Here is a 113203-nt window from a genome sequence, read left to right on the forward strand (position 1 = left end):
ACTTCAACTACCAAACGCGCCACCGCATCCTCGACCCGTTCTATCTGACGTGGCAGAGCCGAGACCCCATCGGCGAGAACGGTGGAACGAACCTCTACGCATATGTCGGAGGAAAGCCGACGATGAATGTCGACCCGTTGGGGCTTTCAAGAACTCCCCCGCAAGCTATCTGGGTGCCAGTTTTAACTCCCCCGATGCTCGTGCCGGGAACAGGAGACTTCAATGCCTTTCATAAGTGGTTCAACGGCATATGCCATTCAGATTCCGAAGACACTAAAAACCCAGACAAAGCGAAGCATGAACATTGCGAGGCTCTTAGGCAAAGCATTCTTAATACTTGCGTGCCTCTTAGTGGCGCCAAAAAAGCTGCTTGCTTATGGGTGGCGAACACTACATATAATCAGTGCATGGAGGACTAACTAACGTGACTGAATTCGTAGCAGAAAGACAGCTTCTGTGTTCCTTGAAGGGAAGTGATGTCCGCAAGGAAATCACTATTGGTATCAGTGCACCCTTTTCCGTTAATCAAGACATGGTTAGTTTTGATATAGGAAGCGGTCTTTTTGCATGCCGGGTGGAAGTGGTCGGCTTGGATGAAATAAGTCGGGACGTTTATGGCATGGATTCTTTCCAAGCGATTCATCTTGCAACGGATACGGTGGAGTCGTGGCTCCGGCAACTGCGTAAAAAATACGATATATATTTCCCAAATGGAGATGCGTATTTTGATAACGTTGTTGTGACAGAGTAACTGCTAAAGTATCTGAGTCAGGAAAAGGCCCGGCCCCCGCCCCAGGGAGCCGGGTCTTTTGCTTTTCTGGTAGCTCCGCCCGCCCGGCTTTTAGCCCGGCGGGCTTTTCTGTGTTTGCTGCCCGCCCCCCGTCTGACTCCATCGGCTCTGCCTGGGAAGAGCCGTGGCCGGGTTTACCGCCGAACTCGTTTCCCGCTTGAGTGTTCGCCGTTCGAACTGCCCGGTCTGACAGATAGAGTCTTGCCCATGGCCTGACGCCGAATGGGATTATCTCTGCTTTCAGGTTTTTTCGCCCGCCGATATTTTGGCGCTTGACTCTCGTCGGTTGTATGCGTTTTTATTATTTCCCTTGCATCCTGTGGATATTTAGTCATCAAGCTAGGGAGTTAATGGTTAATATCCACAGGATTTCATTCTGAATCCCCGCCTCGCCATTCCGATAATTCCATAGCTTTTCAATCAGTTGCCGCCGTTGTCTCAAGCTCCATTTTCGAATTCGATTTATCTCGCATCGTCATTTCTGAGGAGACATTGCATGATCGGCCAGGGCAGGACTTACGCGAGCGGCGCCGGTCGCGCCAAATATCTGTTCCGGCCCAAAAACGGCGAAACGGTCGAGGTCTATCAGGTTCGCGGTTCGGCACGGACGACCCGGCCGAGGCGCTCAAGAGCATCGACTGGCAGGCGATGCGGCTCGCCACCCGCAGCACGGAACCGATTTACGGGGCGCATCTGCGCTGCCCGCCGCATGAGGATTTGCCGGATAAGGATTGGGAGTATGCCGCCGACTGGATCGAAGCAAAACAGAACCTTTCCGGTCATGCGCGGATAATCGTGTTTCACACATCCCCGGACGGCTGGAAGCACATGCATGTGGTCTGGAACCGCATCGACCCGGACACGCGGCTGGTGAAGAAGGAAGGCTACAGCCACAAGAAGCTGAAAGAGGCGGTGCGGGAAATCGAGATTTTCCTGGGGCTTTCGCCCGCGCCGCGCCGCAAAAAGGAAGAGGCGAAACCTCACGTCGACGCGGGCTTCATTCGGCAGGTGCGGCGGTTTGGAATGGAGCTTGAGGAGTTTCGAGCGCATATCGGCGACATATGGAAACGCTCGGACAGCGGCAAAGCATTCGCCGTGGGACTGGCGGAGAGCGGCCTTCTGCTGGCGCGTGGCGACAAGCAGGATTTTGTGGCGGTCGACAGGCACGGCGGAGTTTATAGCCTGCCCCGGCTGATGGGGATGAGGCCGGACATACTGCGACGACGGTTCGCGGACATCGACAATGCGCGACTTGGCAACGTCGCGGAAGCGGAGGCGATGTTCGCGCGGCTGGGCGCGGCGGCTCCGGCGCAAGAACCGGCGAAGCCAGCCATCATTCTTCCTGCTGCGGTGGCGGAAATAACGGCTCCGCAGTCCAAAGCGCCAGCACTCATCCCCGCGCCCGCGTCGAAACTCGACATCCGCGCCGAATGGAAACGGGAGGCGGCGGCGCTGCTCAAGAATACGCGCTCGGCTATCCGCGACGCCTGGCGCAAAACCAGAACCATCCTGGGCTTCGTCAGAAAGCTGTCGGCGCAAGATATGAAACTGGAGCACGGCATCCGCGACTCTTACGCTGTCATCGACGCGCAAGGCGTCAAACACCCGCTGCCGCGCCTGCTGCGTGAGAAAGCGGCGGACGTGCGCAAGAAGCTTGGGAGTCTGGACTCCGGATAGGCGGCGGGAATGTTTTGACCGCTGTTATGCAAACGCAAATTTTATGAGGACGATATGATGATGGATACAAACCACCTGCCCGCTCTTCCGGCGTTCAAGGCCGCCGTCGAAGAATTGCGCGAGTTCGGCATCGTGCTGACGATGTCGCCAGGAGAATATAAGGTGAATTATCGCGGCGGAACGCCCGCAACAGCCTATCGCTCCGACGATCTGGCCGACGCCGTGGAGCATGCCCGCGCCATGGCATCGCTTCGGCCGGCCTCGTCGGAGCCGCCGCTCGGCCCGATGTCCCGTGCCAGTTCCCATCGCAGCAAAATGTACAAGCACAATGCCAAGGTCGCCGCGCGGCGGCGGAAGGCGCGGGGTGGATAGCCAAAGTTTTTTTGTCGGGAGTTCAAATCCCACGGATGATACGACCACACATAAGGGGCTAAAGCCCCTTATGTGTGGTAGCAGCGGAGGGATTTGAACCCCCGACCAAGGGATTATGATTCCCCTGCTCTACCACTGAGCTACGCTGCCATACCATGCCGGAAGGCGCTATCAATAAGCCGTAGGGGTGGCGGCTGTCAACCTTAGCTTGGGCGGCTATATCAAAGCAAAATCAACCGGATATGGCGTTTTCCGCAAACCGGCTCGCAGCAATCGGCGGATTAAGTCGGCATAAGCTCGTTCTTGCCGTCGAAGCCTTTCGCGGCAGGCCGCGGCGCGTTGTTCGGGGGGAAGCGCGATCAGCCGTTATTAAACTGCTCCGAACGTATTCTACGATAAATCCTGGCAGTTTCAGTTATGGTTTGCCCCAATATTGCGCCTACGCCAAATGCTAATCCAGCCGCCAACGGATTTACCCCGCGGGTGGAGGCATACGCCCCCATGGCCGCGCCTACAACAGCTCCTTGAAAAGCAATTCTGGCTTTGCGAGTCTGCAGAGTTTCAATTGCCGCCCGCCGAAATAGGGTTAACGCATCCATGAAATTCTCCGTTAAATAAATTATGCTCGCAATATATACGGCATAAATACTTTCATAAAGAAATTAAGCTGCCACGATCCATCCGCCGCCCAGGACTCGCGAGCCGTCATAGATCACGCCCGCCTGCCCCGGCGCGACGCCGAAGCACGGCTCGTCAAGTTCGATAAGGCCGCCCCCAGCCTGCAAATAGAAAGTCGCCGCCTGAGGCGGCTGCGATGAGCGCAAGCGGACTTGCACTTTCAGGCCGCTCTCCGGCACCACGCCGCCGAGCCAGTTGATCTCGGCGAGCTTGACCGCCGTGCGCCCAAGCGCCGCGCGCGGGCCTACGACCACGCGCCGCGCCGCCGCGTCGAGCCTGACGACATAGAGCGGCTCGTTATTGTCGCCCACCCGGTCGCCGATATCGAGGCCGCGGCGCTGGCCGATGGTGAAATTGATGACGCCTTCATGCCGCCCGACCACATGCCCGTCGAGATCGACGATATCGCCGGGATCGATCGCGCCGGGCCGAAGCTTCGCCACCACCGAGGCGTAATCACCGTTCGGCACGAAGCAGATATCCTGGCTGTCGGGCTTCGACGCGACCGGCAGCGCGAAACGCTCCGCCAGCGCGCGCGTCTCGGTCTTCGGCATGCCGCCGAGCGGAAAGCGCAGGAAATCCAGCTGCTCGCGCGTGGTGGCGAACAGGAAATAGCTTTGGTCTTTGCCGGGATCGGCGGCGGCATGAAGTTCCGCGCCCGCATCCCCCGCCCGGCGCTGAACGTAATGGCCGGTGGCGAGAGCATCCGCGCCAAGCTCGCGCGCGGTCTTCAGCAGGTCGCGGAATTTGACCTTTTGATTGCATCGCACGCAGGGGATCGGCGTCTCGCCGCGCAGATAGCTTTCGGCGAAATCATCCATCACTTCGGCGCGGAAACGCTGCTCGTAATCCAGCACGTAATGCGGAATGCCGACGCTCTCGGCCACGCGGCGCGCGTCATAGATATCCTGCCCGGCGCAGCACGCGCCCTTGCGCGCCGCCATTTCGCCCTGGTCGTATAATTGCAGCGTGATGCCGACGGCGTCGTAGCCCTGCTCCTTGAGCAAGGCCGCCGTCACCGAGCTATCCACGCCGCCCGACATCGCCACGACCACGCGGGTCGCCGAGGGCGGCTTATCGAAGCCAAGGGAGTTCATAATTTATCCGATACACTATTCTTGTTATTTTGTTATTCCGGCGCAAAGCCAATGCTTATATCGTCGCCCAGGACCAACTCGTCGAATTGCGGCGGCTTTGCGGTAATGGTTTTCTTGCCTTCGGTGACGGCTTTTATGAATTCCTGCCACGGTTTTTTCATGACCATGGTGCCGTGATATTTGGGGCGCTGCCATTTTCCGTCCGCGCCCTGTTTATATATGAGGTTATTCCAGCCTTGCAGCCACACCCACTCCTTGACGCCGTCCCGGTCCAAATCTATGGCTACCATGGCGCAGTTATTATAGGGCTTGGCGCAGGTCTGCAACTGATAGCGATACTCGCTCGCCATAAGATCGATCACTTCTTCCGGCAGCTTGCCCTCGCTTCCCTGCTGCGCGTCCCATACCGGAATGCCGCGCACGCCATCCCGCAATTGCGCCTCCGGAACGCTATCATAAGGGCGGTACTCCGGCTCTTTATCCGCCTTCTCAATCGCCGCCGCCAGTTTTTCCTGCTGCGGATGATTCTTGATGGCCTTGAGCTTCTCGAAAGCCTTCTTCCCCGGCTCACCGAGACGATGCTTCAGGAACCAGAAATCGAATTTCTCCGGATCGACGCGATTCTCGGCGATCAAACGATATTGATGCCCGGCGCTGAGGCTCACGGCATTGGTCAAAGGCATCAGCGTGATGATGGCGACCACGATCAGCCCCTGCGCCACGATCACATTGCCGCGACGGATCGCCGCCGTCGCGCGGACGGGCCGGAACGCGGCATAGGCGTAGGTCACCCCGTAAGCGCAAACAATCGCCCCAAGCAGTTCGGCATAGAACCGGTCCGGCGTCAGGCCGTATTGGCCGATCCGCAGCCATGTGCTGTAGCATGCCAGGAAGCCGAAGACCGGCAAGATAACCAAAGCGGCGCGCTGCAGCTTGCCGCCGATGCCGGTGAAATATTTTTCTTCCGCTCCATCCTGAAAGATCGAGTTGAAGAACAGGATCATCAGCATGGAGAAGCCCAGGAAAATAGGCGTCGCCATACGCGTCTTCCAGACCAGTTCCAGCCCGGCAAAGGGCAGCATGGCGACGAAAATCATCGCAAAGACCGCTAGAACCGGCGCCAGGAACCGGCAGAACCCCAGGCACAGACGCCGCAAGGAATGCACGATGCCTTCATTATCGCGCGCGATCGCGTAGCCGACGGCCTTGACCGTGAAATAAGCCGGGATGAGAAACCAGGCTTGCTTGAGCATTTCCAGGAAAAATTTTATTTTCAGAATGTCGAACAGCGCCCCGGCCAAACCGAATACGGCAAAAAACAATCCCGTCAGCATATAGCTGCTGGCCACGATCTGGCCATTGTTCCAGCCATGGCGATAAAGCTCTTCGTAAGCGAATTGCCGGCGGCCGGTCGCCACGTATATCTGCAGGAACGGCATGGCCACATATGTCAGCACCGCGGCGCTGGCATACCAGATGGAAATCTCTTCGAATGCCTGGGATTTTTCAGAAAACGGCACCGCGACCAGCCACAACGCGGCATGCAGCAGGCCGAACAGTCCCGATGCCACCACGGCCCGGAACCATGTCTCTTTCCCATATGACAGGAAAAACGCCAGCCCCGCCGTTATCAGCCCGACGCCGAGAACGCCATAGCCGCGCCAGAAGATTTCGATGGCATCCAGGCTCCCACCGTGGGCCATGAGGTCTTGAGACACGCAATAAAGAATAAGGCCTTGCAGGAATCCCAGCGGCACGAAAACGCGCATAAACGGGTTATCGCTATCCAGGCTAAAAAATTTTCCGAATTTCATCATGCCAGCAGGCTCTTCAGCATCCACAGCGTCTTTTCGTGCTCAGCCCGGCGCTTGATCATTAAATCCTCGCTGCCGGTATCGTCCATATCGTCTGAAAGCTCCAGCGCCACGTCGATGCTGGCGATGGCATGTTCGTGCGCCTTGGAAAAATCGCTCAGCATCGCCTTCGCCGTCAGCGGCTTGGTGCCGGTCTCGGCAATGGTGGTATGGGACAGAAATTGCGCCATGCTGGGCGGCGCGAGCGCATCGAGCGCGCGAATTCGCTCCGCGATTTCGTCGGCGGCCACGAACAGGGATTCATATTGCTTGCCGAAAAATTCATGCAACTGGACGAATTCCGGCCCGGTCACGTTCCAGTGATAGCCGTGCGCCTTGACGGCCAGGACATAGGTGTCGGCGAGCACGATTTTCAGCGCGGCGACGAGATCGAGGTTCGAGTTTTTTCCGTTGGCGGATTTCTTGGTCATGATCGCTCTCCTGTAGATGATGGATGGTTTAAGAAGCCGCCCGCTATCACGATAGTTTCTTGCATGCGCTCTGGATGCGGGTGCATGCCTCGCGCAGCGACGCTTCCGAGGCCGCGTAGGATATGCGGAAACATGGGCTGAGTCCGAAAGCCTTGCCGAAGACCACCGCCACGCCTTCGCTGTTGAGGAAATAGGCGGCGACATCTTCGTCGTTGTTCAGAATTTTTCCCTCGGGCGTCTTGCGGCCGATCAAGCCCTCGCAGCCCGGATAGACATAAAACGCGCCTTCCGGTTTCGGACAGTTTATGCCTTCGGCTTTATTGAGCATCTCGACGACCAGATCGCGGCGATGGCTGAAGCTCTTGCGCCATTCGGCCAGGAAATCCATCGGGCCGTTGAGCGCCGCAACCGCCGCCGCCTGGCTGATCGAGCAGGGATTGCTGGTGGAATGCCCCTGAACCTCCGTCATGCGCTTGATAAGCTGCGCCGAGCCGCCGCCATAGCCGATGCGCCAGCCCGTCATGCTGAAGGATTTGGATACGCCGTTCAGCGTCAGGGTGCGGTCGTAAAGTTTCGGCTCGACCTGCGCCAGCGTGCGGAACTGAAAGCCGTCATAAGTCAGATGCTCATATATATCGTCGGCGACGATATGCACATGCGGATGCCGCAGCAGCACGGCGGCCAGCCCCTGCAACTCCGCCTCGGTATAGGCCGCGCCGGTCGGATTGCTCGGCGAATTCAATATCAGCCATTTTGTACGCGCCGTGATGGCGGCCTCAAGCTGTTCCGGCCGCATCTTATAGCCGTCAGCGGCGGCGGTCGAGACGAAGACCGGCGTTCCCTCCGCCAGATTGACCATGTCGGGATAGGAAACCCAGTAAGGCGCGGGAATAATGACTTCGTCGCCGGAACCGACCGTCGCCATGATGGCATTGAATAGCACCTGCTTGCCGCCGGTGCTGGCAATGACCTGGTTCGGCGCGTAGATCAGATTGTTTTCGCGCTTGAATTTATCGCAAATGGCCTGGCGCAACTCCTGCGTGCCTTCGACCGGCGTATATTTGGTCTTGCCCTGATCCATCGCGGCCTTGGCCGCCGCCTTGACATGATCGGGCGTGTCGAAATCCGGCTCGCCCGCGCCGAGACCGATGATATCTTTTCCCTGCGCCTTCAACTCCTGCGCCAGCTTGATGATGGCGAAGGTAGCCGAGGGTTGTACCTTGCTCAGACGAGCGGCAAAAAACGCACTGGACATGGTTAACAAATAACTCCTTGATCGCGAACGAATTTAAGTTAGCATGGTGGCCTGGTTATGCCAATATATTTGGGCAATCGCGCATATGGCCAGGAAGATTATTCCTCCGCTATCGACGACCAGCCATCGATCTTCCATCGGGCAAGCCTTTCGCACCGCCGCAGCATCCATCGCCATTCTTACCAGCGCATGCGGCAGCATGCCAAACGGCCCTCCGCGTTTGCCGGAAAGAATAGCTAAATCTTCCGTACCCGCGCCCGTTCCATCCGTCCCGCCAAGCGCATCGTATGATAAAACGGCCGAACTCTATTATGTTCCGCTCACCAGCGTCGCCGGCGATCCTGAACTCATACACCGCAGCGCGGCGCGCGCTGCCGCTTTCCTCGCGGAAGCTATTCCGGACGACCGCCAATTCATCGCCTTCGCCGACACCAATCACGGCGTCCCCGATCACTACGAATTCATCGCCGATAAAAGCATCATCGCCATGCTGGCCGCGAAAGAAGTCAAAACAATCGGCGTGGAAATCCCGGAGATCATGCAGAAGGACATCGACGATTTTTACGAGGGGAAAATAATCCGCCTCGAATTTCTGCAAGCGCTCGCGAACAAAACATCGTATGCCTCCGGTTCCGAGGAAAGCAAAGCGCGGATCGATGCCGCGCTAGCCGATCTTATAGAAAACAGCAGGGGATATGGAATCGAAATCGCCGCCGTCGATCCAGGCATGATACGCCAAGTGCATGAAGATTCGCCCTATGGCCGCGCCGTGCTGGCCCATGGCATTGCGCTATTAAATCGTAATCCCGCTTTGGCGCAATGGATGCGCGCGTTATATGAAAAAGAAAATACCAGGCTTGCCGAAGGCAAGAAACTGACATGGACGCAATATCTGATGGCTTATAGCTCCGAGCGTTTCGACATGGATGCGTTTCCGGTCGGCACGCAGGTATGCCTGCTTCAGTCCTTTACTCAAGAGCGCACCAACGACGCCTTGCTGGCCGAAAATCTCGTGGCTGCATCCAAAAAGCATCGCGTGGCGTTCATCTACGGCTCCGACCATCTGCAAAAGCGAACGCCGAACAATCTTATCGATCTTCTGGGAAGAAAAAACATCTTTAGCATCGGCTTGTTTCCCAACCAACAGGATATCGTGAAGTCATACGATCCGAACAGTATCTGGTCCGGCGCGCGTGAACGGCCTTTCGATCTCGCCTGGAATGTCAGGGAAGCGGAAAGTTTCAAGGAACCGCCGCCGCGCCCGCAGCCCATGGAAGATTACTGCGCGCCATACCGTATGGAGCCTTCCCTCCCCGCCTTTATCGTACCGGCTCTTGCGCGCCCGAGCGCTGGATAAAGGCGTGAGGAAAACCGCGGGCGCTGCTTAGACAGCGGGCGGTAGCGTCGGCCTGCGCCCAGTGACGGCGGCATAAATCAGGCTGGCGATGAATAAAATAATGAATACCCCGGCGAGAAACTTGGCGATCTCGACGAACGTTCCCGCCAATCCGCCAAAGCCAAGCAAGGCCGCGGCAACGGCCAACAGGAAGAAAGTTATAACCCAGCTCATCATGGTGCTCTCCTTTAGAAAACATTTCCTCTGCCGCCCGGCGAAAAAGGCGCCGGGCGGATTTATTCAGGCGAATTTATTTAGGCGGCTTTGCTGCTCTTGCTGCTGCAGCCGCAGGATTTCTCGAAATCCTTGACCATGCGCTCGCCTTCTTCGCGAGCAACGCCATGCGCTTCCTGGAGCCTGCCGAAGAACTTGTCGCGCTTGCCTTCCAGCAACGCGATATCGTCATCCGTCAATTTTCCCCAGGTCTCTTTGACCTTGCCTTTGAATTGATTCCAGTTGCCTTCGGCTTGTTCGCGGTTCATGTCGCACTCCTTGTGAATGGTGATACGGGAAAAGGAATCTCCCGAAGTGTTAATGGTAAGAGCCTCAATGCAAGGAACCGATGTCGTAAAGCTGGTTTATGCATAAAAAAGCCGGAGGGCCGCGCATCGAATGAAGTGTAACCCCCATTCGACATGCAACCCCCCGGCATTATGCGGCCAGGTTATGCAGCCACGGCTTGCGCGCGCTCATTGATAAAAGACAGCGCCATCTGATTCAGCTTCTTATCGGCTCCCTTTTCCTCCTTCAGAATTTCATCGAGCAGCCGCACCGATTTGTCGAGACCGAGCATGGCGGCATAAGTGCGAAGCGCGCCATAACTCGCGATTTCATAATGCTCGATCTTCTGGCATGCCACGATCAAGGCGGCATCCAGCAATTCAGGCTCCATGTCGGCGTCGATAAGCTCCTTCGCTTCGGCGATTAATCCTTTCATCGCCTCGCACGTTTCACCGCCGGGCTTGACGCCGAGTTCTCTAAAGGCTTCCTCCAGCCTTAAAACTTGTTCCCTGGTCTCTTCGAGATGGCCGTCCAGCCCTTCGCGCAATTCCTCCGATGTCACGGCATCGGCAGTCTTGGGAAGCGCCTGCACCAGTTGTTTTTCGGCAGAGTACATGTCTTGCAGAAGATTGGTGTAGAGCTTCTGAAGCGAGGTTATTTTCATGGGACGTCTCCTTACAGTGATGCGTTGATCCAGCGCGGCCATCATTCGCACTCAATCCGTAAGAAACGCATTCCTAAGCCCCATGGAGGGCTAAAATGTTCGTATAATCGAAGAGATTTCCCAATCCGGCGAACCGCATACGACGCCGCTCCTCATCGGGCCGGACTTCCTGAAAAGCGAATGATTTGACGATCCCGGGTGTGACTTATGCGACTCATGCAGGCGTCAAAGAATACCGGATTCAACATATCGTAATGGAAACCTTATCCTTTTAATCCCTTATCTCATATGTCGATGCGCGACTCCGGGATCGTCCACATCCGGCCTCAATCAAGACATCCAATGTGCACACCGGAAAATGCGGGCAAGAAAAACAAAAACCGAAAAGAGCTGAGATGTCGACCTCATCCTTATTAAAAGTTCGGCCATAATGACAGCCAACGCAGTTCGCATAGATCAGCATACCCGTGAGGCGGCAGCCGGTGCCGTGTCGCCTCTGCGGCGGCCTCGCGTCCTGCTGGTGGACGACAACGCCGATACGCGGGAGAATATCGCCCAGCTTTTGAATACGCATTACCAGGTCGAAACGGCGACGGACGGCGAACAGGCGCTCGGCGCGCTTAGGGACGAGCCGTTCGATCTTGTCATCACCGACATCATGATGCCGAATTTCAGCGGTTTGAGTCTGCTGAAAGCCATGCGCGCGTCGCCGCATATGGCTGGAATTCCCGTCATCGTTCTGTCGGCGCTCGGCGATGAAGATGCGGAAATCGAAAGCCTCGACGCCGGCGCCAGCGACTATCTTGTCAAGCCATTCAGTGGCCGCGAGCTATATGCGCGCGTCAGGTCTCAGCTGGCCATGGAGGATTTCCGCCATCGCGCGGAAACGACATTGCGCGCAAGCGAGCAGCGTTACCGCCAGCTCGTCGAGGCTCTTCCCGTCGCCCTTTATACCTGCGACGCCCATGGCCGCATCACGCTCTATAACGACGCCGCCGCCTCCCTTTGGGGCCGCCATCCCGATCTCGGCCATGAACTATGGTGCGGCTCCCATCATATATATCGCCCCGACGGCGTCCCGTTGCCTGCGGATCAATGTCCGATGGCCATTGCGCTGCGGGAAGGCCGAAGCGTCCAGGGCGAGGAAATCATTATCGAACGCCCGGACGGAATACGCCGCCATGTCATACCCTATCCGCGCCCGCTGTTCGACGCCTCTGGCGCGGTCGTGGGCGCTATCAACATGCTGCTCGACATTACGGCGCGCAAGCAAGCCGAAATGGAGTATGCCGCGACCAGAGACGATCTGGCGCTGCAAGTCATCGCCCTCGCCAAACTGCACTGGCTTTCCATGCGTCTTTCGGACTCGGTCGAACTCGAACCGAGCCTGCATGACATTCTGCAAACCATCGTCGAACTTCATGGCGCCCAGTTCGGATGGTTGTCGCTCTACGATCCCTTGGAGAATATGCTGGTCGCGGGCGCCAGCATAGGATTTGACGACGCGGCGAAGGAAAAGCTTTCCTGCATCGCGCCGCTGTCCGAGGGGGGGGCCTGCGGCGCCGCCTTTACGACAAAAAAGCGCATCGTCGTAGAAGATACCGAGAGCGATCCGCGCTTTAAGATGCTTCGTTCCGTCGCCCGCGACATCGGTTTCCGCGCCGTGCATAGCACGCCCATCGTTACCCACGCCGGAGAAACGCTTGGGGTTCTTTCCGTGCATTTTGCGGAACCGCGGCAACCCACGTCGCGCGAAATGCAATTCGCCGATATGTGCGCCCGTCACGCCGCCGAGGCCATTGAAAGAATCAAGAACCAGCAAGCTTTGCGGGCGGCCAAAGAACAGGCGGAATCGGCCAATCACGCCAAGTCGGCCTTTCTCGCCAATATGAGTCATGAAATCCGCACGCCCATGAACGCCGTCGTGGGACTCTCCAACCTTCTCAGCGTCTCCCGCCCGCGAACGGAGAAGCAAGAAAAGCTTATCACCACGCTCAAGGACAGTTCGGATCATCTTCTGGAACTGATCAACGACCTGCTCGACTTTGCCAAGCTTGAAGAAGGCGCGATTCATTTGGAACAGATCGGGTTCGATCTCAAGGAACTGGTCGAGCGAACCGTCGGCATGATGTCGATCAAGGCCCAGGAAAAGAATCTGACCTTGAGCGCTTCTTATGATCCCCGATTGCCGAGCCGGATGATCGGCGATCCGTTGAGATTGCAGCAGATTTTGACCAACCTTTTCAGCAACGCGATCAAATTCACCCAGCGGGGCGGAATCACCGCCAGCATTACCGGTACCGAGCATGCAAAAACCCTCGACATCGCTATAGCGATCTCCGACACGGGCATCGGGATCGATGCCGACAAGATTCAGCTCATCTTCGAGAAATTTACCCAGGCCGATCCTTCGACGACGCGCAAATTCGGCGGATCTGGGCTGGGGCTTTCCATATGCAAATCCCTGGTGGACCTCATGCATGGGCGTATCGAGGTGCAAAGCAAGCCTGGGGAAGGCTCGACCTTCACGATCCATCTGTCGCTGCGCAAGGCCATGAACGGCGAACGGCGCGATCAAGCCCTCATGCCAGCGCCGGCGGCGTCCACTCCGCCCGTCCAGCGCATTCTCCTGGTCGAAGATTATGAACCCAATATCCTCGTCGCTTCGACGCTGATCGAACACATAGGTTACAGCTATGACGTGGCCCGCGACGGCTTCGAAGCTCTCGAAAAATTGTCGGACAAAAACTACGCCTTGATCTTGATGGATGTGCAGATGCAAGGCCTGGACGGGCTTGAAACCACCCATCGGATACGCACCAGAGAAAGCGCGGAACACACCGCTCGCACGCCCATCATCGCCATGACCGCCCATGTTACCGAAGAGTACCGGGAAAAATGCCGGAAAGCGGGCATGGATGATTATATTCCCAAGCCATTTCGCAAGGAAGAGTTCGAAACCAAACTGAAATATTATCTCAAGGCTTGAGAAATGCCGCGGTCAAGCGGCGACGAGGGAATTCTCGACCACTTCCATGCGGTATCCGACCCCCGGAACCTCGGTCAGTTCCGGCATGTTCGCATCATGATCTATTTTGCGGCGCAATTGATGAACCCGCATGCGCAAATGCTCTATCGAAAGCCCCAGGCATTCTATGCCTTTGAGAATTTGCCTATAGGTCACGATCCGTCCGTGATGAACGACCAGATAACGCAACAGGCGATATTCATCGGGCATCAACTCTATCGTCCGTTTGCCGACGTAAACTTTGTGCCGGATCGGGTCGAGACGCATCCAGCCATTGCGAATTTCCCATTTCCAGTTATCGCCATGCGCTTTCTTGCGCGTATGGGCGCGAATGCGCGCCGCAAGAATATCGGCATCGAAGGGTTTGAGGACATAATCGTCGGCGCCCGCATCGAAGACCCCGGCGATCTTGTTATTGGCATCGGATTCCACGAGGACGATCAACGCCGCTTCCGTCCATTCGCGAACGGCGGCGATAATATCCCCATCGTCACCGTCAGGCAGCGTGGAATCGAGAAGAATAAGATGAGGCCGCAGGGAAACGGTCATGCGCACCGCCTGAACGCCGCAATTCGCTTCAGCCACCCGGTAATCGGCGGAGTCGAAAAAGACACGCAAACCATCGCGAATTTGCGGTTCATCATCCACAATCAGGACGGTTTTTCTTTTAATCATTTTCGTCAACTTTTTTATCCGGCAGGCAGCAATACAATATCAAAGAAGTATAAAAGACACATATGAATGTCGGCGGCAATACATAAAAATGTCATTAGCGGGGAAAAATTCACGGAAATCATGGAACTTACCCTCTCCTTATCTTTTCGGCTCCGTTGCCCATCGTGGACTAAGACACCTTCACCTAACAATCGAAGCCCTGTCTGGAAAACCTCCGGATATCCAACTCCAAGCTGGAGATCACCATGAAAAAATATGCGAAAATTTTTCTGACCGTCGCCGGAATCGCGGCCCTGCTGCCTGGGCTCGCCCACGCCGATGTCGATGCGGTCAAGAAGCAGGAAAGCGGAACCGCCATCACCATCGAGGGCAACGTCGAAAAAGTCAGCGGTGAGCGCAAATTCGTTCTCCGCGACAAAAGCGGCCTTATCGATGTCGAAATCGAGAACAACCAGTCCTCCGTCATGAAGCAAGGTGACTCGGTGACCGTAACCGGCATGGTCCATAAAGGGATGCTGGGCACGACCATCCAGGCCAGCCGCGTCGACGTTAAGCAAGGCATGGCGCAAGGCTTGAGCGACGCCATCGACAGCGCGACCGACGGCGCGACCACCAAGGCCCAGACCGTGACCGTCCAAACCCTGCCCCGGACCGGCATGGTACGCCTGCTGGGAACAGTCGATAGCGTGGGCAACGAGAAAAACTTCACGCTGAAAGATCAAACCGGAAGGGTTAATGTTAAAATCACGTCTGAGGAAGCTGCCGTGTTGACTCAGGGAGCCGAGGTCACGGTCATCGGTTATGTCGACACCGGACTATTCAGCAAAAACATCAATGCCACTCACGTTATCACGCGCGCGGACGCTGCTTTATCGGCAGGCGCCCGCTAACGATCACATGATCGTTAGATGATTTATGCGGAGCGGCGAAGTTTTCCAGCAGGGAGGACTTCGCCTCTTTCGCGCTACCGGAGGAGACTATCAATGGGCGCAATATTCCGTTTACTCGTTTCCGGCATTTTGCTGTCCGGCATATCCGGATTGATATTTCCGAGCGCCGTTCTAGCGCAACAAAAACCGGCTGAAAAATTTATTCAAGATCTCGGCGATCACGCGGTCGCCGTCATTGCCGACAAAAGCCTCACCGAAGAGCAGCGCTCGAATCAATATCATCGGATACTGCAGGACTCGTTCGATATGCCCGCCATCGGACGTTTTGCGCTTGGGCGTTATTGGAATACCGCTACCCCCGAACAGCAGCAGGAATATTCAAAGCTCTTCGATGACATGACCGTCAAAATCTATGGCGATCGCCTCGATTTCTATAAGGGCGAGCGCTTTCGCGTCAAGAGCATGCGCCAGGAGGGAGATAATGATTATATCGTTTCCAGCGAAGTCGTTCACCCCGCCGGCTCGCCGCCGACCGCGATCGACTGGCGGGTGCGGAATCGCAATAACAAGCTGCTCGTTATCGATGTTCTCATCGAAAATGTCAGCCAGAGCTTAACGCAGCGCCAGGAATACGCCTCGGTTATCGAGCGTCACGAAGGCAGCATCGAAAGCCTGCTGGATGTCATGCGCCAAAGGCTGCAGCGCACATCCACGGCAGATGCCGGCCGCTCTAATTAGGGCGATGGCGGCGATCCGACAGGGATATCGAGCGTGAAAATCGCGCCGCCTTCCGGCCGGTTGCCCGCGAATAGCTTGCCTCCCAGCAGACCGGCTATTTGCCTGCCGATGGAAAGGCCGAGGCCGGTTCCGGCGTTCTGATGATCCTGGCGCGTGATCCGCGTATATTTGAAGAAAATCTCTTCGATGCGGTCCGGGGGGATGCCCGGCCCATCATCCATGACCTGAATGATGATCCGTTCATCCTTGACCTCAACCGCCACCCGAATGACGGGCGCCGGGCCGCTGTGCTTGATGGCATTGTCGAGCATGAGGCCGATGACGCGGGAGAAGAGTCCCGGATCGGTTTCGAATTCCATTCCAGTGGCGGGGCAAGAGAGCTTCACATCCGCCACCTGGGAATAATGGCCGGATTTTATGATGCAGTCCCGCAACAGGCTGTCGAAATGACAAATTTCTTTCCTGAATTTGACCAGCCCGTTTTCCAGCCGCGCCATGTCCAGAATGTTGGTGACGAAACTATCGAGGCGATAAGCCTCCTGAAGCGCGGTGGTAAGGAGTTCCGCATTGCGCGCCGGGCTTAACACTCCCTTCATGCGCTCGCATATTTCCAGGGAGCCGATAATGGCCGCCAAAGGCGTTTTCAGGTCGTGGGAAACCGCCGATAGAATCTGGCGATGAATGTTTTCGCGCTCATGTTCGAAAAAGCTGTCGTTCTTCAGCGCGCTTCGTTTTTTGGAAGGCATCTCTTCTTTGGACATTTCAATGGCACATCTCTTAAATCCGGATCAGGTAAAATCAAATCACAGCACTTTGGCCGCAAACGCAATGATTCATTCCAGCTATCCTATGATCCTTCGCTCATGACATGAGTTATATAAAAAAACCATAAGAAATAGGAAAATGATGGGCAAACTGTCGCCCCGTAGCCGCAAAAGCGATTTCCTTTCCCTGAATAACGCTCTAACCTCGATTTTCTTGGAATTCCCGCCTCTGACATACAGGTCCCCAAAGATGCGTTCATTTTGGTTGTGGTTCGAATTGATCGCCATATACACGGGCGTGCCGCTCGCGCTCGCGGCGTGGCAGCCGCCGCGCCCCCTGCTATACATATTGCTGTGGCTGATGGTGGCTTATGGCATACTCATCCTGCGCCGGAATCCGGAATTTTCCTGGCGGCGGATATGGCACGGCGTTGAATGGCCGCTTTATGAAAAACGCCAGGCGCTGCTGCGGCATTTGATCATCAGCCTGACGGCCATCGGAGCCATCGCGGTCTTCGCCCAGCCGCTGCTGTTCAGTTTTCCGCTACAACGTCCCGGCCTCTGGCTCATGGTGATGCTGCTATATCCAATCCTCTCCGCGTTGCCGCAGGAAATCGTATTCCGGGTCTTTTTCCTGGAGCGATACCGCCCGCTTTTCAAAAACGAACGATTGCTGATGATCTATAACGTCTTATGTTTCAGCGCGCTGCACGTCATGTTCAATAACTGGGTGGCACCGCTGCTTTCCGCCATTGGAGGGATGATCTTCCTGGACAGCTATCGCCAGCACCGCGCATTGAAATGGATTGCGCTCGAGCATGCCGCTTACGGCTGCATGATTTTCACCGTCGGCCTTGGCCGGTACTTCTTTTTCAATTCCGCCCATCCCTGAACGACGCATTGTCCTGCAATGGCGATTTGTTTCCATGCCCCGTGACGACTGGAAAAAACTTCCCCGGCTTTACGTAACCGATCCGCTCCTGCCGGATGGCGCCGTATCGTTGACCGACGCGCAACAGCACTATTTGCAGCATGTCATGCGGCGAGCCGCGGATGATCGCATCCTTCTTTTCAACGGAACGGATGGCGAGTGGCTGGCGTCTCTGGTCGCCAAGGGCAAAAAGAATATCTCGGCCCGATGCCTTGAACGAACGCGGGCGCAAGCAGAAGAATCCGAACTATGGCTGCTATTCGCGCCCTTAAAGCGAGATCATCTCGACTACCTGGTGCAGAAAGCGAGCGAACTCGGCGTCACGCATTTGATGCCCGTCGCCACGCAGCATACGGTTGCCGAGCGGGTCAATCTCGTCCGCCTGCGCGCCATCGCCATGGAGGCCGCCGAACAATGCGAACGGCTGAGTCTGCCGGAAATCCTCGCCCCCCTGCCCCTGCCGAAAGCCCTGGAAAATATCAAGACGCAACGCTTATTCGCATGCGTCGAAGGCGGCACGGCTTTGCCGGTCGCCGAAGCTTTCTCCCAATACCGGCAGGATCGCCAAGCCGCCTTTCTGGTCGGGCCCGAGGGCGGATTCAGCAAAGAAGAAATGGAAATCATACGCAAACATGCTAAATCTGTTCCCATTCATCTTGGTCCGCGCATTCTGCGCGCCGATACCGCTGCGCTTGCCGCTTTAGCCTGCTGGCAGGCCGTTTGCGGCGATTGGCGGTAAAGACAATGGGATTCTCAATGCCTGAAGCTGACGCCGTTATCACCGATGCCCGGCAACTGGTCGAGTATTTTGCCGCCGGGAGCAAGGCCAAAGCCGATTGGCTGATCGGCACCGAACACGAGAAATTCGCTTTTCGCATCTCGACATTGCGCCCGGTCGCGTATGACGAGCCGAAAGGGCTGCGCGATTTGTTCCAGGTTCTGAAAATCTTCGGATGGCGGGAAATCATGGAAGCGGGCCATGTGATCGCGCTCCAGCGCGGCGGCGCGCAAATTTCGCTCGAGCCCGGCGGCCAGACCGAGCTTGCGGGCGCGCCGGTCAGGAACCTGCACGAAACGGCGGCGGAGATCGACCAGCATCTCGAAGAGCTGCGCGAAGTATCCACTCTCCTCGATATCGGCTTTATGGGAATCGGCTTCCATCCCGCATGGAAGCGCGAGGACGTTCCCTGGATGCCCAAGCAACGCTACGACATCATGCGTGCCTATATGCCGAAACGCGGCAAACTCGGCCATGACATGATGCAGCGCACCTGCACCACGCAGGTCAATCTGGATTATGCCGACGAAGCCGATATGGTCAAAAAAATGCGCGTCGCCATGGCGCTGCAGCCGATCGCGACGGCGCTGTTCGCGGCCTCCCCTTTCCTGGAAGGCCGGCCGGCGGGATATCAGTCATACAGGATGCAGGTATGGCAGGATACCGACCCCGACCGCTCCGGTTTTCTTCCTTTCGTTTTCGACGATGGCTTCGGATTCGAGCGTTATAGAGACTACGCGCTCGATGTCCCGATGTATTTCGTCCGGCGCGACGATAAATATATCGACGCTTCGGGGCAAAGTTTCCGGGACTTCATGAAGGGCAAGCTTCCGGCGCTGCCCGGCGAAATGCCGACGATAACCGACTGGCAAGATCATCTGAGCACCCTGTTCCCCGACGTGCGGCTTAAACAGTATCTGGAAATGCGCGGCGCCGACTGCGGAACTGCGGAATCCATCCTGGCGCTGCCCAGTTTCTGGACCGGCATCTTGTATGACGAGACGGCTTGCGACACCGCGTGGCAGTTGGTCCAGGAGTGGACGATCGAGGAGCGCCTGACGCTGCAGCGCGACGTGCCGAAGCAGGGTCTAAAGCTGGAATTCCGCGGCCAGCCACTCAGCGCCATAGCTCACCAGGCGGTGAAACTGGCGCAACAAGGGCTGCGGCGGCGGGCGATGCGTCTGCATGGCGGCGCGGACGAAACCCGCTATCTGGACGGCTTATTTATGATGACCGAATCGGCCACCAGCTACGCTGACGAGCTGTTGATGAGATTCGAACATCAATGGAGCGGCGACATCAAGGGCGCATTTACCGATTGCAGATTATGATAGAACGTAACTTATTGATTTCTTAATAACTTCGACATTGCGCTTCATTAGCCCAATTTTAGTAATTCTCCTTTTATAGTCGCTATATGTCCTTGATCATGCATTCTTCCATGAGCAAATCTTCGACGCCGCACAAGAGCAATATGGCGGCGCTCATGGGCTGCGTGGAATCGGTATGGAGAGACCCCTCCAAGAGGGTGCAGGAAGGCATCAGTTATCTGAGCCATCACGTCTTCGACGAAATGAGTCATAAAGTCGCGGTCGTCGCGCCCAGCATGATCCGGAATCCCGTCGCCAGGGACCCGGAAATGGTCCGCCGGGTCAACGCTGAAAAAGCCGATTTGCTGCAGGATATTCGCTCCGGCAACCCTCATAACCGTATGATCTGGGAAGAGCTGGCGCAAATGAACAAAATGCTCGGCCTGCCCTCAACGCACACTAATTTCTGAATAAAATTCCTGAACATTTGAATTTTAGCGGCCTTTCTCCTATGGTCGCCCTATGTCCGATAAAAACGCTCCGCCCAAAACCAGCGCTAAAGGCAATATGGCGGCCCTGATGGGCTGCATCGAATCCATTTGGCGGGATCCCGCCAAAACGGCACGCGATATGCTGCATCACCAGTCCTTGGAGGATATGGGCCATAAACTAGAAGCTTTGGTGATTCCGTCGACCCTCAACCGTAACTCCGGCAATAACGATTACAAGGAAGTAGCGCGAAAGCTGGCCAGGGAAAAGAAAGCCGGCCTCCTGCAGGATATGCGGTCGGGCAATCCTCATAACCGTCAAGTGTGGAGCGAACTAGCTGAAATCAATAAGATTCTCGATTTGCCTTCCACGCATACCGGCCATTGATGGCGTTCAGGCAAGTTTCTTAATTAACTTTTACTTCTGCACCGTTGAAATTGCACCATCTTTCCTTTATAATTCGGTTTTATGGCTGCCGATAGTTTTGTACCAACCGCTGCTCCCGCCGCGCCGTCTCCTAAGACGGCGGCGCCTGTCGTTGCCGAATCGACAAAAGCGCCCGCGACCATTGATGCGGTCAAGCAGACTTCGGCCCAACAGCCTGAAGCCAAAAAACCCGCGACCATTGACGACGTCAAGCAACAGCGCGGGGTGAGCAACGATAGCAACAACGCAGCGCTATTCGACGGCAAGGGCGAATACAGGGATCACAAGCCGAAGAAAAATATCGATGCGGATCAATTCCTCTATGACGCCGAAGGCAATGTCGTGGGCAAGCTGGAAGCCCTGACGGATGATAGCGGCGGGAAGAAAGCCAGAAGCAGCGACGACCCGTATTCCAAGGAAGCCATCGCCGAACGCGCCGCGAAAAGGCAGGCCGAAGAAGCCGAGGCCCAAAAAACCTACAGGCTCAATCAGCTGGAAGAACAGAAAAAAATGGCGGCCGACATGATTAATTCCGGCAAGGATGACGGCACCGGTCAAGCGCTGCTGGAAGGCGCAAACAAAGGACTCATAGATTTGGGTGTAACGGGGATTCACTTAACGCATATGCGGTAGACGACGGCATCGGCTGGGGAGCGCATGACGACTGAAATTCTCATCGCCGCCGTAGTCGCCCTATTTATCGTCGTGCTTATTTTTGTTCGCCCCGGAGAAGCCGTCGACGAGCGCCAAAAAGACACGTCATCCGACGAGACGGAACGCGGGCTTCTGTCAGTCGATATCATCAACAGCAGCATACAACAGGAAGAAAACGCGCGGGCGGCTTCCGCCGAAGCCAACGCCGAGACGCCCAAGTCTTCTCAGCCTGCCGTGGCGGCCGCTGCTTCCGCGCCCACTACGCCTGCCACGCCCGGCGCACCTTCCGCGCCGGACGGTTCCGCAGCTCCCCCAGCAGCGGCTGCCCCCGCTGCGGCGGCGGCTTCCGCTGCCGTATCCGCGCCCGCAACCGAGAAGACGGAACCGCCGCAAGAAAACGCCCAGTCCGCTGCAGCCCAACAATCTTCCCAACAATCTCCCCAGACCGTCGCGCCTGAAGCGCCTTCGACGCCGCAGACCATGAGCGATTTCAAGAAAAGGCGATCGCAGGACGGCCAATTCTCGGACGTCAATAATACCGCGCTGTTCGACGGCAAGGGGTCGTATTACGATCACAAATCGGCAGGCAAGCCCCAAGCCCGCGGCGATAACGGCCAATATAGCTCTGATTCGAGCGCGTCCGGCGGCATATTCGTCATCGGCGGACAGCAGCAAGGCGGCTCGGGCAAGAATGAATCGTCCTATGAAAAATTATCGCGGGATCTGTCGGAAAAAAGAAAGATGGAGGAAGAGACGAGCGCGCGCGAAGGGCATAAGAACCAGCTGATGCAGCAGCGCGCCTACGTCATTAAGCAGATCAATTCCGGAAATCCCGACAATATCAACACCAGCGTCATCAAGGGATTGAACGAAGCACTCGGCCTCGACGGCAACAACACCGAGGATTATTGACCCCGGAGGAATTTCGCCCGCTTAACCCGCCCCGCCAACCGTCATGCCGTCCAGTTTGATCGTCGGCTGGCCTACGCCGACCGGCACGCTTTGACCGTCCTTGCCGCAGGTGCCGACGCCGGCATCCATCCGGCTGTCATTGCCGACCATGCTGATTCTCTTCAGCGCTTCGAAGCCGGTGCCGATCAGCGTTGCGCCCTTGACCGGGCGGGCGAGCTTGCCGTTCTCGATCATGTAGGCCTCGGACAAGGAGAACACGAATTTGCCGTTGGTGATATCCACCTGCCCGCCGCCGAAATTCGCCGCATAGAGGCCGTTCTTCACCGAGGCGATGATTTCTTCCGGCGCGTGAGTTCCCGAAAGCATGATCGTATTCGTCATGCGCGGCATCGGTTTATGCGCGAAGCTTTCGCGCCTGCCGTTGCCGGTCGAACGCTTGCCCGTCAATCTCGCATTCAGGCGGTCATAGATGTAGCCGGTCAGAACGCCGTCTTCGATCAATGTCGTGCTTTGCGTCGGCGTGCCTTCATCGTCGATGGTCAGCGATCCGCGCCGCCGGTCGAGCGTGCCGTCGTCCACGATGGTGACGCCGGGCGCCGCGATGCGCTGCCCCATCAGCTTGGAGAAGGCGGACGTGCCCTTGCGGTTGAAATCGCCTTCCAGCCCATGCCCGATGGCTTCGTGGAGCAAAATGCCGGCCCAGCCGCCGCCCATGACCACGGTCATTTCTCCGGCAGGGGCTTCGATGGACTCCATATTGACTATAGCCTGCCGCAGCGCTTCATCGACCTGCTTTTTCCATTGGGCCGGATCGAAATAGGCGTCATAGCCGGTGCGCCCTCCCGCGCCGTCATACCCAGCCTCCATCCGGTCGCCCTGCTTGGTGACGATCGAAACATTGAGCCTCACGAGCGGGCGGACATCGGCGACGCGATGGCCGCCGGGGCGGATGATCTGCACCGCCTGCCAGACGCCTTGCAGCGATACGCTCACTTGCTGCACGCGCGGATCGGCGGCGCGGGCATAAGCGTCGATTTCCTGCAATAGAGCGATCTTGGCGCTAAAATCCTTGCTGAGAAGCGGATTATCCGGATCGTAAAGCTGCCGGTTGGTGTTTGGCGGCGGCGCGGACAAATCGCCGCTATAGCCTCCGCGCACGGCGGCGACGGCCTCGCCCGCGCGCTTGAGCGCCGCGAGGTCGAGCGACGACGCATGAGCATAGCCCGCGGCTTCGCCCGCCACGGCGCGCAGGCCGAAACCCTGCGTCGTGTCGAACCCCGCGCTTTTCAGCTTGCCGTCGTCCCAGACGAAACTTTCGCTCTGCTGGTATTCGAGAAATAATTCGCCGTCGTCGGCGCCATTCAGCGCCGAGGCCACGATTTTTTCCGCGGCTTCCAGATCGAGGAGGCCGTCGCGGAAAAACATGTCGTCGGTGATGCGTAAAAACTCGCCGCTCACAGCTTACCCTCTGGCATTACTGCCGCGTTGCGAACATATCGAACGTCAATGTCATCTTATCGCCAAGCACGTTGGCATTGTCGTCTTTGACGACGATGCCGAAGTCGGAGCATTCAAATTCAGTGCGGAACGAAATCCCTATCGTTCTGCCCTTGCTGCCGAAAATGCCCACGCCGAGCGGGCTATCTTCGATATGGCGCAATTTGGCTTCAAGCTTGAACGGCAACGCCAGACCGCGGATGATCAGCTGCCCGTCGATCGTGGCCGCCCCGTTCACGAAGGGCGCGGCCTTGTCGCTCCGGAAGGCGATTTCCTCGTAATTGCTGATATCGAAAACGGCGGGGCCAAGAAGCAGCCATGTGTAATCCTTGTCGGGCGTCGCAATGCCGCCGGAAGCAATCGTAATCCTCAGGTTCGAGAGCGTCAGCGCATCCACGTCAAAGTGGAAGCCCGCGGTCGCATTGGTAAAACGAGCCGCGGGGGGCTGTTTGTCTTCAGGCAACAGGTCGCGCGTCTTCACCAGCTGCATCCCGACTCGGATTTGCGGCGCGGGCGCGAAATAAGAGACTTCCTTGGCAGAAGCCGGCGCCGCGAGCAGGAGCAAGAAAACCGAAGCCAGAAGTGTTTTGATTGCCGTGCGCATGCCCTTCATCCCGTCTAAATTACCGTTTCATTACGCTACGCTGATTCGATAATCCTCGATAACAAGGTTGGCAAGAAGCTTTTGGGCCATGGCTTCCGCCTTAACGACGGCAGATGCCGGATCGGCGTCCTCGACATCGAGTTCGATGACCTTTCCGGCGCGGGCGTCCGTGACTCCGTCAAAGCCCATAGCCTGCAAGGCATGGGCAATAGCCTTGCCCTGGGGATCGAGAACACCTTGCTTTAACATGACGTCAACGCGAATTTTCATGATGCTGGCGAATCCGGTTTTTCGGGAACGGGGGGCATGGCCTGGCCTTGCTCCGGCATGATGCCGAGACGCTTGGCGACTTCCTGGTAGGCTTCCTCGACCTTGCCCAAATCCTGGCGGAAGCGATCCTTGTCGAGCTTCTCGTTCGTTTTCACGTCCCACAGGCGGCAGTTATCGGGACTGATTTCGTCGGCAAGGATAATACGCATATCCTCCCCTTCCCAAATCCGGCCGAACTCGACCTTGAAATCGACAAGGCGCAAGCCGATGCCGAGGAACAGGCCGGACAGATAATCGTTGATTCGCAGCGAAAGCGCCATCATCTCATCGAGTTCCGGCGGCGACGCCCAGCCGAAAGCGGTGATATGCTCTTCCGACACCATGGGATCGCCAAGCTTGTCCGACTTGTAATAAAATTCGACGATGGAACGGGGCAGAGCCGTACCCTCGGCAATGCCGAAACGCTTGGCCAGCGAGCCGGCGGCCACGTTGCGAACCACGACCTCGATGGGAATGATTTCGACCTGGCGCACGAGTTGCTCGCGCATATTCAGGCGGCGCATGAAGTGCGTCGGCACGCCGATCTCGCCCAGCTTGACCATCAGATATTCGGAGATACGGTTGTTCAGGACGCCCTTGCCGGTAATCGTGCCGCGCTTCTGGTTGTTGAACGCGGTGGCGTCATCCTTGAAATATTGCACGAGGGTGCCGGGTTCCGGCCCTTCAAACAAAACTTTGGCCTTGCCTTCGTAGATACGGCGGCGGCGCATGAGGCGAAAATTCATCGTTTTTTCGGGCGTTTACGGCGCGGCTAATTCCACGCTACGATTAAGCTATAGCAGGGCATATATAGTAGCGCAACAATGGTAAAAAATCTTCCTTTTTCAACCGGTTGTAGTTGCCTTTTGAGTGAATTTTTGCATTAACTTTCACGGAATTATTAACGGAGTCGGGCTATGACCATGTTTGACGAGCGCGAAAGCGGCTTTGAAGCCAAATTCGCTCATGATGAAGAACTTAAATTCAAGGTCGATGCGCGCCGCTGCAAATTGCTCGGTTTATGGGCCGCGGGGGTGATGGGATTGATCGACGCCGAAGCGGAAACTTATGCCCGCGAATTGCTTGGCACCGATCTCCAGGAGCATGGCAGCGCCGATATCCTAGGCAAACTGACGTCCGATTTGACGGCGAAAGGCATCGACCCTCAGCAAGTCAGGCTTCACGAAAAAATGGTAGAGTTTCACGAGATCGCCAAAAAGCAGATCATGACGGGGTAAGCAGCCGTTATCAAATGAAGTGCCGATAATCTGATTTCAAGACTTCGGCCAGCCGCTTTGCCATCTGCTTGCCGATTGGCCGTTTTCCGTTTTCCATTTCGGAAAGATGGTGCTGACGGATGCCAAGCCGCGCGGCCAGTTCCTTCTGGGTCAATTCGGCCTTATACCGCGAACCGCGCAAGACCGCCGCGGGGCCAAGCACAGGATCCGCGAGTTCAGGAAGAACCTGCTCTGCGGGAATAAATCCTTCGTCCTCCAGATGGGTGGCGATAAAATTCTCTAGCTTCTTTCCAAAAGCCTTAGGAACGTGGAAAACATGGGGCTTCTCGCTGAAGCCTGACATAGTCACGGTGATGTTATCAGTACGGCGCATTTTCCCGACTCCCTACATAATAGATGACGATCTCTTCGCTATTGGCTCGCCAGCATGCCACCCATTTGTATGACAGGTGGCAATGATGAAGGTTCGGCCCAAGCTTGGAATAATTACGCCAGTCCGGCAAAATCGCCCCTCGCCATATCAGGTCCTTTACCAAAGCATCCAGCAAATCCCGCTCGCGTCGAGGCAGTTTTCCGACTTGCTTATCCGCCTTGTTGGTAAAACCGACAGTCCAACTCATGTTCTTGCCCTCACCATATATACCATTTATTGGTATATTGCAAGTTAAATTTCAAGGCTGGTACGGCTTAGCGATGCGATAAAACGCGCCGGGATATTTTTCGTATTTCCGAATGATGGCTTCGATTTCGCCGTTATTCGCCATGTCCTGGATAATGCTGGAAAAGGTGTCTTTCAGGCCGGTCTCGCCTTTGCGAACGAGAAACACATTCGGAAAAGTCCGAACAGGGCTAGCCGCCGCGATATTCTTTATGCTGCCGGGGTTGCTCTCCAAGAACGAAAGCCCCTGGTAATTCTCCACAAAGGTTACATCCGCTTTGCCATCCTTCACATTCAGAAGGTTGAGCGTGTAATCCGACGCTTGCGGCAAGCTCAATAGCTTGGCTTGCGGAAAATCAACGGCGGCGATGCGCCCTGGAATAGTGCCGTCGATGCTGGAGATCGTCACACCAGGATCGTTGATGGCGGCGAAGTTCCCCGCGAAGCGATTATCGTCCCGCCGCACCCACACGCCGATGCCGGAATAGAACAGCGGGCCTATCGCCTCGGCCTCGCGCCATTCAGCCGCGTTATTGTTCCATGCCGCCGCGCAGATCATGTCGGCATGATCGTAAGCGAGCGCGGTCATGTAATTGCCCCAATTCAATTCTTCCGCCCATTCGACTTTCAAGTCGATCTTCGCGGCTGCGGATTCGATAATGTCGTGCATGATACCCGACATCGCCCCGCTATTGTCATCTTTGATGACGGTCGGAGGATAGACCACATAACCGCAACGAAGAGTTTTCGTGCGCATAACGCGGTCGAAAGAAGATTCTTTCGCGACAGTCTGCTGCGATGCTTGCTCCATGGATTTGGGAGCAGCGATATAACCCGCAAGCGCTCCGGCCATCAGTGCGGCAATCACGGTGGCGATGATATTTTTCATCGGATCAAGCTCCGTAACAGAGATTTACTCGTAAAACTTCTCCGCCCGTAGCACCATGCCGTCGAAGCTGACGATCCTGACTTTTGTGCCGGCCGCCATATCATCGCCGATAACGACCCAACTGGTGTCGTTGATCTTGGCACGGCCGCCCTGCCCTTTTTCGATGGCGGTTTCCAGAAAAGTAATCTGGCCGACAAGGCTGTCGGCGCGCTGATTGAGCGTAGGCTCGTCGCTGCTGATATGCGTGGAGCCGAGAAACTTCCTGGCGACGAACATGGCGGCGATCGTCAGCATGCCGAAGGCGAAGGTTTGCTCTTGCCATCCCATATCCGGAAACAGCCACGCGATAACGCCCGTCGTGATGGCGGCGCTGCCGATCCACATCAGAAACGCGCCGGGCACGACGATTTCAAGCCCCACGAAAAGAAGGCCGCCGACCAGCCACACCCAATACGCGATCTCGAAGGACTTCATCGCCGTTCCCGTCCCTATGCGCTCGGCGGAATGCGCGTGCCACCCGCATAGAGCGGCTTGTCGCCCGCAGGCGCGTTCTTATTGCCGAAGGCGTCCCTGGCGATTTCGGCGATGCCGCCGAGAGCGCCGATCACGCTCGCCGCTTCGACCGGCAGCATGAGAATCTTCTGGTTGGGCGAATTGGCGAAAGCCCGCAGCGCGGCGACATATTGCTGCGCGACGAAATAGTTGATCGCTTTGCCGTCGCCGCCGGCGATGGCGGCCGATACGACCTGCGTCGCCTTGCCTTCGGCTTCCGCCGTGCGCTCGCGCGCTTCGGCATCGCGGAATGCCGCCTCTTTCCGCCCCTCCGACGCCAGGATCGCGGCCTGCTTCTCGCCTTCCGCCTTCTTGATCGCGGCTTCGCGGAAACCCTCGGCTTCGGTAACGACCGCGCGCCGCTGGCGTTCGGCGGTCATGACCCGCGCCATGCTGTTGAGCATTTCCTGCGGCGGCTGAATGTCCTTGATCTCGATGCGGTTGACCTTGATGCCCCAGGGCTGCGTGGCGAGATCGAGCACGCGAAGCAGCTGGACGTTGATCTTGTCGCGCTGCGACAGCAGCTCGTCCAGATCCATCGAACCGACGACGGTGCGCAGATTGGTCATGGTCAAGTTCAGGATCGCCTGCTTCATGTTGGTGATTTCATAAGCGGCCTTGGCGGCGTTCAGCACCTGGTAAAACAGCACCCCGTCCACGGACACCATGGCATTATCCTTGGTGATGACTTCCTGCGTCGGAACGTCCAGCACCTGCTCCTTGATGTTGATCCTCACGCCGATCTTGTCCACCAGCGGCATGATGAAATGCAGTCCCGGCCCCAGCGTGCGCGTATATTGCCCGAAACGCTCGACGGTGCATTCCGATCCCTGATTGACGGTGCGGACAGCGAACCCCGCTATGACAACGGCCAAAATTCCGAGAGCGACGAAAACTTCCATGGGCGACTCCCCTCAATAGCGTGAACGCCGGGATGATACCGTTATAAAATCCGGAAAGCTAGGGGTTGGCTCGCAGGATCGGAAATGACATAAAAAAGGCAAAATGCGCTGCGAAGCTAGGGGGTGTCATCAATTCAATCATCGAGCACGCTGATTGAATTGATGACGCCTCCTATATCGACACAAACCGCGCTCCATTCTATGATGCCCGACACCCTGACACGAGGACGCCATGTTCAAGCCCGCCGCCACTGCTCTTCTCCTTGCCTCGATTTTCGCTCTCGGCGGATGCGGCGCGAGTTATGGCAATATGGGAATATGGGGCGGCGTGGAACACACCAAACTGACCGAGGACACCTACGCGATACGCGCCAAGGTGAGCAGCGTCAACGACGCGACCACGGTCGACGATTTCATCCTGCTGCGCGCGGCGGAGGTGACCCTGGCGGACGGGCGCCCCTATTTCGTCATTACCAAAACTGAGGATTTGAGCCAAGTCTACACCAACTACGTTCCCGGCTCGGTGCAGCAAAATTATGACCGGGAAACCTATAGGGACGGCAACGGCAAAGGCTACAGCACCACCGCGACGACCTATTACACCCCGCCTTACGAAGTCTCGAGCGTGGTTCCGCAGCGCCGCGTGATGATCAAGACCCTGATGGACAAAAAAGGCGTGCCGGGCATGGTCTATGAAGCGGCCCAGATCAAGGGCAGCCTGGGACCGAGATATCTGAATTGATCCGTTACATCCCGCATTGCCGATAGTTCAATGCCGGGATGCGCTGTAGCGGCAGAGATGGCGCGGGCGCGAACCCCGCCGCCTCGCTTTTCGCTTCATCCTTCACGATTTCCGGCGGCGAGGTTTGGATCGTCCATTCGCGCTTGCGCAGTTTATTGCTGGCATGCCCGTACCACGCCCCTTTTACGAAACCGGAAAGCATCGTCATCGCACCCATGGCCATTATGGCCGCCGGTGCCCGCATATCCGCACTCGTCGAGAGGTACCAGAGTCCGTCAAAGGCCGGCCAGAAAAAAGTCGTTTCAAGAAGGGTCCGGCTCGTACGATGATACAAATGCCCCATCAAAAGCGTCGCCGACGAATTATCCTCGCGACGGCCAAGCTTATCGATCACGGCATTTTCCAAGCCGTCCTTGGCAATCATTTTGTTAGTAGCGCGTCCCTGCGCTATCTGCACGCCGATGTGGGAGATTGCGTTGATGACGGCATAAGGCAGCAATTTGGCCAGTTTCTCCTTGCCTGTTCCCGGCGACAGCATCGCTTCGGCAGCCGCGGCGAAAGCGGCGGCCGCCCCACCCCATTTTACCGACGGCGTGGAGACGAAGCGCCTCAGCCCTTTCGTGCCGAAAGGCGAGCCGTCGAGATTGGCGAAGCGCTCGCGCGCATGGGATTCCCGCATTTTCATGATGCGGACTTTACCATGCGGAACATGAAAGTATTTCGGGGTTTTATGGTTAAGAGGCTTCTTCCTGCCCCTTGATCCGCGACGCCAGCGAAGCCTGCAGAAACATATCGATGTCGCCGTCGAGCACGGCGGCGGACTGGCTGGTTTCCACGTCGGTACGCAAGTCTTTGACCAGCTGATAGGGCTGCAAGACATAGGAGCGTATCTGGTGGCCCCAGCCGATATCGGTCTTCTGGTCCTCGAGCGCCGAAGCCACGGCCTCGCGCTTGCGCAGTTCCGCTTCATACATGCGGGCGCGCAGCATTTCCATCGCCTTGGCGCGGTTTTTGTGCTGCGAGCGTTCCTGCTGGCAGGCGGCGACGATGCCGGTTGGAATATGCGTGATGCGCACGGCGCTTTCGGTCTTGTTGACATGCTGCCCGCCAGCGCCGGACGAGCGGTAGGTGTCGATCTTCAAATCCTTCTCGTCGATCTGGATGTCGATGGAATCATCGACGACCGGCGATACCGCGACGCTGGCGAAGCTGGTATGGCGGCGGGCGTTGGAATCGAACGGGCTGATCCGCACCAGGCGATGCACGCCTGACTCGGTCTTGAGCCAGCCATAGGCATTGAGGCCGGTTATCTGAATGGTCGAGGATTTGATCCCGGCGCCTTCGCCCGGATTCTCGTCGAGCAGCGCGATCTTGTAGCCGTGCTTTTCCGCCCAGCGCGCGTACATGCGCATCAGCATTTCCGACCAGTCTTGCGCTTCCGTGCCCCCTGCCCCGGCATTGACTTCGAGATAGCAGTCATTCTTGTCGGCCTCTCCCGACAACAGGCTTTCAAGCTCGCGCTGCGCCGCTTTTTTCTTGAGCGATTCCAGCGCGCGTTCGGCTTCGGCGACCATGGCCTGATCGTTTTCGGATTCGGCCATGTCGAGCAGTCCGACGGCATCGTCAAGCTCGCCCTTGATCGCGCGGTACGAGCCTATGGCTTGATCGAGATGGGTGCGCTCGCGCATGACATCCTGGGCTTTCTTGGAATCGTCCCAGAGAGCCGGGTTTTCGGCCAGCGCGTTCAGTTCATCGAGGCGGATAACGGACTTGTCGTAGTCAAAGATGCCTCCTCAGCAGGTTCAGCGATTTTTCAATCGCCGCAACAACCGCTTGAATTTCCGCGCGCATGATTTTGATCCTATTGGTAAACTCCGCGCGATTTATCGCCCAAAGAGCCGGATTTGACAAGCCCGACGCGATGAAAGTATTTCCGTCCTATACGAGCCGCCCGACGGCGGTTTATAGTGCGCCCTTATTTATTATGAGAAATCGATATGGACGACGCTTTTAACAAGAAAATTTCCACGCTGAGCCAATATTTCCTTGAGCAGGCTCAAGAGGCTTTTGTCGAAATCGGGGGGCGGCGCGTCGTCAGTCCCAAACAATATGATCCGCCGCAATGGAAAAAATTGCCCGGCGCGGCGATTACCGCCGCCTTCAAAGACAGCGAGGAATGGCATACGGTGCCGTCTGGAGCCCTTGGATCAATACGGCGAGATCGCCCCAGATTTACCCGCCAGTTCAAAAACTGGCTGACGACGCGAGATATCACCGAACTGGCCTTTCTGGCGCGCGGGACTACCGCTGTTGTTTTCCGGGCCAAGCATGCCGACGACGTGGCAAGCGGCTCTCCCGTGCAGGATACGGTCGTCCGCCTCGGGCCGACATCCAAACATTACACGATAGAATTCGATCGGGCGTGGTGCCCGCTCGTCACGCAGGCCGACGCTCAGGGCATATTCTCTAGTCGGTACGACACCGACAAAGTGCGAGGGGAAGACCTGCCCTTCCTTCCGCTCGATTATGGCTACAACGCCACGATGCGCGGCTTCCCTTCCGTCGTGAGGCGCATTCTGCAAGACACGCCTTATGAATTAAGCAAAGGCGACGATGACCTGGCGATTTTCTCCGACGGCACGCCGGTTTACGTCGATCCCGACTGCCTGAACTTCAGGGACACGGAAACGGCGCGGCAGCATGCGCGGCTTCAATTCGATCCGCAATGGCAACAATCCATCATGGCGACCATCGACAAAAATTGCCGCGAAATCGGCTGGCCGGAAGCATTGAGCTGGGTCGTGAAAGGCGAAGGCGGCCTCTATCGCACGAAACAAGATGTTTTATACAAGCCGCCAGGGATGCCTTCGCGCCCGAATCCTGCGCCGCTTCACGCCGCTCAAAAGCACGTTCTGTAAATTCAGGTGACAAAGCGGCGATAAGGCTGCAAAATCCTTCCCGTACCTACGGAAGGGGAAAGTTCCATGGAAGTTCTGCTTGGCATCGTCGTCGTCGCGGCAATCGCGATGGCGGTCATCTATAACCGCCTGGTCGCGCTGCGCCAGGAATACAAGAACGCCTATGCCGACATCGACGTGCAATTGAAGTTGCGCTGCGATCTGATTCCCAATCTGGTCGAAGCCGTGAAAGGCTATGCGGCGCACGAAAAAGATGTTCTGACGCATGTATCCGAAGCGCGCGCGACGGCGATGCGCGGCGGCGGCATGGCCCAGCGCGGCGCGGCGGAAGCGCAGCTTTCGGGAGCGCTGACCCAACTGATGGCCGTGGCCGAAAATTATCCTCAACTGAAAGCCGACCAGAACTTTTTGCAATTGCAGTCGGAGCTTGCCGACATCGAGAACAAGATCGCGGCGGCCCGCCGCTTCCTGAACAACAGCGTCGCGGAATACAATACCGCCATCGAGCAGTTCCCCGCCGGGCTGTTCGCGCGCAATTTCGGATTTGCGCCCGCGCCGATGTTCGAACTCGACGAAACCGAACGCGCCGCGACGAAAGAGCCTCCCAAAGTCTCGTTCGGCGGCTGAAGATGCTCCTCGGCACCGTCGGCCTTTCCACATGGCGATGGAACAACAATCTCAAATCGCTCCTGCTGCTGGCGATGTTTCCGGCGATGCTGGTGCTTTTGCTTTGGGGCATCGTTTTTGTCTCCGGCGAAATTCTCGTCAATTTTTCCACGGACGAGATCGTCAGCGACGGGCAGCTTTTTCTTCCCCCTCGTTTCCTGGGTCTCGACATGCCCGGCGGCGGCGTAACGCCGCTCCAGCTGGCCAATCTGATCGTCATCGGATCGTGGCCGTGGGTCGTCGGGATTTCCGTGGCATGGACCGCGCTCGGCTATTTCTTCCATGGCGCTTTGCTGCGGGCCTCGACCGGCGCGCGGCCCGTATCGCGCCAGGAAGCGCCGGGCCTGTATAATATTCTCGAGAATCTCTGCATCTCGCGCGGCATGCAAATGCCCAAGCTCTATATCATCGAAACGCCGGCCTTGAACGCCTTCGCAACCGGCATCGATCGAAGAAGTTATGCGATCACCGTCACGTCCGGAATTCTCCAGGCGCTGGACGAACGGGAACTGTCCGCCGTCCTCGCGCATGAACTGACCCATATCATCAATCGCGACGTGCGGCTGCTGGTCGTGACCATCGTCTTCGCGGGCATGATCTCATTCCTCTCCCATATGCTGTGGCGGAGCATGCGCTTCAACCGCCCTCGCGGCAATGGAAAGCGCGGCGGCGGGGTGCTCGTCATCATACTCGTCGCGGGCGTCTTCTTGCTCATCGGCAATCTTCTTGCCCTGCTGCTGCGTCTGGCGCTTTCAAGGCGGCGGGAATACATGGCCGATGCGGGCTCGGTCGATCTCACGCATGATCCCGAAGCCATGATCGGCGCGCTGCGTAAAATCTCCGGCAATGCCGCGATGCCGCAAGTCGCCGCCGACGTGCGCCAGATGTTCATCGAGAATCCTCCCACTTTTGCCGGATTCTTCGGCCTTTTCTCCACGCATCCCTCTATCGACGACAGGATCGCCGTTCTCGAAAAACTGACCGGCCTGACGCCGGTCGCCCGCGGCCATACGCATATTCCCCCGGTAAGCACGCAGGATTGATTTTATCGGCAACTTGGCTTAGGTTTTCGCTCCCGCCCAAGCAAAGGATAGCGCCATGACCACAGACATCTTCGCCGCCCAGCTCGACGCCCTTCACCTCTTGAAGCATCCGTTTTATCGCGACTGGATGGAAGGCAAGATCACGCAGGATCAGCTCAAGGATTACGCCTGCCAGTATTACAAGCATGTCGACGCGTTTCCGCGCTATCTGGGCGCGATCCATTCCAACTGCGAGAATGCGCAGCACCGCCGCGAGATTCTGGAAAACCTGAATGACGAAGAAGGCGTGACCTACGGCACGTCGCATCCCGATCTCTGGCTACAATTCGCCGAAGGCATGGGCGCGTCGCGCGAGGACGCCGAAAGCGCCGAGGCGCGCCCCGCGATCAAGAACGTCATGGACACATTTTTCCGTCATGCGCGCTCCTCGTTCCACGAAGGCCTTGGCGCGCTGTACGCCTATGAAGCGCAAGTGCCGGAAGTCGCGGAATCCAAGATCAAGGGCTTGCAGGAGCAGTACGGCGTTACCGACGAAAAGACGCTGCAGTTCTTCGAGGTTCACAAGACCGCCGACGTGCATCACCGCCATGTCCTGAAAAATATCCTGGACAGCCTGCCCGAAAAGCAGAAGCAGGAAGCCGCCAGCGCCGCCAAGGAAGCCGCCACGGCCTTGTGGGATTTCCTGAGCGACGTGCATGGCGACCGGCAGATGGCCGCCGCTTAATCGCTGTGAAATGCACGATCGGCCTCGGCACCAATCTGGGAGATCGCAAAGGCAATCTGGAAAGCGCCGCGCAGGCGCTTCGAGCCTTGCCGCGCGCAGCAAATTTTCGCGCGTCGCCGGTATTCGAGACGCCTGCCATGGTGCCGGAAGACGCGCCTGATGGCTGGAGAATTCCCTATCTCAATGCCGTCGCCGCCATGGACTGGGCGGGAAGCCCCCAGGAACTTCTGCAATCGCTCCAGCATATCGAAACCGGGCTTGGCCGCGCCGCAGCGCTCCGATGGGCGCCGCGTATTATCGACCTCGATCTTCTGGTTTTCGGCGATCAGACCATCGGCGATCCTCATCTAGTCGTTCCTCATGCCGGAATTTGGGGACGAAGTTTCGTTCTCGATCCGCTTAAGCATCTCGCGCCCGGACTGCGATTGCCGGGACACGCCGAGACCGTTCTCAAGCGCGCGCGCGAATTGCCCGGCCATGCGCCGCTGTGGATGGGCATTCTCAACCTGACACCGGATTCTTTTTCGGATGGCGGCGAATTGGCGGACGAGGCCGAGCTGCGCCAAAGAATAGCCGCATGGGATAGCGCCGGGGTGCAGATTTTCGATCTCGGCGGCGAGTCCACGCGGCCCGGCGCGCGGCACATTGCGCCGGACGAGGAATGGTCGCGGCTGGAACCCGCGCTTCACCTGCTGCGCGACCGCTATGCGGGCCGCCTGTTCCGCCCATGGATCAGCGTCGATACGCGCCACGCGGCGACGGCGGCGCGGGCGCTCGCCATGGGAGCGGATATCATCAACGATGTCGGCGGCCTCAGCGATCCCGCCATGGGCAAAATTCTCCAGGGAGGTTCGTGCCAATATGTCCTCATGCACAGCCTTTCGATTCCTGCCGATAAGAATCAGGTGCTGGACGAGAACCGAGATCCCGTCGAAGCGGTGCGTGTCTGGGCGCTGGAAAAGCTGGAAAGCCTTTCGCGGCTCGGCATAGGCCTTGACCGCATCATCTTCGATCCGGGCATCGGCTTCGGCAAAACACCCAGCCAATCGCTTGCCTTGCTGCAAGGGATCGAAAGCTTCCTCGATCTTCCCGTGAGGATTCTCGCCGGGCATTCGCGCAAATCTTTCATGATCTTATGGAATAATCTTAAAGCGGAACAACGCGATCCGGAAAGCATCGGACTGTCGCTGCGGCTGGCAGATAAAGGCGTCGATATCCTGCGCGTTCACGAGCCACAGCTTCACATACGGGCTTTCAGGGCGTTTCAGGAGGCCGCCGGGGCCTGATCCCGCCGAGCCCCGTCAATTTCTTGCCCAGCCGGATGGAGGGAACCTCCACCAGAGCGCACATCGCCGTCGCCGCCAGCAAGGACCCGGCGCATCCGATCGTCAGCACGATCCCCCACGGCAAATATGCATGCAAAATATGAATGGCGGCGAAGAGCACCGGAATGTGAAGCAGATAGAGGCTATAGGATATCCGTCCCAGCCATTGAAAAACTCGCCGCCGCAGCACTGACGACGCCGTGGGCGAGGATAACGTCAGCGCGATCAGCATTGTTGCAGCCAGAGAAAGAAGCGTCCTTTTATCATGAGTGTTATACAGAAAGAAAATAACCGCGACGACTGTCCACAATAAGGTCAGTTTGGCATGAGAGAGCCGCGCCAGGATTGACGCGATATGGCGGCGATGTTTCGCCAGCAATATTCCCCAGAGAAAATATGGAAGACAAAAGGCTGTCGCGAAAGCCGATGAAAAGACGGTCAGCGGATCGGTCGGAAAAACGATGAACTCGTCGATTTGCCGCCAATCGATGGATGATGTTACGACCGTCAGGCCCGCGACCAGCGCAAATCCCAGCCATCGATGGCGGCAAGCCATGACCAGCAAAGGCAGGATCAAAGAAATCCTCACTTCATGAATCAGGGACCACATCGGCACATCCAGCACCACATCCATGGAATACCCGATCATCAATAAATGCCGGATAACCATCTCCGGCGTTACCGCGAAAGAAGGCGGAATATAAAGCGCGGGAAAATCGCCGTTCAGCCAGATTGCTCCTTGGGGAAAATTCCGGTCGACGACCGCATAGACGCAGATCGCGAAAAAAATGGCGGCGGCGAAAGGGAAATAGATACGGCAAAATCTTCGGATAAGGAAATGGCGATACAGGGGAGGCCTGCCCTCGAAATACGGCAATGACAGTACAAAACCGCTCAGCACGAAAAACACGACGACCGCGGCGGTCCCATCCACCAGAATGCGCAAAGGGCTCATCAGCACGAGCACCCCTTGCCACATCTGGTCGTAGCAGACGGAATTAAAACAGTGCCACAGCATCACGATAAAAGCGGCGATGCCGCGTATTGAATCCAGCGCGTGGATTCTTCCCGCGGCTTCCGCAATTCCGGCATTGCCGATAACTGAAGACCGGTCCTCTACGCTCAATACAGCCCCCCCGTGCCGGTCGTGACCGGCGGGTTATTGGAGGTCGGCGGCGGAACAGGAATAGCGACGGGAACAGGTGTCGGCGGCGGCATGACCGTCAAGATCGTTTCCGGCGGCATTCCATGCGAAATATCCGGCGGCGTATTCGCGCCGCTTGCCACATAACCTTCTTCATTCACGCTCCCGTCAAGAACCGGCGGCGGCTCGTCCGTAGGCTCGGTGCCGGGAATATAGGATTCCCAGATCGGCACCTTCGTATTGTCGTCGGCCAGCCTTCCGGTTTCGGCATCCACCTGAACCTGGCGCAAGCCCGGCGGAATCCGGAACGGCGTCGCCGGCTGATCCTTCAGCGCGTCGCGCATGAAATTCTCGAAGATCGGCACCGCGATGCTGGCGCCGGTTTCATGCGAGCCTAGCGGCTGGGGATCGTCGAAGCCGACGAACACGCCCGCGACCAGATCGGGCGTAAAGCCGATAAACCAGACATCCTTGCTTTCGTTGGTCGTGCCGGTCTTGCCCGCAACGGGCTTTCCGAGCTCGCGCAGCTTGGCCGCCGTGCCACGCTGGCATACGCCCTCCAGCATGGAGACAACCTGATAGACAAGGCGCGTATCGGCAATTTGCTCGCGGGTGTCGGGAATTTCCGGAGGAACAAAGTCGCCATTCTGATCCCCGGCCTGGCAGCCGTCGCAAACCGCATTATCGCGCCGCCAGATAGTATGGCCGTCACGATCCTGCACGCGGTCGAGCAAAGTCGGCGCGATTTTCTTGCCGCCATTCACCAGCATGGCGTAAGCGGTCGTCAGGCGCATGAGCGTCGTTTCTTTCGCTCCCAAGGAAAATGACAGCAAATCCGGCATGTCGTCGGCGATGCCGAATTTCTTCGCGTAATCGACGATGAGCGGCATGCCGATGCTGTTGGCCAGCCGCACCGTCATGACGTTGCGCGACTTCTCCAAACCCACCCGTAAGGGAGTCGGGCCATAGAATTGCTGCGAGTAATTCTCCGGCTTCCAAAGCGGCAGGCCCGGCCCCTGGTTATACGCGAAAGGCGCATCGAGAACGAGGCTCGACGGCGTGAACCCGCGATCGAGCGCCGCCAGATAGACGAACGGCTTGAAAGCCGATCCCGGCTGGCGATAGGCTTGCATCGCGCGATTGAACTGGCTGATGCCCGCGCTGAATCCGCCGGTCATGGCATAGACGCGCCCGGTATGCGGGTTCATGACGACGATAGCGCCTTGAACCTTGGGCACCTGCCGCAGCGCATAGATGTTCTTTTTCTCATCGACGGCTTCCACCAACACGACATCGCCGGCCTTGAGCACGTCGCTGGGCTTTTTCACCGGCGGGCCGAACTTGCCGTCCTCGATCTCGGCGCGCGCCCATTTCATCTCATCCCATGGAATAGTCGCGCCGGTTTTATTCTGCATGCCGAGTTCGGCTTTGTCCTTCGTAAGCGACAGCACCACGGCCAATTCCCAATCCTCGCTCCCCGGAGGCTGCGCGACCGTGACAAGCTGCTCGCCCCATGACTGCAAGGATTTGATCTGCCCGACCGGCCCGCGATAGCCGCGCTGCCGGCGGTCGAAATCCTGCAGCCCCTGCCTCAATGCCTTGGTGGCGAAGTCTTGAAATTCCGGATCGAGGCTCGCGCGCACGACCAGCCCGCCTTCGAGAACTCCCTTTTCGCCAAAACGCCCGACCAGTTCGCGGCGGGCCTCTTCGGCGAAATAATCCGCCGTCACGACTTCTTCCTCATTGCGGCCGCGCATTTCCAGCGGCTCGGCCAGCGCCTGCCGGGCTTCGTCCTGGGTGATATGGCCATCCTCGAGCATCCGCCCGATGACCCAATTGCGCCGCCCCAGCGCCGCTTCGTAATCGCGAACCGGGTGGTAATCGTTGGGCGCCTTGGGCAAAGCCGCCAGATAAGCGGCCTCGGCCACGGTCAATTCGTCGAGCGAGCGGTTGAAATAATTCAGCGCGGCAGCGGCCACCCCATAAGAGCGGTTGCCGAGAAAAATCTCGTTCAGATAGAGTTCCAGAATCCGGTCCTTGGATAGCGCGCCTTCGAGCCTTATCGCGAGGATCGCCTCCTTGATCTTGCGCTCGAAGGATAATTCATTGGTCAGCAGGAAGTTTTTCGTCACCTGCTGCGTGATCGTCGACGCGCCGCCCGGACGCTTCCCTTGCGCGACCTTGCCGAAATAATTCAGTCCCGCGCGCGCGACTCCCTGGAAGTCGATGCCGTGATGATGATAGAAATCCTTGTCTTCCGCCGAGATGAACGCGTTGATGACGCGCTTCGGGATTGCGCCGATAGGAACGAAAATCCGCTGTTCGGCGGCGATCGTCGATAGCAGGCGGCCGTCTCCGGCATAGACGCGCGACAAAATCGGCGGCCGGTAATCCTTGAGAAAATTATAGTCCGGCAGATTATGGGCATACTGGCTGAACGTAAACCACATCGCTCCCAGGCCAATGACGCCCAGCAACAGTCCGACCGAAACAATGCGCAAAAAAAACTTCATGCCCCCGCCTTAGACTCTCCTGGAGATATTCATTAGAGACCATCTGAAAAGCCATGATGCCGGGCTGCAAACCACGCTTTTCTGCGCTTCCGCTGCTCACGTATATTGAATACGCTGCGCGGCGGTTCTCGAAAAGCATAGTTTTCGCCGCGGCCTGATGACTTCTCAGACGGTCTCTTAGTATGTGGGGCGCGATTAGAAATAACCCAAACAATCATTTGGCAAAAATAATTAACAAAATCAACGGCTCAAATCTTTAGTTGTAACGGAGGGGGAAAACCGCTTATGATCCGTACCAGCATTTCAGGTGAAATGCCTTTTGCGCGACAATAAAAGCCTTAAGCCATTGGCGAAGCAGGTAAATTTATTTGTCAGCGCTGAATTCGAGCCACAGATTCACGTGGCATCAACCAGCCGAATGAATTTTTTATTCGGCAACAGATTTGCCGGTTATGGCGCCAGACGTTCCCCAACGTCTCATGGCGACAGGCTGGCGGGAGAGATTAAGACATGGCGACGAAGCGTATGCTGGTGGATGCCACCCACCCTGAAGAAACCCGCGTAGCGATTGTAGACGGCCAGAAGCTCGACGATCTGGATTTCGAGCTTTCCAACCGCAAAATGCTCAAAGGCAATATCTACCTCGCGAAGGTCATCCGTATCGAACCTTCGCTGCAGGCGGCTTTTGTCGAATATGGCGGCAACCGCCACGGCTTCCTGGCCTTCTCGGAAATTCATCCCGATTATTACCGCATTCCCGTCGGCGACCGCTCGGAAGACGAAGAAGAAGAAGACGATCTGGCCGACGCGCCGATTATCACCGAAGGGCCGGGCAAGGCAGCTTTCGCCGATAACGGCGGCGGCGCCAACGAAACCGAAGCGGATCAGGCTCCGCAAGCGTCCATGAGTTGGGCCGAGGAAAGCGGAGCCCCGGAAACTTCCGATCCCCTTCCCGCTTTCGGCCCCACTTTCGGCGATGACAACACCAACAACTCGCTCATTCGCAATTTCTCGGACGCGCCGCCGCCTCCGGCAGCCGACGCAGCCGAGAACGAAATCTCCTTGACCGTCCCGGACGAAAGCGTTGAAGTCGTCGGCGGGGAAGCCGCCGATCAAGCTCCCGAGCGTTTCGTCCGTCCGCGCCGTCCGAATTATAAAATCCAGGAGGTCATCAAGCGCCGCCAGGTCATGCTGATTCAGGTCGTCAAGGAAGAGCGTGGCAATAAAGGCGCGGCTCTCACGACTTATCTTTCTCTTGCCGGACGCTATTGCGTGCTGATGCCGAATACCGCTCATGGCGGCGGCGTATCGCGCAAGATCACCAATCATCAAGACCGCCGGCGGATGAAGGAAATCCTCGACCAGCTCGATGTCGCCGAGGGCATGGGGGTCATTCTGCGCACCGCGGGCATGGAGCAATCCATCGCGGATATTCAGCGCGATCTCGATTATTTGCTGCGGCTCTGGAACAGCATCCGCGAGCAGACCCTGCAATCGAGCGCGCCCGCGCTGATCTATGAAGAAGCCAATCTGATCAAGCGGTCGCTGCGTGATCTTTACGGCAACGACATAAGCGAAGTTCTGGTCGCGGGGACCGAAGGCTATAACCGCGCCCGCGAATTCATGCGCACCATGGTTCCCGACGCCGTCGACAACGTCAAATTATACGAAGATACCAGCGTCCCTCTTTTCTTCCGCTATCATGTCGAAAGCCAGATCGACGCGCTGCACAGCCCGGTCGTCCAGCTGCGTTCCGGCGGATATTTGGTCATCAATCCCACCGAAGCGCTGGTCTCGATCGACGTGAATTCGGGACGCGCCACCCGCGAACGCCATATCGAGGAAACCGCGCTCAAGACCAATCTTGAGGCTGCCGAGGAATCGGCGCGGCAGTTGCGCTTGCGCGATCTCGCGGGCCTCGTCGTCATCGACTTCATCGATATGGAAGACGGACGCAACAATGCCGCTGTGGAGCGGCGGCTTAAAGAATCGATGCGCTCGGATCGCGCCCGGCTGCAGATCGGACGGATTTCGCATTTCGGCCTGATGGAACTGTCGCGCCAAAGGCTGCGCCCCAGCCTGCTCGAAACCAATTTCGAGAAATGCCCGCATTGCGCCGGCCTCGGCTATGTTCGCGCGACGGACTCCGCCGCGCTGTCCGTGCTGCGTGGCCTCGAGGAAGAAGGCATCAAGAATCGCGGCCAGGATTTCGCCGTGACGCTCGCGACCAAGGTCGCTGTCTATATTCTCAACCAGAAGCAGGAAATGCTGGCGGAAATCCAGACCCGCTATGGCATCCGCGCGCTGTTCAACTGCGACGAAAACCTGTCGCCGTCGACTTACACCATCGAACGCTCGAAAACCCGCCGCGACCAATCGGACGGGCCTGCGGTCAACACGGCCGACGTCATGGCCTCGGCCGAAGACCGTGACATCTCCGCGGATACGAGCGTCCCCGATTTCCGCGACGAATCGAGACCGGCGGATGAGTACAAGAAACCAGGCGGCAGGCGCGGCGGCCGTCCGCCGCGAGGCCCCCGTCCGCCTCACTCCAATAACGACAGGCCGCGCAGAGTGCATGCAGAAAGCGCGCCCGCGCCAAGCCCGGATAATAACGAGACAAAAACTCCCGATATCCAGCCTCACGGTCCCGTTGGCGACGATCAGGCTGCAGATGGCGACAATGAAGGCGATCCGCGCCGCCGCCGCCGCGGACGCCGCGGCGGACGCCGCCGCAGCCGTCATCATGGCGGGGATCGGTTTGAGGGACGCGAAGATCGTCCAGCAGGCTCCGGCAGCGATTGGCAGGAAGGAGCAGCGGCCCCGGCCGCCTCCCCGCACGAAATGCCATTTCAAGCAGCGCCGCGCGGTCCGTCACGCCCGATGCCGCCCGCTATCCCGCTCAGCATCCACGAGCTTGATACGACGCCGCGCGAAGCGAATACTTCTTCCCCGTCCTATGAAATGGTCAATCAGTTGCCGGATCAGCCCAAGGCAGGGTGGTGGCGGCGACTGACCGGCAAACCATAAATAAATATGGACGCGCAATGACGGCGCGACTCTCCCCACTTTCTCCACATGGAATCATGGCGCAACAACGCGGCCGGATTCTATTCGCTATCGTCGCGCTCATTGCCCTGCTTCTTCCCCCCTTGCCCGCCTGGGCCCAGCAAGCGCCGCAGCTTTCCTACATCCGCGACGCCGAGATCGAATACGATATACGGACGATGGTGACGCCGCTGATGCGGGCGGCCTCGCTCGATCCCGACGCGGTCAATTTTGTTTTGATCCAAGATAACAACGTCAATGCCTTCGTCGCGGGCGGGATGAATCTGTTCATCTATACCGGACTTTTGCAATACACGGATAATCCCAGCCAATTGGTCGGCGTCATCGCGCACGAGCTTGGCCATATCGCCGGAGGGCATCTGGTGCGCGGCACCGAGGCGATGCGTAACGCTTCCACCGGCGCTATTTTGGGGATGATCGCCGGATTGGCCGCCGGGATTCTATCCAAAAACGCCCAGGCGGGCATGGGGGCGCTGGGCGGCGCGCAGGAGCTTGCGGCCCGCAACTTCTTCAGCTTCAGCCGGGCGCAGGAAGGCACCGCCGACGCCGCCGGAATGCACTTCCTCGACGATGCCGGATTTTCATCGCGAGGCATGCTCGAATTCATGAGAAAGCTGAAAGGCCAAGAATACATGCCGAACGACCGGCAGGAAGAATTCGTCCGCACCCACCCTTTGACTCAGGACAGGGTCAATGCCATCGCGGAACATGTCGAGCATTCGCCGCTGACGAGCAAGAAGCTGCCCGCCGAATATGACGACATGCATGCGCGGATCAAGGCAAAGCTGCTGGGATTTCTTCAGCCGGAGAACGCGCTTTTGCGCTTCACCGACCGCGATCCGCGCCTGACCGCCCGCTATGCCCGCGCCATCGCCCTCTATCGCACCAACCGGCTGGACAAAGCCCTGGCGCTTACCGACACCCTGATCCGGGAAGAACCGGACAATCCATTCTTCCATGAGTTGCGCGGCCAGATGCTTTACGAAAACAGCCGGATTCCGGAATCGATCGCGGCCTATAGGCGTTCCGTCACGCTGCTTCCCGCTTCGGCCCTGCTGCAAGCGGCCTTCGGTAACGCTTTATTGCAAAGCAACGCGGCGGCGGACCTCGATGAATCGGTGACTCACTTGCAGGAATCGGTGCGGATCGAACCGCATACGCCTTCCACATGGCGTTCGCTTGCGACGGCATGGGGACGCAAAGCGGAAATCGGCGGCGACAAGATTTATCGCGGCATGGCAACCTATGCGCTAGCCGAAGAGGCTTTGGCTCACGATGCGCCGGACGAAGCGCAAAAAACTGGCGGAACAAGCATCCAAATTGCTGCCGCCGAGCTCGCCTTACTGGGTGCGGGCGCAGGATATCCGCTTGGCTAAAGAAAAGAAGGATGATTGACTTGGTCTTGCAGCCCTGCTCTATTTCGCGTTAATCTCGATATGTTCCTCATCAATTCCCGGAGTTCCGCCATGCAAAAGATTCTTCTTGGTATCCTGTGCTTTGCCATGTTTTCGGCGCCGGCGGTGTATGCCGAAGAGCCGGCTGCGGCTGCTCCGGCTCCAGCAGCCGCTCCGGCGCAAGCCGCCGCCGCGCCGGCAGATGCGTTGTCCCCGGCGCAAGAGTCCGCTGTCGAGGATGTGGTGCGCAAACTGCTGACGGAAAAAGAGCCCGATATTATCGTCAAGGCGTTCCAGACCGTCCAGCAGCGGGAACAATCCAAACAATTCCAGCAGTCGAAGACGGCCGTTTCCGAATCTAAAGACAGGATCTTCAATAATCCTGAAGACCCCATCCTCGGCAATCCCAAGGGCGACGTAACGATCGTCGAATTTTACGATTATCAATGCCACTTCTGCAAACAGGCCCATGAGGCTGTCGTCAAGCTTTTGGCCCAGGACAAAAACATCCGCTTCATCGCCAAGGAATTTCCGATCTTGGGCGACGGCTCCGTTTTGGCCGCGCGGGCGGCGCTGGCCAGCATCAAGCAAAAGAAATTCGACAAGATGCATGATGCATTGATGAAGCAGCCCACTCAGTTCAACGAATCGGTCATCATGGATATCGCCAAGAAGAACGGGCTTGATGCCGTCATGCTGAAAAAGGACATGGCCGACAAGCATATCGATGAAATGATCGCCACCAACCGCCAGCTGGGCGTTGATCTCGGCGTGCGCGGAACTCCGATGTTCCTGATCGGCGAAGAAACCCGTCCGGGCGCTTTGCCGCTTGAAGACCTCAAAAAAATGGTGGCCGATATCCGCGCCAGCCAGGCCAAGAAATAATACGCTCGCTTCGTTCGGGTTAGAATTATGAGCAAAAAGCAGCGCGGCGCCGTTTCGGTACTTGTACTGAACGGCCCCAATCTCAACCTGCTCGGCCAGCGCGAACCGGAGATATACGGCACCGCGACGCTTGCCGATATTGCCGTGCTTTGCGCGAAGACCGCCAAGGAGCTGGGCGCAAGCGCCGACTTCCGCCAGAGCAATCACGAAGGCGAACTGATCGACTGGATTCAGGGTGCGGCGAAAAAGCACCAAGCCGTTGTCATCAACGCCGCCGGCTACAGCCATACGTCGATCGCGCTCATGGACGCGCTGGGCTCATGCGGGCTGCCGGTTATCGAGGTTCACCTCAGCAACATATATCGCCGCGAAGAATTCCGGCACTCGAGTTATATTTCACGGGCGGCGCGCGGAGTTATTTGCGGTTTAGGCGCGGAAGGCTATAGTCTGGCGATACGCGCCGCCGTGCATTGCTTAAAGAACGGGACTTGAATTAATGACCAAATTTGACGTTGACGCGGACATGGTCCGCAAACTCGCCGGACTCCTGAAGGAAACCGGCATGAACGAGATCGAGTATGCCGAAGGAGAACAGCGCATCCGGCTGATGCGTTCTCCCCCGGTTATGCAAGGCGTCGCCGGCGGCCCTGCCATCCAAGTCCCGGCTGGCGAAACCGTATCGTCGCCTCCCGCGCCCACCGCACCATCGGGCCATGCCAACGCCGTCACCTCGCCGATGGTAGGCACGGTCTATCTCTCTCCCGATCCCGGCGGCCCGCCTTTCGTGAAAGTCGGCGACCGGGTCAAGCCGGGCGACACGCTGCTGATCGTCGAGGCGATGAAAGTCATGAATCCGATCAAGGCCACGATCACGGGCATAGTCAAAGAAATTTTCGTGGGCGACGCCATGCCGGTGGAATTCGGCGAAGCCTTAATGATTATTGCTTAGGAACAACGAGTGTTCGAAAAAATCCTGATCGCCAATCGCGGAGAAGTCGCGCTGCGCATCGTGCGCGCCTGCCGCGAGATGGGAATCCGCACCGTGGCCGTGCATTCCACCGCCGACGAAAGCGCGATGCATGTCCGCTTCGCCGACGAAAGCGTCTGCATCGGCCCGCCCAGCGCCAAGGAAAGCTATCTCAACATTCCGGCGATCCTCACCGCCGCCTCCATTACCGGCGCGGACGCCGTTCATCCCGGCATCGGCTTCATGTCGGAGAACGCGCAATTCGCCGAAATGGTCGAAGAGCATGGCTTCGCCTTCATCGGCCCGACTCCCGAACATATTCGCATGATGGGCGACAAGGTGACGGCGAAGAAGACCGTCATGGAACTCGGCCTGCCCACGGTGCCGGGATCGGCGGGCTCTCTGTCCAGCCTGGAAGACGCCAGCGCGACGGCACGGAAGATCGGCTATCCGGTTCTGATCAAGGCGGCGGCCGGCGGTGGCGGCAAGGGCATGAAGGTTGCCTTCAACGACATGGAGTTGAAGGAATCCTATCAATTGGCGCGGAGCGAAGCGCGCGCCGCCTTCGGCAACGACGAAGTCTATATGGAAAAATACCTGGTGCATCCGCGCCATATCGAGGTGCAATTGCTGGGCGACACGCACGGCAATGCCGTGCATTTCTACGAACGCGATTGCTCGATCCAGCGCAAGCACCAGAAAGTCGTCGAGGAAGCCCCCTCGCCCGGACTCAACGCCGATCAGCGCCAATATATCGGCGAACTGGCCGCGAGCGTCGTCGCCAGGCTAGGCTATCGCGGCGTCGGCACGATGGAATTCCTGTTCGAGAACGGTAAATTCTATTTCATCGAAATGAATACGCGGCTGCAGATCGAGCATACCATCACCGAAATGGTGACCGGCGTCGACCTCGTGCGCGAGCAGATCCGCGTCGCCGCCGGCATGCCGATCAGCGTCAAGCAAAGCGACATCAAGATCAACGGCCACTCCATCGAATGCCGGATCAACGCCGAGAACCCGAAGACCTTCCTCCCCTCGCCCGGCAAGATCGCGGGCTATCACGCGCCCGGAGGACTAGGCGTTCGCGTCGACAGCGCCATTTACGACGGCTATAAAATCCCGCCTTATTACGACAGCATGATCGCCAAGCTGATCGTGCATGGCTCGACGCGCAACGAATGCCTGCTGCGCCTCAAGCGCTGCCTCGAGGAGTTCGTCATCGGCGGAATCGAAACCACGCTTCCGCTGCATCAAAGCATCATCGCCCAGGCGGATTTCATCAATGGCGATTACGACATTCATTGGCTGGAGAAGTTTCTGGCGAAGCAGTAAAGTATGACTGCCATCACCCCGGAAATTCTTCTCCGCGCCTATCGGGCCGGGATTTTTCCGATGGCGGAGGATGCGTCGGCCACGGAACTCTTCTGGTACGATCCGCCTGAACGCGCCGTCCTGCCGCTCGATCGATTCCATGTGCCGGGCCGCCTGGCGCGAACGATCCGCAAGCGCCCGTACCGCATAACCGCCGACCGCGATTTCTCCGCCGTGATCGCCGCCTGCGCCGCCCCGAACGCGGCGATGAAACGCGGGCGAACCTGGATCAATGAGGAGATCGCCGGACTTTATACCGCGCTTCACCGGCAAGGCCATGCCCACAGCCTCGAAGCCTGGCGGGACGGACGGCTGGCAGGCGGCATCTATGGCGTCAGCATCGGCGGCGCGTTCTTCGGCGAAAGCATGTTCAGCACTGCGACCGACGCCAGCAAAATCTGCCTCGTCTATCTGGCCGCGCTGCTGCGGCGGCAGGGCTATGCGTTATTCGACGCTCAATTCATGACGCCGCATCTGCGCCAATTCGGCGCGACGGAAATCAGCCGCGCCGACTATCATGAGCGGCTGCGGAATGCTTTATCGCTTCAGTGTGAGTTTTTGGGCGAGTTTTCCGGAGATTTTTCGGGCGGCATATCCGGCACGGGCACCGACGGCGCGGGCGGCGTGCTCGACGAAGCCGCGATGGCATTCTTGCACGATATGACCCAGACATCGTAAAGCGGATGCTCGAGCGCGCTGAGCGCCGGGTTGGACGCGAACATCCAGCCGCGAAACAGCATGATTTCCGGCTCGCCGGGCTTGATCTCGCTGATGACCATGAATACGGCGGATTCCGGTGTTTCTTCCGGCGGCGCGGTCTGGCAGCTGCGCACTTCGATCTGCATCCGGCCGAAACTATACGGCTTGCCGACCGGTAATTCGATCTGCTCCACCCGCGCCGTGACCTTGTCGAGCAAGCGCAGCACCGCAGTATCGTATGGCTCCATCGTCCGCGCCGACGCGGGCGCGGCGACACTCAACAAAATGGCAGCGATAATGCTTAGAGCAGATCGCGACAAGCTTGGCGCCTTTTTACCGCCAACCGTTCGCGTGAATCTGCTCGACAAACCAATACGTAGAGCATTCCCCGGCCTCAAAGCCTGCTCCAACCTAATCGGGGAATGCTCTACACGGATCACGGATGTTCCGGCAGATCGATTTTAGCCGCCGCGTCATTCGGCGGCGGAGGAACATCAGACGATGTAGAAGCGGGGTTACCGGCAGGTGCAGATTTCTTATCGCCGCCCTTGCCGCCAAAGACCAATTGCCCAATGAGATCGTCGAGCCTGATGGGGGGCTGAGTATGCGTAATGCGTCCGGTGCCGTCGGTCTTGATATTGTCTTCCTCGACGCCGATTTCCAGCGACAGATAACGTCCGCCCAGCAGGCTTTCGTTGGCGATCACGCCCACCGTATCGGTGGGGAGAAGAACATTATCGGCGATGGACATGGTGACCTTGACCATGAATTGATTCCGGCCCGGCTCGGTCATCAATTCCTGCCCCATGATCGTGCCGACCTTGACGCCGTTGATCATGACGTCCCCGCCGGTTTTAAGGCCGTCGGCGCGCGGGAAATTGGCGGTGACGGTATAGCCTTTCACCTTGTTGAGATCCGCGCTCTTGAACGCAAAGGTCAGAAAAAATCCCGCCGCCAGCAACACCACGGCGCCAAGCACGGTTTCGATAATATTGCGGCCCATAAGTTGAACTCCGTCCTCTAAGTCTTTTTACCGTTTTATCATTCCGTCACGCCCTCTTCAGGCGCGAACCCGGAACGACAACTTATAATTCAAACCGGTGCATGACAACCATCTTCCGCCGGCAATTATTCTTCCGGCTTCCACGCCTCGTAATCGCCCGTCGCGGCAGCGCGGCGGCTTCCTTGCGAAGGATGACCGGGAGGAAAATAAGCGCCCGCCGTGCCGGTCAAATTTGGCTCGTGGGGCTTTTGCCAGGGCTTGTGGAACGGGCTTGTGTCCAATATCGGCTCCTGCATCGTGTGATGCAGCCAGCCATGCCATTCCGGCGGCACTTTGCTGGCCTCCGGCTCTCCGGCATAGATCACCCAGCGCCGTTCGCGCCTGCCCGGCTCCTTGCGCCGGGAGCGGTAGTAAACATTGCCGAACTTGTCCGATCCCACTTTGACGCCGCCCGACCATGTGCCGAGCAGCGTCCCGATCTGGGACAGACGGCGGATAAAGGATAATTTCTGCGGCTGAGACATAGCCATGGAAAATCAAGCAAATCATGATCTTAGTCAAGGTGATTTCGACGGCGCGGAAACCCCTTGCCCTCTTGGTGAAAGACGGGCAACAACAGGGCATGACAATCCATTTGCGAGATAATAGTGACCCCTTTTCGCAATACGCCGCCGGAGCGGGCAACACCCGCGTCCCAGCGCGCGCCGGTTTTGGCCGCGCTGGACCTCGGCACCAACAATTGCCGCCTGCTGATCGCCACCCCCGCGCCGAACGAGCCGCAGGGTTTTAGGGTTATCGATGCGTTCTCGCGCATCGTGCGCCTCGGCGAAGGGTTGAGCCGGCATTCGCAGCTTCAGGAGAGCGCCATCGGCCGCACCCTGGAGGCGCTTGGCGTCTGCCAGAGAAAACTGCAGCGCCATGCCGTGACTCACGCCCGCGCCGTGGCGACCGAAGCCTGCCGCCGCGCCGGAAACGGCGCCGCGTTCCTGGCCAAAGGCAGCAAGCTGCTGGGCCTGGAAATCGAAGTCATCGAAAGCGGCGAAGAAGCCCGGCTCGCCATGCTCGGCTGCGCTCCGTTGCTTGCCCCCGTGACTCCGCATGCGATTATGTTCGATATCGGCGGCGGTTCCACCGAATTGATCTGGCTCCAGCTTAACGGCGATGGGCGTCCCGCGCTGATCGACCACATATCCGTGCCCTGCGGCGTCGTCAGCCTGACCGAGGAATATGGCGGCGATCTCGTCAGCGACGACGCCTACGCCGCGATGGTCGAGCGGGTGCGCGGCCAGCTGCTGGATTTCGACCGGAAGCATGGGATTTCCGCCGCGCTGAAATCCGGGCAGGTGCAGATGGTCGGCTCCAGTGGCACGGTCACGACGCTGGCGGGCGTACTGCACGGGCTGGTGCGCTATCAGCGTTCGCTGATCGACGGCTGCACGATGCAGGTCGCCGAAGCGCGGCAGGTTACCGAAAGAATTCGCGTGCTGGACTTCAAGGGACGCTCCGCCATCCCCTGCATCGGACAGGAACGCGCCGATCTGGTCGTCGCGGGCTGCGCCATTCTGCAGGCGATCTACGAAACCTGGCCCGTGATCCAGTTCCGCGTCGGCGATCGCGGCCTGCGCGAGGGAATTCTGACTGATCTGCTGGATGAAATCGCGGGCGCCGTATGACCGGGGGCACGAAAAAATCCGGGCCGCCGTCAGGACGCAATTTGACCGTCCGGGTCAAATCCAAAGCCAGCCGCTCCATATCCTCGACAAAATGGCTGAACCGCCAGCTCAACGATCCCTATGTCGCGGCGGCCAAGCGCGATGGCTATCGCTCGCGCGCGGCCTATAAAATCATTCAGCTCGACGAGAGATTCAAATTGCTGCGTCCGGGCATGCGGATCGTGGATTTAGGCGCTGCCCCCGGCGGCTGGTCGCAGGTCATGGCCAAGCGGATCGGCGGCAAAGGGCAGCTGGTCGCGCTCGACATCCTGCCGATGCCGCCCATCGACGGCGTCACTTTCTTCGAGGCCGATTTCACCGCCAACGACAGCCCGGCGAAGCTGATCGCGGCGCTGAAGGGCAAGGCCGATCTCGTCCTGTCCGACATGGCCGCGCCCACGATGGGACATGGCAAGACCGACCATATCCGCATCATGGCGCTGGCGGAGATGGCTTACGATTTCGCCGCGCAGGTTCTCGCGCCGGGAGGTGCGTTCGTCTGTAAATTATTCCAGGGCGGCGCGGAAAAGGAGTTCCTCGCGCTCCTGAAGAAGGATTTCACCTCCGTCCGCCACGCCAAGCCCGAAGCCAGCCGCCAGGAATCCGCCGAGACCTATATCGTGGCGCTGGGGTTTAGGATATAAGCCAACACAGCGTCTTACGATATGGCGCAGTCGGGCGTGCCCAGCCGCAAGGTCTTTTCGTTCGAATCTGCGCCGGGCCTTTGAGGCGCGGGCAAGGCAGGCACGATTTCTGAAGCGCCGGGTTGCTTCATCGCGGCCAGCAATTCACGGCCCGTCTTGAAATCGCCATGCACATAGCTGGAGATGATGGCGCGGCCCTTGCGATAGTCTTCGGGACTGACGTCCCACTCGACATAGTGCGTCGAGCCGGTATTGCCGGCTTTAGAGGACTGGACGCTGATGCCTTCGCTCGCAAGAACGATATGCATCGATTGCATAAGGCCGAACGTATGAAAGCCTGGCCCAAGGCCAGGTTTTGACGCGTCCTCGCTAAACGGCCATTCGCGCGGCACGAAGCTCGGAACACTGATCGAAAGCAGGTGCTTCGGCTCGCCTTTGGGCGTTTGCCGGTAAGAAGCATCCAGAATCGCGGGCCGGTGCGGATCGCCATGCACGGGTTTGAGATCGCCTGAATGAGGAGCCTGCTGATAGTCCGCGGGCGCCGGATAAAGACTGACATATCTGCGCGCGCCGACCAGATAGTCCAGCGCGCCGGACAAGTCTTCGCCGGGCTGCAACGTAAAAGTGGGCATTCCGTCGTTTATTTGCGCCATATCCGCATTATTGTACGGATAAGACGATTTCCAAAATCTTAATAGTTGCGCCGGTCACGCTCACTATTTTGGACGCTAACTCACATTATCGGCAGCTACCGTCCCCGCCCCGCTGACCCGGACGCGCAAGCGGGCGGCGGGATCGCTATCGGTGATAATGCGAAGACCGGCGCGGCGGCGCGCGGGATGAAGAGGCTTCGCATGGCTCCAGTCGAACTCGCCCAAACCATTGCCGCGTCCCTCCGCGCCGGGAGGCAAGGGCGTGGCGACCTCGATCAGCGAAGCCAGAAGAGCATCGAAAGCGTCGTCCTGCATGAATTCCCTTACATCCTCAAAAACCGCAAGCGGCGGCATGAAACGCAGGCTCTTCAGGCCGCTCTGTTCCGCGAGGCGCGCCAGCCGCGCCGTCTCTCCGGCCGCCATATCGCGCAGGGGCAGTGGGAACGCGATATTGCCCGAGATGAAGCATTGCATCGCTCCCGCCATGCGGATAACGGCATCGGCGGCCAGTCCGCCCTCCCCTGCCGCGTCGAGGCAAGCGAATATCTGCCGATGCTCCGGCTTGAGTTCGGGAATATCTTCGAGATTGCCGATGCCGCAGCAATAAAGATTGGCAACCTCGATTTCCTCCGCCGTGAACCCGACAGCCGCCAGCAGATCGAAATGCGGGTCGTCGCATTCCATCGCCGTCAGCCCGAATTTATCCATGCAGAAATCGCGCCCGATGACCCAGGGATGAAATGCCTGGCGGATATGCACCGCCGACGCCAGGGCGGCATCGGCTTTCTCTATCGCCGCATCGTCGAAACCGAGCGCGGCCAGACTGGCCTCATTGATGACGGGCGCGCCGCTCAGGCCGCGCCAGCCGCCATAGCCCATGACGATAGCCTGCTGCTCCATCGGTTCATAGCCAAGCGCGTCCAGAACTTCGGCAAAAGCCGGATGAAGCTGCCTGACGAATTCCTCTTCGCCAGTTTGATATTCCTGCCATAGGCCGGGAAGCGGCATGATGCCGGCGCTGTCCGCGCCGAGAAGATCGCGTATGATCCATGCCGAGTCGATGCCCGTCAGATGCAGATTGCGCAATCCCACGGTGTGAGCGGCTTCGACCGCGCGATCCCATACGCGGCGTACGGCGGCGACAAGCGCCAGATCGGGGCTGCTATCAAGCAGCAAGGACGGCGGCGCGATCGAGACGGATTCATAGCCGTCGGTCTCGCCATAGGCGGCGCGGCGCTGGTTGCGCATCAGGCGCAGCGTCTCGTCGCGATGTTCCGGGAATCCTCCCGCCATGCCGAGCGAAGCGGCAAGATCGCCCGACGCCGCCAGCGCCGCGCCGGTCATCAGGGCGGCAATCGCTCCCGCCATCGAGCGGCCATGCGGCGTATCGTAGCCATGGCCCAGCGCCATCAGCAGCGGTGCGAGATTGGCAAGGCCGAGGGACAGCGGGCGATCCTCCTGCGCGCGGCGGGCGGCATTCTCGTCGTCATAGGAGGATAGTTGCAGCGTAAGGTCGAGCGCGATCGTCGCGAGACTGCACGCGTGAGCGAAACCGACATTGTCGAACCCGCCTTCGTCGCGCAGGAACGCTTCCAGATTGATCGCGCCGCGGCTGACGACGCCGCCCGCTTCGAGCAGCGCCCCGCCGTCTTCGCTGATGCCAAGATGGCGGCGAGGCGAATGCAGCCCCATCCAGTCTTCGATCTGGCGCGCGAACAGGATGCCGGGATCGCCATGCTGTCCCATCGCATTGGTAAGATCGCGCCATAGGAAAGAATCTTTGGCGTCTTTGAGCAGCACATGACGGCCGGAGCCGGACTCAGTCTGTGCGTCCGGCGCTTGATCGAAACGCGGCAGCGGCTGCATCGGCTCTCCGGCGCGTCCGCGCTCGATGACGGTTTGCAGCAGTTTCTCGCTTATTCCCAGCGCATGCGCGGCATTGACCAGCGGCTCAAGCTCGTCCGGATTTAATGACGCCGCGTAAATCCGTTCCAATTGCCGCTCTACCAGCCTGCCGCCGACGGCGCGCGCCGATAATTCGGCTTCGGCGAAATATTTGCGGTTGATGTAATCCCGCAGATCGGGGCCGTCCGCCGCCATGATCCCGGCATTGCCGACCGGTTCGAGAAGATCGGGATGCATGCGATCCAGCGCCCGCGTCCGCAAGCGGTTGCTGCGCGGATCGATCCAGACGCGCTCCCGCGCCTCGCCCTCGAGGCCATAGGCCCAGTAAAGCCCCGTCAGCCGGTAATGCGCGGGCGCCAGCGCCAGCCGCTGCGTCGCGAGCAAATAGCGCATCTCGTCGTAAAAGGCGTGGGCGTCGGCTTCGGCGGTAAAATAACCGGCCTTCCAGCCGGTATAGGCCAGCGCTCCGGCGATGCGGTCGAAAACCTGCTTGAAGCTGGTTTCATAGCCGTCCTCGGCGATGCCGTTGCGGTCATAGGGCTCGCAGCGCCACAGCCAGCTCGGCACACCATGCTCCTCGACCTGCCGGAGCTTCTGGGGCACGTCCTGCTTTTTCAGGCCGAGATCAAGCAGCGCCGCGACGGACTGGTATGGCCAGTCGGCCGGGATTTCGACCTGCGGAAAGCGCGCTTCCGCCCTGCCGTTCTCGCCCGTCAGCTCCAGATCGGCGCGCGCGAACGGAACGCCCGCATAAGCATCCTCGCCATTGACAGTAAATAGCCGCCGTATCCGCAATCCAGCCTCCCGCGAATCTAAAAATCACGGCATATAGTGGTGCTTGTGGATAATTTATACAATATGTGGTGTTGGAAGGATGATGAGTTACCCACAGGAAATTTGCGGACACTAGCGCATGGCGGGGGATAAACAGAGCCGTCATTCCCGCTCGCTGCTCCGCAGCGTCGGGAATGACGCAAACTGCATGAGACTGGCGTAATTCCGATGGAATGGCTTGCCTCTCGAAACCAAACTTGAATTGCCGGTCTTATTCAATGTAGTGTCGCGGCTTCTTGCTATGCTGGTTCCGATGTTGGGGGATCGTCTAGTGGTAGGACAACAGACTCTGACTCTGTTTACCTTGGTTCGAATCCAAGTCCCCCAGCCACCAATTAATAACGGAATTTGACAGGCAGCTTGTGGTTCTCAACAATTTTCTGAAGTGCTGTATAGTTCCATTCGATATGGGTGAGCTTACTATCGGGGGGCGAATATGGCTTCAGTTCCGCACATGAGCATTGAAAGCAAACTTTGAGATGTCCTAGATACTGCCCATCCTTATCGTAAAACAAAAAAGCATGCCGAGGAATGCAACATGCAGCCGACCATGTCGGCATCGGAGCATAAAAAACAGAGTGACGCAGGACTTCAATCTCATAGGGAGTTAACGACCCACCCTCCATAGGAGGCAAATCATTTTTAGGTTTCTCCTTGTCCGTTAATGCGGCCTTTAAAACAGTGCCATCCTTTAGAACATAGATAGATAATTCGCCAGCATACAGCTTCACATCGACTGTCCCAACAGGCAATTCCGCGATGACCTTCTGTTCATCTTTGGGTAACGGCGCACTGCAGCACGTCAAGGCGACTAGACAAACCGCGAGCATAAATTTCATTTTCAAATGCATAACTGCCCCCTCGTTACAGATCGGTAAGCCTCTCAAATAATCCGGCCGTTCAGCTGAATCCGGTCGATCACCTGGCCCCATTCCATCAGTGATTGATACCAGCCAAGCGTAACGGTCGTAAGATCGTCCGCCGATACGCTGCCCGTCTCCAGCGCGCCGATAATTTCCTCTATGCCCGCCGGCACGTCGCGACCGGCGGCAAAGCCCAGCACGCGCTTGATTTTCCGGCAATCGAGCCGGTAACTGCGGTCGTCGCTGTCATTGGCGACCTGATGCTGTATCGTGCCGGGCAAAGCGGCCGCGACCATATCGGCCAGCTGGCCAATGCTGAAATTCATTCCGTCGTCGCCGAGGTTGAAGGTCTCGCCCGCTACGATCGAAGCAGGCGCATCCAGCGCCAGCAGCAAAGCCTGAACGCCATCCTGCACATGGATGAAGGGCCGCCACTGCTGCCCGCCATGCACGAAAATTTCGCCGTCGCGCCAAGCGTGCATCGTCATCACATTCACCGCCAGATCGAAACGCATGCGCGGCGCCAGCCCGAAAATAGTGGCGCTGCGCATAACGACGATCTCGAAATCCGGCGCCTGCAATTCGAGCAGCGCTTGCTCGACCTGCAGTTTGGAGCGCGCATATTCCGTAAGCGGCGCGCAAGCCGCGTCCTCGGCCATCGGCACGCCGCCGCTGCTGCCATATACGGCGGCCGAGCTGACGAAAATATACCGCCGCACGCCCTGCTTTCTCGCGGCGCGCACGACACGAAGGCATCCGTCGACATTGATTTGACGCGTCAAGTCGGCATCGATGGCGGCGCACGGATCATTGCTGAGGCCGGCCAAGTCTATGACCGCCTCGACGCCGTCCAAAGCCCCCGGGTCGAAATCGCGGACATCGTCGGTCAACACCGTGAATCGCGGATGCCGCGCCAGCGCTCCGAGCTTCTCCACCCCGAAATAATAACGGTCCAGTCCGATGACGCGATGGCCTTGCGTCACGAGCGCCTGGCATAGCGGGATGCCGACATATCCCCCGGCGCCGGTCACTAAAATATTCATGATCTTTCATTACTCCATGGCTTATAAGGGCAGCATTATTTTTCTTGCAGTTTCATGCGCAGTTGCGCCGCGTATTCATGAAAACCGCGGATCGCGCCGGTAATCGCGGCGATTTCAGCATCGGTCTGATCGCCATAGACCGGCAGGCTGATGACATGCGCGGCGATGCTCTCGGTAACCGGCAATGATTGCTTATGATGCGGCTGGTAACACGTCATATGATGACACGGCAGTTCAAAGTACTTGCGCGCCGCGATGCCTTCCGCCGCGAGCGCCCGCGCAACTTCATCCCGGTCAAGGCCAAAGAGTTCGGCGTCGAAAACCAGCGGATAATATAGCCAGATAGGCTCCTGTCCCGCGGGCGGTATGAGGAACCGCACACCCGGAAGATCGCTTAAGGCTGCATGATAGGCGGCCGCCACGGCCAGCCTGCGCCGGCGAATGCTCTCGAAGCGCTCGAGTTGCAGCAAGCCGATCATGGCGCATACTTCCATCATCTTGCCGTTGAAGCCCGGCCATGGACAGTCAGGCCCGTTATGCTGGCCGAAATTGCGCAGCATGCGCGCGCGGTTAAGCAGCTCGTCATCATGGCTGGAGAGCGCTCCGCCTTCCATCGTGCTGAATGCCTTGGTGGCGTGGAAACTGAAGATTTGCCCGCGCCCTGCTCCGCCTACGGGCTTGCCGTTCACCCTGGAGCCAAAAGCGGGGGCGCTATCGTATAATACAGGCAGGCCGTGGCGCACGCCCAGCGCGTCCAGCGCGGCGTAATCGCAAGCAATGCCATAACTGCACATCGGCAGGATCGCCTTGGTGCGCGGCGTGATGCGCCGCGCCACGTCATCAACATCAAGCGTCATGCTGTCCGGCAAGATATCGGCGAAAACCGGCTGCGCGCCGGCCCAGACGACCGCATGCGGCGTGGCGGCGAACGTATAGCTCGGCACGATGACTTCGCCCCCCGCGATATCGGCAGCCGCCAGCATGGCCATGAGCGCTGCCTGGCCGCTCGAAAAAACAATCGCCGGCACATTCAAATACTCGCTCAGCGCCGCTTCAAAGCGTTGGACGAAAGGGCCGTTATTGGTCAGCTGCCCATGCGCCAGCGCTTCAGAAAAGGGCGCGGCGAACGCCTCCAGCGGCGGCATGACGGGCCGGACAATTTCGAGCGGCGAGGCGCAGCGCGGCGTGCCGCCGAGAATGGCAGGAAGCATCAAAACTCCGGAATGGGGGAGAGGCAGTCGGCACTTTCACCACAAAATGCTGCATTGCACAAGCCTGTATCGCGGCTGGAGCATAATGCACTGAAAAACCAATAAGATTCCTCTGCTTAATTATGATAAAAAGGATTCGATCTCTATCAAGAATGCCATTGTTCGCATGATCTATACCGAAACCGGAACTCTTGCCGTCGGCGGCACGGAAATCCCCTATACCATTCGCCGCAGCAAACGGCGGAGGCGAAGCATTGGCTTGCTGGTGGAGTCCGAAAAGAACCTGCGGATAACGGCGCCTCTTAAAACCAGCCTTTTTTATATCGAAACCGTTATCCATCGCCGCGCGCATTGGATCATCCGCAAAATGGGCGAGATCAAGGCGCGCCCGCCGGCGAATGACGAAACCGCGATGGTCTATCTCGGCCATGCCTGCGCGCTGCATGTCAGCTATGATCCGCATATTCCGCAGGGCTGCCGGTTGAAGCCGGGGCGCCTGCATGTCAACATTCACGGACGGCATTTGTCGGAAAAAGACCGGCGGGAAGAAATCAGGCTTGAAACCATGCTCTGGTGCAAGAAACGCGCCCGTGTGAAATTCCAGAAACGCCTCGATTTCTGGGCTGAAAGATTAGGCGTCCGCTATAATCGGCTTGTCGTCAGCAGCCCGCAGAAACTATGGGGCAGTTGCAGCGCGGATAATACGATACGCCTGAACTGGCAGCTTGTGATGGCGCCGCTGCCCCTGCTCGATTATGTCGTCGCGCATGAACTCGCGCATGTCGTTCACAAGAACCACTCGCAGCGATTCTGGGGATTCCTTGCCAAGACCATGCCGGATTATAAGGCGCGGCGGAAAGAACTCCGAAAATTCGGCCCAAGACTGGCGCTATGAAGCCTATTCCCACGTCAAATGAAGATTGGCCGTTTTCCCCTTGGAAATCTGGACATTTTTCTTCTGATGCTCGCCGCCGACCGAAGCCTCGATCTTGTATGAGCCTGGCGGAAGCTTGACGTATATCCACGGCCCGGCGTCGGCGATATTGAGCAATTCCTGTCCCTTGCCGGATCGGATCATAAAATGGTCGGCGGCCAAGAATTCACCATTCTTGCTGGTGTTTAGGATCAGCAGATTATAATCCTTCCGAACCGCGCCCAAAGCATCGCGCTCCTCGAGGCTGACGCCGCCGTCGATATAGGCGATGTCTCCCTGCACCACCGGCTGAGGCTCCTGCGCCCATGCGGGAGACGCAATGGCGACGGCCATCAGAAATATCTGAAAGATTTTGCAGCCCATGCGCATCGTTGATCCTCTTATTTGTCTTCCCGCATTAGGCTTTTGCAGCATTAACACAAATTTTCCATATGTGTTTTACTAGATGGGCAGCGCGGGAGCCTATCGCCTTCCGCCGGGTTAAGAGTTATGATAGAAATGCTTGATTCCATTATTTTCATGCTGACATGAACGAAGCTGAAGTTATCGAAGTCTGCCGCGAGGCCATATGGGTCATGGTCAAGCTTGGCGGGCCTATCATGATGGCCGCGCTTGTCGTCGGCGTCACCATTTCGCTGGTGCAAGCCGTCACGCAAATCCAGGAAGCGACGGTGGCTTTCGTGCCGAAAATCCTCGTCGTCTTCATCATGGGCCTGTGGCTTCTGCCCTTGATGATGAGCACCCTCATCACCTTCACCAATACCATAGCGGCGCGGATCGTTCAGATCGGCACGAGCGATAGCAGCCGATGACCGTCGATTTGGAAGCCCTCCTGTCCGGCCAGGTCTTCGCGTTCATGATGATTTTCGCCAGGATCGGCACGGCCTTCATGCTGGTGCCGGGCATAGGCGAGCCCTATGTGCCGATGCGGAGCCGGCTGTTGCTCGCTTTGGGAGTGACGCTGCTGCTCCTGCCGGTGCTGAGTCCTCAGATACCGCAACTGCCGGAGCAGATAGGCTCATTGGTGCGGTTGCTATTCATCGAAATTACCATTGGCCTGTTCTTCGGCACGATCCTGCGCTTTTTGCTGAGCGCCCTGGAATTGGCGGGAACGTTCGTTTCCTTTCAGATCGGCTTGTCCAACGCGACCTTATTCAATCCGGCCTTCGCCACGCAGGGCACGCTGCCCGGCGCCCTATTGAGCAGCGTTGGCGTCCTGCTGCTGTTCTATTCGGGATTTGGGGACATGATCCTCGGCGGCATGGTCGGCACCTACGACGTCTTTAAGCCGGGCGTCATGCCCGTGTTCGAAGACATGTCGGATACGATAGCGCATTTGCTGCCCAAAGCCTTCGCCATCGGCACCCAAATGGCGATACCGTTTTTTCTGATCGGCATCTTGATGTATGTGCCCATCGGGATCATGAACCGCCTGATGCCGCAATTGCAGGTGCTGTTCGTGGCCATGCCGCTTCAGATCGGGGTCGGCCTTGCGCTGTTCGGGATGACGATCAGCACCATGATGCTTTTCTGGCTGCAGCAATTCGGCGAAAGCCTGCACGGCCTCACGCAACGATAGTCAGGGCTAGGCTCCCCCCATGATGGAAGACCAGGACCAGGAACAGAAAACCGAAGAAGCGACCGGCAAAAAGCTCGACGAAGCGCGCGACAGCGGCCAATTGCCGATCAGCCGCGAAGTCGGCAACTGGTTTTTGTTCGCCGGGATTCTCGCGACGCTCGGCATCATGGCGCCGATCCTGGGCGAAACGCTCATGAGCCATCTGCGCGTGTTTTTCGAAATGCCGCATCAGCTGCAGATCGGCGATCACAGCCTGCAAAGAGTTCTCGCCAATACTCTGCTCGGCATCGGCTTGCCGGTCTTGCTGATCTTCTTCATCCTTATGGTAGCCGTTATCGCCGGAACCATGGTGCAAACCGGCTTTTTCGCCTCGACCGCGCCGCTGAAACTCCATTGGGATAGACTCAATCCGGCCATCGGACTGAACAGCTTGCTTTCCAAAAATTCCCTGGTCGAAATGGGCAAGGGATTCCTGAAGATCGTGGTTGTCGGCTATGTCGCCTACACGTTGCTGCGCCCTTATGTCGATAAGGTCGAGCCGATGATCGGGCGCGACATCAACGGAATCGGCGGCGCGCTCCAGGAAGAGGCATTCAGCCTCATGCTGTCCTTGATGTTCGTTATCAGCATCATAGCCTTGATCGATCTTGTCTACCGCCGCCATGTGTATTTCAAGGGCCTGCGCATGACCAAGCAGGAAGTTAAGGACGAAAGGAAGCAGTCGGAAGGCGATCCGATGATCAAAATGCGGATTCGCCAGATTCGGATGGAAAAAGCCCGCAAGCGCATGATGTCGAATGTGCCGAAAGCCGACGTCGTGCTGACCAACCCGACCCATTACGCGGTGGCGCTGCGCTACGATACCGCCAAAATGAACGCGCCGACGGTCGTCGCCAAGGGGGCGGACCTGGTTGCGCTGCGCATCCGCGAGCTTGCCGAGAAAAGCAACGTGCCGCTCGTCGCCAATCCGCCGCTGGCCAGGGCGCTATACCAAAGCGCCGAGGTTGACGAGGAAATCTCGCCGCAGCACTACCGCGCCGTCGCCGAGGTGATTTCGTATGTTTACAAGCTTAAGAAGAAGCATTTGCATTAAAAAAGCGGGCCAAAGGCCAAAGCCTGATTAACTCTATATAAAGAGAGAACGAAAATAACTGGTTTAACATTCCCCGTCTGTTATCATTTATCCAATGCTGAAGCCCGTCAAACCGATCCATTCCCGCCAGGAGGCCGACACGTCGCAACGCGACATGTCGGCGGGAAGCCTGCCCGTCGTGCGCTGGCTGACGCGAAGCCAGTGGAGCGTGGCCATTCTGGCGATCATCGCGGCATTCGGTTGCGCCCTGCTGCCCATGCTCGCGCCCGAAGCGCATAGCACCGTCGTTTCCCTGGCACTGGTGGCACTGCTTTCCATAGCCGCGGGAGCGACGTTTTGGCTGCTCGGCAAGGCCCGCGAATATGCAAGCCAGGAGATTCTTCTCCGCGAGGCCTTCCATAGCGTCCTGACGCCGCAGGTCATCACCGACGCGCAAGGCATGGCGGTATTGAGCAACCGGGCCTTCGTCGGCTGGATCGACACGACCAACCAAAGCGCCGAAGCCGCGCTCGCGGCCCGCTTCGCCGACAACCAGGCCGCGGCCAACGAATTCACCCAATTATGCAAGACCGCGCGCAACGGCCAGGTGGCCGTGGCCGAACTGCCCATCATGCGCGGCGACAAGATCGTCGAATGGCGGCGCATCACCACGCGGCAATTGAGCGGCTGGCACGGCTATCTGCAATGGCGCTTCGAGGATGTCAGCGAGCGCCGCCGCATGGAACGCGCCATGCGCGAGGAGCAGGCCAAGCTGGTCGATTTCATGACCAACGCCCCGGTCGGCATTTATTCGATCGACCAGCACGGCAGGTTCCGCTTCGTCAACCGTACGCTCGGCGAATGGCTGGGCTGCGCCCCGGAAGAACTCATCAATAACGGCGTCCGCCTGCATGAAGTGATATGTTCGCCGCCGAAGAACGCCCAGCCCTACGCCTTCGCCGCCGGGCCGCACGGCGAGCAGAACGGCGAAGCCGTCATGCGGAATCGGGACGGCGTGCAGTTTCCCGTGGCGATCACGCAAACCGTGGTCGTCGGCGACGATGGCAAAACGCTGCGCACGCGCTCAGTCGTCCGCGATTTGCGTCCCGAACGCGAATGGCAACAGGCGCTGAGCGCTTCCGAGCAGCGCTTTCAGCGGCTGTTCGCCGAAGCGCCTATCGGGGTGGCGCTGCTCAACCCGAATTTGCGCATCACCGAATGCAATGAATCCCTGCAAAAACTGCTGCGGCGCGCGCGAACGACCCTGATCGACCTTCCGCTCGCCGATCTGCTCCAGGCCGACGCGCGCACGGCGACGATCGATCAGCTGCACGAAGCCCTGAGCGGCAAAGATGTCATGCGCCCGATCGAGGCTCATATGATCGGCGGGCGTCACGTCATCACGCTGATTTACGTCAAGCAATTCGAGGCTCCCGCCCGCACGCCCGGCGGCGCCAGCGAAAAAGGCCTGGTGCTGTATTTCATCGACATCACCGACCAGAAGAAAATGGAGATGCAATTCTCCCAGTCGCAGAAAATGCAGGCCATCGGCCAGCTTGCGGGCGGCATCGCGCACGATTTCAATAACCTGCTCACGGCGATGATCGGGTTCTGCGATTTGCTGCTGCAGCGTCACAAGCCCGGCGACCAAAGCTTTGCCGATATCATGCAGATCAAGCAAAACGGCAACCGCGCCGCCAATCTGGTGCGGCAGCTTCTGGCCTTCTCGCGGCAGCAGACCTTGCAGCCCAAGCTGCTCAACCTCGTCGATGTGCTCGCCGAGCTTTCCAACCTGCTGCGGCGGCTGATCGGGTCGGGGGTCTCGCTGCGGATGGTGCATGGCCGCGCCCTGCATCCCATCCTGGTCGATCAGGGGCAATTGGAGCAGGTGGTCATCAATCTGGTGGTCAACGCGCGCGATGCCATGCCCAAGGGCGGCACGGTCACGGTCAAGACGTTCAACCATCACCAGGATATGCCGGTCGTGCGCGGCCAGGACGATATGCCGGCGGGAGATTACGTGGCGATCGAGGTCGCCGATATCGGCATCGGCATCCCGCCCCAGATCATGGAGCGGATTTTCGAGCCGTTCTTCTCCACCAAGGAAGTGGGCCAAGGCACCGGCCTCGGCCTGTCCACGGTGTACGGCATCGTCCGCCAGACGGGAGGCTTCATCGACGTGCAGACCCATCTGGGCCAGGGCACCAAATTCATCGTCTATCTTCCGACGCCCAAGGAAGGCGCCATGGCCAAAGCGGTCGCCGCGGCGGCGAACGACAGCGAAGACAACAAGGAAAGAGCGGGCTCCGACCTCACCGGCGCGGGGACGATCCTGCTGGTCGAAGACGAGGACGCGGTGCGGATATTCTCGTCGCGGGCGCTGCGCAACAAAGGCTATATGGTGCTGGAAGCGCGCAACGGCGAGGAAGCCATCGCGGTCGTGGAGAAAGAAGGCGCTAAAATCGACCTGCTCATCAGCGACGTCGTCATGCCGCAGATGGACGGCCCGACCATGATCGCCATCGTCAGGGAGAAACGCCCCGATCTCAAGGTGATCTTTATTTCAGGCTATACGGAAGACAAATTCCGCGACCAGCTCAAGGAAGGCGAAGTCGTCCACTTCCTCGGCAAACCCTTCACGCTCAAACAACTTGCGAGCAAGGTAAAGGACGTGCTGTCGGGGGAGGCGTAGGAACGATCCTCAATTACGCGCCCTAATCTTCCTTCTTCCTCAACTTCTCCCAATAAGCCAGCCGCTTGCCGATCTCGCGCTCGAAGCCGCGTTCGACGGGGCGGTAATAGTTTTGGCGCTCCATGCCTTCGGGAAAATAATTCTGGCCGGAGAAAGCGTCCTCGGTGTCATGGTCGTACTCGTAGCCCGCGCCATATCCCTCGTTCTTCATCAGCTTGGTGGGCGCGTTCAGGATATGTTTGGGCGGCATCAGCGAGCCATACTCCCCGGCATCGCGCTTCGCCGCGTTATGCGCCACATAGGCCGCATTCGATTTCGGCGCGGTGGCGAGATAGATCACGGCTTGAGCGAGGCACAGCTCGCCTTCCGGGCTGCCGAGCCGCTCATACGCCTCCCACGCCGCGAGCGTCTGCGGCAGCGCCTGAGGATCGGCCATGCCGATATCCTCGCTGGCGAAGCGCGTCATGCGGCGGGCGATGTAATTCGGGTCTTCGCCGCCCGCCAGCATCCGCGCCAGCCAATAGAGCGCCGCGTCGGCATCCGAGCCGCGCAGCGACTTATGCAGCGCGCTGATGAGGTTATAGTGGCTGTCCTGCGCCTTGTCGTATAGCGGCATGCGCTTTTGCACCAGCGAGGCCAGCGCCTCGGCGCCGACTGTCTGATCCGGCGGCAAGCCTGCCACCGCTTCGGCCATCATCAGCAGATAGCGCCCGTCGCCGTCGGCCATCGCGCGCAAGGCTTCGCGCGCCTCGGCGGTCAAGGGCAGCGAACGTCCGTAATGTTCCTCGGCGCGCTTCAACAATTGCTCCAGCGCGGCGTCGTCGAGCCGCCGCAGCACCAGCACTTGGCAGCGGGACAACAGCGCGCCATTGAGCGCGAAAGACGGATTTTCCGTCGTCGCGCCGACCAGCGTCACGGTGCCGTTCTCGACATAGGGGAGCAGCACGTCTTGCTGCCCGCGATTGAAACGGTGGATCTCGTCCACGAACAGCAGAGTCCCCTGCCCGCTCTGGCGGCGGCTGTCGGCGGCCTCGAAGATTTTGCGCAAATCGGCAACGCCGCTCGCCACCGCCGAAACCGGCTGAAACAACAGGCCCGCAGCCTCGGCCAGCAGCCGGGCCAGCGTGGTCTTGCCCGTGCCGGGCGGTCCCCAGAAGATGATCGAAAATAAATGCTTCGCCACCAGCATGCGGCCCAGGGGCGCATCAAACGCGAGCAAATGATCCTGCCCCGCCACCTCGGCCAGGGATTTCGGACGCAAAATTTCCGGCAGCGGCGCGGCGGGCGCGAGTTTGGAGAACAGTTCCATGCACGGATATTAGGACGAATGAGGCGACCGCCTCAATCCCCCCCCCTGCTCCAAGCTCCTTAATCCAGGCCGGACGCAAAGCTTCGCGCTCATACCGGTCGCCATCAAGCAGCTACCCCGGCGTCGGCGCTTTTTTATCCGGATAATCGAACAATTTTCCCCGGTAAAGCCGGGCTATCTGGCGCGGCCCCAGTTCGGACGACGCACTCAAAACGGCGGTCATGATGCCTTCGCCGAACGCGATGCCGAGATGTTCGCGCGAAACCTTACCGGTAATGGCATGCATGGTTGTCGCCGCGGCAGCGCTCGCGAGAAACGTCAGGCCCGCCGCGCTCGTTTCCCGACCAAGCCCCGAGTCCCGGAACCAGGAAACGGTTCTGATCCCTTCTCTGAGCGTCACGGCAAGCGCCATATATTGAGGCGCCATGCCGGGATGATGGGTCGCCGCCGCAAGGACGGCCGCGCCCGTCGCCGAGAGAGAATAATAAACCGTGTCGCGCCTGCGGTTGCACAGAGCGGCGGCGGCCTGCATGAGTTCAAATATGGAACCCTTCATGCAATAATCTTTCTACACGAACCAAAAATTCGCGACGGAATATATCAGAGATTCTCGGATAAGGTAAGGTTCTTGACGATGGTTCCGCGCCCGGCGGCGTGATCCGCTCTATACCGGCTCGGGGGAAAGAGTCCGGGTTTTCTCTCGTTTTCCGGAAGGCGGTTCGGGCGGTTCTTGCTTGCCGGGATAATCGAACAACTTATCGGCGTAGAGTTTATAGATTTGGCGGAACCCGAGCCCATTGAGCTTGATCGAACCACAGACCAAAGGAAGCCCGACAAGAAAACCCTTATTGATGGGATCGGGAGCGCACAACCCAACCGTTATCATCGAGGTCGCCATGAAGGCAGAAGTAGCAGCGCGCGACTCTTGACTAAGCTCGGTATTAACCATCCATGACGCCGCCCTTGCGCCTTCTCTCACGGAAATGCCCAGCGTCAGGGCCTGCAAAGCCTCATGCGGATTGCCGGATATGACTGCCGCAGCCGCCGCGCCTGCCGTCAACGTGGAATAATAGAGCGTGTCGCGTTTGCGATTACAGAAATCGGCGGCCGCTTCGATGAATTCAAAAATATCCACAGAATTAATACTCCGTCCTGACAACCATAGCCCAGAACTTAACAAACGCTTTGCCGCATGGCTATCGCGGTTTTAGTTTCAGCGCATTTCGCCGATTTCCTAAAATGATGTCGAAAAGCTGATTGGCGCGCCGGACCTGGATTTGCCAGCCTTCATATTCTTGACTCAGCAAGCTTTTCAAATCTCGACTCAATGCCACTGGCGTCCCGTTGATCGAAATAATCCGATCGCCCCGCTGCAGCCCTAAAGCATTGGCAGGACTGCGCGGAGCAACCGAAAGAATGACGACCCCTATTTCATCGATTTCATGCTCTTCCATTTCTTCCAGCAAGGCTGGCGAAATATTGGCAATCCTAGCACCTCTTAGCGGATTTTCCCCAGATAGCAGAATCTCATCACGGGGCGGAATTTCCGGCGGCCCCGCAAGGTCGAAGACAATCTCCTGTTTGGCATTCTTGCGTAATATTCCGAACGTCGCCGTCCCGCCGACCGGCATGGTGGCGATACGGAAACGCATGGCCTTCTCGTCCTCGAGGTCGCGCCCGTTGAGCGTCAGGATGATATCGCCGACCCGCAATCCGGCTTTAGCCGCAGGGCTTTGCGGATGCAGCCGGTTGACGAGGATGCCGATGGGACGTTCCAGCCCCAGCGATGATGAAAGCTCCGGCGTCATGTCCTGGCCGCCTATTCCCAGCCATGGACGCGCGACACGCGTCTGCCCATGTTCCACGGCGTCGATAACGGCGCGCACCATGTTGGACGGCACGGCAAAGCCGATGCCGAGACTGCCGCCGCTCCGCGAAAAAATCACCGCATTGATGCCGACCACGCGCCCATCCATGCCCACCAGCGCGCCGCCGGAATTGCCGGGATTGATCGCCGCGTCGGTCTGCAGGAAATAATTGAGATCGCTGGCGCCGACTCCCGTGCGGGCGACGGCGGATATAATGCCGCTTGTCACCGTCTGACCGACGCCGAAGGGATTGCCGATGGCGATGACAAGATCGCCGACCTCGATCGCATCTGAATCCGCCAGTTGCAGATAAGGGAAATTTTTATCTTTGCTGTCGACCTTCATGACAGCCAGATCGGTCTGCTTGTCGATCGTCAGCAATTTGGCTTCAAATTCGCGGCGATCGGCAAGAACGATCCGGATTTCGTCCGCGCCTTCGATGACATGCGCGCTGGTAACGACCAAACCGTTGCCGCTCAGAATGACTCCCGAGCCAAGGGAATTCTCCGCCCGCTCTTTCGGCAATCCCTCGGACAGCATGTTGCCGAAGAAATGCTGGAAGATCGGGTCGTCAAACAGCAGCGCCATTTCCCGCTGCCGCACCAGTTTCCGGGCATAAATATTGACGACCGCGGGCGCCGTCCGGTTGACCAGCGGCGCGAAACTCAGGCGGATTTGTTCTTTGGATTCAGGAATAATAGCGGCCGGAGTCGCTTGGGCCTGACAAGGCGCGGAGGGCGGGAAACAGAAGGCGGCGATCAGGATGGTGGCTAAAAACAGCCTGCTATGCAGGATTGCGTGGATAGACATTGCTTGCCTGTCCTCCGTCGCCCGTTCTCCGTCACCGCGCCTGGCATTTCGGCAGGCATGACTTCAGCTCGGTATCGCATTCGGCGCCCGCGCCGAAAACCGACGTGACGTCATCCGACTGCGACACGCGCTGCGCCGCCGAGCTATCCATGCAGCGCGCATGGGCGCTATCGCAGGATTGGACGCATGAATCCACGCCCGACTGGGCGGGGCCTTCGCGCGAAACGGAAGAACCGGAAGTGACGCCGCGATAGGCCGGCGAGCAGGCGCCAAGCCCGATCAGTAATGCTGCGGTCAGGATGATGGAGCCGCAGCGCATGGTTTATACCTTCGCCGCGGCCATTTCGGCTTCGGTCTGCGCCTCGGCGACTTGCACCGGGCCGCTATCCTTGCCCTTGGCTTCTGGATCGCGATCGACCAGTTCGATGATCGCGACGCTGGCGGCATCACCATACCGAATGCCTGCCTTCAGCACGCGCGTATATCCGCCCGGACGGCCCTTGTAACGCTCGGCCAGAGGCCCGAACAGCTTGGCGACCATATCCTCGCTGCGCAGCGTGGAGAAAGCGCGGCGGCGATTGGCCAGCCCGCCCTTTTTGCCGAGCGTGATCAGCCTCTCGACTTCGCCGCGCAAGTCTTTCGCCTTGGCCAGAGTCGTCTTGATCTGCTCATGCTTGATGAGCGCGACAGCCATATTGGCGAACATCGCCTTACGGTGCGATGAAGTGACGCCGAGTTTCCGGCCTGACATTCCGTGACGCATGACTGCTGCTCCTCATATTTTCCTGGACGCACGGCGTGCGTCCGATTGCACATTCCACCGCCTGAACATTCGTCACAGAACGGCAGATTTTCCTTAGTTTCAGAACGGGTCTTCCAGCCTCTTCGCCAGCTCTTCGATATTTTCCGGCGGCCAGTTGGTGACTTCCATGCCGAGATTCAGCCCCATCTGGGATAGGACTTCCTTGATCTCGTTAAGGCTCTTGCGCCCGAAATTAGGGGTGCGCAGCATTTCCGCTTCCGACTTCTGCACCAGATCGCCGATATAGACGATGTTGTCGTTCTTGAGGCAGTTCGCCGACCGGACGGAAAGCTCCAGCTCGTCGACCTTGCGGAGAAGATTGCGGTTGAACGGCAGAATGCTGTCGACCTGATCTTCCTTGGCGTGCGCCGTCGGCTCCTCGAAGTGGATGAACATCTGCAATTGATCCTGAAGAATGCGGGCGGCGATCGCCACGGCGTCTTCGGGCGTGATCGCGCCGTTGGTCTGCACTTCCAGCGACAATTTGTCATAGTCGGTCACTTGGCCGACGCGGCTGTTCTCGACCTTGAAACCGACTTTCTTTACCGGGCTGTATAAGGCGTCCACGGGGATCAGGCCGATCGGCTGATCTTCCTTGCGCGAGGCCGAAGCCGGAACATAGCCCTTCCCGTTTTCGACGGTCAGTTCCATGTTCAAATTCGCGCCCTTGTCGAGCGTGCAGATGACGAGATCGGGATTCAGGATTTCGATGTCGGAGCTAAGCTCGATCTGCTTCGCGGTAACTTCGCCCGGGCCTTGGGCGCGCAGGCGAATCCGCCGCGGGCCGTCATGATGCATTTTGATCGCGAGCGACTTGATGTTGAGGATGATATCCGTCACATCCTCGCGCACGCTGGGGATCGAGGAGAATTCATGCAGCACGCCATCGATCTGCACCGAGGTCACGGCAGCACCCTGCAGCGAGGACAGCAGAACCCGGCGCAAGGCGTTGCCCATCGTCATGCCATAGCCGCGCTCCAGCGGTTCGACCACGATCGTCGCCTTGCGGTGCGAGTCGGCTCCGGCGAACAGCGCTTTATTGCCTTGAATGAGCGATTTCCAATTCTTCTGCAGCATGGGATCGTAAACTCCTGATGATATTCTGACGAATATGTTGAACCTGGGTTACACGCGGCGCTTCTTGGGCGGACGCACGCCGTTATGCGGAATGCCGGTCACATCGCGGATGGAAGAAATCTGGAAGCCGACCGACTGCAAGGCCCGCAGCGCCGATTCACGGCCCGACCCCGGTCCCTTGACCTGCACTTCGACGGTGCGGACGCCATGTTCCATGGCTCTGCGTCCCGCGTCTTCCGCGGCCATCTGCGCGGCGTAAGGCGTGGATTTGCGCGATCCCTTGAACCCGACCATGCCGGTGGAAGCCCAGGCGATGGTGTTGCCCTGCGAATCCGCGATGGTGACAATCGTGTTGTTGAATGTCGCATTGACGTGCGCGATCGCGGCGACAATGTTTTTGCGTTCCTTGCGCTTGGGGCGGGGCGCAGCGGCCTTGGCGCTTTCCTGTTTAGCCATGTCCTAGTATCCTCTAACCTTAATCTATTTTTGTGACGGTCTCCCGCTTTTACCGGGAGCAACCTATGCGCATCGCGAATAAGCTTAGTTGTTGTCAGCCTATTTCTTGGTTGCCATCTTTTTGCCGGCGATGGGTTTCGCGGGACCTTTGCGCGTGCGGGCATTGGTATGCGTCCGCTGGCCGCGCACGGGCAGCCCCTTGCGATGACGCAGACCGCGATAGCAGCCGAGGTCCATCAGCCGCTTGATGTTCATGGAGACTTCGCGGCGCAAATCGCCTTCGACGCGATAATGAGCGTCGATATATTCGCGAATTCTCAGGACTTCCGCGTCCAGCAGCTGATTGACGCGCTTGGCAGCCGGAATATTCAGGCTTTCGCATATCGTGCTGGCGAATTTGGGGCCGATACCATGGATATATTGGAGCGCGATGACCACGCGCTTCTGAGTCGGGATGTTAACACCTGCTATACGCGCCACGCGCTGTCTCCTTACAAAGATCAAACGGCAAAAACCCGTCAGCCCCGATCCCCACGATCGGAAGAATGGCCACGAGCTTGCTTTTGGCAAATTTTCGGCAGCTTTTCTGCTGCGTCAGGGGGCGGAGTATAAGGATTGGCGCAGGGAAGTCAAGACGACATATAGTCTATTAATATCAATACATTACCGGATTGCTACACATCCATTACATAGGGCAGACGGATCGTAAATTTGGTGCCGCGATAAATTTCGGAAGTGACAGATATGTTGCCGCCGAGTTTTTTGACTTCCTGCATGACGGCTTCCAGCCCCACGCCGTGGCCTGAAATTTCGCTGATGCCGTCGCGCGTGGAAATCCCCCAGACGAAGATGCGCTGAATGACCTTTTGGTCGTCGTCGAAACGCCAGCTGCCCTCAGGGTCGATGGCCGCCAATTTCTGGCGCACGCGGTTGGGATCGATGCCGGCGCCGTCGTCGCCGATCTCTATGACCGCCCATTGCTGTCCCGATGCATCGGTTTGCTGCTCGACATGGACGCCGATTTGTCCGGCGGCATCCTTGCCGCGCGCCATGCGGGTCACCGGCGGCTCGATGCCGTGGTCGATGATATTCCGGCTCATATGCGTCAGCGAGAAGAAAAAAGGCTGCCACGGAAGAGCAAGTACGCGAAGATTGTCGCCGGTATAGATGACCGGCTTCAAATTCTTGTCCATCTGCTGCGCCAATTCGATCAGTTCGCGCTCGAAGCTCAGGAAGCAGCTGCGGATCGGCAAAGCGGCGATCTCGGCGAGGTATTTCTGCAGGCTCGGCCCGACGCCGTATTTCGACTTGAGATAATCGGCGTAGGTGTAAATCGATTCCTCGCTGATTTCATACAGGGTGCCGCGCTGCTCGTCCTCCACCGCGATCATGCCGCGAACTTGCAGCAGCACGTTGCTGAATTCCATCTCGATGACTTTGTGCGCGGCCAGCGCCAATTGCCGGAAATCGTCCTCGGTGTCAATCTTCGAGTTCCGCATTTGGGTTTCGATCTCGTGAATCAGTTCGCCGAATTTCATCAAACTGAAATGACGGACGGCCGCCTTCAAGGTATGCAATTGCCGCAACATCGTGGGGATATCCCTGAGCGACAGGTTGGGCTTGACCGTAAAGGCGATGAATTCCCGGATATGGTTGACGGTAGAAACGAATTGATTGCGCTCCTTGAATATCTTGCAGATCATATTGGCGAAGTGCTGCTGCTGCTCGGCAAGAGACTGCGCCGCCGTTTCCTCGGTGCGGTCGGTCGCGATCAGGACGACATGGGTCAGAACATTATGCTCGTTCCTGATCGGCTTATAAGCCAACGCGATATTGCGCTTGGCCGAATGAGGAAAAGTCTGCGGCAGGAAACGCACCGCGTCGTCGAATCCCAGCGCATGAGTCGGATCGAACAGAACCTCGATCCAGGCAAGAAAATCGTCGCGCGACACCGCCGGCACATGCAGCATATCCGCAAGATGCATGCCTGCCGGGGTCTGTTCCAGCATTTCGATGCAAGCCTGGGAATACATCGAGCCGCATTGCGCCTTGCGATCGAAGGTCAGAAACCCTTGCCCGAGGGAATTGACCAGAACTTCGGTAAGGCGCGCCTGGCTCGTCACATTCTTATGCACGCGGAAATTCATGACGTAGAGCACGACCATGCCCGAAATCGCCGCGATGCCCATGACAATGGCGGACAGAACAGACGTGACCGGCTGCATGCCAAGCACCGGCAACAGCGCCGCCCCATAGAGCAGCAGCACGATCCCGGCCATGCCCATGAGGGTGATATGGATAAGATCGACCTGTTTGATAGCGTCGGTCAGCAGCGAAGACCGTGGATGGCTTGGCGTGGACTGACTTGATATCTGAAGATCATCCGGCATGGTCACTGGGCCTCGCCGGGGGTTTAGGGTCTGGACTCATAAACAACATGGGTTCTGCGCAGGCGAAAAAGCCGTCCGGCTACGAAAAGACCGAAGCAGGTAACGGTGTCTACCTGCAAGGTCTTTGAGAACGCCGGGCGGCTTTTTCTCCGCGCCCCCTGGGGTTTGCAAAAGAAAGCCAAGGACGGCGTCAACTTCGCTCGCCGTAGATGGACTACGCCGTCGCTCGTTTCCTGGCCCTTGGCTTTCTTTTGTCAAACAGAACCTCATGGTATTTATGAGTCCAGACCCTATGAATGGGAATCAGAATGAGGTGCCTTATGGATAGCGACATGAACCTGGAAAAGCTGCCCCTGCAAGTAAAACGGGACAATCATGTAATGCCCGCGATGGAAATGGCTTAAGAAATGACCTTTGCCGGTAACGACGCTAGGAATTCCCAGTTTAAGCTCGAAACCGCGCCGGTTAAGATCGGTCTTGATGCGGCCGAAAATCATATTGGTGATCTCGCCTACCGCATCGACCGCCATTTCGTGCGTGATCGACACCGATTTTCCGATTACCGCAGGCAGGATATCACGCATAGTTTCGAATGTGAAACAAAGCGTCAACGTGCCCTCGAGTTCGTTCTGCACCATGCCGATGATGCCGGAAACATCTCCGACGAGGGATACGATGCCGTTGCCGATCTCGTATTTTCCCGAGACGACTTCGACATCGAAAGTATTACGCATGGCTTCGACGACCGCCCGGCTTATTTCGGCCGAAAGCTTATCGTCAAGCGCTAGCTGCAATTCACGGGTCATTCAGGGTTCGCGCTCCTCTAACGCCCGGCGTTTGAACGCTTACGCTTCAGCCATTCGTTGATCTCAAACAATTTCTTGCCCAAATCCGACGGCGAGACCGGCTTGATAATATAAGATGTCGCCCCGGCCTTGATCGCCTTCATGATGTTTTGCTGCTCAGATTCGGCGGTCAGCATGACGAACGCCGTATTGGCGTAGTCCGGCTTGGCGCGAAAATAACTCAGCACCTCAAGCCCGGAAATGGTCGGCATGTTCCAATCGAGAAAAACGATATCGAAAGGCTGCTGATCGTTCCTTGCCTTCTGGATGATCTCGATGGCCTCGTTGCCGTCAGCCACGGTGGCGACGTTCGAGACACTCGCTTCCAGCAAAGTGTTGCGGACGAATTGGCGAATCAGGAAGTGATCGTCGGCGACCAAAACCTTGAGACTGGCAAGCTGGCTCACTACTTACTCCCTAAGATCGGGCAGGCGGGACGTGAATCTTATGGGTACAGGTACCTATGAAACGGAAGGGTTACATAAAAACCTTGCCGGATGGTTAAAATGCCCTGGACGTCATGCATAAATGTTTAAACTTTGTACACTTTTGCCCGCGGCGGCATAAGGGTTTGAATTTTGGACGCGCTTTCGCAACCGGCGCCGTCGCGCCGATTGCGAATTCGTTCATCTTCAGATTAGCGGCCCTCTAAAAAGCCGCGCGGGCATTTTACATCGAAGCGCCGCTCTTGAGACCCGCCATATGATGAACGGCGGAAGTTTCTTCGCCAGCCGGCGAATGATGAGCGGACAACTGTCCCGTCAGCGCAGTCTTTTGCTCATAAGCTTCAAGTTCCTTGATCAGGCCCGCCAGCACCCCGATCGCGCCCTCTATCATCGCCTGAAACTGCGGTTCTCTCGTGGCCCCGGCATCGGCGCGCAAACGGCTGATCGTATCGACTAAATGCTGGCGCATTTGCTGGGTGGTGGAGCGCGGATGGCTTTGATTCTGATACTGCATGAAATCCTCCCGATTAGGTGCGGCCCATTACGAAGAAACCACCGTCAGGAAACCATATGAAAAAAAGCGGAAACCCTTTGGAAACCATACCTTTATTTCGGCGAATGGGACACTATATATGTAACAACTTCGTACAACCGATAACGGCATGAAAGGACATCTCATGATTGCCATCAGAAAAGCAGAAGAACGCGGTGCGGCGAATTTCGATTGGCTCGACACCAAGCATACATTTTCTTTCGGCCAGTATTATGATCCGAAATTCATGGGCTTCGGCCCATTGCGGGTCATCAATGACGACCGCGTCGCGCCCGCCAAGGGATTCGGCACCCATCCGCACGACAATATGGAGATCGTGACCTACATCCTCGAAGGCGCGCTGGAGCACAAGGACAGCATGGGCACGGGATCGGTCATCCTTCCGGGAGACGTGCAGCGTATGAGCGCCGGAACCGGCATCACCCATAGCGAATACAATCCTTCCAAAACCGACCCGGTGCATTTGCTGCAAATCTGGTTCTTGCCGAAGAAGCGCGGCATCCAGCCGTCCTACGAGCAAAAGCACTTCCCCTCCCAGGATAAGCGGGGCAAGCTCGTGCTGGTCGGTTCGGAAACGGGGCGCAACGGATCGGTCGTCATCAACCAGGATGTCGATATGTATGCCGCGCTCATCGATAAGAATGAAGTCATCACGCATGCCTTGAGTTCCAGCCGGCGCGCATGGGTTCATGTAGCGCGGGGCAGCGTGTCGCTGAACGGCCAGGTCTTGAAGGCGGGAGACGGCGTCGCCGTCGCCGACGAAACCATCAGGCTCGAAAACGGCCGCGACGCCGAGATCATCCTGTTCGATATCGGCGCGCAGGCGGATTAAGGGCTAATTGGGAGCGGCGTAAGACCGCCAGGTCAAAAATCCTGGCGGTCGAAATTTTCCGCGAAAGCTCTTTTCAGGCTCTCGGCGTTCAATGTCTCCAGATGAGGCAAGCGCCCGAGGATGCTCACGCCCGAATACTCGGCGATGGTGCGGATATTATCCGGATTGTCCGGGCCGATGAAGGCGATGCCGTGAACCGGGATATCCCGTTTGCGCAGCGCTTCGATGGAAAGCAGCGTATGATTGATCGTGCCGAGCGCGGTGCGGCTGCATAAAATAACGGGCAAATCCCAGCGCTTGAACAGATCGATCTGCAGATGCTGGCGCGTAACCGGAACCATCAGCCCTCCGGCCCCTTCGATCAGCAGCGGCGAATGCGCCTCCGGCACCACAATGGAATCGGCATCGATTTCCACGCCGTCTATTTCGGCGGCGCGGTGGGGAGAGAGCGGCTGCATGAATATATATCGTTCCGGATGAAAGCGGCTGGCGGGCAAGCCGGTCAATCTCTGAACGGCCTGCCTGTCGCCGCCATTTTCCGTCCCCGATTGGAGGGGCTTCCAGTATATCGCGTCGAACGCCAGCATGAGCATCGCCGCGAAAACGGTTTTGCCGATATCGGTATCCGTACCCGTGATGATGTAGCCGTTTTTCACGGCTCACGCGGCTCGCGTCGTCAAGTAAGGATAATCCGTATAACCTTCGGGACCTTGGCCGTAAAAGGTATCGGGATGCGGCTCGTTCAGCGCCGCGTTCAGACGCAAGCGTTCCGGCAGATCGGGATTGGCGATAAACAATTTGCCGAAGGCGACGGCATCGGCCTCGCCCGCGGCGAGCACCCGTTCCGCCGTTTCCTGGGTGAAGCCCTCATTGACGATATAAGCGCCGCCGAACGTCTTTTTGAGTTCCGGCCCGAGGCGGCCTTCGCCGAGATGCTCGCGGGCGCAGATGAAGGCGATCTTGCGCTTGCCGAGTTCGCCCGCGATATAGCCGAACGTGGCCGGAAGGTTGGAATCCCCCATCGATTGCGCGTCGCCGCGCGGCGCGAGATGCATGCCGACGCGCCCCGCGCCCCATACCGACACCACGGCATCGGTCACTTCCAGCATCAGCCGGGCGCGGTTTTCAATCGGGCCGCCATACGCATCGGCGCGCTTGTTGCTGCCGTCCTGCAAGAACTGATCGAGCAGATAGCCGTTCGCGCCGTGGATTTCCACGCCGTCGAAACCCGCTTCCTTCGCATTCTGCGCGCCCTTGCGGAAAGCCTCGATAACGCCGGGATTTCCTCGAGCGTCAGCGCCCGCGGCACCGGATACGGCTCCGTGGGCCGCATTTGCCGCACATGACCTTCCGCCGCGATGGCGCTGGGTGCGACCGGCAGCGCGCCGTCCAGGAAATACGGATGCGAAATGCGCCCGACATGCCATAGCTGCAGTATTATCCTGCCACCGGCGTCATGCACCGCTTGAGTGATTTGTTTCCAGCCCTCGACTTGCTCCGGCGACCAGATGCCGGGCGTATCGGGATAGCCCACGCCCATCGGCGTGACCGACGTCGCCTCCGAAAAAATCAGCCCTGCCGAAGCGCGCTGCGCGTAATATTCGGCCATCATCGCATTGGGAACGCGCCCCGCGCTCGCCCGGCAACGCGTCAGCGGCGACATCAGGATGCGGTTCGGTAATATCAGGTCGCCGAGCTTCATGGGATCGAACAAGGTGGGCATGTTATTTTTCCTTTCCTGACAATGTGAGGAGCAGTTTGAGCAAGCCGGGAAATTTCCCGTCGATTTCGGCGCGGCGCAAGCGGCTGATATGCTCCAGCCCGTGTTTTTCCGTACGGATCAGCCCGGATTCGCGCAATACGCGGAAATGATTGGAAAGCGTGGATTTCGGCAGGCTGGCGCAAGGCGAAGCACCGTTGCAGCAGAGTCCTTCCTTGGAGGCGGAGAGTTTGCGCACGATCTGCAGCCGCATCGGATCGGCCAGCGCCGAAAGCAAGCCGGGCAACGTTATGCCGTCGATGGCGGGATGCACGAAACGCGTCATGGCGACTAATATACAGCAAGCGGATCACTATTTCAATAGTTCCGAATATATGAAATAGTTTCCGGTATGGATGGCCGCGCCGATGAGAGGCCAAGAGGTCTTGAAGAAACGCCCTAGAACTGCAATTCTGCCTCCGGCTTACCTGCCCCCCCCCCCCCGCCTTTCAATCCTTCACCTCATAGGAGAGAACGATGCCCTCGATCAAAACCAATGACGGAACCGAAATCTATTACAAGGATTGGGGCAAAGGGCAGCCGGTGGTTTTCCATCATGGCTGGCCGCTGAGCGCCGACGACTGGGACGCGCAGATGCTGTTTTTCTTTCAGCAGGGCTATCGCGTCATCGCTCATGACCGTCGCGGTCACGGCCGTTCGAGCCAGACGCCGGAAGGCAACGAGATGAATACCTACGCCGACGACGTCGCCGCGCTGACCGCCGCGCTCGACCTCAAGGACGCGATTCATATCGGCCATTCGACTGGCGGCGGAGAAGTCGCGCGTTACATCGGCAAGCACGGCCAGGCCCGGGTCGCGAAGGCCGTCCTGATCGGCGCGGTCCCTCCCCTGATGCTCAAGACGCCCGCCAATCCCGGCGGACTTCCGATCGAGGTTTTCGATGGATTTCGCGCCGCGCACGCCGCCAATCGCGCGCAGTTTTTCCTCGATGTCGCGTCCGGCCCGTTTTACGGCTTCAACCGTCCCGATGCGCAAGTGAGCCAGGGCGCGATCCGCAATTGGTGGCGCCAGGGCATGATGGGGTCGATGCTGGGGCATTACGAATGCATCAAGGCGTTCTCGGAAACGGATTTCACCGAGGACCTGAAGAAGATCACGGTGCCGACGCTGGTGATGCATGGCGACGACGACCAGATCGTGCCGATCGGCGCTTCGGCGATGATGTCGTCCAAGCTGCTGAAGAACGGCACGCTGAAGATATACAAAGGGCTTCCGCACGGCATGTGCACGACCCATCCGGACATCATCAACGCCGATCTGCTGTCCTTTATCAAGTCCGGAACGGTCGAAGACGCCGCCGTGGCAAGCGCGGCTTAGAACGCCGATCCCCTTCCCCGGCCCCGGCTCTCTGCGTCGGGGCCGGAATAAGGCGTCAAGGGCATATCCCCAAACGAGCGATGGAGATTGCCGGATATTTCCCGCCGTATCTTCTCTCAAGAGTTCGCTGCGTGACGCGGAGCGCCGAATCCGCCTCGCCTTTAATTCTGGTGATTTCCGCTCCCGCCGCGACCGCGGCGTTGATGCCGTTGCCCACAAGATTCTCGCCCACGGCGTCCATGGGCTTTAAGGGACTTTCCGGCTGCGCCAAAGAAGGAACGCCGGGCTGGCTGGAAGCGTCGGCCCCCAAGATCCCGGTCGCGACGCCGATGCCGACCCCAACACCGGCCTGCAAGCTGGCCACGTTTATCGCCCGGTTCAGCGTTATGATTTTTTCGATATTGCCGGCGAGGGCGCGAACGCCGTCAACGGCGATCCGATCGACGTCTTCGGCGGATATCGATCGCAGCGCGGGCGGAATCTTTGTCACGACTTCCATATAAGGCGACGCGTGAATATCTCTCATGCGCTCGGCCAGGTTATGCGTGTAGTAATCCAACGACATCCCCCATGTCGCGCAAACGCTCGCTTCCTCGCGGGCTTTTTCCCAGTAACGGTATGTGGGAGATGTGATGGCCGCGGCGGACTCGGAACCGCTCGGCGCTGAAAATCTGTTGGGATTATAGGGCGTCGGTCCGAGCGAAGGCCCGTCATCGAACCGCGGCGCGGCAGGCGGAGCCGGTGGAGCAAATCGATTGATATAGGGCGTTCGTTTGCGCGGATAATCGTCGCTGGCACGGAGTTCGGCAAACGGGTCCGAGGGCGGCGGCCTGGGTGCGAGTTCAGAAAGATCCGGATCGACCCACCGCTTTTGCGGCGGCGTCCGCGCGGGCGCGATGGGTTCCGGCCTCGATATGGGCGCTGGCGCAGGGACGGACACGGTTTGCGGCGCATCCGCGCTTTCGGATCGAATATCGCAAGAAGCCGCCGCCGCGAGCATGAAAAGCGCGGCTGCCGCCTGCCGATAGGCAATATGATCTTTAAGCATATCATTTCCTCTTCGGTGAATTATTCTGTCCGCCACTATACGGCTTTAGTTTAACAGAATTCTCACCGCTGGGAAACCCTGAGAATTTATTCGGCGCCACTCATCGCTTTGGCAAATGCAGGAAAATCAAGCGCCGTGTTCTGGTCGTGAACGATACGCCATTCGCCATTCTGCAATTCGAACACATATATGAGCCAGGTACTCACCGGAGCATCCTCCGGCTTGGCGCGATAGTCATATTTGATCAGGGCCATGGCCATATCGTCCCCCACGACTTTGTGAACGACTTTGCCTTCCCATATCCAGTTGGGATCCTTGAACCACTGTTCATGTATGGCAATCGTTTCCGCGGGCGTCGTGAAAGCATGGCCATTCTGGACAATCGTGTAGAGCGTGCCGCCATGCGTAAGATGAGACTTGAAGCTATCCAGGTCTCTATTGGCAATGGCGTCAAAGTGCGCCTGCAAAGCAGCGTCAAAACTTGGTTTCATGCTCCAGCCTCCAGTGCAAGATGAAAGTCCGAGCCTTCATAACGCCGAAGTTCGCAGATTCATGGCTGCGTGGCGTCCCCTGCTGGACGCAGTTAGAACTTGCCATAGGCAAGAGGTATTGAATCTCCACGCTATTTTGCCACTTACTCTGTAAGCTGAAGCACTTAAATCCTGAAGCGACCATAATTGCTTAAATTCTCTGGGTATGGAGTCCTAAAAATAGCCCTTAAATTATAAATATCTTTCAATTAATTCTAGCTTGTGGATGTCCAACGTTTTGATGGACTCCTTAAAAACTATTTTTGCGCTATCTATTTGAGTCACGTGCTCTTTTAGCCATTCAATGTCTTCAAAGGTGAATCCATATCGTAATAACCAAATCTCGACATCATCTTTAGTTCCATATCTTATATATTTTTGCAAAATGGCTGCTCTTTGATCGTTTGTTTTTTGATAAAATATTTCCAAGGCAGCACAAATCGGATCGGTTATAGACAAGGCGATTACTTTATCGAGATAATCGTACGTATCAAAAATTAGGGTGTCATAGCTAATTCCTACTGCCGACGCATTTCTGGGAAAGAGAGATATGACGCCTATCTGTTTATTTGGAAGAGGTGACGCGATCTGGCTGAAGCGTATAGGGATTTCCTTTATGCCTTCCACAAGTTTTTCAGCAGTAATTTCTCCAGAAACAAACATCTTCAATAGTCCGTCGCGTGTCTTCTTGTCAGTTAGGAACCCATAACGTAGCGATATTATTTCACTAAAAGATTTTCCTTGAATACGCCAAAGCATTATTGGGATTGCCGCGCTTAAAACACTTTTCTCGCCTGGAAATAAATCGGGCCGTCTCAAATGCTGTATGTAGATTTTTTTAAAAGCATCTTTAATTTTGTTTCGCACCACACCCAGTTCGGCGTATGCGTTACCCGTTAAAGGACTTTCGCCGTGTAGCAAATTATCAAGAATAAATTTTATGTCCTCGTCGATAGCGCCTGTCGATAAGCGAGCAATCTGGGTCTGAGTTAGATGTAGGGTGTCATCAAATGAATCTTTTTTAATCGCTTCGACTATATCTTTAGAATCTTCATCTATATTTTCATCGTCGTCGTCCAACAGAGACATATCTTTTAAGCCAAAAGTTTCTTTAAATCTTTTGGAGAACGTAGAAACATTGCTCTTTTTAACGATGGTGTACCCATAATTGAATGTGTCAATTTCTTTGGTGCTGCGCCCCGCTCTGCCCACCAAGTTTTTTAATGTGAGGGCATCCATTTTTGTAAAATTATCAATCCACACTATGTCAAAAGGCATATTAATCCCCTGATTAAGTGTTGAAGTGGCAAAGCAGATTCTTGCGTGTTTAGACCTGATAAATTCCTCAATTAATAACCGGGCCTTAAGTGGAACGGAGCCATGATGTATCACAATGCCTTTTTCCATCATATCGAGCATTAAGGAATGCTTTTCTTCGTCATCCTTTTTGACTCCTACATACTCTCTGAGTTTATTTATCAGCGCTTTTGCCGCTGGATCTTCTATTGTGGGACATAAATCTATGTATTTAGAAAATCCGTCAATGTGTCCCCCTTTGTAAATTCTGGATTTCGAAATGTATATTAAGAGTGTTCCATTGTTTTTGATGGTTTCCTCTACGAAGTCTCCAGGAAGAAGGGAATTCTTGCTATCAACGTTCGGAGAAAAATATTCAAACTTGTTATTGCCGAAGGCCACAAATATTTTTCCGACAGCATGATGATTGTAGTGTTCAGAAGCTGAATCCTTATCGAAACCATGTTTAATCAATTGTGCCTCAGGGTTTTTAACGAAGGGGTGGGCAAATACCTTTTTTGCTTTTGGCAATACTTTATCTATTCTTCTAATGAATGAATCAAACTTTAATCCTCTGACAGGCTCTTCTGATATTTGCGCCTCATCTAACAAAAATAATTCTATATTAAACTCATGTATTCTTTTAAACAGTTCTCCGCCTCTTTCAGGGGTAATAATGAAAACTCGTCTCTTTGTTTTTTCTGTATTAATGCTATCGATAAATTGCAGGACTAGAACAGATGGGTCTACTAATCGGATAACCTCAAAGTAGTACTCCGCAATTAATGCTCGCGACGGCACAACAATTACTACATCGCCTCTTGTTTTTTGTATCAGCGCTCTAAAAAGATGTGATTTACCAGAACTCGTTGGTGACGAGAATGAAAAATACTTTTTAGTCCTTATATGTTTATACGCACTAGCTTGAATGGGGGTAAATTTCTCTCCCGTATCTTCTTCAATCGCCTCTGCGTAGATGGCATAGACTTTCTCTATAATACTTTTGGGTGCCTCTGTTTTGTAAAATAGGCCCATTAAACTCATAAGTTTGCTTTCGTATTGTTTAAATTTCTGCGGATGATCTTTTTTGAGGTGGGCTAGTTTCTCAAACAGGGTTGCATTGGTAGGACCCTCTCTGTGAATCTGGCTAAGAGCATTCTGTATAGCCTTTTCAGGATCCTCATATTTCAATAGATCGTCAAACATCTACTTCCACTCCAACTACAAATAGTTTTGGATATGCAAGAAGCTGGTCAATGTTTGTAGATTTCAGGACGTTCGCGATAATATTTGAGGGATTGAGGCTGTTAATAGAAAATGCAGCAACGTAGGCTTTCTTGCCATCAAGATAAGCTGTTTTGGCGTCGTCGCTAACAAAATGACTAAGATCAGAAAGTTCGGAGTCGTCTTTTCGTAATGTTATAAAGCTTAAAATTTGTTTTATGGCCTCAGTATACGGATTATCTGATGAGCTATATTTTGCTTCGCCGAAAACGACTATTTTGCAATCGCTCTCAGTATGAAAATCAAAACCGGGATTACCAGTCACTTTTTCTTTCCACAATTCAGCCAGTGGTATTTTTATATGGATCAAATTCTTATTGAGAACATCTTGTGCGGAAATAGAAACCATATACTCCCCAAAATCTTTTGTTGGGGCGTCCTCGACTTTTGAAAATATGTTTTTGGCCAGTTCTTCGATAGTTCTCTTTGCTCGTGCATCAAATGCAGTTTGCTCTATAGGGCCAAGCTTTTTTATCCAGCTTGTATCTTCGATAAGCTGAATCATATCTTTTGCGTAAATCTTTATATCTTTAATTTTTATATGGGCACTATACACAAGACACGACGTTGTCTTGCCGTATTGAGACATGTCTTCCTGTTTAACGGCCACAACTTCCATTGCACACTCATAACAAATTGTCGATCAATCTGCATCCATCATAAACTTCCATGGTCTGGCGGAAAAGATTAATGCAGCCGGTTGCGGCCAATTCTGCCGGTGGCCGATGCCGTCGTGGTTTTTTCCGAACATATCACGAATTTTGGCTTCAAGTTCAAGGCGACTGCCTTCATCCAGCATGACCGTGCTGCTTTCTTCTATCGGCTCAGTCAATTCATGCGGACAGTTATCGGCTATGGAGCAATGTTTCCAGGTTCGGTCTTTATCCTCGGGACAGACTGAATCGGCATATTGGCAAGGAACCCCGGTTTCCGTGCCCCATATGACAACATAGCAGCCATCATCGTGATAAAAACCCACTTCCAGATCATCAATGCGTGCCGACATATCTCCTTCGGCATTTTGCCTGAAGACAACGGCTTCCGGCATGTCTGTTTCCGCCATCGGCAGCCATTTTTGAAACGGAGCGGCCTCTGTGCCGTCAGGCACAAACCAAACTTTATGAATGGCATCCCATTTTGCGCCAAGCTTTTTGGCCTGATCCTTTTCGGCAAAGGGTACGTCTAAATCGACACGCGGCATGATCTTGCCCTCTTAGGTGTTGATCTCCCGCCTTCTCTTCGCGGCGACCTTTGCATTGTGCTTATACATTTTGCCGCGTCTGGAGCGGCGTGCCATGGGGCCGAGTGGCAAAGGCGCGACGACCGGCAGGTTATGAGCCATGTTGCGGCCATGAGCAAGAGCCTCGGCCAGATCGTCGGAATAATACGCCGTCGAAGGCGCTCCGTTGCGGTAATTCACTTTATATTCTCCGGGCAGCATCGTCAGCGTCACGCCGATGTCATGCAGTTCCTCCACGGCAATCTTAAAAGCCGGAAGGGAGGGTTGTTGTTGCGTATCGATCATCATATTCGTGCCTCATATAATTTGTGCCTGTCTTGCATCGGTCGGAAAATCAAACGCTTCCCGTAGACGGCCTTTAGCTGGAATCGAATTTCTTCAGCTTCTTGCGAACTTCCGCCGCTTGTACGTGCAGCAGTTTGGGCAACGCATGCTTGACGCCCTGCACGTCCATGACGGCATAAGAATCGCGCGGCCCGTGCTTGAGGATCATGTCACGCGCGGCAAGCATTTGCGTGAAGGCGGCGGCGGTTTTGGATTCGCGCCACGCCTGGCGTATCGCGGCGCGGTCATGCTTGCATAGCGCCGCTTGCTGCTGCCGGAATTCGGCCTGGATGGTGGATGCCTTTTTGCCTTTCGGCGCGGATGCGGGCATGCGCGTGAAGTCCTTCAGCCATCCGTGAATCTCCGACGCCGCGAAGCGGAGAAGTTTGGTCAGCGGATGTTTTACGCCCTGCGCGTCGGTGACGGCGTAGGAATTTCGGCGTCCGCGTGCCAGCGTCATGCCTCCCGCCGCCAAAAGCTGAACGAACGACTTGCCGGAGTTCGTCGCCGCCCACGCGTCGCGGATCACCGCGCGGTTGTTCCGGCAAATGGCTTTCTGTTCCCGCTTCCATGCGGCACGGATGCCACGTTTGCGGTCGAGAAGTGCTTTCTTCTCCCGCGCCAGTTCTTTGCGGACTTCAGCGGGTTTGCGCTGTTCCGGCGTTGTTTGTTCCTCTGCCGCCGCCTCCGGTGCTGCTTTCTCCGCCGCCGCAGGCAGAACGATTACTAGCTTCGCCAGTTCTCCACGCTTCTGCGCGGCAATCTCGGCTTTCTGGATTTTCAGCGCCTTACGCACATCCTCGACACCGGCAAGCCTTGCATGGTCGATGTCGCGTAGCCGCCGGTCAAGCTCGTCCGGCTTCATGTTCAAGAGCCGAGCTAGCCCATTAACATTGCCTTTGCGATCCAGCATCACGAATGCCGCGCGGTCGCCCCGCGCCAGGATCAGCCCATGATCCGCAAGCCCCATCGCAAAGGCCCGTCCATCGGCGGCGTCATCCAAAAGACCGCCGATCCTGGCCCGGAACGCTTCCACGTCCAGGCCGAGACGCTTCGCCTGCTCCACTTCCCATCGTACCGGGGCGGGGCCTTTTTCTTGCGGGCGCTGGTCAGGCACCGGCGAAAACCCAAGTTCCCATTCCAGCTGCCGCGCCAATCGCCGCAGCTTGCGGCGGCTAAGCCCCTCTTTCTTGACCTTCATCGTCTGTTCGTCGATGCGGTTCCAGAAAACATGGATATGCAAGCCGCCGTCGGGAGTGGAGTGCATCACGATCCCCCGCGCATGGCCAGCGAGATCGAGCACGCCCTCGGCCCGGTCGGTGCAGTGTTCCCATTTCTTGGGTGTTATGGACTCACCGGGCCGCAGCCGCATCATCGCATGAAGGATGGGCCGCTTGCTTCGCGTCGCCTTCCCCATGAGGTCGATGCTGGCAAGCGCATCGTATATGTTATCGGCGGCGAAGCCCCGCAACTGGTAGACCAGCACCCCCGGTTCTTGCATCAGGTATCGGGCGAGGCGTTTGCCGCTGGAATGGGTATGACCTTTGCAGATCATGGATGCATTAGGGCCCCACAAAGCGGTGGTTCAGCGCCGTCACCAGCCGCGCCATGTCATGCAGGATCGCCGCCGCTACCGGGCGCTCGTCCTCGTCAACGATCTTACGCAGAATACCGTTCGCCCGGTTCATCTGAGCCACCAGCGCCGCCAGGGACTCCGGCGCTACCGCCCCCCGTTCCGCAAGAACCGGCCTGCGCAGATAGTCGCCGACGGTCGTGCCGACGGCGCGGGCCGCAGCGGCCAGAGCCTCATATTCGGCATCGGAAAAACGGACGGTCACGCGCTTTTCGCGCGGAGAGGGTACGATTGTATGGTGGATTTGAGGGCGTATTCGGGCGGCGGATGGCTGCATAATAACTCCCCTCAAATGCTCAGTATTAATATTCGGGCAGGCGGTACGAAGGCAGGCGGAAAGATTAATGGGCTGTGGATAGAAATCACAAATTAGGAGCGGCGACGGACTGCTTGGAAACGCTTCGCGATAATCATTAGGCTTGCGAAATTAACGAACGTCTGACGAAACTCCCTACTTGTTAGTCGCACCAAACGCGATGAAGTCAATTCAATAAGAAAAGATTTCTCGATGCAACCAGAAAGAGTCCAGCAACGGGCATCAAGCCAAAAAGCTTGGGGATAACTCGGTAACGGGGTCAAAAGTAAACGGCCAGAAGCAGAACCAGGGTCAGGTAACCAGCCCTAATCCCCCCAAACGCAGCCCAAGGGGGGCGAAGGGGGCGCGGGCGCAGCAAGCGCCACGGCGGCGAGCCTACCGAAGCCTTAGCGTAAGCCGGAGGAGGAGAACCCAGACCGAGCTACAGACTACCCAAAGGCGGGCAGGAAGCTCGGCGACAACCATGGCGAGAACAGGACATAGAAAAGCCCGCCACGGCGACCGGGACGGGCTACGGTCAAAAGCAAAAGGCCCGACGCCTTGTGAGCGTCGGGCCTTTCGTTCTCTAGTGACGGCCTATTCCATGGCCTGTTCCTGCGGATACATATCAAGCGTCAAGCTAATCTGAAGGTCAGCACATTCCTTCAGCAACTGCCAAGACAGTTCCTCAATACGATTATCCTCCATGAACGCACCAATAAAGTACTCAAGCGTACCGCCGGTGTTAACAAGCCCACGAAGATATTCAGCCTTTCCGCTAAGAGTTTTATTGAACTGACTGAGAGCATCTGGAAGACGAGTTCCTGTCGTAATAAGCAAGTGATGTCTCCAAGTCGTCAGTTTATTAACCCCTGGCACCGGATTACCTTTTGGGGTCTTTCTTGGCTCTCCCGCTCGCGCCATGCCAAAGGGCTGCAACTCTAAAGCCGCAGAAATTTCCTCTGGATCAACACTGGGATGTCCAATCCAGAAAGACACTTGGAAGCGGGAGAGTGGTTTCATGGCAAAAAATCCTTATAGTCACCCAGAGGCACGGCTTCTCCTCCTTCATTCACCCAAATTTGACCGTCAGGGCTAACCCCAATCCAATCTTGCGCACCAGCACCACCGTAAACCCTGCGTTTAATGTCATGAACTCGATCCTTGGTGCGTCTATCCTTGTTTATCGGTTTTGTGCCAGCGGGGCAACCCTGCGGCTTTTGCTCCACCTCAGGCTTCGCAGTCTTCTGTTCTCCACTATCGCTAAACACTGTGTGTGGAAGTGCCTTATTTCCAACTGGTGCGTTGCCCAGCCCATGCCTCCTACGACTGCCAAGTCTGCTAATGCAGCTTCAACACTATATCCAAGAAGCACAAGAAAGAAAAACCTTCCATCCCTGTCCACTCGCATGATGGGATTACCCCCCGTGTACGCATACAGGTTAATACCTCCTGCCTCTCCGATAGGGTCTCGGCTCTGCCAGGTCAGATAGAACGGGTCGAGAATGCGATAGCGGGTCATAATGGCGTTGTATGGCCCAGCCTGGAACATTCCTGCGAAATGATGGTCCGGCCAGACGCTCCCGTTCGTTCTTATGGTTTCTCCGTCGGGGCCGTGGTCAATTGAGAAGTCTACGGCACTCGTACTCACATTCACGATGTCTCTGACCGAACCAAGCATGTCCGGCATGTGCACATGCTTCTTGCCCGTATCCAGCGCGTATTGCCCTTCCGGGAAATACCGCCGCGCGACGATTTCGCTCCACGACCAGCGCACCTGGCATATCTCGTCTCCGCACCATGCGAAGTGCCACTCGTATGAGAATGCGCCGGTGTTGTCGTATTCAGTCTCTACCGTGCGGCGTCCGAGGCCGTCATATTTGAACTCCGTCTTCTGGCTCGTGTAGGTGGTCGCGCCCCAGCTTGTCTTGTACTCCGCCTTTATCATCCGGTGTTCCGCGTCCCAGCTCTGGCGGTACAGCTTGTAGTCGTCCGTTACCTCTCCCGCCGCGTCGTAGGTCGGCGTGCCCGCTCCCGTCAGCTGGTTCACGTTGTTCGCGCTCTTCGTCCATCCGCCGCCCGCGCTGCCCGCGCTTCGCGTCAGCGACGTGATGTTGTCCAGCTTGTCCCGCGTATAGGCGAAGTTCCAGCTCGTCGGGCTGCCGGTCGTTGCCGCCGTGAGCCGGTCGCTGAGGTCGTAGCTGTAGCTCCATGTTTGGGATGACCACGGCCCGTTGCTCTCCGCGACGCTCGTCACGTTGTACGGATTGCCGCCGCTCCATGTATAGGCGTAGTTCCTCGGCTTACTGGTGCCGCTGAGGCCGTTCGCGTTCGTGATGCTCGTCAGCCTTCGGTCATTGGTGTTCGTGTCGTAGGCCCAGGTCGTCCCGATGCTCGTGCCGTTCAGCGTTCGCGTCGTCATCTGGCTCGTGCTGCCGTTGTAGCCGTAGGTGAACGTGCCCAGGCTGTTCACATGCGTCGCCACCCGCCCCAGCGTGTCGTAGGTCAGGCTCTCATTGCCGCCGGATATCGTGCGCGTACTCTCCCTTCCCAGCGCGTCGTAGGTGTAGGTGATGGAGTCGTTCGACGCGAACGGGCCGTTCTCGGTTTGCAGTTGCAGCGCGCCGTCCGTGCCCACCGCGATATAGCTCCACGCCGTCGTGCCGATGCCGTCCACCATCGATGTCCGGCGCGGATACCATGTGTCATAGGCGAACGTCACGTCCGGGGTGCTGTTCACCTCGTTCGTGTAGCCGATGCCCGTCAGTTCGTCAGCCGTGTTGTAGGTGTATGTTTTGATTTGACCTAGCGCATCCGTCACGCTCTTGAGCCGCGACGTGGTGTTTTCGTAGGCGTAAGTCTCCGTCGTTGAATCAGGGAAAGTCTTCACTGTCGGACGACTCTGGACATCGATATCCCACGTCGTCACATTGCCGTTCGCGTCCGTCAGCGTGTGAAGCGCGCCGTTGTCGTAATAGGTGTAGCTCGTCGTTCTGCTGAGCGGCGCGCTGGTGATCGGCTCGGTGACTGAGAGCAATCGTTGATTATTATCGTAAGTATAGCTCGTCGTCCGTCCGAGCCGGTCAGTGTGGCTGTTCAAATTCAGCTTTCGCGTCGAGTCGTAGGTGTAGATATCCGTCGTGCTGTCCGGATAGGTGACCTGAGTCAGCATATCCAGCGCGTTGTAGCTGTACGTCTCGGCGCGGCCTTCCGAGTCCGTCAGCGTGCCAATCCGGTCATAGGCGTCGTAACTGTAACTCTCCTTCGTCGCGGCCAGCGCGTTCGTCGTACCGTAGGTCACGCTGCCAAAAGCGACGGCATAGGGCACCGTCACCCGCGTCAGCCTTCCGTATCCGTCATACTCCCGGAACGTCGTTTGGTTCAGCGCGTCGGTCGAGTAGATGAGCTGCCCATCGGCGTTGTAGGCATAGTTCGTCACTTCGCCCGCCGCGTCGGTGTAAGTGCCGGGCTGGTGATTGGTATAACTCCCGAACTGCGCCAACGTCACCCAGGTCGGCGTCGATGAAACTTGCCTCTCCACCTTGGTTGTATCAACGCCGCCCACCGCATGAGTGAATTTCAGCGTCCGCCCCAGCGGGTCGGTCACAGTCAGCGGCTTGCCAATAACATTGTAGTCTGTGGCAATCAGATGCGTCGTTCCGTCATCCAGCACACGAGCAACGCTGGCAGGCTTATCGATAGACCCCGTGGCGCGGATGTAGCCGTCCAGATAATTGAACCATACAGGATTTTCGAGCGGATATTTGACCGTCTCCACAATTGGAGCTGTCTGCCCACTGGTATTGTGCAGCCAGTGCATTCGCAGCGCCTTCGTATAGTCTTTACCGCCTCCCGTTCCGTAGGTGGGATAGACATGCTTGTCCCAAAAGTAAGAGTTGCGCTCGTGATTCGTGTAGAAATTATTGCTGTAAAAGAAGTAATAGAAGCTCGGAAAAGGATACGCCGCACTCTCGGGAATGATGGCCTCATCATCCCTTGATGCAATTCCCGGCGCCTCGTGCCGATATTCAAGCCGTTCCGTGAAGTTCATCGGATCGGTTATTTCCAGATAACGAGTCGTCGGATTGCCGTAAGGATCGGTATTCGTCCCAAAAACGAAACTGCTCGTTCCGTAGGGCGTCGTCATTGCATCCACGAGACCGCCGCCATCGTAACTGAACGATGAAGTAATCCCGATGACATCGGTAATGGAATCGAGTCTCCCACTACCATCATAGGCCAATGCCACCGTCCGCCCGAACGGATCCTCGACTCCAGTCACAAGCAACGGGTCAGTCGCGCCGTAACTGAAAGTCGTATCGCGTCCCGTCGCGTCCGTTATCGTGGTCAAGCGCAACTGACCATCATAGGTGAAGGTCAAGGCGTTACCCCAGGCATCCTGAATTTGCGTCAGGAACACGCGGCGCGGGGAAGTCGTCGCCCCATCCACCGCTGCATAGATATGCTGGCCGCCTCCAGGGAAGTTAAGCTCATATTGCGTCAGCGTACCGGTAGCCGGAACACGCTTCAGCACCGCCTGCGTCGTTTCCTCCGGCGTAAAAAGTCCGGTAGTCGAACTGTAAGTTATGGGGACGTACGACCCAACATAACCGAAGTAATTCACTGAACCGCCGCCCGCCACATAGCGGCTAACGCTGCTTCCAGCCGAAGTCGGGTCATCCTCAATATAGGACAATGTATTCATCGTCCATTTCGGCCCAACATTGAAAAAGCCGAAAGTCGCGGGCTGGCTATCTTCCCGCTGATTATAGGTCAGGCTCACGAATACACCCGGCCCCTTTTGCGGCTGATAGCCAATCGGGGTGTCGGTCAGATTCAGACTAACCGCCATGCTGTGGGCATTCGCCCCGCACATGCCGTGGGTGCACTTCGGCGCTGCCGTCGGCGCTTCCGCCGATACTCCGCTATCGGCGTTAATCTTAGTCCCGTAAGGAACCGTCGTTCCCGACTGCGAACTACTGGTGTAGCCCATTCCATAGACTTGCCGCGCCTCCGGCGACACGATATCCACAGTCCGCCATTTGCGGTCTTGAACCGCATCAGTCGGCACTAAGAAATATCCGCTGCTCTCCGCATCAATGGCATTCCGGCTAATCAAAAGGTCGCCGCCGAAAGTCGGGTCTTTGACGTGGAACCTCCCATTATCTTCGCTGACAATCGCAGCGTAGTGCTTCACCTTCCAATTCACGACCGAAGGAACCGGAATTTCCTGCCCCGGCTCTCGATGAACGAGCCGATAGGAAAGCTCCGCCTTGTCAGCAAGCGCCGCCACTTGGTCGAACGAAAATCCATGCGGGCCGGATTTCACCTCACCGATAAAGCCAATCTTATTCAAGTCGGCCTTTCGCGACATCAATAGATTCACCAGCGCCTTCGAGCCGCAGAGAAACGCCTCTCCCGGCTTGTTGTGCATCTGGGCTGCGCCCTCACGAGCGCCGGTAATCATCTCCGTCGCCGAACCGGAAATCGGTCGGTCGCCGATATCCGTCAACAGCGCTTTCAGCTCTTCCTCATGCCCTACGCGGGCATGCATCCGCGCCAGCTCGCCCACGGCGCGGTCAATCAGCGCCTTGGCTTGCGGCTGCGTCGCTGCCCGGCCTTCCTGCCAAGCCGCCGTCCAGGCCGTGAAAGCGCGGGAGAAATACCCTCCTCGATAATAGGCCAGGCCCAGATTAGTCTGCACCGCCGCACTCCAAGCCGTATGCGGATGAGCCTCCGCATAGGCAATCAACGGCGCATGGCTTTCCGTCACGTCAACGGACGGCTGCGCAGACGACTGACGAAAGTCCTCAATGGCCACGTCAATCTCTTCCGTCTCCCGCGTCGTCGGCGGTCTCGTCGCCACAAGCGGCTCTTCGAGACCCGCAACGATTTTCTTCCCGTAAGGCTCGGTAAGCCCAGCCTTCACAGGGCCAGCAGTCGCGGCTAGCTTTTTCGCGTCGCCGCCACTCATGCAAGCACTCAAAACACCAGCGATGCCGACGCACGCCATCAGCAACAGGGCCAGCGCCCGCCCTACCCAACTTCTCGTCGTTATCTTTTTCATGACCGTCTCCTCTAACCCGGCGCGAAATGCTCCGGGGGAGGGCCGCTCTATCATGGACGCGCCGCGGCATTCCCAAATCCGCCCGATACGGCCGTCCGGCCATTGAAAAAAGTAAGCTTATGTAGAAATGGGTAGGATAAATCCGGCGCGTTAGGCCCACTCCGCGCGGATTATCTTTGACGCCGGGAGGCTCCAGCCCATCGGCGGCGCTCGCCGCGCATGGCTGCGCTCCGACGTCAATGCGCAATTCGGCAAACGCCTTGCCATTCTGTCACGCGCTTTGCCATCTCGCCGCTTGACTTGTCAGACCGGCACAGCGCCGCAGAGGGACAGGGAGGGAAGCTGGAAGTGCCGCCCGGCTGACGAGCGGCTCCTTTGTCCGGCCACCGCCGGAGAAAGGAGCGGACGACGGCCTGCTATTCTAGCAGGCCGTCGCGCGATAGAGCCTGTTCAGCTTTCGCTGAACAGGCGGAACGGCAGCCGGGCGGCACTTCCAGCTTCCCTCCCTGTCCCGGCGCGGACTGAATATTTGAAGACCCGCTATAGATTTTTGGCAATCTTCGCCACCAACTCTGCCAACGCCGCCACATGGTCGATCATCTGTTGAGCGTCTTGAGGGGTGGTTTCGTCGAGCAAGGCCGGTTCATACGCTTCGCGCAGAACACATATGGCACTGATCGTGCTTATATCTTCTGGTAAAAGAGACGGGTGGCGGTTCGGCTCCTGTATCGTTTTGGCGAACAGATCATAGGTTGCGTCGTTCGGCCACAGATTCTGGCCCGTCACGCCGGATAGATAGGCAGCCGCCGCATATTCTGAAACCTCATAGGCCAGCTTCATCGCCGCGCCATGCTTGCCTATGGCGTTTAAGCTCTTTGCGTCCGCAAGCATTTTGGTGGCTTCGGCAAGCCGGGCTCGGAATTCGTCGTTCATGCTATATCCGATGGCGAGACTGGTTTAGGCGACCAAAGAGAACAGGGGAATATGCGCCGCTTCCGATCCTATTAGCTTTAAGGGCCGAACGGCACCTTTCGATGCGCCGGATTTTTCCAGGTCAAGCGAAGCGGTTTGCATGGCGTTAGAGCCGAGCATGCGGTTTTCCACGTCCAAGGAACGTAAGCCTGCAAGAATCTCCGGCTCGTTCAAGGCGTGAATATGCATTGGCGGAGGCTTCGCGCCAAAGACGGCACTTTCGCCTTCGGAAATAGGCGGAGCAAAAAGCTCGTCATTTTGAACCGCCAATAAAGCGCTGTATGCCTGCCGTTTGTTCCCCAGCAGCGGAATCGACGGGCTGCGTTTCTTCGGTAACCGGCTATCCAATTTGCCCCATCGCCGTGCACGGATTTCTTGCTCCGCTGCTTTCAAGATGGAGGCCATAACACTTTCCACCATGGCGGGGCGGGGCAATTCTCCGTTGCTGATAATCTGGCCTTGCGTGACCATTGAACCTTTGAAGGTTGATATGCCTTTTGTAAACCCGGCATCGATCTTTTGCCGCCCGCTTGCTCCCCTCCAGCGCACGATAAAATTATTCGGATCGATTCTCCCATCTGGTAGGGGAACGCCAAGTATTTCGACCGGCATAGTCCATTTGTTGCGGATGGTATCCGTCAATTCTGCGATCCGCAGGAGGCCGCTATGGCTGTCCGCGCCCAAGCTTGCGCCAAGCTGTTCCTGAATCTTGACGATCTTCGTATTGTGTGGCGCGAATTCAAAAGTCTGTCCGGCGGGGATTGCCCCATCACGCATACCCTTTTGGGCAAAATGCCTCATGCTTTCTTGAATGAAGTGTATGCCGAGTCCCTCGGAAGGGAATTTGTTCCCCTCTGGCAGTTCCGCAACTAGCCCTCGCATCCTGGATGGCAAGATACAAACGTCCTCACTATAAATACCATTCTTGACGATTAAATCGTCTCCATCACGCTGCATGGATAAAGAGCGAAAATTTATCGTCGCGCCAATAATTTTTGGCTTACATAAATCCCATGCAGCGGCGAAGAAAAGAACCTCCACATCTCCGCTCGTCATAGCGCGCATGACATTGCGGAAACCTGCATCGTCGAAAGCGGAGTCATGAAGTTTGGCTTCGTGGCAAATTGCATCCCTCAGAATGCCGCCTAGCATGAGGCAATGATTGGCTACAGTCGGTTCAAAGGGCAAAATGGCGGTATGAAGGCCGCCCTCCCGCATTTTGAATTGATCCGGCTGTATCATGCACGCCCTATGCTTTGGCTTAAACAATTTCGAAAATCAGCGCCTATACTATCATAATTAACGACAGGTCCGCATGGGCAAGTTTTACTTTCGTGGCTTTTTTGAAGGCTTATTGCCCTTATTCCAGAACAAATCGAACTCGCGGACATAGCGTTCCGCCACTTGTTTGGAATGGATCGAAACGCATTCCCGTCTATTCCCACCCTCGGTTAAGGGCAGGATGAGGGTGTCGCCGTAGAGATACCAGGGAGCCATGTCGGCATACGCCGCGTCCAGCGTCCGATAGCTGCAATAGCTTACGGGAGTGCCTATCTCGCCTTCCTGAACTAGAACCCGTGCCTCTAGCCCTTCGATCTCCTCCATGCGCCGGATATGTTCGACGACGGAATCGTCTGACAGCGGAAAATAACGATCATCGCCGAAATTGAACTGGCGAATGCGCCCGCCTTTCTTGACGGTTTCATAGACATGGTCAAGCAACTGGCGGTATCCGGCTTTGCCGCTATATGACCGCATCTGATGCTTGCGGATGCAGACGCCTTCATTATCCTGAAATTCGATTCCCTCCTTATCGAAGGCCGTCAAAATGCTGGCGAGCGTCCGCTCCTGCGGCTGAACATCTTCGTTCTCGATTTGCCGGATGGTAATGCGGTTAACCCCGGTTTTGTCGGCAAGGTCTTCCATTGACCAGCCAAGCAGACCACGCGCCCCGCGAATTTGTCGTCCTGAAATTATCATAATGGAATATATATACCACGAAATTGGATAAATCAAGGAAATTATTTTCACTTCAACTGCACAACAAGGAATATCAACGCCTTATATGACATTATTGGCGCAATAAACTCCATAATGAATGTTATTATACTCCAATATGGATATTTTCCTTGCATTTCGGAAATTTCATGCTATGGTTTGAATATAAGGGAAGAGGTTTTGTTCGGACGTTCGCATTCAACCATGTATTTTAAGGAGGAAAGCATATGTCAAAGCGCAAAGGAAGAAAGGGCATTACCGGCCTTAGAACGTGGGCCACCCCTACCAAGGAGCGCCGCCGCCAGAATGGCGGGGTTATCTGCGATACCATCCAGAGCAGCACACGAATCGGACTTATCAGACGGTATCGCGCCGTTTGGGAATGCCCGCTTGATGCCTACCATGCCCACGGCGTCATAAGGTGGGCTGAATACCGGGCGGGGCTGCGCCTTCATCGCGCCTATCATGGCGTGGTGTTGTGCCGTCGGGCGGATTATCGCCCGATGAGCGACGAACATGCTTCATGGCCGCAAACTCGTATCGAGAAGCTTCTGAATCTTGCCCGCAAGATCATTATGCCTGAAGATTTGAATACGGTCATCGACATATGCGGCCATTCCAGGCCAGCCCAATTTCAGCGTGAACTTGTGTCGTTGAAACGCGGTCTTGGTGATCTTGCCAGCCGTTGGCACATGGCAGCGGCAGAGGCTTGCGAACACAAGAATCAATAGATCGCAACCTCGCCCCAGCTATTAAGCCGCCGTTGCCATGCACGGCGGCTTTTTTATTCCCGCATTAGCGGAGGTTATGTCATGTCCGATATGCGGCTTCAATTTAGATCGGCAGCAAAAGAAATTTGTCAACCTGTCGAACAAAATACTGACAATAATAAAAGCTACGCGCAAGTTGCGCCTTCCGTCGAACAGCAAGCTGTCGAACGGAAAGCGTGCGGGCTAAAGCCCGAAAAATCAAAGGCCTTCCGGCTTGCCGTCCGGTTATCGGAATATGAGCGCGAATATGTTGTTCGACAGGCTGAAAAATCTTGTCTTACCATGAGCGATTATTTCCGGGCCTCCATATTGGGGCCGGGCTACGCCGTTACCATCGACCCAATGAAGCGGCAGTTGTTACAGGATATGCTGCGTGAATTGAACCGCCAGGGCAATAACCTGAACCAGATCGCCCGGCTCCTGAATGCCGGGAACATGACGCCGGATCATGGGGAACGGGAACTAGCGCGATTGACGTATGCGCTGATCGCGGCACAACGGGCCGTGCGCGAAGCCTTGGCCGAAGGCAAGACCTATTGATTATCAAAAGCCACATCCGGGGCGGCTATCGCGCCGCCGCCGACTATATGAAGGAGCAAGGCCAGAACGAGAAAACGCGCCTTATAGAAATCAGCGATCCTTCGGCCAAGAACCTTGACCAAGCGTTTCAGAAAATGTGGGAGGTCGCCAGCGCTACAAAATGCAAAAAGCCGCTGCACCATATCAGCATCAATCCAATGAAGGATGAACGCCTGACCGACGCGCAGGTTTTGGCGATTGTTTCCCGCTGCGAAGAAAAATACGGCTACCAGATGTTCCATCACCAGCGCGTGATTGTCGAACACGTCAAGGACGGGCGGCAACATTTTCACGTTATCTGGAACCGGGTAAGCCTTGTCACTGGCCGCACAGTCTGGCCGGGCCATCATTGGCTGAAATCCAAAGAAGTGTGCCGGGAGATGGAAAAGGAGCTTGAGCTGAAAAGCCCTACGCCCCGACAGTCAAAACATGGCCGCGCTCTGGCCGGTAACGGCAAAGCGCGGCGGCATACACCAGGAAGCAAGGCAAACGGCGTCCGCCAATCGGGCAGAAGCCGCATGACCAGCGCTCATCTTCCGGCAATGCCGAAGTTGCACATACCGCGCTTCAAAACACCGAGAGAAGAACGCCCCAATCCGCCACCGATGCCGATGCGGCCCATGCCGCAGCCTACGGGCTGGCCGCTGGCGGCGATTTTCGATTGGAAGAATTGGGGCCGCCGCGACCCGCGCGCATTTTTCAGAAAGTGGCCGGAATTGGCCTCTTGATACACCTCACATCACCGGAAGGAACGCCCATGAATGAACCACGCATTCGTGCCGATAGCTTTGTCCTCAAATCCCGCCGGATTTGGATTTATCGCGTCCGCCATCGCGGCGGCGCGACGGTGCTTTGGACATCGGCGACGGACGCGCTGCGTTACCTCAAGGGCATTCAACGCCAGAGATTACAGGCCAAAAGCAAAGGCCGGTAATGCCGTCGCTGCATGATGCGGCACGGATTGTTTAACCCACAGCAAGGAGACGTTTAATGAAAAACGGCAAAAAGAGTAGCATCAAGATCGGCAGCTTCGGGGAGGATGGCGACGGCTTCCTGCATGGCCGGATTTACGGCCTTGGCCTGGGCGTCGTCCCCGTCCTATTCGAGCCGCAGACCAGCAAGGGCGGCAAGAGTTATTATCGACTCGTTGCCGATCCCGACCAGAACCCGCATGAGATCGGCGCAGCCTTCCCGCGCGATAAGGACGGCATGACCTATTATTCCGTCAGTATCGACTCCCCGGCGCTTCCCGCGCCGATCAATGCGGCTCTGTTCAAGGACAGGGAAAACGGCGCATACAATCTTGTGTGGAGCCGCCAGGAAGAAGAAAAAGACCTCAAAGCCGAGGCCACGGTCAACGTCAATGTCCAGCCGCAGCAGCAGGTGACGCAGGGCCGGAAGCCCAATGGCCAACAGCCCACGTTATCTATGTAAATAAATTTCCTTTCCCCGCAGGGTGAAAGCCCTGCGGGATTTTATAGGAATCCGTCAAATCTTATGGGATTTGATCTTATCGAATTCCTCACTACTCGCAACCAGATCGCACAAGCGCCCAATCCATGATTCGGAATATGAATAGCTTTTATAAATTGGGTGATAGATACAGTAGTCCTTATTGGTGTTCTCCGGTTGGGGGTTATTACCTTTGGGGCGAATCTTAAATAAGGAAAGCGCCTGTGAGTGGTTGTGAACCGTAAATTTCTTTTTGGTTTCCTTCATGACCAGCTTGCATACATCCGTTGGCTTGTATGGATATAGCGCGTCGGAAATAACCCTCTTTTCGAGAACATTGCATATTTCTTTGCCCTCGGCGGAGTCGGGACGAACAAATTGAATATGAGCACGACTTTTGGCCGCGCTTTGCAATGTATATATGACTTTGAATTGGTATTCTAAGTCAGCAAGTTCTGCCTCCGTGTGTGATTGCTGTAAGCTGGCGTCTAGCGCCTTAATTTGCGGGGGAATATCATGTTTCTCAAGCTCCACTAATTGCTCAAATTCTAGCTTTGCAAATTGCAAGGCCAATGACAGCTCATTGCTTAATGAGAGATTATTGCCAAAGAGCGCACATAAGGTTTTATCAAAATTTAGACAGCACGCCTGAAAGAGGGGGAAAAATTTGTAATCAGCGCGACCTAGCAACTGATGCTCTACCGTATCCCGAATTTTCTTTACGTCAGTCATATTGTTTTTAATGCCCTGCGAGAGCGGGCAATCTTCACGTTGAAGCATCTGACTCAGGAGTAATGACAATCCATCGTCATTGATGATTTTAATTCCCTTGCGCTGATAGTATTCGTGCAAAAGATATGTCCATGCAATGTTAGCTAGGACTGAAAAAACCTCTGTTTTGAAACGCAGCCCAGGATTATTAAAAGCTTGCACTGCTAAGATCATCGCTTCACGCGCGCGAAGCAAACGCTCGTCATCAAATAGATTTAACCCTGTGTGCGGGTCATACGCTTTTTTCTTTCTAATATAGAAATCGAGGTCATCGTCATTCGCAGCTTTAACGGAGCTATCATTCTTGACCTCTGTAATTCTGGCACTATTTATCGTGGCTCTGCGATGAACATTCACTAAAGCCTGAATATCCTGATTGCGCCATCCTCTTGCAAGCAGCCCCTTGATGATGGGCTTTTCTGTTTTTGTTAAAGTGCCTTCGGCTTTGCGAATGAGCATGAATGATCCCTGAAAGCGCTATGAGATAGCCTACTATTATTCTTATTGTAGCGCCAACCCATGAATACATAAGTAGGTTGACTTTCCGCGAGGGCGCGGAAAGCGGTCCGCGCCGCTGTTATGCCGCGCCATTTCTAAACATTGAAAACTCACTAAAACAAGCCACGCGGCGCGGCGGCTTGCTACGCGGTGCGCCGCTATGGAGCGCCTTCCGCTTCCGTGGCCGCAAGCGACCACAAGAAAGATTGCCAGCGAGCGTGAGCGAGGGCGGAGGATGCCGCTCTTCAAATTCCCAACGCCTTTCCCGCTGGGAGAGGCGTTTTTGATTCTAGCTAAAGAAAAGGAGGGACATATGATCACAGTCGATTACAAGCGCTTCCAAGGTATATTAAACAAGCATTACCCGGAGAAACCCGTTACCGAAGACGAAGCCGCCGAAGCCTTTCACAATCTCGCGGACTTCATCAATCTGCTGATACAGATCGATAAGGAAGCCAAGAAACTCCAGCAATAAACAGCAAACCAGTTACCGGAATTCCTAATTTTTAGAACTAAAATCCCGTAGGGGTGTATTGACCCTGCCTTTCGATTGCTTCTTGATTTGATATGTCCAAAAACAGGAGGCCCATATGCGCCCAGCCGTCATTCTCGCCCGTGTATCCAGTGCCGAACAGGAAGCCGGTCATTCGCTTGAGGCACAGCTTGCCAATCTCCAGGAATACGCGGCTCGCCGTGAGCTTGAAGTCGTGCAGGTCTTTCGTATCATCGAAAGCTCGACCAAAGGCCATCGCCCGGAATTCGAGCAGATGATCGAATTCATCGGCAAGCAGAAGCAGCGTACGGCCTTGGTGATCGATTGCGTTGACCGGCTCCAGCGCAGTTTTACCCATACGCCCATTCTGAACGCCCTTATGGAAAAGAACCTGCTCGAAATCCATTTCGTGCGCGAGGGCAATGTCATCGATAAAGATGCCAACAGCATGCAAAAGCTCATGTGGAACATGGGAACGGTCATGGCGCAGTCCTATACCGACCAGCTTTCCGATAACGTCCGGCGCAGCATCAAACACAAGCTGGAGAACGGGGAATGGATCGCCCAGGCCCCCCTTGGCTATCTGAATGTCACCGATCCGGCTACCGGACGCAACAGCATCATTCCTGACCCTAGCCGCGCCTTCCTCATCAAGCGCATATTCTCCGAATATGCTTGTGGCACGGTATCAATGGCCGAATTGTGCCGCAAATCCAAGGAATGGGGCTTGTTAAGCCGCAAGGACAAGCCTTTGGGACTGCAAACCGTCGCTAATATCCTGGGCAATCCGTTCTATGCCGGGGTTATGCGGATCAAGGACAAGGAATATCCTCATAGCTATGCGCCCCTGGTCGAATGGAGCGTTTACCGGGCCTGCCAGCAGCGCAAACGCAGCGCGGGCATGCCGCAGAAAGAAATCCGCAAGACCCGGCACCCCTTCCTGCTACGCGGCTTGATCACCTGCGCCGTGTCCGGGCGTAAAGTGACCTGCGCTCTGCAAAAAAAGCGGTATGTCTATCTGATGAGCCGTGACCCGGCCAACAAGGACAAAATCATGTGGGTAAAGGAGGACGGGGTTGTTAAGCAGCTTCGGGACGTTCTACAATCCTTTAAGCTACCAGACGAACTGCTCGCGGAAATGACCGACTATATCAAGCGCATCCATGAAGCCGAGAAAGACCATCACCGCGCCCGGATCAAAGAGCTACGGACCGAGCATGAGGGACTTACGGTCAAAAGCAATCGCCTGTCCGATTTGCTCGTTGACGGGCATATCGAGACCGATCTGTATAAGGCCAAGAATCAGGAACTAGCCCGGCGCAGGCAGGAGTTGGCTTTCATTCTCAAGGACAGCGATCAGGCCGATGACAAATTCAAGGATGCCATGTGCGACATCATCGGCTTGGTCGGAAAAAGCTATGATTTGTTCGAGAGTTCTAAAACAGATCAAAAGCGCCAACTGCTCGGATTCGTGTTTTCGAACCTGAAATTGGAAGGGCCAACCCTAAGATATACCTTGAGAAAACCCTTCGATGTGTTCTCTCAACTGCCTCATAATCCCGAATGGCGTCCCCTACGGGATTTGAACCCGTGTTACCGCCGTGAGAGGGCGATGTCCTGGGCCACTAGACGAAGGGGACTAATAGCGGTCTCGGAAGCTCTCGGCATTAGCCTTTCGGGCATGAAGAAGCAAGCTTGATATTGGCGACCACCGCTCATTGGCAATGGCGGGAATATTCATGACCCCAGTTCCCGCAGCACTTTTGCCCATACTTCTTTCAGCGTCTCGGACAGCTCGCGCAAGCTCTTGTATCCTCCCGCGAACAGCACGATCATCCATGGCAGCGCCGACAGCAGCAAGATCACGGCCACGGTTTTGCGCCAGCCATCATGTTCCAGGCGCTCTTGGGCGACGATGATGACCGAGCGCTGAACGCCGGCCAGCGGCTCGCCGTTCTTCAGCATTTGCAGCAGCTCGTAGGGCGTGCAGACCGGTTTCAGCCCCGAGTTTTGGCTTACGCCCATATCGGCGCTATAGGCGAACATATTGCGGCAGCTATTTTGAATATCGGCGAGCTTGCGGTCGGCTTCGTGGGTGCCGGTACTGTGGTAAATCGTCAGTCCGGCAGCGAACAGCGCCCCGGCAAAAAGGATCCTGGTTTCTTTCCGCACGTTTCCGCCCCCCTTTCTTTTGCGTCTTTTTTCTTCTTCGGCAACACTATAAATATGCCCATCCTTATTGACAACATCGCCGTGAAAACCCTTCAACCCGCATTGGCTGCGCGTAATACTTATCTATAAATGCATGGAAGGGTCGATTTGGGAGCCGGTGACGATTTTTCTTCACGGCAATGGCTTGTAACTGTATGATTTTGCTGCGCGCGGATGGGTGGTCGAGTGGTTTATGGCTCCGGTCTTGAAAACCGGCGTGCCCGCAAGGGTACCGTGAGTTCGAATCTCACCCCATCCGCCAAAATTCATCGCATAAGCCACTATGGAGAACGCCTAATGAGCGCAAATGTTCGGCATGGTTTTTTCGACGCTCAGGGGGAGAGGCTGGGCTTTTCGGAATTCACCCCGGCCAGCAAGCCCGCTCACACAAAATTTTTATCGCTGCATGGCGCGGGCAAGGCCGTGCGCCAAAGAGTCTTCTATCTGACGGACGATCTCATCGAGGCGGGCCTGGGCTTCTTTTGTTTCGACTTCTCCGGCCATGGCGAGAGCAGCGGCGCCATGGCGGCATCGACATTGGAGAAGCGGCGCAACGAGGCGCTCGCCGCCTATCATTTCATGGGCCCGCCTGCGCCGACCATTTTGTCCGGCAACAGCATGGGCGGGTATATCGCCGCCGAACTGATCAAGGATGCGCCGATCGACCATCTCATTCTGTTCTGCCCGGCGCTCTATGCCGCTTCGGCTTATGACGTGCCGTTCGACGAGCGGTTCACTGAAATATTGCGGACGCCGGATAGTTTTGAAAATAACCGCGTCCTCGACCATGCCTCAAAATTTTCCGGCAGCGTTCTACTGATTATCGGCGAGAATGACAGCGTCATTCCGGACCGCGTGATGAAGCTTTATGACGCCGCTTTCGTGAACGCGAAGAAAAAGGAATTCGCCGTCGTGCCGGACGCGGGACACCAAATCCATGTCTGGGCCGCCGAAGATAAAGCGAGGACCAAAAGCATGACGCGCCGGTTGCTGGATTTTATCGCGGCTTAAGTCTAGCCGAATTCCGGCGGCATGATAATCATCCAGCCGACGCCGAAACGGTCGGTCAGCATGCCGAAGCAGGGCGACCAGAATGTCTTGTTCAGCGGCATCTGCACCTGGCCGCCATCCGACAGCGACGCGAATACGCTGGCCGCCTCGGCCTCCGTCGCGACGGACAGGGAAAGCGAGAACCCGCTAAATCCCGCGCCTTCGCCGCACCCGTCGGAAGCCATGACCGTCGTCCCCCGGATGCGGAAAGAGGAATGCATGACCTTACTCTCGAACCCCGGCTGCAACATGCCGGGCGGAGGAGGCTCGGGGCTCTCGTCGAACCGCATGATCATGTCCACTTGAGCGCCCAGCGCCGACTGGTAAAATTCGAGCGCCTCTTCGCAACGGCCTCCAAAAAATAGGTAGGGCTGTATCGCCATGGATATCCCCTTCTTCGCCTCGTTCATGATTTCTCCTCAGGGCTGCAAAACGATCCGGATCATAGGCCGGCAAAGATAGCTATGATATAAGAAAGTGCGGGCCCGAAGATCAAGAAGCGTCGCGGGCCCCTTGCATTAAGCGGCAGCCTTCCTCAAAATGGCGGCGGATATTTCACCGATAAAAACGCGAGGGCCTTGCCATGACGAACATTCTCAAAGCGATCGTCGTTTTTTCCCTTTTGTGTTTTCTCGCGCCCTCCGCCCGCGCCGAAGAATCCGTCTTCGACCGGGTGATGCGAACCCGCGCGATCAATTGCGGTTATGCGGTATGGGCGCCGTATCTGCTCAAGGACGCGAATACCGGAAAAATGTCCGGCATCAATTACGACATCATGGAGGCCATCGGAAAAAATCTCGGCATCAAGGTCAATTGGAACATGGAGGTCGGCATCGGAGAAGTCGGCGTGGCCCTGGACTCCCATAAATTCGACGTGATGTGCCTGACCATCTGGCCGTCGCCGGGACGCTATACCGGCATGACCTTCACCACCCGCCCCGAATTCTACAGCGCCGTCTACGCCGTCGCGCGCGCCGACGACACGCGCTTCGACAAAGACCTGAACGCGGCGAATAATAAAGACATCAAGGCCACCGGCATCGAGGGCGATTTCGGCATGGACCTCGCCAAGGAAAAACTGCCCGACGCGACGCCCGCTTTCATGCCGGCTATCACGTCGGCGGCGGAATTGATGATGCAGCTCACGACCAAGAAAGCGGACATCACCTTCGCCGACAAGGGCGGCGTCAACGATTTCAATAAAACCAAGCCTCCCGCCCAGCAGCTCCGCATCCTCGAAAACCTCGGTCCGGCGCGGGTCTATGGCGAGCATCTCGCGGTCAAGCGCGGCGAATTCCAGCTAAGGGACGTGCTGGATGTCGCGATGCTGCAGCTGGTCAATGACGGCCTGCTCGAAAGCATCGTCCAGCGCTACGCCGCCGAATACAAAGCGGATATCTATCCGTCGAAAAAGGACATACAGAAATAGATGGATTCAATCGACCCAGACCTTCTTCTGCAAGTCTGTATCTGGCTGGTGCCGGGCATCACGGCGATCATCTTTCATGAATACGCCCATGGCTGGATGGCGGACGGCCTCGGCGATCCGACGGCCCGCGCCGCCGGACGCCTGAGCCTCAACCCCGTCAGGCATATCGATCCGGTCGGCACGCTGCTTATTCCCGCCATCCTGCTGCTGGCGAGCGTCCCGTTCCTGTTCGGCTGGGCCAAGCCCGTGCCGGTCAATTTCCAGAACCTCAAGGGAGGACGCATGGGCGTCATTCTCGTGGCCGTGGCAGGGCCGCTGGCCAATCTCGTGATGCTGTGCTTTTGGCTGGTTGCGGCCCTTTATATCGGCGGCCCCGGATTGGAAAACGAAGACCATCCGATATTGCTGCAGATGGCCATAGGGGGCATGGCGATCAATCTTGTGCTGATGGTCTTCAATCTCATTCCCTTTCCGCCGCTCGACGGCGGCCGGATATTGGGCGCGATGCTGCCTCGAGCCCTTGCACGGATATATATGAAACTGGAGCCATTCGGCCTCCTCGTGGTGCTTGTCCTGGTCGCGACGGGCGCTTTTGAGCGCGTGATGGCCCCCCTGCTGAATTCCTTTTTCCTTTTCTTTTTTGGCGACCGGCTATAACCGCCGCCAGGACTTATTCTCTTGCCAAACCCCCAAAAATTTGTTGGATTCAACGCGCCCTCTCCCCCCATGCCCAAAGGCATCCCATGTCCCAGATCACCGAAGAAGAACTAAAGCGCAATGTTTCCGACAAGGATACGTGGCTGCGGCTGCTTTATATGATCATTTTCGGCGTCGCCTTCTATTTCGGCTCCATATTGCTGTTCGTCATCGCCTGGGTGCAATTCCTGGCGAAGCTGTTTTCCGGCAAGGTTATCGACGGACTGCTCAATTTCGGCATTAACCTCGCGATCTATCTTGGTCAAATCGCTCAATATTTGTCCTATGCCACCAATGACAAGCCGTTTCCCTTCGGCCCCTTCCCGCAGCAAGTGGTGGTGCCGACCATCGAAGCCGACAAGCCCTTATAGCCCCAGGTATTCTCCTATGAACGCTTTGACGCGCGCGCTCCTGGTTCTCGCCATGATCGCCATGCCTTCCGTTGCGGCATGGGCGGAAGAACCCGCGGCGGACATCGCCCTGCCCTTCGATTTGTTCAAATTCGAGCCGGCAAAGCTATACGCCAAGAAAGCCGACAGTTTTGCCAAGCTCGATTTGGGCGGAGACAACAAACCCACCGGCAAGCTCCTCACGCTGGTCTATAGCGTGGCGGGCGAGCATACGCCTTTGGAAATCGTCGAGAATTATAAGGAAAATCTGACCGGCCAGGGCTTTTCGGTGAGCAAGGACAACGACCGCTTCCTGCCGGGCAGCTTTTGCGGCAATGAACTGCCGAACACCTGCCCCGAGGTCGGCAACGACCTTCAATCGCCCTTCCATCTTCTAGATATGAAGAAGACCGACGAGTCGGGCGATACTTACGTACGGCTCGTCGCCGCGCAGACCAGAAAAGATTTTAAGGGCCACCCTCTGCTGTCGGGCAAGAAGCTGCCGGATATGATTCTTGCCGCCGGCGACAATATTATCCTGATCCGCATCCTGACGCCGAAAAAGCTCGAAAATAAAATGGTGAAGGAAAACATCAACTACATCCTCGATCAGCTTAAGGCCAAAGGAAAAGTCGATCTCTATGGCGTCTATTTCGATGTCGACAAAACCGACATCAAGCCGGAAAGCCAGGATGTGATGAAGTCGATCGTCAAAGTGCTGCAACAGGATGCGGCGCTTCGGCTTCAAATCGGCGGCCATACCGACAATACCGGCAGCCCCGATCATAACCTCGCGCTGTCGCAAGGCCGCGCCGAGGCCGTCGTGAACGCGCTGAAAGCGGGAAGGCATAGCTGCCGAGCGCCTGACCGCCAAGGGCTTCGGCTCATCGCAGCCCGTCGCCAGCAACGATACCGGCGAAGGCCGTGCCAAGAATCGCCGGGTCGAACTCGCCAAGCAATCCTAAGTCAGCTAGGCCATCTCAAGCCATTCCCGCAGCAAGGCCGTCGTTATTTTCCGGCTGCTCAAGCGGCGGCAAATGCCCGCATTGTTCGATAATCTCCAGCCGCGCCTTCGGAATGAGCGAAGCGGTTTCCTGGGCAACCGGGCAGAGGAAAAAGCTGATCCTGAGCTCCGGCGATGATAAGCGTGGGACAGGAAATCAGCCGCAAATGCGGGCGACTGTCGATGCGGTGCATCATCGCCGTCTGTTGCCTTTCGAAACCCTGAGGGCCAACACGCGCGGCCATATCCAGGATAGGCTGTGTCACTGCCGGATTATTCAAATGGTCGGGATGCAGCAGAAGCGGCAGAAGGCGCGGCGTCACGCCTTTGAACTTTCCACTGCGCGCGAGCTGTAACAAGGCAAGACGCCTCTGCCTTTGCTCCGGCGTATCGGCATGAGCCGGGCTGCCCATGGTCACAAGACGGGTAACACGTTCCGGCGCCAGACGCATGATTTCATATGCGACATAGCCGCCCATCGACAGGCCCCCCAGCGCAAACCGGGCGGGGGCCTTGGTCAAAACATGGGATGCCAGATCACGCATATTGTCATGATGCGACAAGTCGGGAACATAGATATGCGCTTGATCAGGTCTTCCTCCTGGCGCCGCCACAATTCGGCGTCGCATAGCAGCCCCGGAAGCAGGATAAGCGCGGTCATGAAACAGCCTTAAAGGGTTCAAAACCCAACGAAAGTGATATTTTGCTTGCTTTTTCAGCTATATTCTGCGCTATATCGCGCAAATATGAGAATGGGACAAGTGACAAACGACAATCAAGTGACAAACGATATTCCGCCGATACTGCGGCGACGATCGAGGAAGATTTTACCGCTCTGGGGTTAAACCCCGATATTGTGCGGGCCGTCATCGAAAAAGGTTATACCACGGCGACGCCGATCCAGGCGCAAGCGATCCCCTATATCCTGATGGGGCGCGACGTGCTCGGCTGCGCCCAGACCGGAACCGGCAAGACCGCCAGCTTTACGCTGCCGATGATCGAGATTCTGGCGAATGGCCGGGCCAAGGCGCGGATGCCGCGCTCGCTGGTGCTGGCCCCGACGCGGGAACTCGCGGCGCAGGTCGCGGATAATTTCGTCACCTACGGCAAATATCACAAGCTGAACATGGCGCTGCTGATCGGCGGCGAGACCATGGATGAGCAAGTGCGCAAACTCGACCGCGGCGTCGATGTCGTCATCGCCACGCCGGGACGCATGCTCGACCTGCACGGACGCGGCAAAGTCCTCTTGAGCGATATCAAAATTCTGGTGATCGACGAAGCCGACCGCATGCTCGACATGGGATTTATTCCCGACGTCGAGAGAGATCGTCGCGCTGCTGCCGAAAATCCGCCAGACGCTGTTCTTCTCCGCGACGCTCGCGCCCGAAGTCAAAAAACTCGCCGCCAAGTTCCTCAGCAATCCCAAGGAAGTCGCCGTAGCGCCCTCCGTCACGACGGCGGCGACGGTGACGCAGCATCTCGTCATGACCGACGAGAAGCGCAAGCGCGACGTGCTGCGCGACCTTCTGCGGCAAGAAGAAATGCAGAATGCCTTCATATTCTGTAACCGCAAGCGCGACGTGGCGCTGCTTTTCACCTCGCTTAAAAAGCTAGGCTTCAATGTCGGCGCGCTGCATGGCGACATGGTGCAAAGCAAGCGCACCGAAACGCTCGATGCCTTCAAGCGCGGCGAAATCAGCATCCTGGTCTGCAGCGACGTGGCCGCGCGCGGCCTCGACATCAGCGGCATGAGCCATGTGTTCAATTTCGACGTGCCGTTCCACGCCGAAGATTATGTGCATCGCATCGGACGCACCGGACGCGCCGGAAAATCCGGCATCGCCTATACGCTCGCGACGGAAGACGATGCGAAATCAATCGCCGCCATCGAAAAGCTGATCAAGAACCCTTTGCAAATCATGCGTGCCGGCGCCACTGCCGCCGCGCCTACGGCTGCATCTGAGAAATCCGTAACCGCCCCGTCGGAGCCGCACGCGCAAGCAAGCCCCGCCGAATCCCGGGCCCGCCGAACGCCGCCGCGAGCGGCCTGCGCCGCGCCATCGCGCCACTCCTTCCCGCGAACCGCGCGAAGACATAGCGGCGCCGGTCGCCGCTGCCCCCGCCGTGCCTGCTTCCGAATCTCATGCTCCCACGCAGCACGGCTTCGGCGATCACCTGCCTGCCTTCATGCGCCGGGCTTAATTTCTCTCAATCAAATCCGTGATGCTCGATCCGCGCCGCTTGCGGGTCATTTCGATCAGTCCCAGCTTGCTGATGCCGAAGATTTCGACTCCGGCAGGATCGTCGGCAACCGCGTCGCGCAGGCATGTCAGTAATTTCTGCCGCTCCAGCTGCGTCCGCAGCGAGATGAAATCCGCGACGATGATGCCGCCGATATTGCGCAGCCGCATCTGCCGCGCAAACTCTCGCGCTGCCAGGATATTCACCTGCGCATGATTTTGCGCCCCCTCCGGCATCGACATCCACGGCCCAGAAGGCCGAGGCTGGCTCCATAATCAGCCGCGCGCCGTTCGGCAAAGCGACCGCGCTCGCGGTTATTCCTTGCAACAATCCGTCGAGATCAAGACCGCTATCGCCGTGTCGCACGGTCTCGGCCAAGTCCGGCGCAAAGTCCTTCAGCCATGCGCGCAGCGTTTTTTCCAGTGCCGCGTCATGGCAGACGATCTCCGCCAGCGCCACGCCATGATCCACGACGGCGCGCTGCCACGAGGGCTGCATGAGCAAAACTTCCGGACGGTCGGCGGCGGCCTTGACCGGCTCGGCCAGCCGCAACAGATATTCAGCCTCATGGCGGATGAGTTCCGCGGATGCCTCTGCGGCATGACGCCGGATAATCCATCCGCCGGGCAAATCCTTGGGGAAAGCCACTGCCGCGCCGCCGCGCCGCGACTGCGAGACTTTCTTGCCGAATGGCAAGTGAACCAGAAACCTGCCGGACAGCGCCACGTCGCCGGTCAATTGCGGCTGCTTGCCTTGCCGGGCGTCCGATTTAATCTGCAAAGTCGCCCAATCGCCTGTGTGCGTATTGGGCCTGGCATCCGCCCAATAGCCTTCCTGCTCTTTCCCCCACGTCACGATGGCCGCTTTCTGCCCCGGCAGCAGGCGCGTCACCTTGGCGCGAACAATCGCCCCGGTCAGATCGGGCGCGGCGGATTTTCCGGCATAGAAATCCGTAACGATATTTTTATTCTGGATGGCCGCGCATAGCAGATCGTCATGATGCGCGATGACCAGTCGCCGCGTCATGCCCCTGCCCCGCGCAGCAATTGCGCCGTCGCGTAAAGATCGAGGCCGACGATATTGCTGTAAGACCCGGATATGAACGCGATCAATGCCGCCGCTTGCCCTTGAATGGCATAGCCGCCCGCCTTGCCGATGCCCTCGCCGCTGGCGGCATAGGCGTCGATTTCATCCCGCGTCATGGTTTTGAATTTCACGACGCTCTGAATCAAGCGCGTCCGCGCCTTGCCGTCCGGCGTCACCAGGCATATGCCGCCATAAACGCGATGCCTGCGGCTCGACATAAGCTTGAGGCAGGCGCGCACGTCGTCAGGCGTTTCCGCTTTCGGCAAAATGCGGCGGCCGCAGGCCACGGCGGTATCGGCGGCGAGAATATGTTTTCCCGGATGCGCTTCAGAAACTTTTCGCGCTTTGGCCTCGGCGAGGCGCTGCACATGCTCGCTCGGCAATTCTGCCTTGAGCGGCGTCTCGTCCAGTTCCGCCGCGATGACGGCCGCCGGAACGACGCCAATCTGCGCCAATAATTCCAACCGGCGCGGCGATGCGGAAGCGAGGATGATGGGGGGATAGGGCATGATGCGCCTAATCATAATATCGGATAAATTCTATAATACAGAGAGCCATGAGGGCTGCAGGAACGAGCGCCCATCCTTTGTCTCTTCGGATATAAAAAATGGCATAAAGAGGCACGATTACCAATGCGACTAAATAACAAACGGCGGCAAAAGCGGTAAAATTATAATGAAGGCTATGTCTGACTCGCGAAAGATGATACCAAATCGTGTTGGCTATCATGATACCAACAAGAATCCACGCGCCGCATTTGATAGAAAGACCAAGAAAATTAAACAGACGCTTCCAGACGGGCGTCATGCATTCTCACTTATGCCTAAAGGTAATGCGGCCCTTGGACAGATCGTAAGGCGTCATTTCGACATTCACCTTATCGCCGACCAGGACACGGATGCGATTCTTGCGCATTTTGCCGGAGGTGTGCGTCAGCACTTCATGGCCGTTTTCCAGCTTTACGCGGAACATGGCGTTGGGCAGCAGTTCGGTCACGACTCCGGCGAATTCGAGAAGGTCTTCTTTCGGCATAAGATTCCTAACTGGTTCGGATGTCCGGAAAATGGCGCTAAATCGATGAAAGGTCAAGACTTACCTATTCGCCCATCCGCCCAGATGCAGCGCCGCGACGAGGGTGAACAGCCGCCGGGCGGTGCAATGATCGAGCGCGACCTTGTCCTGAAGCATCTCCCGCAGCAATTGCGCGCCTTCGTTATGAATTCCGCGCCGCCCGGCATCGAGGGTTTCGATCTTCGACGGGCCGGGAGAAGATTTCACAGCGGCGTAATAGCTCTCGCAGACCATGAAATAGGATTTTATGACGGAACGCAGCGGCTGGATTCCAAGCGTGATGCGCTCCATCTCTTCGCGCCCCTCGGCCCGCAATTCCATGACGAGGCGATGATCCTCCAGCCCCAGCACGAGATTATAAGGCGCGGGGATGCCGGCATTGACCGGCGCGAAATCGTGATCGTAAAGCAGGTCAGCAATGGCGGAAGTTATCTCCCGCTCGATGTCGGCATGGCGCTTCACCACGTTCTCGTCGCGCAGCGCGATATGCTTCAATTGCCGCACGGCCATCACGCGCCTCCGGAATTTTCAAGGCGGCGGGATATCGAAACCGCGTGAGCCTGCAGCCCTTCGGCATTCGCCAGCGTGACGGCAGCGGGGCCGATGGCGGCAAGAGCCTCCGGCGTGCAGCCGATGATCGTCGTGCGCTTCATGAAGTCCGTCATGCTCAGTCCGCCGGAAAAGCGCGCCGCGCGTCCGGTCGGCAGAATATGATTGGTTCCGGCGATGTAATCGCCGATAGCCTCCGGCGTGTGCCGCCCGAGAAAAACCGAACCCGCATGACGTATATGAGGCAGCAGGGCGTCGGGATCGTCGACGCATAATTCCGCATGCTCGGGCGCGAAACGGTTGGCAATTTGCGCGGCTTCGGCCAGATCGCGCGTGACGATCACGATACCCCCAATCGCGCCAGCTCGCGCCCGCGATATCCCGGCGCGGCAACGTCTCCAATTGCGCCTCGACAGCCGCCACGACTTTCCGCGCAAAACCGTCGTCGGGCGTGAGCAGGATCGACTGCGACGAGGCGTCATGCTCCGCCTGGGACAGCAAATCGGCGGCGATATGCCCGGGATCGTTGGCCGCGTCGGCGATGACCAGGATTTCCGAAGGCCCGGCGATCATGTCGATTCCGACCGCGCCGAAAACCTGCCGCTTGGCCTCGGCGACATAGGCGTTGCCGGGGCCGGTGATTTTATCGACCGGCGTCACGCTCGCCGTTCCGTAGGCAAGCGCGGCAATCGCCTGCGCTCCGCCGATACGGTAAATTTCACTCACGCCCGCGATATCCGCCGCCGCCAGAACCGCGGGATTGATTTGTCCCTCGGGCGCGGGCACCGCCATCGCCACGCGCGGCACCCCGGCGACGCGCGCCGGAACCGCATTCATCAGCACCGAACTCGGATAAGCCGCCAGGCCGCCCGGAACATAAATGCCTACGGAATCCACCGGCGTCCATCGCGCGCCGAGCGTCACGCCCTGCTCATCGACATAGCGGAAATCGGACGGCAGGCTGCGGCGATGGAAAGCGTCGATACGGCTGGCCGCGAGTTCGAGGGCGGCGAGCAGTTCCGCGCCGCATTGTTTTTTCGCCGCCGCGATCTCCGCCGCGCCGACGCGCAGATTGTCCGCATTCACCGGAAATTTATCGAAACGCTTCGTATATTCAAACAGCGCGAAATCGCCCCGGATGCGAACATCGCTCACAATTCCGGCGACGATATCGCGA

The 113203-nt window shown here is 57.2% G+C and carries 116 protein-coding genes, 4 tRNA genes and 4 pseudogenes (2 of these 124 cut by a window edge); 52 read left to right on the forward strand and 72 right to left on the reverse strand.

The window, feature by feature from the left end:
* The 4 genes from WDO70_05530 to WDO70_05545 form a co-directional block, all read left to right on the forward strand.
* Nucleotides 1-419: the 3' portion of an RHS repeat-associated core domain-containing protein gene (locus WDO70_05530; GenBank protein ID MEJ0062661.1), read on the forward strand. It extends 517 nt beyond the left edge of the window; only the last 419 of its 936 coding nucleotides appear in the window; its start codon lies off the left edge, out of view; its stop codon occupies nt 417-419.
* Between the two features lie 5 nt (nt 420-424).
* Complete coding sequence (locus WDO70_05535) at nt 425-751, forward strand: hypothetical protein (GenBank protein MEJ0062662.1); 327 nt, start codon at nt 425-427, stop codon at nt 749-751.
* A gap of 687 nt (nt 752-1438) precedes the next feature.
* Nucleotides 1439-2467 carry a relaxase/mobilization nuclease domain-containing protein gene (locus WDO70_05540; protein ID MEJ0062663.1) on the forward strand — a complete coding sequence of 343 codons (1029 nt, stop codon included), beginning with the start codon at nt 1439-1441 and terminating at the stop codon, nt 2465-2467.
* Nucleotides 2468-2521: 54 nt separating this feature from the next.
* Nucleotides 2522-2839, forward strand: coding sequence for a hypothetical protein (locus tag WDO70_05545; protein ID MEJ0062664.1), 318 nt, complete (start codon nt 2522-2524; stop codon nt 2837-2839).
* Nucleotides 2840-2914: 75 nt separating this feature from the next.
* Here WDO70_05545 and WDO70_05550 read toward each other — a convergent pair.
* The 5 genes from WDO70_05550 to WDO70_05570 all read right to left on the reverse strand — a co-directional run bounded on the left by WDO70_05550 (nt 2915) and on the right by WDO70_05570 (nt 8153).
* Nucleotides 2915-2989: transfer RNA gene (locus tag WDO70_05550), tRNA-Met, on the reverse strand.
* Between the two features lie 512 nt (nt 2990-3501).
* On the reverse strand, nt 3502-4614 hold the full coding sequence (mnmA, locus tag WDO70_05555; GenBank protein ID MEJ0062665.1) for a tRNA 2-thiouridine(34) synthase MnmA: 1113 nt from the start codon (nt 4612-4614) through the stop codon (nt 3502-3504).
* Nucleotides 4615-4646: 32 nt separating this feature from the next.
* Nucleotides 4647-6431: a hypothetical protein gene (locus WDO70_05560; protein ID MEJ0062666.1), complete on the reverse strand. Its 1785-nt coding sequence runs from the start codon at nt 6429-6431 to the stop codon at nt 4647-4649.
* Nucleotides 6428-6898: a DNA starvation/stationary phase protection protein gene (locus tag WDO70_05565; GenBank protein ID MEJ0062667.1), complete on the reverse strand. Its 471-nt coding sequence runs from the start codon at nt 6896-6898 to the stop codon at nt 6428-6430. Before WDO70_05565 ends, WDO70_05560 begins: the two co-directional genes overlap by 4 nt.
* 46 nt (nt 6899-6944) lie before the next feature.
* On the reverse strand, nt 6945-8153 hold the full coding sequence (locus tag WDO70_05570) for a pyridoxal phosphate-dependent aminotransferase (GenBank protein MEJ0062668.1): 1209 nt from the start codon (nt 8151-8153) through the stop codon (nt 6945-6947).
* Nucleotides 8154-8238: 85 nt separating this feature from the next.
* Here WDO70_05570 and WDO70_05575 point away from each other — a divergent pair, with 85 nt between their 5' ends.
* Nucleotides 8239-9510 (forward strand): hypothetical protein, encoded by a 1272-nt coding sequence (locus tag WDO70_05575; protein MEJ0062669.1) that lies wholly within the window; start codon nt 8239-8241, stop codon nt 9508-9510.
* A gap of 27 nt (nt 9511-9537) precedes the next feature.
* Here the strand turns inward: WDO70_05575 and WDO70_05580 are convergent, their stop codons facing one another.
* From WDO70_05580 to WDO70_05590, 3 genes are all read right to left on the reverse strand, one after another.
* The gene (locus WDO70_05580; GenBank protein ID MEJ0062670.1) at nt 9538-9726 is read right to left on the reverse strand and encodes a DUF1328 family protein; all 189 of its coding nucleotides are present in this window, start codon (nt 9724-9726) and stop codon (nt 9538-9540) included.
* A 77-nt stretch (nt 9727-9803) separates the two neighbouring features.
* Complete coding sequence (locus tag WDO70_05585; GenBank protein MEJ0062671.1) at nt 9804-10031, reverse strand: CsbD family protein; 228 nt, start codon at nt 10029-10031, stop codon at nt 9804-9806.
* Nucleotides 10032-10213: 182 nt separating this feature from the next.
* Entirely contained in the window at nt 10214-10714 is a 501-nt protein-coding gene (locus WDO70_05590; protein MEJ0062672.1) for a ferritin-like domain-containing protein, read from the reverse strand.
* 487 nt (nt 10715-11201) lie between these two features.
* Between WDO70_05590 and WDO70_05595 the strand changes: the two genes are divergently transcribed.
* Entirely contained in the window at nt 11202-13703 is a 2502-nt protein-coding gene (locus WDO70_05595; protein ID MEJ0062673.1) for a response regulator, read from the forward strand.
* Between the two features lie 12 nt (nt 13704-13715).
* Here WDO70_05595 and WDO70_05600 read toward each other — a convergent pair whose 3' ends face one another.
* On the reverse strand, nt 13716-14417 hold the full coding sequence (locus WDO70_05600) for a response regulator transcription factor (protein MEJ0062674.1): 702 nt from the start codon (nt 14415-14417) through the stop codon (nt 13716-13718).
* Between the two features lie 245 nt (nt 14418-14662).
* Between WDO70_05600 and WDO70_05605 the strand changes: the two genes are divergently transcribed.
* Both WDO70_05605 and WDO70_05610 read left to right on the forward strand, forming a co-directional pair.
* Nucleotides 14663-15307 (forward strand): NirD/YgiW/YdeI family stress tolerance protein, encoded by a 645-nt coding sequence (locus WDO70_05605; GenBank protein MEJ0062675.1) that lies wholly within the window; start codon nt 14663-14665, stop codon nt 15305-15307.
* A gap of 93 nt (nt 15308-15400) precedes the next feature.
* Nucleotides 15401-16045, forward strand: a complete 645-nt coding sequence (locus WDO70_05610; GenBank protein MEJ0062676.1) for an ABC transporter substrate-binding protein — start codon at nt 15401-15403, stop codon at nt 16043-16045.
* On the opposite strand, the gene WDO70_05615 is transcribed toward WDO70_05610, so the two are convergent.
* Entirely contained in the window at nt 16042-16806 is a 765-nt protein-coding gene (locus WDO70_05615; GenBank protein ID MEJ0062677.1) for an ATP-binding protein, read from the reverse strand. The genes WDO70_05610 and WDO70_05615 overlap by 4 nt on opposite strands.
* Before the next feature lie 253 nt (nt 16807-17059).
* On the opposite strand from WDO70_05615, the gene WDO70_05620 reads away from it, so the two are divergent.
* From WDO70_05620 to WDO70_05650, 7 genes are all read left to right on the forward strand, one after another.
* Complete coding sequence (locus tag WDO70_05620; protein MEJ0062678.1) at nt 17060-17701, forward strand: CPBP family glutamic-type intramembrane protease; 642 nt, start codon at nt 17060-17062, stop codon at nt 17699-17701.
* 34 nt (nt 17702-17735) lie between these two features.
* Nucleotides 17736-18479 (forward strand): 16S rRNA (uracil(1498)-N(3))-methyltransferase, encoded by a 744-nt coding sequence (locus tag WDO70_05625; GenBank protein ID MEJ0062679.1) that lies wholly within the window; start codon nt 17736-17738, stop codon nt 18477-18479.
* 17 nt (nt 18480-18496) lie between these two features.
* The gene (locus WDO70_05630) at nt 18497-19849 is read left to right on the forward strand and encodes a glutamate--cysteine ligase (protein MEJ0062680.1); all 1353 of its coding nucleotides are present in this window, start codon (nt 18497-18499) and stop codon (nt 19847-19849) included.
* A 110-nt stretch (nt 19850-19959) separates the two neighbouring features.
* Entirely contained in the window at nt 19960-20298 is a 339-nt protein-coding gene (locus WDO70_05635) for a hypothetical protein (protein ID MEJ0062681.1), read from the forward strand.
* A 52-nt stretch (nt 20299-20350) separates the two neighbouring features.
* Nucleotides 20351-20704: a hypothetical protein gene (locus WDO70_05640; protein ID MEJ0062682.1), complete on the forward strand. Its 354-nt coding sequence runs from the start codon at nt 20351-20353 to the stop codon at nt 20702-20704.
* Between the two features lie 81 nt (nt 20705-20785).
* Nucleotides 20786-21376 carry a hypothetical protein gene (locus WDO70_05645; protein MEJ0062683.1) on the forward strand — a complete coding sequence of 197 codons (591 nt, stop codon included), beginning with the start codon at nt 20786-20788 and terminating at the stop codon, nt 21374-21376.
* Between the two features lie 24 nt (nt 21377-21400).
* Nucleotides 21401-22309 carry a hypothetical protein gene (locus WDO70_05650; GenBank protein MEJ0062684.1) on the forward strand — a complete coding sequence of 303 codons (909 nt, stop codon included), beginning with the start codon at nt 21401-21403 and terminating at the stop codon, nt 22307-22309.
* 21 nt (nt 22310-22330) lie between these two features.
* On the opposite strand, the gene tldD is transcribed toward WDO70_05650, so the two are convergent.
* From tldD to purC, 4 genes are read right to left on the reverse strand one after another with little or no spacing between them, the layout of a single operon-like run.
* The gene (tldD, locus tag WDO70_05655; protein MEJ0062685.1) at nt 22331-23734 is read right to left on the reverse strand and encodes a metalloprotease TldD; all 1404 of its coding nucleotides are present in this window, start codon (nt 23732-23734) and stop codon (nt 22331-22333) included.
* A gap of 49 nt (nt 23735-23783) precedes the next feature.
* The gene (locus WDO70_05660) at nt 23784-24410 is read right to left on the reverse strand and encodes a YceI family protein (protein MEJ0062686.1); all 627 of its coding nucleotides are present in this window, start codon (nt 24408-24410) and stop codon (nt 23784-23786) included.
* Between the two features lie 30 nt (nt 24411-24440).
* A complete protein-coding gene (gene purS / locus WDO70_05665) occupies nt 24441-24680 on the reverse strand; it encodes a phosphoribosylformylglycinamidine synthase subunit PurS (GenBank protein ID MEJ0062687.1) in 240 nt (79 codons plus the stop codon).
* Complete coding sequence (gene purC, locus WDO70_05670) at nt 24677-25465, reverse strand: phosphoribosylaminoimidazolesuccinocarboxamide synthase (protein ID MEJ0062688.1); 789 nt, start codon at nt 25463-25465, stop codon at nt 24677-24679. Before purC ends, purS begins: the two co-directional genes overlap by 4 nt.
* Nucleotides 25466-25636: 171 nt before the next feature.
* On the opposite strand from purC, the gene WDO70_05675 reads away from it, so the two are divergent.
* Nucleotides 25637-25957, forward strand: a complete 321-nt coding sequence (locus WDO70_05675; GenBank protein ID MEJ0062689.1) for a DUF1476 domain-containing protein — start codon at nt 25637-25639, stop codon at nt 25955-25957.
* A 10-nt stretch (nt 25958-25967) separates the two neighbouring features.
* Here WDO70_05675 and WDO70_05680 read toward each other — a convergent pair whose 3' ends face one another.
* From WDO70_05680 to WDO70_05700, 5 genes are read right to left on the reverse strand one after another with little or no spacing between them, the layout of a single operon-like run.
* Nucleotides 25968-26330 (reverse strand): helix-turn-helix transcriptional regulator, encoded by a 363-nt coding sequence (locus WDO70_05680; GenBank protein MEJ0062690.1) that lies wholly within the window; start codon nt 26328-26330, stop codon nt 25968-25970.
* Nucleotides 26317-26577, reverse strand: coding sequence for a hypothetical protein (locus tag WDO70_05685; protein MEJ0062691.1), 261 nt, complete (start codon nt 26575-26577; stop codon nt 26317-26319). Before WDO70_05685 ends, WDO70_05680 begins: the two co-directional genes overlap by 14 nt.
* A 51-nt stretch (nt 26578-26628) precedes the next feature.
* A complete protein-coding gene (locus WDO70_05690) occupies nt 26629-27504 on the reverse strand; it encodes a transporter substrate-binding domain-containing protein (protein MEJ0062692.1) in 876 nt (291 codons plus the stop codon).
* Between the two features lie 24 nt (nt 27505-27528).
* Nucleotides 27529-27978 carry an NfeD family protein gene (locus WDO70_05695; GenBank protein ID MEJ0062693.1) on the reverse strand — a complete coding sequence of 150 codons (450 nt, stop codon included), beginning with the start codon at nt 27976-27978 and terminating at the stop codon, nt 27529-27531.
* 14 nt (nt 27979-27992) lie between these two features.
* On the reverse strand, nt 27993-28958 hold the full coding sequence (locus WDO70_05700) for an SPFH domain-containing protein (protein MEJ0062694.1): 966 nt from the start codon (nt 28956-28958) through the stop codon (nt 27993-27995).
* 232 nt (nt 28959-29190) lie between these two features.
* Here WDO70_05700 and WDO70_05705 point away from each other — a divergent pair, with 232 nt between their 5' ends.
* Nucleotides 29191-29700 (forward strand): hypothetical protein, encoded by a 510-nt coding sequence (locus WDO70_05705; GenBank protein MEJ0062695.1) that lies wholly within the window; start codon nt 29191-29193, stop codon nt 29698-29700.
* A 4-nt stretch (nt 29701-29704) separates the two neighbouring features.
* Here the strand turns inward: WDO70_05705 and WDO70_05710 are convergent, their stop codons facing one another.
* Nucleotides 29705-30379 carry a hypothetical protein gene (locus tag WDO70_05710; GenBank protein ID MEJ0062696.1) on the reverse strand — a complete coding sequence of 225 codons (675 nt, stop codon included), beginning with the start codon at nt 30377-30379 and terminating at the stop codon, nt 29705-29707.
* Nucleotides 30380-30434: 55 nt separating this feature from the next.
* A protein-coding gene (gene prfB, locus WDO70_05715) for a peptide chain release factor 2 (GenBank protein ID MEJ0062697.1) occupies nt 30435-31551 on the reverse strand; the annotation gives its coding sequence in 2 pieces (ribosomal slippage) (nt 30435-31481 and nt 31483-31551; 1116 coding nt in all).
* Nucleotides 31552-31697: 146 nt separating this feature from the next.
* Here prfB and WDO70_05720 point away from each other — a divergent pair.
* From WDO70_05720 to folP, 5 genes are all read left to right on the forward strand, one after another.
* Nucleotides 31698-32618, forward strand: a complete 921-nt coding sequence (locus WDO70_05720; GenBank protein ID MEJ0062698.1) for a hypothetical protein — start codon at nt 31698-31700, stop codon at nt 32616-32618.
* A gap of 66 nt (nt 32619-32684) precedes the next feature.
* Complete coding sequence (locus WDO70_05725; GenBank protein MEJ0062699.1) at nt 32685-33245, forward strand: LemA family protein; 561 nt, start codon at nt 32685-32687, stop codon at nt 33243-33245.
* A gap of 2 nt (nt 33246-33247) precedes the next feature.
* Nucleotides 33248-34327, forward strand: a complete 1080-nt coding sequence (locus WDO70_05730) for a M48 family metallopeptidase (protein MEJ0062700.1) — start codon at nt 33248-33250, stop codon at nt 34325-34327.
* Between the two features lie 55 nt (nt 34328-34382).
* Nucleotides 34383-35051, forward strand: coding sequence for a CADD family putative folate metabolism protein (locus WDO70_05735; protein MEJ0062701.1), 669 nt, complete (start codon nt 34383-34385; stop codon nt 35049-35051).
* Between the two features lie 5 nt (nt 35052-35056).
* Nucleotides 35057-36337 (forward strand): dihydropteroate synthase, encoded by a 1281-nt coding sequence (folP, locus tag WDO70_05740; GenBank protein MEJ0062702.1) that lies wholly within the window; start codon nt 35057-35059, stop codon nt 36335-36337.
* Here folP and WDO70_05745 read toward each other — a convergent pair.
* A complete protein-coding gene (locus WDO70_05745) occupies nt 36306-37502 on the reverse strand; it encodes an acyltransferase (protein ID MEJ0062703.1) in 1197 nt (398 codons plus the stop codon). The two genes, folP and WDO70_05745, sit on opposite strands and share 32 nt — an antisense overlap.
* Entirely contained in the window at nt 37499-40033 is a 2535-nt protein-coding gene (locus WDO70_05750) for a penicillin-binding protein 1A (GenBank protein ID MEJ0062704.1), read from the reverse strand. Before WDO70_05750 ends, WDO70_05745 begins: the two co-directional genes overlap by 4 nt.
* A gap of 510 nt (nt 40034-40543) precedes the next feature.
* On the opposite strand from WDO70_05750, the gene WDO70_05755 reads away from it, so the two are divergent.
* The 7 genes from WDO70_05755 (at nt 40544) to aat (ending at nt 48397) form a co-directional block, all read left to right on the forward strand.
* A complete protein-coding gene (locus tag WDO70_05755) occupies nt 40544-43063 on the forward strand; it encodes a ribonuclease E/G (GenBank protein ID MEJ0062705.1) in 2520 nt (839 codons plus the stop codon).
* 56 nt (nt 43064-43119) lie between these two features.
* The gene (locus tag WDO70_05760) at nt 43120-44478 is read left to right on the forward strand and encodes a M48 family metalloprotease (GenBank protein MEJ0062706.1); all 1359 of its coding nucleotides are present in this window, start codon (nt 43120-43122) and stop codon (nt 44476-44478) included.
* 90 nt (nt 44479-44568) lie between these two features.
* The gene (locus tag WDO70_05765; protein MEJ0062707.1) at nt 44569-45381 is read left to right on the forward strand and encodes a DsbA family protein; all 813 of its coding nucleotides are present in this window, start codon (nt 44569-44571) and stop codon (nt 45379-45381) included.
* Nucleotides 45382-45408: 27 nt separating this feature from the next.
* Nucleotides 45409-45873, forward strand: coding sequence for a type II 3-dehydroquinate dehydratase (gene aroQ / locus WDO70_05770; GenBank protein MEJ0062708.1), 465 nt, complete (start codon nt 45409-45411; stop codon nt 45871-45873).
* A gap of 4 nt (nt 45874-45877) precedes the next feature.
* Nucleotides 45878-46330, forward strand: coding sequence for an acetyl-CoA carboxylase biotin carboxyl carrier protein (gene accB, locus WDO70_05775; protein MEJ0062709.1), 453 nt, complete (start codon nt 45878-45880; stop codon nt 46328-46330).
* Nucleotides 46331-46339: 9 nt separating this feature from the next.
* Nucleotides 46340-47680, forward strand: a complete 1341-nt coding sequence (accC, locus tag WDO70_05780) for an acetyl-CoA carboxylase biotin carboxylase subunit (protein ID MEJ0062710.1) — start codon at nt 46340-46342, stop codon at nt 47678-47680.
* 3 nt (nt 47681-47683) lie between these two features.
* Nucleotides 47684-48397 carry a leucyl/phenylalanyl-tRNA--protein transferase gene (gene aat, locus WDO70_05785; protein ID MEJ0062711.1) on the forward strand — a complete coding sequence of 238 codons (714 nt, stop codon included), beginning with the start codon at nt 47684-47686 and terminating at the stop codon, nt 48395-48397.
* Between the two features lie 35 nt (nt 48398-48432).
* On the opposite strand, the pseudogene WDO70_05790 reads toward aat, so the two are convergent.
* From WDO70_05790 to WDO70_05800, 3 genes and pseudogenes are all read right to left on the reverse strand, one after another.
* Nucleotides 48433-48666, reverse strand: a pseudogene (locus tag WDO70_05790) (DUF2155 domain-containing protein).
* A gap of 188 nt (nt 48667-48854) precedes the next feature.
* On the reverse strand, nt 48855-49421 hold the full coding sequence (locus tag WDO70_05795; protein ID MEJ0062712.1) for an outer membrane lipid asymmetry maintenance protein MlaD: 567 nt from the start codon (nt 49419-49421) through the stop codon (nt 48855-48857).
* A 125-nt stretch (nt 49422-49546) separates the two neighbouring features.
* Nucleotides 49547-49945, reverse strand: coding sequence for an NADH:ubiquinone oxidoreductase subunit NDUFA12 (locus WDO70_05800; protein ID MEJ0062713.1), 399 nt, complete (start codon nt 49943-49945; stop codon nt 49547-49549).
* Nucleotides 49946-50068: 123 nt separating this feature from the next.
* Here WDO70_05800 and WDO70_05805 point away from each other — a divergent pair, with 123 nt between their 5' ends.
* Complete coding sequence (locus WDO70_05805; GenBank protein MEJ0062714.1) at nt 50069-51094, forward strand: Ppx/GppA phosphatase family protein; 1026 nt, start codon at nt 50069-50071, stop codon at nt 51092-51094.
* The gene (locus WDO70_05810) at nt 51091-51777 is read left to right on the forward strand and encodes an RlmE family RNA methyltransferase (GenBank protein MEJ0062715.1); all 687 of its coding nucleotides are present in this window, start codon (nt 51091-51093) and stop codon (nt 51775-51777) included. The genes WDO70_05805 and WDO70_05810 overlap by 4 nt, the downstream gene beginning before the upstream one ends.
* Nucleotides 51778-51791: 14 nt before the next feature.
* Here the strand turns inward: WDO70_05810 and WDO70_05815 are convergent, their stop codons facing one another.
* Both WDO70_05815 and WDO70_05820 read right to left on the reverse strand, forming a co-directional pair.
* Entirely contained in the window at nt 51792-52430 is a 639-nt protein-coding gene (locus WDO70_05815) for a hypothetical protein (protein MEJ0062716.1), read from the reverse strand.
* Nucleotides 52431-52505: 75 nt separating this feature from the next.
* Nucleotides 52506-55130 carry a hypothetical protein gene (locus WDO70_05820; protein MEJ0062717.1) on the reverse strand — a complete coding sequence of 875 codons (2625 nt, stop codon included), beginning with the start codon at nt 55128-55130 and terminating at the stop codon, nt 52506-52508.
* Nucleotides 55131-55426: 296 nt separating this feature from the next.
* On the opposite strand from WDO70_05820, the gene WDO70_05825 reads away from it, so the two are divergent.
* Nucleotides 55427-55500, forward strand: a tRNA-Gln gene (locus WDO70_05825).
* Between the two features lie 4 nt (nt 55501-55504).
* Here WDO70_05825 and WDO70_05830 read toward each other — a convergent pair.
* Genes WDO70_05830 through WDO70_05840 form a run of 3 tightly spaced genes read right to left on the reverse strand, consistent with a single transcriptional unit; the run spans nt 55505 to nt 58286 of the window.
* A complete protein-coding gene (locus tag WDO70_05830) occupies nt 55505-56020 on the reverse strand; it encodes a hypothetical protein (GenBank protein ID MEJ0062718.1) in 516 nt (171 codons plus the stop codon).
* Nucleotides 56021-56052: 32 nt separating this feature from the next.
* Nucleotides 56053-57075: an NAD(P)-dependent oxidoreductase gene (locus WDO70_05835; GenBank protein ID MEJ0062719.1), complete on the reverse strand. Its 1023-nt coding sequence runs from the start codon at nt 57073-57075 to the stop codon at nt 56053-56055.
* 35 nt (nt 57076-57110) lie between these two features.
* On the reverse strand, nt 57111-58286 hold the full coding sequence (locus WDO70_05840) for a DegT/DnrJ/EryC1/StrS family aminotransferase (protein ID MEJ0062720.1): 1176 nt from the start codon (nt 58284-58286) through the stop codon (nt 57111-57113).
* A gap of 166 nt (nt 58287-58452) precedes the next feature.
* Between WDO70_05840 and WDO70_05845 the strand changes: the two genes are divergently transcribed.
* Nucleotides 58453-59181 carry a SprT family zinc-dependent metalloprotease gene (locus WDO70_05845; protein ID MEJ0062721.1) on the forward strand — a complete coding sequence of 243 codons (729 nt, stop codon included), beginning with the start codon at nt 58453-58455 and terminating at the stop codon, nt 59179-59181.
* A gap of 3 nt (nt 59182-59184) precedes the next feature.
* On the opposite strand, the gene WDO70_05850 is transcribed toward WDO70_05845, so the two are convergent.
* Nucleotides 59185-59583 carry a hypothetical protein gene (locus WDO70_05850; GenBank protein MEJ0062722.1) on the reverse strand — a complete coding sequence of 133 codons (399 nt, stop codon included), beginning with the start codon at nt 59581-59583 and terminating at the stop codon, nt 59185-59187.
* A gap of 164 nt (nt 59584-59747) precedes the next feature.
* Here WDO70_05850 and fliQ point away from each other — a divergent pair, with 164 nt between their 5' ends.
* From fliQ to WDO70_05870, 4 genes are all read left to right on the forward strand, one after another.
* On the forward strand, nt 59748-60032 hold the full coding sequence (gene fliQ, locus WDO70_05855) for a flagellar biosynthesis protein FliQ (protein ID MEJ0062723.1): 285 nt from the start codon (nt 59748-59750) through the stop codon (nt 60030-60032).
* A complete protein-coding gene (locus WDO70_05860) occupies nt 60029-60799 on the forward strand; it encodes a flagellar biosynthetic protein FliR (GenBank protein ID MEJ0062724.1) in 771 nt (256 codons plus the stop codon). Before fliQ ends, WDO70_05860 begins: the two co-directional genes overlap by 4 nt.
* 19 nt (nt 60800-60818) lie before the next feature.
* Nucleotides 60819-61892 carry a flagellar biosynthesis protein FlhB gene (flhB, locus tag WDO70_05865; protein MEJ0062725.1) on the forward strand — a complete coding sequence of 358 codons (1074 nt, stop codon included), beginning with the start codon at nt 60819-60821 and terminating at the stop codon, nt 61890-61892.
* Nucleotides 61893-61986: 94 nt separating this feature from the next.
* Nucleotides 61987-64563, forward strand: a complete 2577-nt coding sequence (locus WDO70_05870) for an ATP-binding protein (GenBank protein MEJ0062726.1) — start codon at nt 61987-61989, stop codon at nt 64561-64563.
* A 22-nt stretch (nt 64564-64585) separates the two neighbouring features.
* Here the strand turns inward: WDO70_05870 and WDO70_05875 are convergent, their stop codons facing one another.
* From WDO70_05875 to WDO70_05935, 13 genes are all read right to left on the reverse strand, one after another.
* A complete protein-coding gene (locus WDO70_05875; protein ID MEJ0062727.1) occupies nt 64586-65872 on the reverse strand; it encodes a replication-associated recombination protein A in 1287 nt (428 codons plus the stop codon).
* A 112-nt stretch (nt 65873-65984) separates the two neighbouring features.
* Nucleotides 65985-66428, reverse strand: coding sequence for a hypothetical protein (locus WDO70_05880; GenBank protein MEJ0062728.1), 444 nt, complete (start codon nt 66426-66428; stop codon nt 65985-65987).
* Between the two features lie 108 nt (nt 66429-66536).
* The gene (locus tag WDO70_05885; protein MEJ0062729.1) at nt 66537-67007 is read right to left on the reverse strand and encodes a hypothetical protein; all 471 of its coding nucleotides are present in this window, start codon (nt 67005-67007) and stop codon (nt 66537-66539) included.
* Nucleotides 67008-67068: 61 nt separating this feature from the next.
* The gene (locus WDO70_05890; protein ID MEJ0062730.1) at nt 67069-68550 is read right to left on the reverse strand and encodes a Do family serine endopeptidase; all 1482 of its coding nucleotides are present in this window, start codon (nt 68548-68550) and stop codon (nt 67069-67071) included.
* 31 nt (nt 68551-68581) lie between these two features.
* Nucleotides 68582-68869 (reverse strand): hypothetical protein, encoded by a 288-nt coding sequence (locus WDO70_05895; protein MEJ0062731.1) that lies wholly within the window; start codon nt 68867-68869, stop codon nt 68582-68584.
* 3 nt (nt 68870-68872) lie between these two features.
* Nucleotides 68873-69313 (reverse strand): 50S ribosomal protein L17, encoded by a 441-nt coding sequence (gene rplQ / locus WDO70_05900; GenBank protein ID MEJ0062732.1) that lies wholly within the window; start codon nt 69311-69313, stop codon nt 68873-68875.
* Between the two features lie 99 nt (nt 69314-69412).
* Nucleotides 69413-70429, reverse strand: coding sequence for a DNA-directed RNA polymerase subunit alpha (locus WDO70_05905; GenBank protein ID MEJ0062733.1), 1017 nt, complete (start codon nt 70427-70429; stop codon nt 69413-69415).
* Nucleotides 70430-70477: 48 nt separating this feature from the next.
* A complete protein-coding gene (gene rpsK / locus WDO70_05910; GenBank protein MEJ0062734.1) occupies nt 70478-70885 on the reverse strand; it encodes a 30S ribosomal protein S11 in 408 nt (135 codons plus the stop codon).
* Between the two features lie 99 nt (nt 70886-70984).
* Nucleotides 70985-71365, reverse strand: coding sequence for a 30S ribosomal protein S13 (gene rpsM / locus WDO70_05915; GenBank protein ID MEJ0062735.1), 381 nt, complete (start codon nt 71363-71365; stop codon nt 70985-70987).
* Between the two features lie 194 nt (nt 71366-71559).
* Nucleotides 71560-73275 (reverse strand): ATP-binding protein, encoded by a 1716-nt coding sequence (locus WDO70_05920; protein MEJ0062736.1) that lies wholly within the window; start codon nt 73273-73275, stop codon nt 71560-71562.
* Between the two features lie 290 nt (nt 73276-73565).
* Complete coding sequence (locus WDO70_05925) at nt 73566-74081, reverse strand: chemotaxis protein CheX (protein ID MEJ0062737.1); 516 nt, start codon at nt 74079-74081, stop codon at nt 73566-73568.
* A gap of 17 nt (nt 74082-74098) precedes the next feature.
* Nucleotides 74099-74527 (reverse strand): response regulator, encoded by a 429-nt coding sequence (locus WDO70_05930; GenBank protein MEJ0062738.1) that lies wholly within the window; start codon nt 74525-74527, stop codon nt 74099-74101.
* Between the two features lie 262 nt (nt 74528-74789).
* Entirely contained in the window at nt 74790-75080 is a 291-nt protein-coding gene (locus WDO70_05935; protein ID MEJ0062739.1) for a hypothetical protein, read from the reverse strand.
* A 163-nt stretch (nt 75081-75243) separates the two neighbouring features.
* Between WDO70_05935 and WDO70_05940 the strand changes: the two genes are divergently transcribed.
* Nucleotides 75244-75951, forward strand: a complete 708-nt coding sequence (locus WDO70_05940) for a pirin family protein (GenBank protein ID MEJ0062740.1) — start codon at nt 75244-75246, stop codon at nt 75949-75951.
* 32 nt (nt 75952-75983) lie between these two features.
* On the opposite strand, the gene bioD is transcribed toward WDO70_05940, so the two are convergent.
* The 3 genes and pseudogenes from bioD to WDO70_05955 form a co-directional block, all read right to left on the reverse strand.
* Nucleotides 75984-76607 (reverse strand): dethiobiotin synthase, encoded by a 624-nt coding sequence (bioD, locus tag WDO70_05945; GenBank protein MEJ0062741.1) that lies wholly within the window; start codon nt 76605-76607, stop codon nt 75984-75986.
* 3 nt (nt 76608-76610) lie between these two features.
* Nucleotides 76611-77674 (reverse strand): annotated as a pseudogene (locus tag WDO70_05950) (alkene reductase).
* A gap of 1 nt (nt 77675) precedes the next feature.
* On the reverse strand, nt 77676-77996 hold the full coding sequence (locus tag WDO70_05955; GenBank protein MEJ0062742.1) for a helix-turn-helix domain-containing protein: 321 nt from the start codon (nt 77994-77996) through the stop codon (nt 77676-77678).
* Between the two features lie 191 nt (nt 77997-78187).
* Between WDO70_05955 and WDO70_05960 the strand changes: the two genes are divergently transcribed.
* On the forward strand, nt 78188-79048 hold the full coding sequence (locus WDO70_05960) for an alpha/beta hydrolase (protein MEJ0062743.1): 861 nt from the start codon (nt 78188-78190) through the stop codon (nt 79046-79048).
* Between the two features lie 55 nt (nt 79049-79103).
* Here the strand turns inward: WDO70_05960 and WDO70_05965 are convergent, their stop codons facing one another.
* The 13 genes from WDO70_05965 to WDO70_06025 form a co-directional block, all read right to left on the reverse strand.
* Nucleotides 79104-80096, reverse strand: a complete 993-nt coding sequence (locus WDO70_05965) for a hypothetical protein (protein ID MEJ0062744.1) — start codon at nt 80094-80096, stop codon at nt 79104-79106.
* Between the two features lie 86 nt (nt 80097-80182).
* The gene (locus tag WDO70_05970) at nt 80183-80587 is read right to left on the reverse strand and encodes a nuclear transport factor 2 family protein (protein ID MEJ0062745.1); all 405 of its coding nucleotides are present in this window, start codon (nt 80585-80587) and stop codon (nt 80183-80185) included.
* Nucleotides 80588-80818: 231 nt separating this feature from the next.
* On the reverse strand, nt 80819-83128 hold the full coding sequence (locus WDO70_05975) for a DEAD/DEAH box helicase (GenBank protein ID MEJ0062746.1): 2310 nt from the start codon (nt 83126-83128) through the stop codon (nt 80819-80821).
* Nucleotides 83121-83825, reverse strand: coding sequence for a hypothetical protein (locus WDO70_05980; protein MEJ0062747.1), 705 nt, complete (start codon nt 83823-83825; stop codon nt 83121-83123). Before WDO70_05980 ends, WDO70_05975 begins: the two co-directional genes overlap by 8 nt.
* Nucleotides 83826-83849: 24 nt before the next feature.
* Entirely contained in the window at nt 83850-84407 is a 558-nt protein-coding gene (locus tag WDO70_05985; protein ID MEJ0062748.1) for a DUF5710 domain-containing protein, read from the reverse strand.
* Between the two features lie 12 nt (nt 84408-84419).
* Nucleotides 84420-84734, reverse strand: coding sequence for a hypothetical protein (locus WDO70_05990; GenBank protein MEJ0062749.1), 315 nt, complete (start codon nt 84732-84734; stop codon nt 84420-84422).
* 70 nt (nt 84735-84804) lie between these two features.
* A complete protein-coding gene (locus WDO70_05995; protein ID MEJ0062750.1) occupies nt 84805-86325 on the reverse strand; it encodes a relaxase/mobilization nuclease domain-containing protein in 1521 nt (506 codons plus the stop codon).
* A 7-nt stretch (nt 86326-86332) separates the two neighbouring features.
* Nucleotides 86333-86608, reverse strand: coding sequence for a hypothetical protein (locus WDO70_06000; protein MEJ0062751.1), 276 nt, complete (start codon nt 86606-86608; stop codon nt 86333-86335).
* A 687-nt stretch (nt 86609-87295) separates the two neighbouring features.
* Nucleotides 87296-87721: a DUF4279 domain-containing protein gene (locus WDO70_06005; protein MEJ0062752.1), complete on the reverse strand. Its 426-nt coding sequence runs from the start codon at nt 87719-87721 to the stop codon at nt 87296-87298.
* 160 nt (nt 87722-87881) lie between these two features.
* Nucleotides 87882-92765, reverse strand: coding sequence for an RHS repeat-associated core domain-containing protein (locus tag WDO70_06010; protein MEJ0062753.1), 4884 nt, complete (start codon nt 92763-92765; stop codon nt 87882-87884).
* 540 nt (nt 92766-93305) lie between these two features.
* Nucleotides 93306-93698: a hypothetical protein gene (locus WDO70_06015; protein MEJ0062754.1), complete on the reverse strand. Its 393-nt coding sequence runs from the start codon at nt 93696-93698 to the stop codon at nt 93306-93308.
* Nucleotides 93699-93722: 24 nt separating this feature from the next.
* Nucleotides 93723-94979 carry a hypothetical protein gene (locus WDO70_06020; protein MEJ0062755.1) on the reverse strand — a complete coding sequence of 419 codons (1257 nt, stop codon included), beginning with the start codon at nt 94977-94979 and terminating at the stop codon, nt 93723-93725.
* An 84-nt stretch (nt 94980-95063) separates the two neighbouring features.
* The gene (locus tag WDO70_06025) at nt 95064-95717 is read right to left on the reverse strand and encodes a helix-turn-helix transcriptional regulator (GenBank protein MEJ0062756.1); all 654 of its coding nucleotides are present in this window, start codon (nt 95715-95717) and stop codon (nt 95064-95066) included.
* A 245-nt stretch (nt 95718-95962) separates the two neighbouring features.
* Between WDO70_06025 and WDO70_06030 the strand changes: the two genes are divergently transcribed.
* The 5 genes from WDO70_06030 to WDO70_06050 all read left to right on the forward strand — a co-directional run bounded on the left by WDO70_06030 (nt 95963) and on the right by WDO70_06050 (nt 98518).
* Nucleotides 95963-96466, forward strand: coding sequence for a hypothetical protein (locus WDO70_06030; GenBank protein ID MEJ0062757.1), 504 nt, complete (start codon nt 95963-95965; stop codon nt 96464-96466).
* A gap of 81 nt (nt 96467-96547) precedes the next feature.
* Nucleotides 96548-97045, forward strand: coding sequence for a plasmid mobilization relaxosome protein MobC (gene mobC, locus WDO70_06035; GenBank protein MEJ0062758.1), 498 nt, complete (start codon nt 96548-96550; stop codon nt 97043-97045).
* Nucleotides 97042-97812 carry a relaxase/mobilization nuclease domain-containing protein gene (locus tag WDO70_06040; GenBank protein ID MEJ0062759.1) on the forward strand — a complete coding sequence of 257 codons (771 nt, stop codon included), beginning with the start codon at nt 97042-97044 and terminating at the stop codon, nt 97810-97812. The genes mobC and WDO70_06040 overlap by 4 nt, the downstream gene beginning before the upstream one ends.
* Nucleotides 97813-97841: 29 nt before the next feature.
* On the forward strand, nt 97842-98018 hold the full coding sequence (locus WDO70_06045; GenBank protein ID MEJ0062760.1) for a hypothetical protein: 177 nt from the start codon (nt 97842-97844) through the stop codon (nt 98016-98018).
* A 56-nt stretch (nt 98019-98074) separates the two neighbouring features.
* On the forward strand, nt 98075-98518 hold the full coding sequence (locus WDO70_06050; GenBank protein ID MEJ0062761.1) for a DUF736 domain-containing protein: 444 nt from the start codon (nt 98075-98077) through the stop codon (nt 98516-98518).
* 54 nt (nt 98519-98572) lie between these two features.
* Here WDO70_06050 and WDO70_06055 read toward each other — a convergent pair whose 3' ends face one another.
* The gene (locus WDO70_06055) at nt 98573-99766 is read right to left on the reverse strand and encodes a DUF3644 domain-containing protein (protein MEJ0062762.1); all 1194 of its coding nucleotides are present in this window, start codon (nt 99764-99766) and stop codon (nt 98573-98575) included.
* A gap of 352 nt (nt 99767-100118) precedes the next feature.
* On the opposite strand from WDO70_06055, the gene WDO70_06060 reads away from it, so the two are divergent.
* Nucleotides 100119-100280 carry a hypothetical protein gene (locus tag WDO70_06060; protein ID MEJ0062763.1) on the forward strand — a complete coding sequence of 54 codons (162 nt, stop codon included), beginning with the start codon at nt 100119-100121 and terminating at the stop codon, nt 100278-100280.
* A 37-nt stretch (nt 100281-100317) separates the two neighbouring features.
* Here the strand turns inward: WDO70_06060 and WDO70_06065 are convergent, their stop codons facing one another.
* From WDO70_06065 to WDO70_06075, 3 genes are all read right to left on the reverse strand, one after another.
* On the reverse strand, nt 100318-100836 hold the full coding sequence (locus WDO70_06065; protein MEJ0062764.1) for a hypothetical protein: 519 nt from the start codon (nt 100834-100836) through the stop codon (nt 100318-100320).
* Between the two features lie 1026 nt (nt 100837-101862).
* Nucleotides 101863-101938 (reverse strand) — tRNA-Glu (locus tag WDO70_06070).
* Between the two features lie 97 nt (nt 101939-102035).
* Nucleotides 102036-102470, reverse strand: a complete 435-nt coding sequence (locus tag WDO70_06075; protein MEJ0062765.1) for a hypothetical protein — start codon at nt 102468-102470, stop codon at nt 102036-102038.
* 211 nt (nt 102471-102681) lie between these two features.
* Between WDO70_06075 and WDO70_06080 the strand changes: the two genes are divergently transcribed.
* Both WDO70_06080 and WDO70_06085 read left to right on the forward strand, forming a co-directional pair.
* Nucleotides 102682-102771: transfer RNA gene (locus WDO70_06080), tRNA-Ser, on the forward strand.
* Nucleotides 102772-102806: 35 nt separating this feature from the next.
* Nucleotides 102807-103520, forward strand: a complete 714-nt coding sequence (locus WDO70_06085) for an alpha/beta fold hydrolase (GenBank protein MEJ0062766.1) — start codon at nt 102807-102809, stop codon at nt 103518-103520.
* Between the two features lie 2 nt (nt 103521-103522).
* On the opposite strand, the gene WDO70_06090 is transcribed toward WDO70_06085, so the two are convergent.
* Nucleotides 103523-103942: a VOC family protein gene (locus WDO70_06090; protein MEJ0062767.1), complete on the reverse strand. Its 420-nt coding sequence runs from the start codon at nt 103940-103942 to the stop codon at nt 103523-103525.
* Between the two features lie 200 nt (nt 103943-104142).
* Between WDO70_06090 and WDO70_06095 the strand changes: the two genes are divergently transcribed.
* The 4 genes from WDO70_06095 to WDO70_06110 all read left to right on the forward strand — a co-directional run bounded on the left by WDO70_06095 (nt 104143) and on the right by WDO70_06110 (nt 107130).
* The gene (locus tag WDO70_06095; protein MEJ0062768.1) at nt 104143-104988 is read left to right on the forward strand and encodes a transporter substrate-binding domain-containing protein; all 846 of its coding nucleotides are present in this window, start codon (nt 104143-104145) and stop codon (nt 104986-104988) included.
* Nucleotides 104989-105645, forward strand: coding sequence for a site-2 protease family protein (locus tag WDO70_06100; GenBank protein MEJ0062769.1), 657 nt, complete (start codon nt 104989-104991; stop codon nt 105643-105645). It abuts the gene before it with no gap.
* An 86-nt stretch (nt 105646-105731) separates the two neighbouring features.
* Entirely contained in the window at nt 105732-106055 is a 324-nt protein-coding gene (locus WDO70_06105; GenBank protein ID MEJ0062770.1) for a DUF4389 domain-containing protein, read from the forward strand.
* 16 nt (nt 106056-106071) lie between these two features.
* Entirely contained in the window at nt 106072-107130 is a 1059-nt protein-coding gene (locus WDO70_06110) for an OmpA family protein (GenBank protein ID MEJ0062771.1), read from the forward strand.
* Here WDO70_06110 and WDO70_06115 read toward each other — a convergent pair.
* Nucleotides 107097-107621 (reverse strand): alpha/beta hydrolase, encoded by a 525-nt coding sequence (locus tag WDO70_06115; protein ID MEJ0062772.1) that lies wholly within the window; start codon nt 107619-107621, stop codon nt 107097-107099. The two genes, WDO70_06110 and WDO70_06115, sit on opposite strands and share 34 nt — an antisense overlap.
* 269 nt (nt 107622-107890) lie before the next feature.
* Here WDO70_06115 and WDO70_06120 point away from each other — a divergent pair.
* Nucleotides 107891-108980: pseudogene (locus WDO70_06120) on the forward strand (DEAD/DEAH box helicase).
* Between the two features lie 307 nt (nt 108981-109287).
* Here the strand turns inward: WDO70_06120 and WDO70_06125 are convergent.
* The 5 genes and pseudogenes from WDO70_06125 to hisD form a co-directional block, all read right to left on the reverse strand.
* Nucleotides 109288-110346, reverse strand: a complete 1059-nt coding sequence (locus WDO70_06125; GenBank protein MEJ0062773.1) for a ribonuclease E/G — start codon at nt 110344-110346, stop codon at nt 109288-109290.
* Nucleotides 110343-110915 carry a nucleoside triphosphate pyrophosphatase gene (locus WDO70_06130; GenBank protein MEJ0062774.1) on the reverse strand — a complete coding sequence of 191 codons (573 nt, stop codon included), beginning with the start codon at nt 110913-110915 and terminating at the stop codon, nt 110343-110345. Before WDO70_06130 ends, WDO70_06125 begins: the two co-directional genes overlap by 4 nt.
* Nucleotides 110916-111219: 304 nt before the next feature.
* A complete protein-coding gene (infA, locus tag WDO70_06135; GenBank protein ID MEJ0062775.1) occupies nt 111220-111438 on the reverse strand; it encodes a translation initiation factor IF-1 in 219 nt (72 codons plus the stop codon).
* A gap of 60 nt (nt 111439-111498) precedes the next feature.
* Nucleotides 111499-111987: a UPF0262 family protein gene (locus WDO70_06140; GenBank protein ID MEJ0062776.1), complete on the reverse strand. Its 489-nt coding sequence runs from the start codon at nt 111985-111987 to the stop codon at nt 111499-111501.
* A pseudogene (gene hisD / locus WDO70_06145) lies at nt 111987-113203 on the reverse strand (histidinol dehydrogenase); it runs 89 nt beyond the window's last position. Before hisD ends, WDO70_06140 begins: the two are co-directional and overlap by 1 nt.

Source organism: Alphaproteobacteria bacterium (assembly GCA_037200005.1).
Classification (GTDB): Bacteria; Pseudomonadota; Alphaproteobacteria; order UBA9219; family RFNS01; genus JBBCGY01.

Bases quoted from the DNA above. Each gene is read 5' to 3' on its own strand.
- WDO70_05540 (MEJ0062663.1), top strand. From the start codon at position 1,439: ATGCGGCTCGCCACCCGCAGCACGGAACCGATTTACGGGGCGCATCTG.
- WDO70_05545 (MEJ0062664.1), top strand. From the start codon at position 2,522: ATGATGATGGATACAAACCACCTGCCCGCTCTTCCGGCGTTCAAGGCC.
- mnmA (MEJ0062665.1), bottom strand. From the start codon at position 4,614: ATGAACTCCCTTGGCTTCGATAAGCCGCCCTCGGCGACCCGCGTGGTC.
- WDO70_05560 (MEJ0062666.1), bottom strand. From the start codon at position 6,431: ATGATGAAATTCGGAAAATTTTTTAGCCTGGATAGCGATAACCCGTTT.
- WDO70_05565 (MEJ0062667.1), bottom strand. From the start codon at position 6,898: ATGACCAAGAAATCCGCCAACGGAAAAAACTCGAACCTCGATCTCGTC.
- WDO70_05570 (MEJ0062668.1), bottom strand. From the start codon at position 8,153: ATGTCCAGTGCGTTTTTTGCCGCTCGTCTGAGCAAGGTACAACCCTCG.
- WDO70_05575 (MEJ0062669.1), top strand. From the start codon at position 8,239: ATGGCCAGGAAGATTATTCCTCCGCTATCGACGACCAGCCATCGATCT.
- WDO70_05580 (MEJ0062670.1), bottom strand. From the start codon at position 9,726: ATGATGAGCTGGGTTATAACTTTCTTCCTGTTGGCCGTTGCCGCGGCC.
- WDO70_05585 (MEJ0062671.1), bottom strand. From the start codon at position 10,031: ATGAACCGCGAACAAGCCGAAGGCAACTGGAATCAATTCAAAGGCAAG.
- WDO70_05590 (MEJ0062672.1), bottom strand. From the start codon at position 10,714: ATGAAAATAACCTCGCTTCAGAAGCTCTACACCAATCTTCTGCAAGAC.
- WDO70_05600 (MEJ0062674.1), bottom strand. From the start codon at position 14,417: ATGATTAAAAGAAAAACCGTCCTGATTGTGGATGATGAACCGCAAATT.
- WDO70_05605 (MEJ0062675.1), top strand. From the start codon at position 14,663: ATGAAAAAATATGCGAAAATTTTTCTGACCGTCGCCGGAATCGCGGCC.
- WDO70_05610 (MEJ0062676.1), top strand. From the start codon at position 15,401: ATGGGCGCAATATTCCGTTTACTCGTTTCCGGCATTTTGCTGTCCGGC.
- WDO70_05615 (MEJ0062677.1), bottom strand. From the start codon at position 16,806: ATGTCCAAAGAAGAGATGCCTTCCAAAAAACGAAGCGCGCTGAAGAAC.
- WDO70_05620 (MEJ0062678.1), top strand. From the start codon at position 17,060: ATGCGTTCATTTTGGTTGTGGTTCGAATTGATCGCCATATACACGGGC.
- WDO70_05625 (MEJ0062679.1), top strand. From the start codon at position 17,736: ATGCCCCGTGACGACTGGAAAAAACTTCCCCGGCTTTACGTAACCGAT.
- WDO70_05630 (MEJ0062680.1), top strand. From the start codon at position 18,497: ATGCCTGAAGCTGACGCCGTTATCACCGATGCCCGGCAACTGGTCGAG.
- WDO70_05635 (MEJ0062681.1), top strand. From the start codon at position 19,960: ATGAGCAAATCTTCGACGCCGCACAAGAGCAATATGGCGGCGCTCATG.
- WDO70_05640 (MEJ0062682.1), top strand. From the start codon at position 20,351: ATGTCCGATAAAAACGCTCCGCCCAAAACCAGCGCTAAAGGCAATATG.
- WDO70_05645 (MEJ0062683.1), top strand. From the start codon at position 20,786: ATGGCTGCCGATAGTTTTGTACCAACCGCTGCTCCCGCCGCGCCGTCT.
- WDO70_05650 (MEJ0062684.1), top strand. From the start codon at position 21,401: ATGACGACTGAAATTCTCATCGCCGCCGTAGTCGCCCTATTTATCGTC.
- tldD (MEJ0062685.1), bottom strand. From the start codon at position 23,734: ATGTTTTTCCGCGACGGCCTCCTCGATCTGGAAGCCGCGGAAAAAATC.
- WDO70_05660 (MEJ0062686.1), bottom strand. From the start codon at position 24,410: ATGCGCACGGCAATCAAAACACTTCTGGCTTCGGTTTTCTTGCTCCTG.
- purS (MEJ0062687.1), bottom strand. From the start codon at position 24,680: ATGAAAATTCGCGTTGACGTCATGTTAAAGCAAGGTGTTCTCGATCCC.
- purC (MEJ0062688.1), bottom strand. From the start codon at position 25,465: ATGAATTTTCGCCTCATGCGCCGCCGCCGTATCTACGAAGGCAAGGCC.
- WDO70_05675 (MEJ0062689.1), top strand. From the start codon at position 25,637: ATGACCATGTTTGACGAGCGCGAAAGCGGCTTTGAAGCCAAATTCGCT.
- WDO70_05680 (MEJ0062690.1), bottom strand. From the start codon at position 26,330: ATGCGCCGTACTGATAACATCACCGTGACTATGTCAGGCTTCAGCGAG.
- WDO70_05685 (MEJ0062691.1), bottom strand. From the start codon at position 26,577: ATGAGTTGGACTGTCGGTTTTACCAACAAGGCGGATAAGCAAGTCGGA.
- WDO70_05690 (MEJ0062692.1), bottom strand. From the start codon at position 27,504: ATGAAAAATATCATCGCCACCGTGATTGCCGCACTGATGGCCGGAGCG.
- WDO70_05695 (MEJ0062693.1), bottom strand. From the start codon at position 27,978: ATGAAGTCCTTCGAGATCGCGTATTGGGTGTGGCTGGTCGGCGGCCTT.
- WDO70_05700 (MEJ0062694.1), bottom strand. From the start codon at position 28,958: ATGGAAGTTTTCGTCGCTCTCGGAATTTTGGCCGTTGTCATAGCGGGG.
- WDO70_05705 (MEJ0062695.1), top strand. From the start codon at position 29,191: ATGTTCAAGCCCGCCGCCACTGCTCTTCTCCTTGCCTCGATTTTCGCT.
- WDO70_05710 (MEJ0062696.1), bottom strand. From the start codon at position 30,379: ATGCGGGAATCCCATGCGCGCGAGCGCTTCGCCAATCTCGACGGCTCG.
- WDO70_05720 (MEJ0062698.1), top strand. From the start codon at position 31,698: ATGGACGACGCTTTTAACAAGAAAATTTCCACGCTGAGCCAATATTTC.
- WDO70_05725 (MEJ0062699.1), top strand. From the start codon at position 32,685: ATGGAAGTTCTGCTTGGCATCGTCGTCGTCGCGGCAATCGCGATGGCG.
- WDO70_05730 (MEJ0062700.1), top strand. From the start codon at position 33,248: ATGCTCCTCGGCACCGTCGGCCTTTCCACATGGCGATGGAACAACAAT.
- WDO70_05735 (MEJ0062701.1), top strand. From the start codon at position 34,383: ATGACCACAGACATCTTCGCCGCCCAGCTCGACGCCCTTCACCTCTTG.
- WDO70_05750 (MEJ0062704.1), bottom strand. From the start codon at position 40,033: ATGAAGTTTTTTTTGCGCATTGTTTCGGTCGGACTGTTGCTGGGCGTC.
- WDO70_05755 (MEJ0062705.1), top strand. From the start codon at position 40,544: ATGGCGACGAAGCGTATGCTGGTGGATGCCACCCACCCTGAAGAAACC.
- WDO70_05760 (MEJ0062706.1), top strand. From the start codon at position 43,120: ATGGCGCAACAACGCGGCCGGATTCTATTCGCTATCGTCGCGCTCATT.
- WDO70_05765 (MEJ0062707.1), top strand. From the start codon at position 44,569: ATGCAAAAGATTCTTCTTGGTATCCTGTGCTTTGCCATGTTTTCGGCG.
- aroQ (MEJ0062708.1), top strand. From the start codon at position 45,409: ATGAGCAAAAAGCAGCGCGGCGCCGTTTCGGTACTTGTACTGAACGGC.
- accB (MEJ0062709.1), top strand. From the start codon at position 45,878: ATGACCAAATTTGACGTTGACGCGGACATGGTCCGCAAACTCGCCGGA.
- aat (MEJ0062711.1), top strand. From the start codon at position 47,684: ATGACTGCCATCACCCCGGAAATTCTTCTCCGCGCCTATCGGGCCGGG.
- WDO70_05795 (MEJ0062712.1), bottom strand. From the start codon at position 49,421: ATGGGCCGCAATATTATCGAAACCGTGCTTGGCGCCGTGGTGTTGCTG.
- WDO70_05800 (MEJ0062713.1), bottom strand. From the start codon at position 49,945: ATGTCTCAGCCGCAGAAATTATCCTTTATCCGCCGTCTGTCCCAGATC.
- WDO70_05810 (MEJ0062715.1), top strand. From the start codon at position 51,091: ATGACCGGGGGCACGAAAAAATCCGGGCCGCCGTCAGGACGCAATTTG.
- WDO70_05815 (MEJ0062716.1), bottom strand. From the start codon at position 52,430: ATGGCGCAAATAAACGACGGAATGCCCACTTTTACGTTGCAGCCCGGC.
- WDO70_05830 (MEJ0062718.1), bottom strand. From the start codon at position 56,020: ATGCATTTGAAAATGAAATTTATGCTCGCGGTTTGTCTAGTCGCCTTG.
- WDO70_05835 (MEJ0062719.1), bottom strand. From the start codon at position 57,075: ATGAATATTTTAGTGACCGGCGCCGGGGGATATGTCGGCATCCCGCTA.
- WDO70_05840 (MEJ0062720.1), bottom strand. From the start codon at position 58,286: ATGCTTCCTGCCATTCTCGGCGGCACGCCGCGCTGCGCCTCGCCGCTC.
- WDO70_05845 (MEJ0062721.1), top strand. From the start codon at position 58,453: ATGATCTATACCGAAACCGGAACTCTTGCCGTCGGCGGCACGGAAATC.
- WDO70_05850 (MEJ0062722.1), bottom strand. From the start codon at position 59,583: ATGGGCTGCAAAATCTTTCAGATATTTCTGATGGCCGTCGCCATTGCG.
- fliQ (MEJ0062723.1), top strand. From the start codon at position 59,748: ATGAACGAAGCTGAAGTTATCGAAGTCTGCCGCGAGGCCATATGGGTC.
- WDO70_05860 (MEJ0062724.1), top strand. From the start codon at position 60,029: ATGACCGTCGATTTGGAAGCCCTCCTGTCCGGCCAGGTCTTCGCGTTC.
- flhB (MEJ0062725.1), top strand. From the start codon at position 60,819: ATGATGGAAGACCAGGACCAGGAACAGAAAACCGAAGAAGCGACCGGC.
- WDO70_05870 (MEJ0062726.1), top strand. From the start codon at position 61,987: ATGCTGAAGCCCGTCAAACCGATCCATTCCCGCCAGGAGGCCGACACG.
- WDO70_05875 (MEJ0062727.1), bottom strand. From the start codon at position 65,872: ATGGAACTGTTCTCCAAACTCGCGCCCGCCGCGCCGCTGCCGGAAATT.
- WDO70_05880 (MEJ0062728.1), bottom strand. From the start codon at position 66,428: ATGAAGGGTTCCATATTTGAACTCATGCAGGCCGCCGCCGCTCTGTGC.
- WDO70_05890 (MEJ0062730.1), bottom strand. From the start codon at position 68,550: ATGTCTATCCACGCAATCCTGCATAGCAGGCTGTTTTTAGCCACCATC.
- WDO70_05895 (MEJ0062731.1), bottom strand. From the start codon at position 68,869: ATGCGCTGCGGCTCCATCATCCTGACCGCAGCATTACTGATCGGGCTT.
- rplQ (MEJ0062732.1), bottom strand. From the start codon at position 69,313: ATGCGTCACGGAATGTCAGGCCGGAAACTCGGCGTCACTTCATCGCAC.
- WDO70_05905 (MEJ0062733.1), bottom strand. From the start codon at position 70,429: ATGCTGCAGAAGAATTGGAAATCGCTCATTCAAGGCAATAAAGCGCTG.
- rpsK (MEJ0062734.1), bottom strand. From the start codon at position 70,885: ATGGCTAAACAGGAAAGCGCCAAGGCCGCTGCGCCCCGCCCCAAGCGC.
- WDO70_05920 (MEJ0062736.1), bottom strand. From the start codon at position 73,275: ATGCCGGATGATCTTCAGATATCAAGTCAGTCCACGCCAAGCCATCCA.
- WDO70_05925 (MEJ0062737.1), bottom strand. From the start codon at position 74,081: ATGACCCGTGAATTGCAGCTAGCGCTTGACGATAAGCTTTCGGCCGAA.
- WDO70_05935 (MEJ0062739.1), bottom strand. From the start codon at position 75,080: ATGCAGTATCAGAATCAAAGCCATCCGCGCTCCACCACCCAGCAAATG.
- WDO70_05940 (MEJ0062740.1), top strand. From the start codon at position 75,244: ATGATTGCCATCAGAAAAGCAGAAGAACGCGGTGCGGCGAATTTCGAT.
- WDO70_05955 (MEJ0062742.1), bottom strand. From the start codon at position 77,996: ATGACGCGTTTCGTGCATCCCGCCATCGACGGCATAACGTTGCCCGGC.
- WDO70_05960 (MEJ0062743.1), top strand. From the start codon at position 78,188: ATGCCCTCGATCAAAACCAATGACGGAACCGAAATCTATTACAAGGAT.
- WDO70_05965 (MEJ0062744.1), bottom strand. From the start codon at position 80,096: ATGCTTAAAGATCATATTGCCTATCGGCAGGCGGCAGCCGCGCTTTTC.
- WDO70_05970 (MEJ0062745.1), bottom strand. From the start codon at position 80,587: ATGAAACCAAGTTTTGACGCTGCTTTGCAGGCGCACTTTGACGCCATT.
- WDO70_05975 (MEJ0062746.1), bottom strand. From the start codon at position 83,128: ATGTTTGACGATCTATTGAAATATGAGGATCCTGAAAAGGCTATACAG.
- WDO70_05980 (MEJ0062747.1), bottom strand. From the start codon at position 83,825: ATGGAAGTTGTGGCCGTTAAACAGGAAGACATGTCTCAATACGGCAAG.
- WDO70_05985 (MEJ0062748.1), bottom strand. From the start codon at position 84,407: ATGCCGCGTGTCGATTTAGACGTACCCTTTGCCGAAAAGGATCAGGCC.
- WDO70_05990 (MEJ0062749.1), bottom strand. From the start codon at position 84,734: ATGATGATCGATACGCAACAACAACCCTCCCTTCCGGCTTTTAAGATT.
- WDO70_05995 (MEJ0062750.1), bottom strand. From the start codon at position 86,325: ATGATCTGCAAAGGTCATACCCATTCCAGCGGCAAACGCCTCGCCCGA.
- WDO70_06005 (MEJ0062752.1), bottom strand. From the start codon at position 87,721: ATGAAACCACTCTCCCGCTTCCAAGTGTCTTTCTGGATTGGACATCCC.
- WDO70_06010 (MEJ0062753.1), bottom strand. From the start codon at position 92,765: ATGAAAAAGATAACGACGAGAAGTTGGGTAGGGCGGGCGCTGGCCCTG.
- WDO70_06015 (MEJ0062754.1), bottom strand. From the start codon at position 93,698: ATGAACGACGAATTCCGAGCCCGGCTTGCCGAAGCCACCAAAATGCTT.
- WDO70_06020 (MEJ0062755.1), bottom strand. From the start codon at position 94,979: ATGATACAGCCGGATCAATTCAAAATGCGGGAGGGCGGCCTTCATACC.
- WDO70_06025 (MEJ0062756.1), bottom strand. From the start codon at position 95,717: ATGATAATTTCAGGACGACAAATTCGCGGGGCGCGTGGTCTGCTTGGC.
- WDO70_06030 (MEJ0062757.1), top strand. From the start codon at position 95,963: ATGTCAAAGCGCAAAGGAAGAAAGGGCATTACCGGCCTTAGAACGTGG.
- mobC (MEJ0062758.1), top strand. From the start codon at position 96,548: ATGTCCGATATGCGGCTTCAATTTAGATCGGCAGCAAAAGAAATTTGT.
- WDO70_06045 (MEJ0062760.1), top strand. From the start codon at position 97,842: ATGAATGAACCACGCATTCGTGCCGATAGCTTTGTCCTCAAATCCCGC.
- WDO70_06050 (MEJ0062761.1), top strand. From the start codon at position 98,075: ATGAAAAACGGCAAAAAGAGTAGCATCAAGATCGGCAGCTTCGGGGAG.
- WDO70_06055 (MEJ0062762.1), bottom strand. From the start codon at position 99,766: ATGCTCATTCGCAAAGCCGAAGGCACTTTAACAAAAACAGAAAAGCCC.
- WDO70_06060 (MEJ0062763.1), top strand. From the start codon at position 100,119: ATGATCACAGTCGATTACAAGCGCTTCCAAGGTATATTAAACAAGCAT.
- WDO70_06085 (MEJ0062766.1), top strand. From the start codon at position 102,807: ATGAGCGCAAATGTTCGGCATGGTTTTTTCGACGCTCAGGGGGAGAGG.
- WDO70_06090 (MEJ0062767.1), bottom strand. From the start codon at position 103,942: ATGGCGATACAGCCCTACCTATTTTTTGGAGGCCGTTGCGAAGAGGCG.
- WDO70_06095 (MEJ0062768.1), top strand. From the start codon at position 104,143: ATGACGAACATTCTCAAAGCGATCGTCGTTTTTTCCCTTTTGTGTTTT.
- WDO70_06100 (MEJ0062769.1), top strand. From the start codon at position 104,989: ATGGATTCAATCGACCCAGACCTTCTTCTGCAAGTCTGTATCTGGCTG.
- WDO70_06105 (MEJ0062770.1), top strand. From the start codon at position 105,732: ATGTCCCAGATCACCGAAGAAGAACTAAAGCGCAATGTTTCCGACAAG.
- WDO70_06110 (MEJ0062771.1), top strand. From the start codon at position 106,072: ATGAACGCTTTGACGCGCGCGCTCCTGGTTCTCGCCATGATCGCCATG.
- WDO70_06115 (MEJ0062772.1), bottom strand. From the start codon at position 107,621: ATGCGTGATCTGGCATCCCATGTTTTGACCAAGGCCCCCGCCCGGTTT.
- WDO70_06125 (MEJ0062773.1), bottom strand. From the start codon at position 110,346: ATGACGCGGCGACTGGTCATCGCGCATCATGACGATCTGCTATGCGCG.
- WDO70_06130 (MEJ0062774.1), bottom strand. From the start codon at position 110,915: ATGCCCTATCCCCCCATCATCCTCGCTTCCGCATCGCCGCGCCGGTTG.
- infA (MEJ0062775.1), bottom strand. From the start codon at position 111,438: ATGCCGAAAGAAGACCTTCTCGAATTCGCCGGAGTCGTGACCGAACTG.
- WDO70_06140 (MEJ0062776.1), bottom strand. From the start codon at position 111,987: ATGGCCGTGCGGCAATTGAAGCATATCGCGCTGCGCGACGAGAACGTG.